Annotated in this window: 76 protein-coding genes; 43 read left to right on the top strand and 33 right to left on the bottom strand. The window is 39.2% G+C overall.

Annotated elements, in window-relative coordinates:
• Nucleotides 1-78: 78 nt before the first annotated feature.
• Entirely contained in the window at nt 79-873 is a 795-nt protein-coding gene (locus QNI15_RS33450) for a sensor histidine kinase (protein ID WP_314036156.1), read from the bottom strand.
• Between the two features lie 213 nt (nt 874-1,086).
• Here QNI15_RS33450 and QNI15_RS33445 point away from each other — a divergent pair, with 213 nt between their 5' ends.
• Nucleotides 1,087-1,566, top strand: a complete 480-nt coding sequence (locus tag QNI15_RS33445; protein ID WP_314036154.1) for a hypothetical protein — start codon at nt 1,087-1,089, stop codon at nt 1,564-1,566.
• Between the two features lie 127 nt (nt 1,567-1,693).
• Here the strand turns inward: QNI15_RS33445 and QNI15_RS33440 are convergent, their stop codons facing one another.
• Both QNI15_RS33440 and QNI15_RS33435 read right to left on the bottom strand, forming a co-directional pair.
• On the bottom strand, nt 1,694-2,050 hold the full coding sequence (locus QNI15_RS33440; protein WP_314036153.1) for a hypothetical protein: 357 nt from the start codon (nt 2,048-2,050) through the stop codon (nt 1,694-1,696).
• Between the two features lie 38 nt (nt 2,051-2,088).
• Nucleotides 2,089-2,949 (bottom strand): helix-turn-helix domain-containing protein, encoded by an 861-nt coding sequence (locus tag QNI15_RS33435; RefSeq protein ID WP_314036151.1) that lies wholly within the window; start codon nt 2,947-2,949, stop codon nt 2,089-2,091.
• 472 nt (nt 2,950-3,421) lie between these two features.
• Here QNI15_RS33435 and QNI15_RS33430 point away from each other — a divergent pair, with 472 nt between their 5' ends.
• Both QNI15_RS33430 and QNI15_RS33425 read left to right on the top strand, forming a co-directional pair.
• Nucleotides 3,422-3,931, top strand: a complete 510-nt coding sequence (locus QNI15_RS33430; protein ID WP_314036149.1) for a hypothetical protein — start codon at nt 3,422-3,424, stop codon at nt 3,929-3,931.
• Between the two features lie 245 nt (nt 3,932-4,176).
• Nucleotides 4,177-4,566 carry a hypothetical protein gene (locus QNI15_RS33425; RefSeq protein WP_314036147.1) on the top strand — a complete coding sequence of 130 codons (390 nt, stop codon included), beginning with the start codon at nt 4,177-4,179 and terminating at the stop codon, nt 4,564-4,566.
• A gap of 37 nt (nt 4,567-4,603) precedes the next feature.
• Here the strand turns inward: QNI15_RS33425 and QNI15_RS33420 are convergent, their stop codons facing one another.
• The 5 genes from QNI15_RS33420 to QNI15_RS33400 all read right to left on the bottom strand — a co-directional run bounded on the left by QNI15_RS33420 (nt 4,604) and on the right by QNI15_RS33400 (nt 11,306).
• The gene (locus tag QNI15_RS33420) at nt 4,604-5,104 is read right to left on the bottom strand and encodes a hypothetical protein (RefSeq protein ID WP_314036145.1); all 501 of its coding nucleotides are present in this window, start codon (nt 5,102-5,104) and stop codon (nt 4,604-4,606) included.
• A 119-nt stretch (nt 5,105-5,223) separates the two neighbouring features.
• Nucleotides 5,224-5,919 (bottom strand): ABC transporter ATP-binding protein, encoded by a 696-nt coding sequence (locus QNI15_RS33415; RefSeq protein WP_314036143.1) that lies wholly within the window; start codon nt 5,917-5,919, stop codon nt 5,224-5,226.
• Between the two features lie 23 nt (nt 5,920-5,942).
• Nucleotides 5,943-7,310: a DUF3526 domain-containing protein gene (locus QNI15_RS33410; protein WP_314036141.1), complete on the bottom strand. Its 1,368-nt coding sequence runs from the start codon at nt 7,308-7,310 to the stop codon at nt 5,943-5,945.
• Nucleotides 7,311-7,312: 2 nt separating this feature from the next.
• Entirely contained in the window at nt 7,313-8,761 is a 1,449-nt protein-coding gene (locus QNI15_RS33405; RefSeq protein WP_314036139.1) for an ABC transporter permease, read from the bottom strand.
• 46 nt (nt 8,762-8,807) lie between these two features.
• On the bottom strand, nt 8,808-11,306 hold the full coding sequence (locus QNI15_RS33400; protein ID WP_314036137.1) for a TonB-dependent receptor: 2,499 nt from the start codon (nt 11,304-11,306) through the stop codon (nt 8,808-8,810).
• A gap of 492 nt (nt 11,307-11,798) precedes the next feature.
• Here QNI15_RS33400 and QNI15_RS33395 point away from each other — a divergent pair, with 492 nt between their 5' ends.
• The gene (locus QNI15_RS33395; RefSeq protein WP_314036135.1) at nt 11,799-12,230 is read left to right on the top strand and encodes a hypothetical protein; all 432 of its coding nucleotides are present in this window, start codon (nt 11,799-11,801) and stop codon (nt 12,228-12,230) included.
• A gap of 511 nt (nt 12,231-12,741) precedes the next feature.
• Here QNI15_RS33395 and QNI15_RS33390 read toward each other — a convergent pair.
• Together QNI15_RS33390 and QNI15_RS33385 are read right to left on the bottom strand one after the other, a co-directional pair.
• Entirely contained in the window at nt 12,742-13,842 is a 1,101-nt protein-coding gene (locus QNI15_RS33390) for an NADH:flavin oxidoreductase (RefSeq protein ID WP_314036133.1), read from the bottom strand.
• Between the two features lie 135 nt (nt 13,843-13,977).
• Nucleotides 13,978-14,280: an ArsR/SmtB family transcription factor gene (locus QNI15_RS33385; protein ID WP_314036131.1), complete on the bottom strand. Its 303-nt coding sequence runs from the start codon at nt 14,278-14,280 to the stop codon at nt 13,978-13,980.
• 349 nt (nt 14,281-14,629) lie between these two features.
• On the opposite strand from QNI15_RS33385, the gene gatB reads away from it, so the two are divergent.
• Complete coding sequence (gene gatB, locus QNI15_RS33380) at nt 14,630-16,072, top strand: Asp-tRNA(Asn)/Glu-tRNA(Gln) amidotransferase subunit GatB (RefSeq protein ID WP_314036129.1); 1,443 nt, start codon at nt 14,630-14,632, stop codon at nt 16,070-16,072.
• 74 nt (nt 16,073-16,146) lie between these two features.
• A complete protein-coding gene (locus QNI15_RS33375; protein ID WP_314036127.1) occupies nt 16,147-17,307 on the top strand; it encodes a TlpA disulfide reductase family protein in 1,161 nt (386 codons plus the stop codon).
• 86 nt (nt 17,308-17,393) lie between these two features.
• Here the strand turns inward: QNI15_RS33375 and QNI15_RS33370 are convergent, their stop codons facing one another.
• Nucleotides 17,394-19,106, bottom strand: a complete 1,713-nt coding sequence (locus QNI15_RS33370) for a DEAD/DEAH box helicase (protein WP_314036125.1) — start codon at nt 19,104-19,106, stop codon at nt 17,394-17,396.
• A gap of 296 nt (nt 19,107-19,402) precedes the next feature.
• Between QNI15_RS33370 and QNI15_RS33365 the strand changes: the two genes are divergently transcribed.
• Nucleotides 19,403-20,020 (top strand): hypothetical protein, encoded by a 618-nt coding sequence (locus tag QNI15_RS33365; RefSeq protein WP_314036123.1) that lies wholly within the window; start codon nt 19,403-19,405, stop codon nt 20,018-20,020.
• 262 nt (nt 20,021-20,282) lie between these two features.
• Here QNI15_RS33365 and QNI15_RS33360 read toward each other — a convergent pair whose 3' ends face one another.
• Both QNI15_RS33360 and QNI15_RS33355 read right to left on the bottom strand, forming a co-directional pair.
• Nucleotides 20,283-20,858, bottom strand: coding sequence for a hypothetical protein (locus QNI15_RS33360; RefSeq protein ID WP_314036121.1), 576 nt, complete (start codon nt 20,856-20,858; stop codon nt 20,283-20,285).
• Nucleotides 20,859-20,964: 106 nt separating this feature from the next.
• Nucleotides 20,965-21,729 carry a hypothetical protein gene (locus QNI15_RS33355; RefSeq protein ID WP_314036119.1) on the bottom strand — a complete coding sequence of 255 codons (765 nt, stop codon included), beginning with the start codon at nt 21,727-21,729 and terminating at the stop codon, nt 20,965-20,967.
• A 239-nt stretch (nt 21,730-21,968) separates the two neighbouring features.
• Between QNI15_RS33355 and QNI15_RS33350 the strand changes: the two genes are divergently transcribed.
• The 4 genes from QNI15_RS33350 (at nt 21,969) to QNI15_RS33335 (ending at nt 25,129) form a co-directional block, all read left to right on the top strand.
• Nucleotides 21,969-22,955: a DUF2157 domain-containing protein gene (locus tag QNI15_RS33350; protein WP_314036117.1), complete on the top strand. Its 987-nt coding sequence runs from the start codon at nt 21,969-21,971 to the stop codon at nt 22,953-22,955.
• Between the two features lie 55 nt (nt 22,956-23,010).
• Nucleotides 23,011-24,174 carry a hypothetical protein gene (locus QNI15_RS33345; RefSeq protein WP_314036115.1) on the top strand — a complete coding sequence of 388 codons (1,164 nt, stop codon included), beginning with the start codon at nt 23,011-23,013 and terminating at the stop codon, nt 24,172-24,174.
• A 217-nt stretch (nt 24,175-24,391) separates the two neighbouring features.
• Nucleotides 24,392-24,895, top strand: coding sequence for an OsmC family protein (locus QNI15_RS33340; RefSeq protein ID WP_314036113.1), 504 nt, complete (start codon nt 24,392-24,394; stop codon nt 24,893-24,895).
• Between the two features lie 72 nt (nt 24,896-24,967).
• Nucleotides 24,968-25,129: a hypothetical protein gene (locus QNI15_RS33335; RefSeq protein WP_314036111.1), complete on the top strand. Its 162-nt coding sequence runs from the start codon at nt 24,968-24,970 to the stop codon at nt 25,127-25,129.
• 154 nt (nt 25,130-25,283) lie between these two features.
• Here the strand turns inward: QNI15_RS33335 and QNI15_RS33330 are convergent, their stop codons facing one another.
• The gene (locus QNI15_RS33330) at nt 25,284-25,901 is read right to left on the bottom strand and encodes a hypothetical protein (protein ID WP_314036109.1); all 618 of its coding nucleotides are present in this window, start codon (nt 25,899-25,901) and stop codon (nt 25,284-25,286) included.
• A gap of 18 nt (nt 25,902-25,919) precedes the next feature.
• Nucleotides 25,920-26,399, bottom strand: coding sequence for a hypothetical protein (locus QNI15_RS33325; protein WP_313985019.1), 480 nt, complete (start codon nt 26,397-26,399; stop codon nt 25,920-25,922).
• Between the two features lie 306 nt (nt 26,400-26,705).
• Here QNI15_RS33325 and QNI15_RS33320 point away from each other — a divergent pair, with 306 nt between their 5' ends.
• The 7 genes from QNI15_RS33320 (at nt 26,706) to QNI15_RS33290 (ending at nt 34,029) form a co-directional block, all read left to right on the top strand.
• A complete protein-coding gene (locus QNI15_RS33320; RefSeq protein ID WP_314036107.1) occupies nt 26,706-28,715 on the top strand; it encodes a tetratricopeptide repeat-containing sensor histidine kinase in 2,010 nt (669 codons plus the stop codon).
• The gene (locus tag QNI15_RS33315; RefSeq protein ID WP_314036105.1) at nt 28,702-29,349 is read left to right on the top strand and encodes a response regulator transcription factor; all 648 of its coding nucleotides are present in this window, start codon (nt 28,702-28,704) and stop codon (nt 29,347-29,349) included. The genes QNI15_RS33320 and QNI15_RS33315 overlap by 14 nt, the downstream gene beginning before the upstream one ends.
• A gap of 16 nt (nt 29,350-29,365) precedes the next feature.
• A complete protein-coding gene (locus tag QNI15_RS33310) occupies nt 29,366-30,463 on the top strand; it encodes a Gfo/Idh/MocA family protein (RefSeq protein WP_314036103.1) in 1,098 nt (365 codons plus the stop codon).
• 175 nt (nt 30,464-30,638) lie between these two features.
• Complete coding sequence (locus QNI15_RS33305; RefSeq protein ID WP_314000643.1) at nt 30,639-31,862, top strand: dipeptidase; 1,224 nt, start codon at nt 30,639-30,641, stop codon at nt 31,860-31,862.
• Nucleotides 31,863-31,946: 84 nt separating this feature from the next.
• Entirely contained in the window at nt 31,947-32,426 is a 480-nt protein-coding gene (locus tag QNI15_RS33300) for a hypothetical protein (RefSeq protein ID WP_314036101.1), read from the top strand.
• 5 nt (nt 32,427-32,431) lie between these two features.
• Nucleotides 32,432-32,971 (top strand): hypothetical protein, encoded by a 540-nt coding sequence (locus QNI15_RS33295; RefSeq protein ID WP_314036099.1) that lies wholly within the window; start codon nt 32,432-32,434, stop codon nt 32,969-32,971.
• Between the two features lie 44 nt (nt 32,972-33,015).
• Nucleotides 33,016-34,029, top strand: coding sequence for an SMP-30/gluconolactonase/LRE family protein (locus QNI15_RS33290; RefSeq protein WP_314036097.1), 1,014 nt, complete (start codon nt 33,016-33,018; stop codon nt 34,027-34,029).
• 90 nt (nt 34,030-34,119) lie between these two features.
• On the opposite strand, the gene QNI15_RS33285 is transcribed toward QNI15_RS33290, so the two are convergent.
• Entirely contained in the window at nt 34,120-35,301 is a 1,182-nt protein-coding gene (locus tag QNI15_RS33285) for an AI-2E family transporter (protein ID WP_314036095.1), read from the bottom strand.
• A gap of 171 nt (nt 35,302-35,472) precedes the next feature.
• Here QNI15_RS33285 and QNI15_RS33280 point away from each other — a divergent pair, with 171 nt between their 5' ends.
• The 9 genes from QNI15_RS33280 to QNI15_RS33240 all read left to right on the top strand — a co-directional run bounded on the left by QNI15_RS33280 (nt 35,473) and on the right by QNI15_RS33240 (nt 43,402).
• Nucleotides 35,473-36,324 (top strand): SdiA-regulated domain-containing protein, encoded by an 852-nt coding sequence (locus QNI15_RS33280; protein WP_314036093.1) that lies wholly within the window; start codon nt 35,473-35,475, stop codon nt 36,322-36,324.
• Between the two features lie 166 nt (nt 36,325-36,490).
• Nucleotides 36,491-37,615: an XdhC family protein gene (locus tag QNI15_RS33275; protein ID WP_314000655.1), complete on the top strand. Its 1,125-nt coding sequence runs from the start codon at nt 36,491-36,493 to the stop codon at nt 37,613-37,615.
• A gap of 99 nt (nt 37,616-37,714) precedes the next feature.
• Nucleotides 37,715-38,323, top strand: a complete 609-nt coding sequence (locus tag QNI15_RS33270; RefSeq protein ID WP_314000657.1) for a nucleotidyltransferase family protein — start codon at nt 37,715-37,717, stop codon at nt 38,321-38,323.
• Nucleotides 38,324-38,444: 121 nt separating this feature from the next.
• Entirely contained in the window at nt 38,445-39,104 is a 660-nt protein-coding gene (locus QNI15_RS33265) for a hypothetical protein (RefSeq protein ID WP_314000659.1), read from the top strand.
• A 56-nt stretch (nt 39,105-39,160) separates the two neighbouring features.
• Entirely contained in the window at nt 39,161-39,970 is an 810-nt protein-coding gene (murI, locus tag QNI15_RS33260) for a glutamate racemase (RefSeq protein ID WP_314000661.1), read from the top strand.
• A 148-nt stretch (nt 39,971-40,118) separates the two neighbouring features.
• Nucleotides 40,119-40,700 (top strand): LOG family protein, encoded by a 582-nt coding sequence (locus tag QNI15_RS33255; RefSeq protein WP_313985057.1) that lies wholly within the window; start codon nt 40,119-40,121, stop codon nt 40,698-40,700.
• A 47-nt stretch (nt 40,701-40,747) separates the two neighbouring features.
• Nucleotides 40,748-41,293, top strand: coding sequence for a DinB family protein (locus QNI15_RS33250; protein WP_314036091.1), 546 nt, complete (start codon nt 40,748-40,750; stop codon nt 41,291-41,293).
• A gap of 180 nt (nt 41,294-41,473) precedes the next feature.
• Nucleotides 41,474-42,865: a dihydrolipoyl dehydrogenase gene (gene lpdA / locus QNI15_RS33245; protein WP_314000665.1), complete on the top strand. Its 1,392-nt coding sequence runs from the start codon at nt 41,474-41,476 to the stop codon at nt 42,863-42,865.
• 153 nt (nt 42,866-43,018) lie between these two features.
• On the top strand, nt 43,019-43,402 hold the full coding sequence (locus QNI15_RS33240) for a RidA family protein (protein ID WP_314000667.1): 384 nt from the start codon (nt 43,019-43,021) through the stop codon (nt 43,400-43,402).
• Nucleotides 43,403-43,478: 76 nt separating this feature from the next.
• Here QNI15_RS33240 and alaS read toward each other — a convergent pair whose 3' ends face one another.
• Nucleotides 43,479-46,100 carry an alanine--tRNA ligase gene (alaS, locus tag QNI15_RS33235; protein ID WP_314036089.1) on the bottom strand — a complete coding sequence of 874 codons (2,622 nt, stop codon included), beginning with the start codon at nt 46,098-46,100 and terminating at the stop codon, nt 43,479-43,481.
• A gap of 510 nt (nt 46,101-46,610) precedes the next feature.
• On the opposite strand from alaS, the gene QNI15_RS33230 reads away from it, so the two are divergent.
• Nucleotides 46,611-47,588 (top strand): peptidoglycan DD-metalloendopeptidase family protein, encoded by a 978-nt coding sequence (locus tag QNI15_RS33230; protein ID WP_314000671.1) that lies wholly within the window; start codon nt 46,611-46,613, stop codon nt 47,586-47,588.
• 372 nt (nt 47,589-47,960) lie between these two features.
• Nucleotides 47,961-48,299, top strand: a complete 339-nt coding sequence (locus tag QNI15_RS33225) for a MerR family transcriptional regulator (RefSeq protein ID WP_313985073.1) — start codon at nt 47,961-47,963, stop codon at nt 48,297-48,299.
• A gap of 57 nt (nt 48,300-48,356) precedes the next feature.
• Here QNI15_RS33225 and QNI15_RS33220 read toward each other — a convergent pair whose 3' ends face one another.
• Nucleotides 48,357-48,644 carry a hypothetical protein gene (locus QNI15_RS33220; RefSeq protein WP_313985076.1) on the bottom strand — a complete coding sequence of 96 codons (288 nt, stop codon included), beginning with the start codon at nt 48,642-48,644 and terminating at the stop codon, nt 48,357-48,359.
• Between the two features lie 491 nt (nt 48,645-49,135).
• Here QNI15_RS33220 and QNI15_RS33215 point away from each other — a divergent pair, with 491 nt between their 5' ends.
• Nucleotides 49,136-50,722: an ArnT family glycosyltransferase gene (locus QNI15_RS33215; protein WP_314036087.1), complete on the top strand. Its 1,587-nt coding sequence runs from the start codon at nt 49,136-49,138 to the stop codon at nt 50,720-50,722.
• Between the two features lie 49 nt (nt 50,723-50,771).
• Here the strand turns inward: QNI15_RS33215 and nagB are convergent, their stop codons facing one another.
• Nucleotides 50,772-52,670, bottom strand: a complete 1,899-nt coding sequence (gene nagB / locus QNI15_RS33210) for a glucosamine-6-phosphate deaminase (RefSeq protein ID WP_314036085.1) — start codon at nt 52,668-52,670, stop codon at nt 50,772-50,774.
• A 483-nt stretch (nt 52,671-53,153) separates the two neighbouring features.
• Here nagB and QNI15_RS33205 point away from each other — a divergent pair, with 483 nt between their 5' ends.
• Together QNI15_RS33205 and QNI15_RS33200 are read left to right on the top strand one after the other, a co-directional pair.
• Nucleotides 53,154-53,723 carry a restriction endonuclease subunit S gene (locus QNI15_RS33205; protein WP_313985085.1) on the top strand — a complete coding sequence of 190 codons (570 nt, stop codon included), beginning with the start codon at nt 53,154-53,156 and terminating at the stop codon, nt 53,721-53,723.
• Nucleotides 53,724-53,776: 53 nt separating this feature from the next.
• The gene (locus tag QNI15_RS33200; RefSeq protein ID WP_314000676.1) at nt 53,777-55,225 is read left to right on the top strand and encodes an HsdM family class I SAM-dependent methyltransferase; all 1,449 of its coding nucleotides are present in this window, start codon (nt 53,777-53,779) and stop codon (nt 55,223-55,225) included.
• A 45-nt stretch (nt 55,226-55,270) separates the two neighbouring features.
• On the opposite strand, the gene QNI15_RS33195 is transcribed toward QNI15_RS33200, so the two are convergent.
• From QNI15_RS33195 to QNI15_RS33165, 7 genes are all read right to left on the bottom strand, one after another.
• Nucleotides 55,271-56,302, bottom strand: a complete 1,032-nt coding sequence (locus QNI15_RS33195; protein WP_314000678.1) for an alkaline phosphatase D family protein — start codon at nt 56,300-56,302, stop codon at nt 55,271-55,273.
• Between the two features lie 659 nt (nt 56,303-56,961).
• Nucleotides 56,962-57,633 carry a hypothetical protein gene (locus tag QNI15_RS33190; RefSeq protein WP_314036083.1) on the bottom strand — a complete coding sequence of 224 codons (672 nt, stop codon included), beginning with the start codon at nt 57,631-57,633 and terminating at the stop codon, nt 56,962-56,964.
• Nucleotides 57,630-58,415 (bottom strand): MIP/aquaporin family protein, encoded by a 786-nt coding sequence (locus QNI15_RS33185; protein ID WP_314036081.1) that lies wholly within the window; start codon nt 58,413-58,415, stop codon nt 57,630-57,632. The genes QNI15_RS33190 and QNI15_RS33185 overlap by 4 nt, the downstream gene beginning before the upstream one ends.
• A gap of 122 nt (nt 58,416-58,537) precedes the next feature.
• The gene (locus QNI15_RS33180) at nt 58,538-60,079 is read right to left on the bottom strand and encodes an AAA family ATPase (protein WP_314036079.1); all 1,542 of its coding nucleotides are present in this window, start codon (nt 60,077-60,079) and stop codon (nt 58,538-58,540) included.
• 132 nt (nt 60,080-60,211) lie between these two features.
• On the bottom strand, nt 60,212-61,354 hold the full coding sequence (gene lepB / locus QNI15_RS33175; RefSeq protein WP_314036077.1) for a signal peptidase I: 1,143 nt from the start codon (nt 61,352-61,354) through the stop codon (nt 60,212-60,214).
• Between the two features lie 248 nt (nt 61,355-61,602).
• Entirely contained in the window at nt 61,603-62,343 is a 741-nt protein-coding gene (gene fabG / locus QNI15_RS33170) for a 3-oxoacyl-[acyl-carrier-protein] reductase (protein ID WP_313985112.1), read from the bottom strand.
• 160 nt (nt 62,344-62,503) lie between these two features.
• The gene (locus QNI15_RS33165; protein WP_314036075.1) at nt 62,504-65,023 is read right to left on the bottom strand and encodes a PIG-L family deacetylase; all 2,520 of its coding nucleotides are present in this window, start codon (nt 65,021-65,023) and stop codon (nt 62,504-62,506) included.
• A 391-nt stretch (nt 65,024-65,414) separates the two neighbouring features.
• Between QNI15_RS33165 and mscL the strand changes: the two genes are divergently transcribed.
• Nucleotides 65,415-65,861, top strand: coding sequence for a large conductance mechanosensitive channel protein MscL (gene mscL, locus QNI15_RS33160; RefSeq protein WP_313985118.1), 447 nt, complete (start codon nt 65,415-65,417; stop codon nt 65,859-65,861).
• A gap of 78 nt (nt 65,862-65,939) precedes the next feature.
• Here the strand turns inward: mscL and QNI15_RS33155 are convergent, their stop codons facing one another.
• The gene (locus QNI15_RS33155) at nt 65,940-66,317 is read right to left on the bottom strand and encodes a c-type cytochrome (protein WP_313985120.1); all 378 of its coding nucleotides are present in this window, start codon (nt 66,315-66,317) and stop codon (nt 65,940-65,942) included.
• A 347-nt stretch (nt 66,318-66,664) separates the two neighbouring features.
• Between QNI15_RS33155 and QNI15_RS33150 the strand changes: the two genes are divergently transcribed.
• The gene (locus tag QNI15_RS33150) at nt 66,665-68,995 is read left to right on the top strand and encodes a M1 family metallopeptidase (RefSeq protein ID WP_314000689.1); all 2,331 of its coding nucleotides are present in this window, start codon (nt 66,665-66,667) and stop codon (nt 68,993-68,995) included.
• A 70-nt stretch (nt 68,996-69,065) separates the two neighbouring features.
• Here QNI15_RS33150 and QNI15_RS33145 read toward each other — a convergent pair whose 3' ends face one another.
• On the bottom strand, nt 69,066-69,977 hold the full coding sequence (locus QNI15_RS33145) for an NAD(P)/FAD-dependent oxidoreductase (RefSeq protein WP_314000691.1): 912 nt from the start codon (nt 69,975-69,977) through the stop codon (nt 69,066-69,068).
• A 211-nt stretch (nt 69,978-70,188) separates the two neighbouring features.
• Here QNI15_RS33145 and QNI15_RS33140 point away from each other — a divergent pair, with 211 nt between their 5' ends.
• The 4 genes from QNI15_RS33140 to QNI15_RS33125 all read left to right on the top strand — a co-directional run bounded on the left by QNI15_RS33140 (nt 70,189) and on the right by QNI15_RS33125 (nt 75,922).
• Entirely contained in the window at nt 70,189-71,085 is an 897-nt protein-coding gene (locus QNI15_RS33140) for a mechanosensitive ion channel family protein (protein WP_313985128.1), read from the top strand.
• A 785-nt stretch (nt 71,086-71,870) separates the two neighbouring features.
• Nucleotides 71,871-74,492 carry an AAA family ATPase gene (locus QNI15_RS33135; protein WP_314036073.1) on the top strand — a complete coding sequence of 874 codons (2,622 nt, stop codon included), beginning with the start codon at nt 71,871-71,873 and terminating at the stop codon, nt 74,490-74,492.
• Nucleotides 74,493-74,747: 255 nt separating this feature from the next.
• Nucleotides 74,748-75,326 carry a Crp/Fnr family transcriptional regulator gene (locus QNI15_RS33130; RefSeq protein ID WP_314000693.1) on the top strand — a complete coding sequence of 193 codons (579 nt, stop codon included), beginning with the start codon at nt 74,748-74,750 and terminating at the stop codon, nt 75,324-75,326.
• Nucleotides 75,327-75,403: 77 nt separating this feature from the next.
• Nucleotides 75,404-75,922 carry a DinB family protein gene (locus QNI15_RS33125; protein ID WP_314000695.1) on the top strand — a complete coding sequence of 173 codons (519 nt, stop codon included), beginning with the start codon at nt 75,404-75,406 and terminating at the stop codon, nt 75,920-75,922.
• A 78-nt stretch (nt 75,923-76,000) separates the two neighbouring features.
• On the opposite strand, the gene QNI15_RS33120 is transcribed toward QNI15_RS33125, so the two are convergent.
• From QNI15_RS33120 to QNI15_RS33110, 3 genes are all read right to left on the bottom strand, one after another.
• A complete protein-coding gene (locus QNI15_RS33120; RefSeq protein ID WP_314036071.1) occupies nt 76,001-76,840 on the bottom strand; it encodes an alpha/beta fold hydrolase in 840 nt (279 codons plus the stop codon).
• A gap of 86 nt (nt 76,841-76,926) precedes the next feature.
• A complete protein-coding gene (locus QNI15_RS33115) occupies nt 76,927-77,766 on the bottom strand; it encodes an alpha/beta fold hydrolase (RefSeq protein ID WP_314000699.1) in 840 nt (279 codons plus the stop codon).
• 42 nt (nt 77,767-77,808) lie between these two features.
• Nucleotides 77,809-78,540 carry a hypothetical protein gene (locus tag QNI15_RS33110; protein ID WP_314036068.1) on the bottom strand — a complete coding sequence of 244 codons (732 nt, stop codon included), beginning with the start codon at nt 78,538-78,540 and terminating at the stop codon, nt 77,809-77,811.
• A 220-nt stretch (nt 78,541-78,760) separates the two neighbouring features.
• Here QNI15_RS33110 and QNI15_RS33105 point away from each other — a divergent pair, with 220 nt between their 5' ends.
• Together QNI15_RS33105 and QNI15_RS33100 are read left to right on the top strand one after the other, a co-directional pair.
• Entirely contained in the window at nt 78,761-79,669 is a 909-nt protein-coding gene (locus tag QNI15_RS33105; protein WP_314036066.1) for a helix-turn-helix domain-containing protein, read from the top strand.
• Nucleotides 79,670-79,876: 207 nt separating this feature from the next.
• The gene (locus tag QNI15_RS33100; RefSeq protein ID WP_314036064.1) at nt 79,877-80,617 is read left to right on the top strand and encodes a hypothetical protein; all 741 of its coding nucleotides are present in this window, start codon (nt 79,877-79,879) and stop codon (nt 80,615-80,617) included.
• Nucleotides 80,618-80,630: 13 nt separating this feature from the next.
• On the opposite strand, the gene QNI15_RS33095 is transcribed toward QNI15_RS33100, so the two are convergent.
• On the bottom strand, nt 80,631-81,014 hold the full coding sequence (locus tag QNI15_RS33095; RefSeq protein ID WP_314036062.1) for a hypothetical protein: 384 nt from the start codon (nt 81,012-81,014) through the stop codon (nt 80,631-80,633).
• A 27-nt stretch (nt 81,015-81,041) separates the two neighbouring features.
• Nucleotides 81,042-81,614 carry a hypothetical protein gene (locus tag QNI15_RS33090; protein ID WP_314036060.1) on the bottom strand — a complete coding sequence of 191 codons (573 nt, stop codon included), beginning with the start codon at nt 81,612-81,614 and terminating at the stop codon, nt 81,042-81,044.
• Nucleotides 81,615-82,066: 452 nt separating this feature from the next.
• On the opposite strand from QNI15_RS33090, the gene QNI15_RS33085 reads away from it, so the two are divergent.
• From QNI15_RS33085 to QNI15_RS33075, 3 genes are all read left to right on the top strand, one after another.
• Complete coding sequence (locus QNI15_RS33085) at nt 82,067-83,749, top strand: DUF3500 domain-containing protein (RefSeq protein ID WP_314036058.1); 1,683 nt, start codon at nt 82,067-82,069, stop codon at nt 83,747-83,749.
• Nucleotides 83,750-83,767: 18 nt separating this feature from the next.
• Nucleotides 83,768-85,066, top strand: a complete 1,299-nt coding sequence (locus QNI15_RS33080; RefSeq protein WP_314036056.1) for a HupE/UreJ family protein — start codon at nt 83,768-83,770, stop codon at nt 85,064-85,066.
• A gap of 916 nt (nt 85,067-85,982) precedes the next feature.
• A partial coding sequence (locus tag QNI15_RS33075) for a SusC/RagA family TonB-linked outer membrane protein (RefSeq protein ID WP_314036054.1) occupies nt 85,983-88,008 on the top strand: 2,026 nt, incomplete at its 3' end.

Genomic DNA, 88,008 nt, shown 5'->3' with positions numbered 1-88,008 from the left:
TAAATTTGCAACTATATAGGTGCGTATGGTATCTTTCGAAAGGATTTCCATTTAGAGTGATATTTTTTGGTTCGCATCTCAAAATTCACTCTTTTTCGGGAATCCTTTCCTTTTACTAAACAACTTCGCATTTTCAACAAAAACAATCCACAGCAGAGGGGCAATATGTACAGATTTATCATTTACCTCCTGAAGTTGAAGGGTGAGAGACAATCTGTCTCCCAATCGGATTTTTTCAAATTCAATATAGTTTTTAAGATAGTTAACTTCATCCTGAAGAGGTACAAATATTTCTTTTGCTTCATATACAGAATATCTCAGCAGATCCGACAACTTCAACAGTAGTTCTGGAACCTTATAATGTTCTGAAAGAGATAGCCCATACAGATTATTCAGGGTGTTAAATAAAAAGTGGGGACTCATTTGTGACTGCAACAACTGCAGTTCTGTTTTACTTTGAGCAAGGGCAGTTTGTGTTAAGCGAAGAGTTGTTTTGATCCGGTTTCGCACTAGACTTATGATTGCTGCAACCAGACCATTTACCAGAAACAATAGTAGGATAGTAAAGAAAAAGTGGTGGAACTGTGTATTACCAATCATTTTACTGATAAGCCACCCCATTCCCATAAGACCTATAATAACTAACCCTATCAAAACCACCAAAACAAGATTTGATGTATGTGGAGAAGTATTATATCCTAATCGTGCAACATACCTTCCTGACAACAGCCCACTCATGATAATAGCAGTAATACTTGTAGCAAACTCAAAAGCAGCACCAGGTATAGCTAATCTAAATAACCAGTAAAAGCATGTAAATAGGGTTCCTGTAATAAGAATCCAGCTGATTTGTTTCTTTAGAAGGTGATTCATTATTCTTAGATTCTCTTCAAAGGTAGATATTTAACAATCTACTCGGAATCAAAAATGACAGACAATCATCCGAAACATTCGAATAGCTTATTTAGAAGGATAAAACCGGGTTGATCATGGAATATAAGGCTTCTATCAGTGGTTAAAGAGTGCCTGTCATCATTTCTTCTTTTCACCATCAGGACATTGCATCTTGCTTAAAAATAAATCAATATGAAAACACTGACCCTATTACAAACCCTTTTCAGCAGAGATTTTAAACAGTATGAAGGCGTTCGCAGAATCAATATATATCTGTTAAGACTACTTTTTACACTCATGTTTCTGACCTATGATTCCTGGAAATATATTTTCACTCATACAGGGCCGTGGAATACAGTGGATGCAGCAGCCTGGTGTATGTGGGGCGCTTATTCCTCTATGTCTTTTATAGGTATATTCCATCCACTCAAAATGTTACCAATTGTGTTGTTTGACATTATATACAAGAGTACTTGGCTTATTATAGTAGCCTTTCCCTTGTGGTTAAATAATGAACTGGCAGGTTCTCCGGCAGAATACATGACTATGGTGTTTTCAGGAGTTATAGTTTTTGTAATTGCAATGCCCTGGGGCTATTTTTTCAGAAACTTTATAGTACCTACAACAAGCAAAATACAACTATTTAAAGAAGCCGATCCCAAATCTAAGTAAGACCAATAGATTATTTTCTTATGCATCTTTAAAAGTTTAAAAGCCGGTGTTGTAGAAGCCGGCTTTTAGTATTAGTATTAAGTTCTTATAGATCCATAGGTTATGGAATATTTCACATAAACACTATCTATACCTTTGTTACCAAACCCATTGTAGTACCCTCCAAATCTTTAAACCAGGCAAATTGCTTTCCATTAGGGAGTGTTACTGGACCAACCAGTTTTTGTCCACCTGCAGTTATAATTCTGTCTAACTGTAAACTAATATTGTCTACCTGTATATACACAATCACATAGTTATGCGGTTCGTGTCCCAATGCTGTAATCTGTCCCTGAATGCCTTCCAGAGAACCAGTGTTGATTAGATTAGCCAATGGGATACCAGAGGGTGTCCAGCCAAATAAGCTTTGGTAGAATGTAGTTGTTTTGTTAAGGTCTTTACAACCAATATCAAAAAATACTACAGGGTGGGTTGATTCTGTCATATGTCAGTAAGGATTTAAGTAATTATTACTGAACAAAGTTAGTCTGGATGGCTGGCAATAAATTGTAAAAATGTTTCCTTAGGAAGAGGAATAAAATTGGGACTGTATCGGATTTGGGAGTATTTTTGGCAAAGCAAACGATACTGACCTGGAGTCATACCCGTTCGGACTTTGAAATCCTTGATAAAATGTGCCTGATCGTAGAACAAATGTAGTGAAGATAAAGACTGATGTGGCTGACTGGCTATAGCAGTCAGGTGCTGTCCAAAACATATAATCCCTTGCATGTTTTTGACTGGAGCTCCAAAATATTGAATAGAATCTGCCCTTAACTTCTTTCGTGTACAACCCATTGTGGCACAAATTTCCGTTACAGTATTGTTGGTTATAGCTTTGCTTAAATAATGAATCTTTGGAAGCGATAGAAAATTCTTACCTTCAAGCCTGCTAATAAAATATGCTTCTATTAATTCAAAACCTGTCTGTACATCTGTAGATTCCAACAATCGTTCTCTCAACGTAAATATATCTGATTCAGCCCAATAGGTAGCACATAGTGCCTGGCTGTTGGTTTCAACTACAGGTACACGAGAAAAATAAGGCAACATACCGGGTTTTATGCCAATTACATATAGAGATATGACACCTGGATTTTCTAATGCAAACGGATGTTCATGTTTTCCATTAATCCAGATAGCAGGTAAATGTTCTTTTGAAGGTTCTGTAGTATAGGGATCAGAGTTAAAAAAATTGGCACCTATATTAATTACGATTGTCTGATATACTCGCTGAAGCGCAATCCCTGTACCCAGTCCGTTCAGATGTACAATAGAACCAACAAATTCTTTCAGAATACCTTTCGGAATATATGTAGTGGATGTACTCGTTTGCGTTTTCATGCAGAAGATAATTATATAGAGTACAAAATCTATTAAACAACCTACTCTGGTAAAACTACAAAAAAGTGTTATTCTATGCCAGTTTATCCTAGATCTACGACCTTCCACTCTCCCTGTAGTTTTAGTTTCAACGACTACTAAATCATCTTTTCATCTTTTGCAATAAGACTACACAAATAACTGTATAGAATTAGTATAAAAACTTATTCATGATAGCTGGCATTTTCTCTCATATACACACCAAAAGTTTTTTATTAAAAATTCAATTTCTGCGCAAATAGACTGCGTACGGCATCCCTTAAGTTTGCAGACCAATCAAACAGATATACCTATGTAAACGATACCTGAAAACATTACAGAGTTTTTATACTGGTTCAAAGAACGTACAGAAGCATTCTGGAATGCAAATACAGATGTAAACTCAGATGACTTTGTTTGTGAAGATTGGATACGAGGTGCTAAATGGATTGGGATGGAAGAAACTCAGATTGATGAAATTGAAAAAAAGTATGCAATCCGGTTTACACCTGACCATCGTGAGTTTTTAAAGATTCTCCATACCATTGACAGAAAAGAAGTGATCCGATATACAGATTCTTCTGAAAATGGAGAAGAAGAGATTACAGAAGAGCGGCCTTTCTTCTATAACTGGTTCACAGATGAACAGGAAATCCGGAGCAGGCTAGACTGGCCTTACCAAACAGTTCTGGAAGATGTCAAAGGTATGAATGGCGTATGGATAAAATCCTGGGGAAAAAGGCCTCAATCAGAAACAGAAAAAGAAGCCATCTTTACAGAGTGGTATAAACAAGCCCCTACCTTACTTCCATTGAAAAGTCACAGGTTTATGGTAAGTGAGCCCTGTCAGGCAGGTAATCCTATACTCTCTGTCTGGGGATCAGATATTATTGTATATGGCTGGGATCTGAGAAGTTATTTGTTGCATGAATTGGGAGATCATCTGAACAAGGTAGTCGTCTAGAATTCATTGTAGCAAGTGTGTTGTTTATTGGTTTTCTCATATTGGTTTACTCTACTCGCAGCTTGAGGTCTACCAAAGAAAAAGTATTACACAGTCAATCATTGTAGTATAAATTGCTGTTCTATTAGAATAGGCTTTTCTATTATATTTTTGGTATATCTGCAAAAATTATAAGTTTACAGTTAGCTATCCAGATAACATGTATCTGAGCAGAAATTACTAACCCCACCAAAGTCTATAATCCTATGTGTGAAAATACTTCTCAAATAAAGTTTTGTACCTGCATTGTTACATCTGAAGGAACGCCAGATCCGAAAAACACCTATATGTGGGTATTGTCACGTCTGGTAGGGCTAAAAAAAGAACACCTTATTGGAAGAGTCATGGGTTCAACTCAGGATCTGGGCAGTGGGATTACTGCAGAGACGATTGTACAGCTACTAAATGAAGGCAATTGTTTTGATTTTGATTATACACCCTCCAAAGATGACACTCTAAACATCAGTATTAGATCAGATAGCTATCAGTACTTTACACTGATATTTAGAGGTCAAAAATGGGAAGAAGGCAACAATCCATCTTTTATCAGCATAAAAGAGCAGATTGCAAAAGGTAGGTTGGAGATTAAACCATAAGTAAACTACTTTTCTGTAGGTAGTATTGAAAAATAGCTTACCACTCACTTTTTAGAATATAGCCTTTGTCTGTTATATACCAATGTTCCGTTTTTTTAATCTTTCGTTGACTTTCCAAAATCTTTGCCTTTTGAAAAATAGGTTCATAGTATTCGATCAGGACTTTTCTTCTCTCTTCACTTTCAAAACTTAGATCGGCAAACAGGTCTGTTGACTTGCATTCTTTACAACTTGAAATAATGCTTTTGTAAGTAATTTGCTCATGGATCTTGTTAAATGTAATCAGGATATCTTTTACATAGTTCCCCTGAAAATGCTTAAGTATAATAACATAAACATTATCTGTTACCTTCATCCCAAACTCTCCTCTAAATATACTTTGGCCTTTAAAGAACGAATTATCCAGTTTAACATACTGTTTTATCGCTTTTACGGATATGAGATGATTCTCCTGTACAGCATTAACAAATGCATCAAATGTCTCTGGATCTTCTCTACTTCCAGCCTTGATCTGAAAGCTAAAAATAGTGAAGAACATACTTAGGCAGGTATAAACTAATGTACGTCTCATTATCAAATGATGTTATTGTTTAAACCAAGTATAAGGCAAATGATTGTCTTAGAAAGATAGATAAAACAAAACATTTTATTACCCAATTATACCGTTTGCAAATACAACTGCTCTAATTCGGTTGCAGAGATATCTCTGGAATCAATCACAGAAACCAAATGTCCCTCCTTCATAATTCCGATACGATGGGCTACTTCTTTGGCACGGAATATATCATGTGTAGCCATCAGGATGGCTGTTCCCCGCAGCGATAGTTCTTTTAGGATTTCAGAAAATTCATTGGAAGCTTTCGGATCAAGCCCACTGGTAGGCTCATCAAGTAGTAATACCTTTGCTTTTTTGGCAATCGCAATGGCAATTCCAACCTTTTGCCTCATCCCTTTTGAATACCCTCCTACCCGCTGACTATGTGCTGTTGTTTGTAAGCCTGCCTTGGAAAGAAAGCCCGATAGTTCTTCTCTTGAATAACGAAATCCGGCCAATTGAGAGAAAAACTCAAGATTTTCAATCCCTGTTAGATTGCCATACAGGATTACCGTTTCAGGAATATAAGCCAGATACTTTTTGGTTTCAGCTGTATTTTGTGTCACCGAAATATCATTGATACTTGCCTGACCACTACTAGGCTCTATGAAACCCAGAAAACAATTGATAGTAGTAGTTTTACCTGCTCCGTTCTGACCCAGCAAAGCAAATATTTCGCCAGCCTCAATAGTCAAATTTAAGTTATGGAGAGCAACATGGTCTCCGTATTTTTTAGTGAGATTTTTAGCAGTAAGCATATAATTTGTTTACAATGAATAATTTACTGATAACGCGCATTGCGTTCCAATGGCCTTCTGAAATTAATTCCTGCCCAGACCACACAAACAACACAGAGACTAAACACAGGAATCAGAACCATACTCCAACTGACAGATACCTGATCCTGAAAATACACAAGCGGAAATGCTTTCCAGTTTTCATCTGCAACGGCAAAATCTGTGAAGATTTTCGGATAGAAATACAACCGTTTCTGTTCATGAAACTCTTCCAGTTTTTCTATAAAGTTCAAGTGGTTAGCCATATCTGATTGACTCAGATGATTACAGATTTGCTGTGTATGAATCGTAGGTACAAACAAACCAATAACCGAACTGGCTGCCTCCCGTTTCCATAGCTTTATTTTCAAATCTGTTGCATGAACAGCAGCTTCATCGTCTCCCATCTGTTGCATGGCATAATACCAAAGCCAGCTATAGTCTTTTCCTTCCGGATGCTTGTACTGGTTAAATTGCGGATAACGCTTCCGGAATTTTTGTATCGTTGGTTCTTTTGGCTGATCCCATTTAGAATGATACCCTTCCCTGCTTTCCAATACCACTCTAAATGCCTCAGATACAGGATATTTATAAACTATGACTGTATTAACGGAAGCAGGAATTACGATGGTGAGCATTACCCATACAATAAGTAGTAACAAAGCATTGTAACTTGAGTCTCTGTGAAACGATACAATCAACCAGGACATACTAAACCAGAAGCTTATATATAAAATAGCGGTCAGGCCAAAGGCAACAAAAGCATTATCTACAGGAATAGCCAGATAAAATTTAGCGATAACCAGCAATAACAATAGCACTGTAAGCACACTTACATACCGGATACATAGCTTTAACCTTAACATCTTCAATGGACTAATTGCCTGGCTCAGTACCAGACTCCAGGTTCCTTCTTCTTTCTCTTCTGAAATCAGGTTAAAGCAGAACGCAATGATGATTAGTGGAAAAAAGTATATCAGCACAAAACTAAAATCCAGATTGCCAATCAACTGATACATTGGGTTCATCAGATCGGTAGTATATTTCTGTTCTTCCAGATTACGAATAGTGACACTTAGTACAGCCGGATTAATGTCCCGTTGCCCAATAGAAAGACCTGCGAGATTGGGAGTATGATTTGCCAGGCCAAAACGAACATAGTATAATAAAAGCCCTATTTCCTTATTGACATATTTCACATTCCGATCTATGTTTTCCTGCTGGAAGTGGGCCGTCTGCTGAATAATCTGTTGATTCTTTTCAAGAAAATGCTTTCCTACATTCAAACTTATCAAGCCAGAGATAAATAACAGCAAAATCCCTGTCATTAGTCCTTTTGAACGAACGAAGTTTTTAATCAGTAACCCTGTCATAATTAGAATGCTTTAAAATGCTTGGAAGATAGTGTTACCAGAAAGTACAACCCTGATAACCAAATAATCAGAGAGATAATAGCAAGTCCCTCCTGCTGAAAAACATGGACAAAGGCGGGGAAATGGTGTCTGAAATCAGGGAACTCAGCCCAGTGCTTCCGGCTAATGATAGCCTGCTTGCCTGATGAACCTTTGGTGGTATTACTGATTAGCTTGATTTGCAGTTCGTTCATTGTCTGGGCCAACTTATAGCGGTATGCCTCAGCCTGATTTTCAAAATCATGGTAAGTAGCATAATCAGTTCCAGAGAGTGCCATTGACAGATTTTTGATAGCCATAAAGGGATTGCACAAAGCAGTCAATCGCACTACATTCTGTTGCTTTTGATAAATCGCTACCAGCTTTGCCTGATGTCTTTTATATGTTTCGGCACTAAGTCTTTCTCCTTCCCGCATCACATAGCCACCATAGTTGAATGGCAGCTTATGAGTAGAATCTACGCCATATGCTTGTAACAAGGAATCTTTTAACGCTTTAAAGTGAGGATCATTAGGATTATGACTGTCTCCCAGAGCCAATAGTTCCTGTTCTACGGCTGTATCAAACTCAACCTTAGAGGGCGAAGGATACAAACTCTGCCCTACTACCAGTGAAATTTTTGGAAGTATTAGTGTAAAGAACAACCAAAAACCGATCAGTTTAGTCAGAGCAGATTTGGAAGTATTGCTTTTTGCAGAAACAAAGACAGCCAGCAATGAAACAATAAGTAAGTACACCAAATAGGCTACAACCAATATAGCAAAGTAACCCAATGCCTGCCAATTCTCGCTTATGGCCTCATTGCAAAACAACAAAATGAGACTTATCACTGCTACAGGTGCAAAGATGGTCAGCGATACAGAAAACAGTCCCAGACATTTACCCATAATTAATTCCGGCCAACTGATACCCTGCGTGAGTAAAATCCGGAGAGTTCCATTTTCACGTTCAGCAGATATCAGATCGAATCCCCAGAAAAAAATCACCAGTGGCAGCAAAAGCTGTAAAATCAAACCAGCCGAAATCTCCCCAAACCGTAACAATCCGTTAGACAAACTGGCCTCTGAAAAATTAACGGTATTTTGCCTATGGGCTTCCAGAAAAACAGCATTACCTACATAGCTATTCATTCCGAAGTCAAAGAAGCTCAACGGAAACTTCTGACGAAAAGCCACATATCCATAATGTGCCATTCGATGAGGATGCTTATCAGGACTTTTTTCCCAGCGATGACGCACCTGATGGCTATATTCGTCTACTATCTGTTGCTGAGTTGTCAGTATTTGATATCCTGACACTACTGCAAACACTAACATCAGATTAAAAATCCCGATCAGCCAGAGTGTGCTTCGTTTTTTGATAGTACTTCTATAAACCTGCCGGAACAAAATTTTTAAAACAAAAAAGCGCATGAAAATATATATTTATAGGCTAAGTGCTTTTCTATAAATCAGACTTCTAAAATCTATAGGTAGCTGTCAGAATAAAGTTTCTGGGTGCACCCGGAAATAAACGAGTATAATTCTGAGCTCCAATCCAATAGGTTTTGTCCAGTACATTATTGCAATTAAGAGCTACTTGCATATTGCTTTTTCCAGGTGTATAATAAACTGCAGCATCAAATACAGCAAAAGCAGGTACTTCGAAATCTCTTGAGAACCAGGGAATACGACTTCCTTGTGCCTGCATACCTAATCCTATGCCGAGATCTTTCAAAACAGATGATTCACCAAAATTATAGCGAGTCCATAGATTGCCACTGTGACTGGGTGTATTCTCTTTACGCTTTCCGATCAATTCCTCATTCCGATCCATCACAATTGTGGCATCAATAAAGCTGTAGGATGCATTGATCTGCCAGTTAGAACGAATATACCCTGCAAGATCTACTTCAAACCCACGACTTCGATCAGCTCCCCTCTGCACAAGTAAATCAGGGTTGTTCGGATCATTGGCATTCATGAGAATATTCTTCTGATTGATCTCATAGATTGCGGAATTAATCGTAATTCTGCCTTTTACTAAGGTAGCTTTCATCCCGATTTCTTTTAAATCACTGATCAATGGCTTAAACTGAGCAGCAGATTGATCTGTCCACGTATAACTGCCTGTACTTGGCATCAACGTAACCGTATTGGATTGAGGCTGGTACCCTTGCAGATAGGTTCCATACACATTTACACTCTGACTTGCTTCAAATGTTACACCTATTCGGGGAATCAGAGCAGCGTTGGAAAAAGATGCTTGTTTGGGAGCATTGTAGTTGGTAATATCTTCAAACCATTCATTTCGCAAACTCAATAAGGCAGAGAACTTACCTATCCGGATTTGTTCCTGTATATAAACTGCCTGCGTTTTAGTTAATGCAGAAGGGATAGCCGTCCTGGCATTAAGTATGTATTCATTCAGATTGCGAATAGTATAGGTTGGATTATTCAGGTCAAAATAATTTACATTGGGACGTGGCAATATCTTATCACCAACTGTAATTGTCTGGTAATTGCCAGCATTCGTTTTAATAAAACTTCCTGTCACTGAGCCATCTTTCAGTAAAAATCCACGAGCAGCATTTTGTCCTCCCCCTTTTAGCTTGTACCAGTACTGCATATCGTATCCGGCTACCAGTTTGTGCGAAGTTTTTCCAAGCTGAAAATCATAGGTAAAGTAGGCATTCAGGTTATCTGTACTCCAGAATTGCTTCCGCTGCACAAACTGCATACTTACCATACTTGTCACGGTGTTACCTGCTGTATCCGAAGCAAAAGCATTGGTTGTACGATGTTCCTGTAAATCTTCTGTCCAGGTCTGCTTCATATAGGAAACATTCACACTTAGTTTCTCTGTGAATTTATGTGCAAAGCTTCCCATCAGAATCAGTTCTTTGGATTTGAAAAAGTCTGTAGGAGCGGCCAGATTTAAACTGATAGGAGTACTGTTTAGGTTGGTCTTTCCTGCTATAGCACCGAATATGGGTTGTCCTCTATCCAGATTCCCATTCAAATTACTAAAAATCACTTCTGCGTTAATGGCTGTTTTTGTATTGGGAATGTAGCTGAATGAAGGAGAAATAAGAATAGATTTATTGGATATCAGATCACGATAGGAACGGGCTTCCTGGTAGGCTCCGTTAAGACGATATAACAACGTTTTAGATTCATTTAATGGGCCGGTAAAGTCAAGTGCTCCACGAATAGTGCTAAAGCTGCCCGCACCCAATGTTATCTCTTTACGATCTTCAGCGAGAGGCTTCTTAGTAACCATATTAATACTTCCTCCCGGATCAACACTAGAAAAAGTCACTGAGGCTGGCCCTTTTAACACTTCTACTCGTTCAATATTGCTCGTAAGAGGCTGCAAAAAATAATACTGCCGGGTACGCATGCCATTAATAATCTGCCCTTCCTCGTTCTGACTGATCCCCCGGATTGCATATTGGTTATAAAAGCTGGAAGGAATTACTCCACTGGCTATTTTCACAGCATCTGCCAGTTGGAATGCCTGTCGGTCGGTGATCAACTCCTTGGTTACTGTAGATACAGACTGCGGGAGATCCTTATTTCTAATGGCAATCTTTGTAGCTGAAAAACTATAGTCACTGGTATAATTCCTTTGGGAACGTCCGACAATTTCAACACCCTGCAATTCTGTTGTTTGTGGTATTAATGTAATACTTACTACCAAATCTATCTGCTGAATAGTTGCAGTTTGTTTAACAGTTTGATACCCCACCGAACTAACAATCAAGGAATAAGCTTGACTTTGCAGGTTAGTAAACTCAAAATATCCATTTGCATCACTATGTGTTCCTTTTGAGGCAGTACTAGAACTTAACTTAATATTTGCATGTGGAAGTGGTATTCCGGATGGGTCTGTAACTTTTCCGGTAAGCACATGTTGAGCATTTACGATTTGTGAAACAAGGACAAGAAGAAGTAAAAATGGTAACTTTTTAAGCATTAAAGAGGCGGTTTAGTGGTGCTAAGTACAACATAGTTGCAAATATACACATCCAAACCAAAATGCAACACTATTGCAAAATATTTCTTTCAATTCTGAAAAGGTGCCTGCTTACCTTTGAGATTCTACTATTGGTAAATCTAACTAATAGCAATTCTTCAATATCAAGATGTTGTATATAGTTTCCAGGATAAACTTTCATCTTTACATCCAATACGAGAAGAAAAAACTACTAACAGTAACTCTATAGCTGCGAATCCTGTGCAAAACCTGGATAGGACTTTTCATAGCGATTACACTTGTTTATAGTCTCCACATCGTATTTTTTATTCAAATAACAGGTTTATATTGTCAGCTATCAAAATATAACCAGCCTACATGGTTATATTTTTTCTCAGAAATATTACATAATAAATAATCTTTTATCAGTTTCCAAGCACTTACCTATCGCCTAAATAGGTTATCTATGAATGAAAGTATATATAAAAAGCTATGGAATATTTTAAAGAAGATTATCTAACTCTTTCCTATAACGAAAGCTTGAATCTGGTTACGGCTGTATGGGATATGAAGTTTGTTAAGGCAGATCTATTTAAGAAAGGTGCACTGGCAGGATTAGAGCTATTAGCCCAAAAACAGGCAACAGCTTATCTGATAGATACAAGCCAAATGGGAGTTCTCTCTCTGGAGTTGCAACGATGGATACAATTACAGATAGAAGTTTACACAACCAAAATGAACCTGCGCTATGTAGCCACTGTAGTAGGCAAAGATGTATTCAATAAAGTGGCAGCCAAAAACATACAAAACCACGCAGAAAAGAAACAGGAAGAAGCAGGCAAAACTGTTATCACAGAGTTTTTCCAAAACCGTATAGATGCTATTCACTGGATCTCAGGTCTGAACATACACAAAGCAGCCTGACATATTCTCCGATTTTATCCTTAACCACCTATATCATACAACACGAGTTGCAAGAACAAGTTGCTTACTCCTTTGTACTTATCTTTTACCCTTACCTTATCCCTGATTATGGAACCCATATATTTTCAGAGAACCAGTGGCTCTGTCTATTGCACAATCCGGTATACTGAAAAAGAACAGTATCTATGTGAAAGTTGAGATGGAAAGTTTGGCGCCAAAGTAGAAGATGCGCGTAAATGGATTGCCTGATTTTGGATATTCAGAAATAGAGTTAATTCCATTTCCTACACAAGTATATAGATCAATCCCCTGCAACAGGATACCCTATAGGTAGCCTGTTTGTGTTATAAGTCTGATCACTTTTTGTTAAAACACTCACAGTCAACTAAATAATTCAAACTATGGTTAAATACGGGTGTTATAACTTGTAGCAACTGCTTCTTCCATCATAAAAAACCTCTGGATATATGATTGCCATACATCCAGAGGTTTATCAAAAAAATATAGTGGTTTATAGTAATGCGGCCAGTGCTTCTTTTGTAAAACCTTTCAGTTCAGCAGTACGTTCGTCACGAATCTTTTCTACCCAATTTGGATCTGCCAGTAATGAACGTCCTACTGCGGCCAGATCAAACTCTCCTCTGTCCATACGTTCTAATAACTGTTCTATAGACTGAGGCTGCGAACTTTCGCCTTTGAAAGCAGCCAGAAATTCTCCACTCAATCCGATTGAGCCTACTGTAATTGTAGCTTTACCAGTTAGCTTTTTAGCCCAACCCGCAAAGTTTAAATCTGATCCATCAAATTCAGAATCCCAGAAACGCCGTTGCGAACAATGGAAAATATCCACTCCAGCCTCAGCAAGAGGTGTCAACCAAGCTTCCATTTCTTGTGGAGTTCTTGTCAGTTTAAAGGTGTAATCCTGAGGTTTCCATTGAGATAAACGAAGAATAATAGTGAAATCCTCGCCTACACGCCGACGAACTTCTTTTATTACTTCAATTGCAAATTTGCTACGTTCTACTACTGTTTTTCCACCAAATTCATCTGTGCGCAGGTTGGTTCCTTCCCAGAAAAACTGATCAATCAGATAGCCGTGTGCGCCATGCAGTTCCACACAGTCAAATCCCAGACGTTTGGCATCGGCAGCAGCCTGACCAAAGGCATCAATAGTATCATAGATGTCCTTTTCGGTCATGCTCACACCATTGGTAAAGTCAGGCTTGTTTAATCCAGACGGACCTTCAAATGGTACTGGTGGTACCCATCCGGAATGATGGTTATACATCACACCCATATGCCATATCTGTGGCCCCATCTGACCACCTGCCTGATGCACACCTTGTATCACTTTTTGCCATCCTTCTAAAGATTTCTCTCCATAAAAATGAGGGATGTTTGGATCATTGGAAGACGAAGGACGATTAATTACTGTACCTTCTGATAAAATTAATCCTACCTGAGCTGCTGCACGTTTGCTGTAATAAGTAGCTACCTCTTCTGTAGGAATACCGTTAGGCGAAAAAGAACGTGTCATGGGAGCCATGACAATACGATTTTTCAAATGCAATGATTTCAACGTAAATGGTTGAAACAATATATCTTTTTTCATGATTAAGCTTATGAGTTTACATACAAACCAATACCATCATAGCAGGTGGAAATGATTTGATCTTGGGAAAACGCTAATCGGCAATTCGGTAAAATCCGATATCTATATTTAAATAAAAAGCGATCTATCATTCAGTTATATTTCATTCTGAATGAATTGCTCCAATAACTTTATTCCCTCTTCATTGCGTTTGTAATAGGTCCACTGACCTACCCGCGTAGCTGTTACCAATCCAGTCCTTTGTAACAAAGACAGATATTCGGATACTGTAGACTGACTCAGTCCACATTTTATCTGTATCTGCCCTACACATACACCATGGCAATCTAAAGACAATTGTTCCTGCGCAGGAAAATGTGTTTCAGGATCTTTAAGCCACGACAAAATTTGCAATCGGGTTTTATTGGACAATGCTTTAAATACTTCTACCGAATCCATAGCACAAACATATCGACTTTTTCCGATATAACAATATATTCCGAAAAAAAATTGATTAAACTATTAAATAGGAATAAAATCATCTCATTACCAGACAGATAAAATAATACTTTACTCAACCTTTGTTTATATATACAGATCTGTTAAAAGCAACATATCCGATATACGTTCTATACATTCTTTACAAATAATGTTTTTTATAAAGATCAAATTCGAACAATTGTCTTTCATTTTCAGCTAAGTTCCATAAAAATGCCTACCTTTCCGTGCTTTTTTCTCTACCTTTGTGTCACATAAGAGAAGCAGGATTAGTTATTTTTTGCATATAGTTCTCAACAATTCAATTTGAATGGAATACGAAGTTGTCATCGGATTAGAAGTACACTGTCAACTGCTCACCAACACCAAGATTTTTGCAGCTGATGCCGTTGTATTTGGCGATGCCCCTAACACTCATATCAGTGTCATTACCTTAGGTTATCCTGGAACATTGCCTAAACTCAACAAGAAAGCAGTAGAATTTGCGATCAAGATGGGATTGGCTTGTGGATCTGAAATTACACGATACAATGTATTTGCCCGCAAAAATTATTTTTATCCTGATCTTCCGAAAGGATATCAGATTTCACAGGACAAGACCCCTATCTGTGTAGGCGGAGGTGTAACTATCAAGACCAAAAATGGTGAACAGTTTATCCAACTACACCATATACATCTGGAAGAAGATGCAGGGAAGTCGATACACGCTGAAGAAGAAACAGATACACTCTTAGATTATAATCGTGCAGGTACAGCTTTGATTGAGATTGTTACTGATCCAGTAATGAAAACCTCTGAAGAAGCTGCTGCTTATCTGACAGAAGTGCGTAAACTAGTACGTTATTTGGAGATCTGTGATGGGAATATGGAAGAAGGCTCCCTACGCTGTGATGCCAATATTTCGATAATGCCCAAAGGAAGTACAGTATTGGGAACAAAGGTAGAGGTCAAGAACATGAACTCCATCCGGAATGTGCAACGAGCAATTGATGTGGAAATCGAACGTCAGAAGCGTGCGGTAGCGAATGGAGAGAAAATTATTCAGGAAACCCGGCTATTTGATGTGACAGATGGCAGAACATATTCCATGCGTACCAAAGAAACTATGAACGACTATCGCTATTTTCCTGATCCGGATCTGGCACCTTTCGTTGTTTCAGAGGAATGGCTGGTAGACATAAAGGCACAAATGCCTGCACTTCCACACGAATTGCATGAGAAATTCGTTACTACCTATAAGTTACCTGAGTATGATGCTACAGTGTTAACAGACACTAAAGAAGTAGCTTTATATTTTGACAAAGTATGTAGTCATACAACCAACTACAAATCAGCGTCAAACTGGGTGATGGGACATATCAAATCGTATCTAAATGAAAATCATCTGAATATAGCTCAATTTCCGATAAGTCCGGAAACTTTGTCAGGTTTGATTGAGTTAATTGATAAAGATAAAATTAGCCATACCATAGCTGCACATCAGGTATTTCCGTTGCTGATTCAACAGCCTGGCAAAACGGCACAACAGATTGCAGAAGAAAATAACCTGCTGAAACAGAATGACGACAATGCCTTACAAACTATCATCAACGAAGTACTGGCAGCAAACCCACAAAAAGTAAAAGAGTATAAATTTGACGGAAAAAAAAATCTGGTAGGAATGTTTATGGGTGAAGTGATGAAAAAATCCGGAGGAAAAGCCGATCCTAAACTAGCCAATCAACTACTAATTAAGACATTATCTGAAAATTAGTAGATATGTTCTCTAGTCCGCTCTAACCCTGTTTAATCATATACCGATAGTCAATGTTTATAGTATATAAAATCATGAAAAAAATTGCTCTTCTATCACTCTTCTGGATGCTTGTAATGGCCTGTGCAGGCCATGCAGCCAATGAAGTATCTGCCAATGAGCCTCAGGGAGACGGCTATGTCATTACAGGAAAAGTTAGCTTTCCATTAAGCAAAGCCAAGGTACAATTATGGAAAATTCAGGATAACAAGCTGGTTCCCGTTGATTCAGCTGGTCTGGATAAGAATAATATGTTCACATTCAAGGGCACAGTCAAAGAACCAGACTTCTATGTACTGAACTTTTACAATACACAGAAGGTGTTGATTGTTCTTGAAAACAAGAATCTGACTGTTAATGTAGATGGGAACAAACCTACTGGAGCAGTTTCTATGAGTGGCACTCCTGCAATGGATGACTTACAAAAAGTTACTGTATGGATGAACGAGGCACAACAAAAGGTAGGTGCTCTTCAGAAAGAAATGCAGGAGGCAGCACTCAGCAAGAGCGAAAGCGGACGTCGGAATGTAGAGAAGAAGCTAAATCACATGCGTGAAGAAAATATGAAACAGTTTAAATCCATTGTATCTCAGATGCAACCGGGATTATCTCAGTGGTATGCATTAAATACAGGTGTTTTAAATCCGGAAGAAGAATATAAATATCTGCTTCCTATTGTTACCAACATCAAGAAATCAATGGCAACTTCTAAGTATGCCAAAGAAATAGATGGATATGCAGCTCAACTGGAAGAATTCAGCAAAGCCCTTCAGGTAGGGCAGAATGCACCAGAAATCGCGTTAAATGATACAGATGGTAATGTACTGAAATTATCATCTCTTCGTGGCAAATATGTTTTGATTGATTTTTGGGCAAGCTGGTGTGGACCTTGTCGTATGGAAAATCCGAATGTAGTACGTATTTACAACAAGTATAAAGATAAAAATTTTGAAATCTTTGGTGTTTCGCTGGATCGGGAAAAGAAAGACTGGCTGGCAGCTATTGAGAAAGATCAGTTAACATGGAAGCATGTATCAGATCTGAAGTTCTGGTCATCTGAAGGAGCCAAATCCTATGGGGTTCGTTCTATTCCTGCTACCTACCTTATTGATCCCAATGGAAAGATCATTGCAAAAAACCTCAGAGGTGAATCATTGGAAGCGAAACTGGGAGATATTTTGGGAGAAGCCAAATAAAATAAAAATAATAAATTCTTATAACAGAAAAAGCCCCGACTATTGCTAGTCGGGGCTTTTTCTATATTATATCAGAGATTCAAAGCTTAGGACTTTCCCCCTGCCACTTCCATCCGAACAGGACGACCTTTGATTGTATTATTTTCCATTCCCTTAATTACCTTAGGAACGTCTTGTTTTTTCACTTCTACAAAGGAATATTTTTCGTAGATGTCTATCTGTCCAATATTATCATAAGCCACTCCGGTCTCACCAGTTAAAGCTCCTACAATATCATTTGGACGAACTCTGTCCATCTTTCCTACATTGACAAATAAACGAACCATATCTTTATTGCCACTACCACGACGATCACGTTGCTCTCCATTGCCTCGATCAGAACGTCTGTCGCCACTACGACGATCTCTGTCACGATCAAAACCACCTCTGCGATCATCCCGTCCGCTGTTACGATCTTTGAAGCGTGGCTTTTCATAAGAATCCAGCAGATCAGCATCATCATAGGTACTATTCTGTGCACCCATGTTGATCTTTATCAAAGCCTTGATGATATCTTCAGTTGACATACCTGCATGATGTAATGGTTCAATCATATCTGCAAATATATCTAGGTCACCTTCATCAACTACCTGCTTGATACGGTCGATAAATTTGGCCTTCTTCACTCCTACTACGTCAGCAAAAGAAGGTACTACACCACGTTCAATACGTTTTTTAGTATAGGTTTCTATTTCGCGTAAACGATAAAACTCTTTTCCTACCACAAAAGTGAAGGCTTTACCAGACTTCCCGGCACGACCTGTACGACCAATACGGTGTACATAATATTCTGGGTCTAAAGGAATATCGTAGTTAAATACGGCATCTACACCTGACACATCAATACCGCGGGCAGCTACATCAGTTGCAACCAGAATAGTAGCATTTCCTGCACGGAACTTGGTCATTACCTGATTACGGGCCTGCTGGCGCATATCCCCATGTAATCCTTCTGCACCATAATCTCTACGAATCAGTTCTTCTACGACTTCATCAACCTTACTTTTCATGTTACAGAAAACAACAATCTGTTGTAACTGATACAGATCAATGAGGCGACACATTACTTCGATTTTAGCCTTAGCTTTGATTTCAAAGAACAACTGCTCAATATTTTCGGCAGTTAACTCATTACGCACCACTTTTACAATAGCTGGATCATGCTGAAAACGTTTGGTCAGTTGCATGATCTCTTTAGACATAGTAGCTGAGAACAATAATGTCTGGCGTTCTTCTGGTAGTTGCTCCAGGATACCCTCGATATCGTCCCGGAATCCCATGTCCAGCATTTCATCTGCTTCATCCAGAATGGCAATCTTTACATTATCCAGCTTCAACGTTTTACGCTCTAAGTGATCAATTACACGACCAGGAGTACCTACTACTACCTGAGCACCTTCACGTAAAGCACGAATCTGACGGTCAATAGGATCTCCACCATATACAGTCACACATCGAATATTCAGATACTTGGAAAGACGTTTTAACTCTTCAGTCACCTGCACAGCCAATTCACGGGTGGGACAAAGAATCAATGCCTGTGTATTTCTTTTGCTGCCATCGATCTGCTCCAGTGCAGGAATTCCAAATGCAGCTGTTTTTCCGGTTCCTGTTTGTGCCAGACCAATAACATCACGGCCTTCTAAGGCAACAGGAATGGCTTCGGATTGAATGGGCGACGCTTCCTCAAAGCCCATGTCAGTAACAGCACGTTGGATTTCTTCGGAGAGGGGTAATTCTGAGAATTTAATTTTTTGCATTTTAAACTTTTGATTAATTGGATTAAGAATGCCATGATATGTGATTTTTACCGCTAGATGCTTGATTAAAGGAAAGCATGGGATTAAAAGTCAAAATCGTGGCCATCCAAAAATCACCTGAATCATGGTTCAGAAAACATGAAACCCATCTGACAGCCAAACATTTCGGAGAAAAATCCAATATTTCCCGCTATCTGATGGATTCTAAGAACTTTTTTGCAAAGATAGTGAAATATTTGAATTCACGAATATGGAAATTTTATTCCACCCGCATCTATATGTAAAATCCAACTCACATGCATCTCTTACATGCTAACCATAAAAGAATCTATTACGTTCCCGGGTTGATAAGTCTGCTTGTATTACCATTCTTATTAGGGAAGATATATTTTCATGAAAAGCAGAGACAAAATCAGCGAGTAATATCCGTCCTAGCCAAACATCCCTATCTAAATAGAGAGGCATTTAGGTTTATTCCTGATTTCCCAAGTGAACGTAATTATCTTGATATTTCAATTACAGGAGAGCAGGAAACTGATCTGATAAAACTCAATTATGCACAGTTGCGAATTAGAGAAATTGTCAGGTTGCAGAACTGCATGTACGGTATACACATTCTTTTTTCAGATACAGCCAGCTACTGGACACTTGTAAAAGCAATAAGTATCTGTAAAATGGAAAAAATTAATATGTATATCCTTTATAAGAAAGGATTATGGATTTATTATATGCCACCTAATACTGTTGTAATAAATCCTATGTATACTACACCTATTTGTGATAATACGAGTACGATTGAAACTATATGGGATGATACTTCTTTACCACTTCCCTGGTACAAAATCTCTGTCATTCAATATCTCATTGCCGGATTTGTAGCATTCTTGTCCATAGTTATTCTTAACAGGAAATAAACCACTTTATTTCAAAAGTCCTTAATTACTTTTTTTGGCTCAAAAAAATACACAACTAGCACACTAGTAATCAACGCATTATACATTAACAAAACTATTGAAGTAGAGTTTATTGTTAAAAACAAATCACCTCTCTATTCTATACTCAATGGTTTACCTTCATCTCATTTATTTATTAAACGGATAGGGTCAAAAAGAATTAGCCGAATGAATTTTCTGGCTAATTCTTTTTGAAGTCATTCACATCTTTTCTCAAAATATTTTATTTCTTCTGTAAAAACATAGTCTGCAAACACTTCCAGAGCAATTTCTTTTTCTCAGTATTGAGTTGTAGTTCAAATAAGCTGTCTACCAACAAAATATCTACACCTTCCACAGAAGCAGTCTTGTATGCTTCCAGTGGAATCTGAATATCCAACTCCCGAAACTCTATCCCAAAGCTAATGATTTGATTGACCACCTTGTCTTTCAAGATTTCAATTAAGGTATCACGTTGAGTGTTGGCATTTACCAGATCTACATCTTCCAGACGAAGTTTAACAGATGATAGAATTTTGCTTAACAAGTCTTTGTCTTCAGGAATCAGAAAATTGCCTTGTATATTGTTGTAGATAATTACAACCTGGTTCCGATTCTTAGGCAAAGGAGGAGAAGTAATTACTGGGATTTTTGGAATTTCAATGGTTTTACTCTGTGTCTCATATTTAGGAATTTGAGGCTGTGATATTTCTGGTTCAGGTTCTGCCACAACCGAAACACTCCTCAAATCTTCTGGAATAATATAAATTGTTTCTGTAAGCAGAAACTGTAAAGCATCCGTAGTTAACTTCTCTGACATACACGTTATTCGTTTGCTACAAAGGTCTGCATTTTTTCACAAAGCTTTGCAGCAAAAAGAGAAAATTGCGGGATCATTTTCCGTACAGATTATCCAAAAAACTAACTCATTGCAGACGAAAGATAAAACCTGTCTGCATCCCCCAAACATTTATATCACTGTAATAGCGTTGAAATATTCCGCCAAGGGTGCCATACCCTTTCAATCGATGCCACTGAAATAGTTGATATTCCACTCGGGCGTTGATTTCCCGACGAGGCATGATACCAAAATGAGATTCCGTAGCGCGATACTCCAGGCCACCACCCAATTTACCTTCTTTCAATCGCAGATCACCACCCAGCGTCCATTCAAAATAGGCATTGTGATCACCAAAATTTTCTATCATGGTTCCAAAGCCAGCCCGGACTGTAACAGGACGTGTATTTACAAAATTTAGCTGAACAATCTGCCAGTCAAATGTACCCAACGACTTAATCTTCCCTTCCAGCGCATCATCTTCCATCAGGAAGTTGTACCGAAAGTCCATAGAGAATAAGCCCCAGTTACCTCTAATACGTGGTAGAAGCCAGTAGTTATCAGGTGGCTGGATACCTACCTGAGGCATTACGTCCAACGAAATGATAGAAGGAATCGTATCTTTTTGATTTAGCTGATACATCTGCCAGAGTATCATTCCTTTCCCAGCCTGCCAAAATGCCCAGAGAGCAAACGCACTATTGTTTCCACTACGACCATTGTCGCCAGATGAACTTTTCCCACTGCTGGGAGAATGGGAATGTGAAGCTTTTTTAATTTTGTCGATTTGACCATATCCTACACATGTCCACAACACTAGTGTGGCAAGCAGAAGTGGTTTCAGTGATTTCATTGGAGTATACAGTTAACATAAATTGCAGTATAATTACAGATTTTTACAACATGGGAAATTTGTGATTGACCAAAAGCAATTATCATACCTTTTTTTATACGAAACAATGACATTTAGCCATTTTTCTGTAAAGGTTACTTTTCACCATTAATCTCATACAAGTACAGATTATATTACATAGGTGAGTAATACTCAACACCTTATTGCATTCCTGCTACAGACACTGTACTTTCGCTTTCATGCACAAACACATTCTGAATGAACTTAGTACCAAGGGATTAATTTCTGAGACACAAAGTAAACAGATCGAATCCTATGAAACCAGCAAGCCATTTTCTCTACATTGGGAACTGAAAACTGTATTGTACCTGGGTGTTATTTTATTGAATCTGGGGCTGGGATGGCTTATTTATGATAATATAGATAGTATTGGTCATGGAGTTATTATTGGAGGTATAGCAGCTATCTGTATAGCCTGTTTTGCCTACACGTATCGTAGCAGGGTCCCGTTTTCATGGCAGCAGACAGAAAGTGCTTCTCCTTATTACGACTATGTACTATTGCTGGGTTGTTTAATGTTTGTGATTCTGGAAGGATACCTACAATATCAATATGAGATTTTTGGTACACGCTATGGTCTGGCTACTTTTATTCCAATGACATTCTTTTTTGGAGTAGCTTACTTTTTTGATCACAGAGGGGCGTTGTCACTTGCGATTACAGCATTGGCATCCTGGCTGGGTGTTGCTGTAACTCCTGCTGATATTCTCAGCAGCAATGATTTTGGCGATTCTAAACTTGTATGGACAGGTGTACTCCTGGGTGTTATACTTTGTGCTCTTGCCTTTTTCAGTGAACAGCAAGACCGAAAAAAACATTTTGCTTTTACTTATCTTAACTTTGGTATTCATATACTCTTTATTGCCAGTCTGAGTGGCTTGATGATTCTGAAAATCTGGGCAGTATTTTTACCTCTGCTTATTCTGACTATTGCTTTTTTTATCTGGTACGCCCGCAACCGTACGTCTCTCTATTTTATGGTAGTAGCCTTGATATATGGATACATTGCTCTTACCTATCTGGTCTTTCAGATTGATAGGGACTATACAATGGGCGAAGCACTTGTATACTTCTATACACTCTATTTTATGAGTTCGTGTGCCGCTATCATTGTTTTTCTACTTAAGTATAAAACCATTTTGCGTATTAAAAACACAGAGCAATAAAACCACAGGTTTACACTATCTTTTTTAATTCAACCAGACTTTGCTACAAAAAAATATGCTTGCCTATAACCCTCAATGGCTGGATAATACCCAGATACAGGAACAAATCAAAAATTGGTTTAAAAAGAATCTGATTACACAGGAACAATCTTTCCTCATTCAGCAACACTATCCAGCAAGTTTCTACACTCCCAATGCCTTTATTCGTATTGGTCTTGGCTTCTTCGCTGCCATTTTGCTGGGAGCTGCTCAATTATTTTTCTGGGTAGTAGTAGGTTTGGCAACCGGCGGTGATGAGATGTTTGGTATTGTAGGATTTTTTTATCTCATACAGAGTATGGGATGCTTCTTTATTCTAGAATCATTCATTAAAAGACGTCATCATTATGCCAGTGGTATAGATGATATATTACTGTACACAACTGTAGGAGAAATAATTGCAGGAATGTGCTTACTATCTCCATATATAGATGATCCTATCCCCTACTTTTGTATAGGTCTGCCGTTTCTTATAATTGGAGCAGTCCGTTATATAGATCGGATTCTCACCCTGTTAGCCTATGGTTGTCTGCTAACCATTGTGTTGCTTATTGTCAATAAGATACCCGGATTAGCATTGTATCTTTTACCATTTACAGGAATAGGATTTTCACTTACTGCCTACTTTTTAGTAAGAAAGTATCAGAAGTTGCATCATCTGAGATATTGGTCTGGCAATTTTCAGATAGTGGAAATAGTGAGTCTGATTACATTCTATCTGAGTGGCAACTTCCTGTTTATTCAGGAAAGTGCTGAAGAGCTTTTTGGATTGCCAGTTGTTCCAATGGGTTGGTTCTTCTGGACTTTCACCCTATCAGTGCCACTTGGCTATATGTATCTGGGTTTGAAAAATAAAGATCGTGGTATGCTTTGGATAGGATTAGGTTGTGTTGCCTTTGCAGTATTCACTTTCCGCACCTATTTTCACGTAATGCCTCTTCCTTATGCAGCTAGTCTGGCAGGTGGGTTTCTATTTGTACTAGCCTATGTAGCCATTCAATATCTGAAAAAAGGGATTCCGGGTTTTACCTATGAACCGGAAGATACAAATAAACCTGTTTTTCTGGAAGCGGAGGCGCTGGTTGTTGCCCAAACATTTGGACATGCACAAACCCCTGAGAATGATTTATCTTTTGGTGGTGGTAAATTTGGTGGTGGTGGAGCAGGAGGTGATTTTTAAGATTTTCCCTCATCTTTTTTAGGATAAAAGACATTATAAAACCATACAATCTATGCTTTTAAGGCTCTGTTTGTATGGTTTTGTTTTTTCACTATATATGGAAAATTCCACCCTGTCTCTCAACAAAATTCTTTTTTTATAAAAATGTGCTACCTTGTTTTAACAAACGTGGTACTCCCATAACTGATGACAACCATCACTTTAACCATTTGATTATATGACTTCTGAAGAACTTAAAAATCTGCAGGCTCCTTTAAAAGAAAAATACAGAGAACAACCCGATGTAGCGATGATTACCCTCAAAGCCCAAGGTATAATTGGTGAAGGTATTTCATGTAAAGTAGAGACAGGTAAAGCCTTAGTTGAAGCAGGCCTTCATCCGGCCACAGGTGGAACTGGTTTGCTGGCCTGTTCGGGAGATATGTTGCTGGAGGCATTGGTTGCCTGTGCAGGAGTAACTCTTCGGGCAGTAGCAACAGCCATTGGTGTCGAGATAAAAGGAGGCGCAATTAAAGCAGAAGGAGATCTGGATTTTCGTGGTACACTGGGCGTGTCCAAAGAAGCATCTGTAGGATTTAAGGCTATTCGTCTTTCTTTTGAACTAGATGCTGAACTATCTATAGAGCAGCTGCAAAGTCTTGAGAAATTAACAGAAAGATACTGCGTTGTATATCAGACGCTGGTTAAAGGTGTACCTGTCGCAACTTCCTTTGTAAGATGATCTGAGCTTCTCCGCTGTAGGCTGTTATAGATGCTAAAACACCCACTATTGCTACCTGGCCAATAATAGAGTATGCTTTACACAGTTTTACAATACTTCCCATTGTTGTCCTACCATGCCTCTCTGTTAACAGGATATTATAATCATCAGGCAGAAATCAGCAAAATACCTGAGGCTGAAAACCAACCTGAAGATGGCGAGCATTTGACAGAAAACAGTCCAGCAATTGGATAAAGTATGGCAGGAATGGGCCAATACACATCAGTATATCCTACACCACAAAGCAAATAAGATTTCTAATAAAATACCGCAACAAAAAACGATTTTCTCTTCTACTTCTCACCAATGGAAAAATAGAAGAGAAAATCGTTTAAAACACTGCTCTGGCCTATTTCAATGAAACTTTTACAGTTTCACCTTCATTTTCTATAGTGATAAACTTTTCAAGTCGGTCAGAATGCTCTACATTATAGTATTGTCTTGTATAATAATCCGTCCGTCCATACCCATCATATCCCGATCCCTGATATACATTGGCACTGGTTGTATGATGCCAGTCCAGAATAGCCTGAATAAAATATTTCCCAGGTTTCATCTGCTTAAATGTAAACCGTCCGTATTCATCTGTATTGGTAGCCAAACCATATCTGGCAGCAGCATCCGAAAGGTATACACGGGTTTTCTTTCCTTCTTTCTTGTTGCGTAAGTTATACCACTCCTCAAAATAAGGAGTTACCGGATATAAGACTACCCGAATATTAGCCCCATATATTCTTTTTGCCAAGGGAGCCTTATAACCAAGATTAGTTTTAGGCTTGGTAAAGGCCACTCCCTGAATAATAGACTTCCCAATGGCTAAAGCAGATTTGGCCTGTAAGCTATCAAAAGGTCCAGAAGGATAAATAACATTGACCTTGTTTTTATTGGCAATCCGATTAGCTCTATCTACCGGGTTACATCCCATAATCAGGATGCATCCCCAAATAAACACACAGAAAAATTTCATAGCAAAAACAGGTAAGGTTTACTTAATCAACATATCCGTACCGATCATGCTTATTTTACCTGTGATCTGTAGTGTTTCATTGGTAGTCGTATTTTTTCTAACAGTCACATTATCATTGGCCACATCCAGCGAAATAGTCAGTTTATTGTTTATAATAACTACCCGTTCGCCTGCAACTTTCTCTGCAGGTTTAGTCTGTTTGCTTAATGTTATATCATATAACCCATCTTGGCGAGTTGTCACCTTTCCGGTATACTCCCGTTCAAATCCCGGATCTCCAATAATCTTCACAGTAGCATCAGATCCGCTGGTCGATACAGATACTTCGGCATTATAAATATATCCTAACTGAGTTTGGGGGTCATCTACGACCTGTATGTTTCCTACAAAAGTACCTAAGCTCGAATTGCCGGGAGCAGGATCATTACTATTCTTTTTACAGGCAGAGAATGAGATAGCTAAAACAAAAAGAAATAATCTAAAAGTGCTCGTTTTCATATAAATGGTTTGTACTAATGGATTGAAAAAAGAGTATTCTGTATAGTTTGTGTGCTCATTTTGCAACACATAATTTGAGGAGTTTGCAATCGTGATATTTCACGACATATTGATATGTACAAAATTAGAGAGGGTTCTACAGGGTGTCAATACCATGAAAATGCGTTTTTTTTCTACTGGTTTCCTGGTATTTTTTCTAAAGTTCAACTACATTTTCCGAATCGGTTAGCTACTTTTATGTGTTTAAGTATGCAGTTTACTCAATGACTATGAGTAAGCAATAGACGTCAACCACTTGTTTTGATTATGTTTAAAAAGCTTTTCCTTCTTGTTATATATAGTATTATACCTGTTCAGGTCTTTTCTCAGGTAGTTTATTCATTGGGTGATGAAAAAGCCTATATCTCTCAGTTGGAACAACAAACCCAGCAAGCCCAATCAGATAGTATGCGGGCAGCTGCATACTTTAGACTTTCGCTGTTTTACAGACGAATCAACGATCTTCAGAAAGCTAATGATGCCTATCAGAAGGGAGCTCGTTTGGGTCAGAAGTATCCATTTCTAAAAGCAGCCTCTTCTTATTATCAGACAATTTCCCAGTTTGCCACTACAGATATCTTTACTCTCGAAAAAAATATACGGAAGGCAGACTCTCTGCTGCAACCATTCAAGAATGCAGAAGCCTATAAACTGAGAGGCGTACTATGGCATACCTATGGTATTATACAACAGATTAAAGGAGATGAAAAAGGGGCTATGGATGCCTTTGTCAACAAAGCTGTCCCTTATAGTCAGCAATCAGGTGATGGAATAGTCTTGGGTAAAGCCTACAAAGGCATTGGCATTATCTTTATGAATCTTGATCAGCGTGACAAGGCAGCCTCGTATCTGCAACAATCCATCCAGTCAGAAGAAAAAGCATTCTCAGATAATCCTTTGCGAGAAGTAGAGCTGGTCGAAACATATATCACTGCAGGTGAAAACTATGTATACCTCAAACAATACAAAGCAGCTAAAGAAGTACTGGACAAGGCACAGGCTATCTTGACACAACATCCAGCTTCCAATCTCTATCTGATCTATTATTATGCAGAAGGTATCTATTTTGATCACCTCAATCAACACCAGCGAGCAATCGATAGTTTTGATAAAGGTATTACTCTGTCAAAGTATCTGTCAGCAGTACATGCACTCAACCGGCTTTTTCATGCAAAATACAAAGCTTTGTCCAATCAGAAGGAATATAAAAAAGCGGTTCTTGTATTGAATGAACTAATAGAAAACCCTGCATTGCTTATTCAGGACAGAAAACTGTACTATAAAGAAATGTACACTACCTATGCCCAACTAAATGACACCCAAAAGGCCTATCAATGGGCAAAACAATACATTATCCTTAGTGACAGCCTCTATGAGACTAAATTTCAGAAAGACATCGTAGAACTGGAGACTAAGTACAAGAATGCAGAGAATGAAAAGAAAATAGCTGTACTCCAGGCTGCCAAAGAAAAATCGGCTCTCGAATCAAAGAATCAACGTCTTTTAACAGGATTGCTGGGTGCGTCTAGTCTGGTACTACTTAGTACAGCCTTATTTGCTTTAGTTCTATACCGCAACAGCCGTAAACTATCCCAACAGAAAGAACTAAACTACCAGCAACAATTAAAAGAAACAAAGCAAACACAACAGATCCAGCTCACACAAGCTCTTATGCAGGGTGAGGAAAAAGAACGGAAACGACTAGCTACTGATCTGCATGATGGACTGGGAGGCATGCTGGCAGGTATAAAGATAAATTTATCCCGCATTGCTGGTAATGATGGTCGTTCAGGATCAGAACTAGATAAGATACTGAATCAACTGGATGTGTCCACCAATGAATTGCGTCGGATAGCCCGAAATATGATGCCTGAATCCTTATTGCAGCTAGGTTTGGAATCTGCTCTTCGGGATATGTGTGACTCAATGACTACAGATAAAACGCAGATCTCTTTTGAAGCCTTCGACATTGACACGAAATTGCCCAAAGAAACTCAGGTTAATATTTATCGTATTGTACAGGAACTACTCACCAATTCAATTAAGCATGCCAACGCATCTGAAATCATTGTACAATGTAGCCAGAATGAATCCATATTTTTCATTACACTGGAAGATAACGGACAAGGATTTGACCCTGTTGCCAAGGGACAGAAATCCGGAATTGGCCTTACCAATATTCAAAACAGAGTAGAATACCTGAAAGGTAAATTAGACATATCTTCTGCACTGTCAGAAGGCACTACCATAAATATTGAATTTGATGTTGCATACTAATTCATCACTCACCATTGCAATCATAGATGATCATCCCATAGTTATTGAAGGGCTACAAAAAATACTGATTAGGGATCTGCCCATACAGGAAATTCAGGAGTATCACCTGGGAGGGGATTTCATCACTTATCTGAAAAATACCGACAAAAAAATTGATCTGGTTTTACTGGATATTACCTTACCGGATATTAGTGGTGTTGAGCTTTGTCGGGAAATCAAAAATATATCAACAGAGACCTATGTGCTGGGTTTCAGCAACCACAATGACAGAAGTCTGGTGATGCAGATGCTTGCCCATGGTGCCAGTGGGTATGTAGTAAAAAATGCCTCTGCATCTGAACTCATAACCTGTATCATGGAAGCCTTGAATGGACAAATTACCTTCAGCGAAGAAATCCAGAAGATCATTGCCAAGCCGTCTGCCAGTCAACTCAAAAGTATCCCACCTCTTACCAAACGTGAAAAACAGATTCTTCAAATGATTTCAGATGGAAAAACAAGCCCTGAGATGGCAGACGAACTACAACTGAGTCTCTTTACAATAGAGACCCACCGAAGAAATCTGATGCAGAAATTTGAGGCCAAGAATACCGCTTTGTTAATCAAGGCTGCTATACAATTACATTTAATTTAAGAGCTGTCTTTAACTAATGAACACTCATTCTATAAAAGAAAAACTTAAAGCAGCTATTTTTAAGCTCAGATTTTATTTTCCAATCTATCGTTCCAAACCTTCCTATACTACAGGTATGCAACCTAACACCATTCGCTGGGGTATTCTCGGATGTGGCAAAATCGCCCGCAAGTTTGCCTCTGATCTGCAATTTGTGAACAATGCACAACTTATTGCTGTCGCCTCACGTAGTCAATCAACAGCAGATGCTTTTGCAAGAGAGTTTCCAGCCAAATACAAACACAATTCCTATGAAGCTCTGGTTCAAAATCCGGAAGTGGATGTGATATACATTGCAACACCTCATGTATATCACTATGAACACACCCTACTCTGCCTCAATCATAGTAAGGCTGTACTTTGTGAAAAACCCTTTGCGATTAATAACCATCAGGTAAAAGAAATGATTGCTCTGGCTCAGGACAAGAAAGTTTTTCTGATGGAAGCGTTATGGACCAAATTTCTCCCCCACTTTCAAAAACTGAATCAGTTTATTGCGGAGGGTCAAATCGGAGAGATTCGTTCTATTATTGCCGATTTTGGATTTTTACCTCCTTATAATCCGGAAGGGCGCCTGTTTGATCCCAATCTGGGTGGTGGTTCACTACTGGATATTGGCATTTATCCTGTATTTCTGGCACTCTCCCTGTTAGGCAAACCTCAGTCTATCCAGGCAATTATGACACCTGCTCCTACTGGCGTAGACGAACAATGTGCCATCACCTTGTTACATGACAATCATACGATCTCTCAACTTTTCTCTACCCTGGCCTCTTTCACAGGTACGGAGGCTGTCATTCATAGTAGTAAAGGCCGCATCCGACTTACTTCCAGATTTTATGCCACAACAGCAACCTTACAGTTTTATCTGGATACTCCGAGCTCTCAGAAAGAGCTATTTAATCAGAAAATAGATGGATTCGGGTATCAGTATGAAGCGCAACATGTAGTAGACTGCCTTCAGAAAGGGCTTACAGAAAGTCCAATTATGACTTTTGCAGATTCCATTCTCCTCATTGAGACACTTGACGAAATTCGCCGCATGGCAGGAATAAAGTACCATTGGGATGCATAAAGGGCTAAGAACTTTTTATTGCCAAATTTACAAACCACTTTCAAAAACATAGGGCAAATAAGAATTGGGACATGATTTGTTTCGCAGAAAAGTAAATTTCAGTTCGTTTTTTCACAAAAATTACTATTTTTGGAGACAAGCCATACCTTTTACCTAACCAAACAACCTTATCCTGATGAAAAACCTTTTACTTGGTCTTTTATTTTTATCCTGTGCTGCCATCGCACAAAAGAAACAGCCAACAGACGAGGAACTTCGGCAAAAAGCAGATCAGATAGCTCACAAATACATTTTGACAGATGGACACGTAGATCTCCCCTACCGCCTGAAAGTAAAGCAGTTCAAACTGGAACGTGAATACATGGGAATCCCTATAGAAACTAAAGAAGGGGATTTCGACTATGTACGTGCAAAAAAAGGAGGTTTGTCTGCCCCTTTTATGTCTATCTACATCCCTTCCAGTTACCAGAAGACAGGTAATGAAAAAGTGCTGGCCGATTCATTGATTGATATGATACAGGCTATCATCAAAGCCCATCCAGATAAATTTGCAGAAGGTCGTACACCACAACAAGTTGACGAAAACTTTAAGAAAGGTCTCATTTCTCTTCCAATGGGTATGGAAAATGGTGCTCCTATTCTGGAATTGAAAGATGTGAAATATTATTATGACAAAGGAATCCGTTACATTACCCTTACTCACGGTAAAGATAATCATATCTGTGATTCATCGTATGATAGTACCTATACCTGGAAAGGATTAAGTCCTTATGGTAAGGATGTAGTAAAGGAAATGAACCGTGTGGGTATCATGGTAGATATTTCACATGTTTCGGATGATTCTTTTTATCAGGCTATTGAACTATCTAAAGTACCCTGTATCGCCTCACACTCTTCCTGTCGATTCTATACACCTGGTTTCAAACGAAACATGTCAGATGACATGATCAAAGCCCTGGCTAAAAAGGGTGGTGTGATTCAAATCAACTTTGGCACTTCGTTTCTGGATGAAAAAGCCAGATTAGACGTAGACGAGAAACGCAAAAAGCTACAGGCTATACTGACTGAAAAGAATCTAAAATTCAGTGATGAAGCGGCCAAACCAGTAATAGAAGAATTCCGCAAACAGAACCCAACGCTGTATGCGGATGTTGAGAAGGTAGCCGACCATATCGAACACGTTATCAAGGTAGCCGGTGTGGATTATGTAGGTATTGGTTCTGACTATGATGGTGTCGGTGATTCACTTCCGACAGGCCTGAAAGATGTATCCCAGTATCCTAACCTGATTTATGTGTTGCTCAAACGAGGTTACACAGAAAAAGATATTGCTAAAATTATGTATCAGAATGTATGGCGTGTATGGAAAAAAGTACAGGCTGGTGCTGAAAAATCCTGATTATTTGATAGTATCTCTAACCTACTGATGTTGTCAATCGCATCAGTAGGTCTGTAAAGTATACAAACCAACTACAATTGTTACATGAAACAGGAACTCTTTGCTTTTTTTGAAAAATACCATCTCCAAACCAGACGTAAGGTAATGATCTTACTTAGTCTGGCAGTGATTGCCTCTTTACTTGCAACTGGAATCATCCTTGCTAAAGGCCTGGATAATGCATTATCTACCCCCCATCTCTTTATTGCTATAGTACTGGATATGGTCTTTATAGGCTTTCTGCTATTTAAAACCCGGCAGATATCCACCAACATCAATCGTATTAAAGAAGTTCTGCACCAAAGTACACATGCTGTAAAGACCATTCAGCTTTACAGAAAAGGAAAAAAAGATAGCTACGAAGGAATCACCTACTCTATGAAAATCAGCATCATAGATATGTTTGGTGCTATGATTGAATACTATCTGGATGAATTTCACCAGAATGAGCACCTGTTTAATGAAGGTATTTCTGTTTTTTCCCAAGCCTATCCGGAAGTAAAGATTATGCACTTTGCAGATTAAATAACATGTTCTGGAACACTAAATCACGTATAGATTATTTCCTTATTCCTTATGAGAGGCATATCCTTTATACAAAGTTATCTCCTGAAGAAATGGAGAAGCGATTTTATGACAAGACTACTGCTCCAACGCCATCCATGTTTACCCATCTAGCATATACCATACAAGAAGACTATGAAGGTGAGTTTTATACCAATGGTTTCTATATGCAAGCAGTAAGTAGGGGAAGAAATCAGCCGCTTTTGGTATTTTCAGGAAAAATACAAGAATATCAAAACCAGACAAAGATTATTCTTACTGTTGAATTTCAGCCAATTGCCAAGATTTTATTTTATTTATTCTTCTTTGGTTCGACTTTTCTTTTTATGGCTGCTACCATATCTGCCATCAAAAATGGTGGAGAAGGCTGGAAAGCAGCTATAGGGATAGGATTTATTGATATAGTTCTGGTCTTAATATTCAAAACGTCAAGTTCTATTGGGCTGTCTGATATCAAAAAAATGTTTGAGGCGGAAAAACTACCTAAAAAACAGAATCCACAATAATACCTTTACAACACTTTGTTTTTGAATTTTATACAACTGCCGCCATGTACCCATTCAAAAAACTCTTATCTGTTGTTACAGGTGTACTACTTGCTGGTTCAGCTCTCTCCCAAACAAATTATCCAACCATTGGCAAAGTAGTACGCATAGACCCCAAACTTGACAATCTGCTTGACAAAGAAGCAAAAATAGAAGTACTGGCTTCCGGATTTGTCTGGACAGAAGGCCCTGTCTGGGTAAAAGAAGGGAATTACCTATTATTTAATGACATCCCACCCAATACACTCTTCAAATGGAAAGAAGCGGAAGGAATTACTTCTTTTCTGAAACCGTCTGGCTATACAGGAGCAGGCAGATACAGTAATGAACCTGGCAGCAATGGAATGACCATCAATCAAAAAGGAGAACTTATTGCGTGTGAACATGGAGACCGACGGGTTTCTCTCATGCCTCTTTCTGGTGGAGGCAAACGCACATTAGCTGATAATTACCAGGATAAACGATTTAATAGTCCCAATGACGTAGTCCAGAAGTCAGATGGTAGCTATTACTTTACAGATCCTCCCTATGGATTGCCTCATCAGGAAAATGACCCATCGCGTGAGACATCTATCTGTGGTGTATACAGAATCTCACCAGATGGAAAGATAAGTTTATTGATTTCTGATCTGACCCGACCTAACGGCCTTGCTTTCTCACCTGATGAAAAGATATTATATGTAGCTCAGTCTGATCCACAAAAAGCTATTATTATGGCCTATCCTGTCCTTAAAGACGGCAATCTGGGTAAAGGCAAACTATTCTTTGATGCCACAGCCAATGTTAGTACCATGAAAGGTCTTCCGGATGGGTTAAAAGTAGACAGAAATGGGAATCTATTTGCTACAGGCCCAGGAGGAGTAATGGTACTGAGCCCTGAAGGTACATTGCTGGGACGCATTGATACAGGTGAAGCCACCGCTAACTGTGCCTTTGGTGATGATGGCTCTACACTCTACATCACAGCTGATATGTATTTGTGTCGGATTAAAACAAAAACAAAAGGAGTAGGATTTTAAACCATACTAAAAAATAAAGTTCCTACACAATCACAAAAGTTAGTATAGGGACTTTATTTCAAATATCTTTAACTCCTGAGCTTATCAATCCTACTTAGTGTCTTTCTTCGGGTCAGGGGAAACTACCTCTTTTACGTCTTCTACGATTTCTTCTACTTCTTCTTTTACTGCCTCTACAGCTTCTACAATTACAGTTTGTACTTTCAGGTGTTCTTCAGGCACTTCGCCCAACAAGAATCCCCATGCTTCCATACCTGGAATATTGTCAAAAACAACCTTAAACATAGCTGTAAACGGAATAGCCAGAATCATTCCGGGAGCCCCCCATAATAATCCGCCCATGATCAATGCAATGACAGTTGCCAGGGAGTTAACACTTACCTTCGAACCAACAATACGGGGAGTAATAAAATTACCTTCCAGAAACTGCACAACGGTAAAGACAGCAGATACACCTACAGCATACCAGAGAGAGTCTTTGGTTAGAATTGCCATTAATATAGGTAATATCGAACCTATCACAATACCTATATAAGGAATCACATTAAGAAGAGCTGCCAGAATACCGAAAAACAAGGCGTGTTGTATACCCAGAATTAATAATCCCAGGGTATTCAAGGTAGCAATGATAGACATCACAAACACTAACCCTACCAGATAGTTACGCACCACATCACGCACCTTGATGAGTATATACAGAATATGCGTTTCTGAAGCAGACGAAAAAAGACGATCCAGAAACTTTCTGAGAAAGTTTCTATAGTATAATAGAAAGAAAATATATACAGGCACCAGTCCCAGATTAGTAAAGGCATTGGACACAACAGATAAAAGGTTTCCTACAATTTGTCCGCTGGAATCGGTGAGCATCTGGGCATTTTTTTCAAGCCAGTCGGCCTGTTCTTTTTTTCGAACACCAAATTCTGTACGTACCCAGATTTGCGCATCATTAAAAAGTTTGAGAAACTTCTTTTGCAGATCAGGTAAGATATCCGCAAAATCTGTAAGCTGAACTACTATGCCCATGAGTATTCCAACTACCACAATCACCAGTAAAATCAAACACAGTGTAATTGCCAGTACACGTGGCACCCTCCAGGTTTCCAGCCGGACACATAAGGGATGAAGCAGTAAAGCAAATAAAAGTGAGAAGCAAATTGGAATCAGCATTCCTGCCATTTGGACCAAAAAAATCCACAATAAGGCAATGCTAATGAGTATAAAAGTAATCTTAGCATAGATTGGAAGCTGCACTGCGCGAGGGTTCTCCATAAAAATTGTTCAGACAGACAATAAAAAGTTAAATGCAAAGTTGTTAATTCGCTTTGATAAATACAGCAGAAACTGTTTGGAATAGGTGTAAAATAAAAAATACCCGATTCTTATTATCTCTTTTATTGAAAAATTTAATCATTTCTGCAAGTGAGTTTTAAATCTGAGAAAATGCTGAAATATAAAGTTATTTCACTCTTATTGTCCCTTAAAGTTTTACTTTGTAACTGTCACTATGAAAAGCGCGAGAGTGGCTTTGAAACTGGCACCCGTAATTATAAAGTTACAAAAATAGGCCAGCTTCCTGAAATAATCAGCGAAAGTTCCGGACTTGCCACCGATAGTATTCCTACAGTACTCTGGACACATAATGATGGTGGTTCTCCTGCTGATATTTTTCAAGTCACAGACAAGGGTAAACTTCTGCAGAAAATCCGGTTGCAAGGCATTCATAATCATGATTGGGAAGACATAACAAATGACACTCAAGGCAATATTTATATTGGCGATTTTGGTAACAACAACAATCGACGGAAAAACCTGGCCATCTTTAAAGTAAACCCACGACATCCGGAAAAAATAGACAGTATTCGCTTCTCCTATGAAGATCAAACAGCGTTCCCGCCTGCTCCAGAAGATCGGAACTTTGATTGCGAAGCCTTTTTCTGGCATGCAGACAGCCTGTATCTTTTCTCCAAAAACAGAGGAAATAGAATTGAGAAAATGTATGTATTACCTGCTACAGCAGGAAATCATATTGCCAGGATACGGAGCACTGTCAAAATAAAAAGTATGGTAACGGCGGCAGATATGAACCCTTCCGGTACTCAGATGGCATTATTAACTTATGGAAAGGTATTTGTTTTTAACATTAAAAACCCGAATAACTTCTTTCAGGAGCCTTATGAATGTATTAAACTAGCCAGAAGCCAGGCTGAAGCACTTACCTACATTAATGATACTGATTTTATCATTAGCAACGAACAGGGAACTATGTATCGGGTGGAACGGAAAAAGAAATAGCCTTATAGGATAAAAACTGTCACCTGTCAATTTTTTAACACCAGTCATCCTTTATACATAGCACATATCCCCTTTTATCTACAAGAATTCAATAAAAAGTTCTAACTTTTCCGAACGCCACCAGAAGGCATTGATTTTGTATCTATACTGTTCTTATAGCCTGTACATGAAAGAAATTCGCAAAATTATAGAGCTTTATCAGCAAATTGATTTTTCACAACGTAAAGTAGCTCTGGCCACTGTAGTTCGGGTAGAAGGGTCTTCTTATCGTCGGCCAGGTGCAAAAATGTTAATCACAGACGATGGACGATGGGTTGGTGCCATTAGTGGAGGCTGTCTGGAAGGAGATGCACTCCGCAAAGCCCGTCAGGTTATGCTGGATGGTAAACCGATGATGGTTACCTATGATACCATGAATGACGATGCAAATAGCCTGGGTGTGGGTTTAGGTTGCAATGGTATCATTGATGTATTTATCGAACCTATTGACCCAGATTACTTTCAGGACCACTCTCTCTATTTCTGGAAACAATGTACGACAAACCGAGCTGCATTTATCGAAATCAAGGTAGTCAAAGCTCCAGAATCCTATACGGGTATTCGGCACCTTATTCTAACAGACTCTGATGCTGACCCAGGCTTTATTAACTTCCCGGAAGAGGAACAACTTCGTCAGGCGATGAATCAAACCTGGCAATCCGGAAAATCACAGTTACTTACTTACGTATCTGACACAATTGAGGTATTTATCGAATCCATACAGCCCGAAATTCAGCTGATCATCTTTGGGGGTGGATATGACGTTCCTCCACTGGTAGAAATGGCAAAAGTACTGGGATGGCATGTCACTGTTACAGAAGACTGTATTGCCCATGTAGCCCCCAAACGTTTTCCAGGTGCTGATGCAGTTTTACTTGTTGACAGAAATAATATTCTGTCTAAGTTATCTTTTACAGAACGCACAGCAGCTGTATTGATGTCTCATGGATATAAGTACGACAAAGCTATTCTGGAACAGTTACTTATATCGGATGTAGGTTACATAGGGATGTTAGGACCACGCAAACGATATGAAAAAATGCTTGGAGAGTGGGAAGAGTCAGACAAAACATTTGATGACAATCGACTCACAGAAGTTCATAGTCCGATAGGGCTTGAGATAGGCGCAGAGACACCCGATGAGATAGCGTTAGCAATTGTATCAGAAATACAGGCACACTTCCATAATAAGTCAGGTACTCCCCTTCGTTTTAAACAAGGACCGATCCATGAAAGAATTCTGAATGGTTAATTCCAAAAAATGTTTTGATCTGTATTTATTTTTATATCTTCCTGAAAATAAAGCTACCATCTATCTTATATAGATCAATCGCTCTCAGCCATTATAATCATGATAGGAATCTTACTTTTAGCCGCAGGCGCTTCTACCCGATTAGGACAACCCAAACAACTTCTTCAGTTTCAGGGACAATCATTAATTGAGCGAAGCATTCAAACGATCCTTGCCCTTGATGTTACAGAACGCGTAGTTGTATTGGGAGCCCACGCCAATGAGATTTCCTCAGAAATAGCCTCTCTGCCTATTGAAACAATTATCAATCACAATTGGGATGAAGGAATGGCTTCTTCCATTCGTATGGGTGTTAACTATATGTTGCAGAAGAAACCCAATCTGGAAGCGATAGTTCTTATGCTGTGCGATCAACCTTTTGTTACACCTACCTTACTCAATGAATTGATTCAAATTTATGAACAAACCGCCGCTCCTATAGTAGCTTCATCGTATCAGGATGTTTTAGGAGTCCCGGCATTGTTTGCTCATGGCACTTTTTATAAACTACTTGCCTTAAAGGGAGACAAAGGTGCTCGCTCCATTATTCCGGATTATCAGGAATTACTTCAGTTTGTATCTTTTCCCAAAGGAGGCATAGACATCGACACTATAGAAGACTACGAAAAATGGCTGGTTACACCTCAGCAAAGCCCTGGCATTTATTAACGTCTCCTCATCTCCTGTTTTCCTTCTTAGATAATTTTATCCGGAAAAGTTTACAGGACATATTCTGATATTATGTAATCCTGTAACTTGCAGCCAGAAAATATTCAGGATTTCATCATTTATGAAAAAATATATACTCTGGCTATGGATACTGGGCACAGCCTGTACCTCATCTACTCAAACAACCGAAGATAACTCAACTACGCAGGATACCATAATCACATCAATAGATACAGTATCTTCAACACCTGCAAAATCAGAAACCGACAAAAGTTTGGGATATCGTGCCGAGCTAGACGGCGATTTTGATGGAGACGGCACAAAAGAAAAACTTCAGGAGCATTATGTAAGTCGCACTACAGGACAAGAGCTAAGCAAAAATTATCCTGAGATCGAATTTGACAGCCTTGTAGGTCTCGTCATCAGCAGACATCCTAAAGTGTATTTATCATCTACCAATGCTGCAATCAAAGATCTCCCTATTTCTGATCACGACCAATTGTTTGGTATTATGCAACTGATCAATGAAGGTGATCTGAATGGAGATGGCACAGATGAACTCTCCTACATCATTGACTATGCAGACTACTCCAATGTAAACCAATTCTACATCTATACATATAAAAATAGTGAGTGGAAAGAGATAGCTAACTTTGAGATACGCGAATGGCAACTGGAAGACCAGAAACCACTGTTCACCAAAAATCAGGATGGTACCATTACAGCCAAAACATTTGATGAGGAGGCTAACGAAGTAGAAAAGAAAATTCAGTTAAAATAGAGCTTGGGATAAATCAGAACACACTCGTAGTAATAGCGATTAAAATACCTCATACCTTGACAAACGAAAACCCTATTGGCATTTTTGATTCAGGCATTGGTGGACTTACGGTAGCACAGGCTGTAACCAAAGCACTGCCACATGAATCCATCGTCTATTTTGGTGATACGGCCCACCTTCCATACGGAGATAAATCTGCAGCAGCGATACAGGCATATTCTGTAAAAATTTGTGATGTACTGCTAAAACAGAACTGCAAAATGATATTGATTGCCTGTAATTCGGCATCAGCTGCAGCGTATGAATTAGTCAAAGAATATGTAGGCAGTAAAGCTAAAGTACTAAATGTAATCGATCCGGTTGTGCAATATGCAGGTCAGCAGTTTGCTAGTCAGACCATTGGTTTGATTGGTACCAAACAAACAGTATTTTCAAAAGTATACGAAAAGAAGATCAAGGCACTGAAAAAGAAGGTAACTCTCAAGTCCCTGGCTACTCCTTTACTGGCTCCCATGATAGAGGAAGGTTTTTTCAATAACACCATTAGTTACAGTGTCATTGAAAAATATCTGCAGGATTCACACCTGAATGATATTCAGGCTCTGATACTAGGTTGTACCCATTATCCTCTTATAAAAAAAGAAATAGAGCAGTTTTACAAGAATAGTATACAAATCATTGATACGTCAGAAATTGTAGCAGAAGCTGTAAAAGAATCTCTGCGTACAGAAAACTTACTATCTGCCAGTACTGCCAAAGCTACTCAGCATTTTTTTGTTTCAGATTACACACAGTCTTTTGAAGCATCTACCCGAATCTTCTTCAATAAGAAAGTACATCTGGAACAATACAAGTTATGGGAGTAATATAGAGTATCACACTCAGGCATCTTTGCATCCTTCAACAGGAAGATAATACAACCATAATCTTTTGATTAGTTGTGATTCTTTTTGAATGATTTATTTTTGTGTGTAATCAACAAACTATTTAATATACTTAAGACTCTAATTTAACATGCAAAGCATTTGTGTTTTTTGCGCCTCTGGCATAGGAAAGGACCCTCAATATGCACAAGCGGCTCAGCAACTTGGAAAACTTCTTGCAGCAGAAAATATCCGGCTTATTTATGGAGGGTCACAACGAGGGCTCATGGGAGAAGTAGCTAATGCAGTATTGACAAACGGTGGAAAAGCTACAGGTGTACTTCCAGATTTTCTGGCAACCAAAGAAATAGCCCATACAAATCTGACAGAACTGATACGTGTTAATACCATGCATGACCGCAAAAGCCGTATGGCTGATCTTGCTGAAGGGTTTATTGCTATGCCGGGAGGATTTGGGACAATGGATGAACTTTGTGAAATTCTTACCTGGGCACAACTGGGTTTGCACCGAAAGCCAATAGCCATTTGGAATATCAATGGCTATTACGATGCACTGATCACACTTTTTGATCGCATGGCAGAAGAAGAACTGCTGAAACCGATTAACCGACGTATGGTATTGGTAGATTCAGATCTACCTGTACTTATAGAAAAAATGCGTACCTATCAGGCACCAGCCCTTCCACCCTGGCTTAGCGAAAGCCAGATATAGTATTTCTGAGTATATTTCCAGACAACAGAACCATACTGACCACCTGTATGTATACTTTTTCTGAAATTAAGATAGCTCTGTCAGGAAGTTTGGCAAAAGTGGAACAGTTTATTCAGACCGTTTCTCCTGCAACCCTGCATGCGAAACCTACTGCCAAATGGAGCATAGCGGAAGAACTTTTTCATCTGATCAGTTCAGATATGGGTAGTGCACAAGCCTTCTCGCAGTCGGCATCAACCCTTCGTGAAACCAGACACAGTCTCCGGAATTACAATGAAATTGTAGCAGAATACAGAGAGAAATATGCAATGGGTGGTATAGTTATTCCAACACACCTCGTTCCTGATGAAGAAACACACAACAGGCAGCAGATGCAGTTTCTGGATGATTTTAGCAGGGCAGCTAGTACATTGCAACAAAGTCTGAGTACATGGACTGAAGATATATTGGATCTGTTTACAGTCTGGAAACATCCACTGCTTGGACCTGTTACGGCCCGTGAAATGTTGTTTTTTACCATCTTTCACAACCGTCATCATCTGGCTTCCATGCAGGCTAAACAGACCTATCTGGAAAACAATGCGAAAATGTAATTTTTTTGCAATTACATTTGTTCCTACTCAAAGCGGGTTTTTATTTCAAAAAAGATACTATTTTTGGCCCGTCGATTTTAAAGGACTTCGGTTGCCCGCCTGACAGGAACTATCTTTCAACAAAAGCAACTCTGGTCAGCAATCAACCATTCAACTAATCAATCATTTAACATTAACAAAATGGCACAATACGATCTTATTGTCATTGGTAGCGGTCCGGGAGGATATGTTGCAGCAATTCGCGCATCTCAACTCGGTATGAAGGTAGGTGTAGTAGAGAAAGCAGAGTTAGGTGGCATCTGTCTGAACTGGGGCTGCATCCCAACCAAAGCATTATTGAAAAGTGCACAAGTATTTGAATACATTCACCACGCCAAAGATTACGGAATTGAAGTAAAAGATGCTAAAGCTGACTTTACAGGGATGGTAAAGCGTAGTAGAGAAGTAGCTTCAGGGATGAACAAAGGTGTGCAATTTCTGTTCCGTAAAAATAAAATAGATACGATTGTAGGTACAGGTAAAGTTCTTCCTGGTAAGAAAGTAGAAGTAATTGATGCAGATGGAAAGAAAGCTACTCATGAAGCCAAACACATCATTATAGCTACAGGAGGACGCGCCAGAGAACTTCCTAATATTAAAATTGACAATGATAAGATCATAGGTTATCGCAAAGCCATGGTACTTGACAAACAACCTGCCTCAATGGTTGTAATTGGTTCTGGTGCTATTGGTGTTGAGTTTGCCTATTTCTATAATTCTATTGGCACCAAAGTAACCATTGTTGAGTTCATGCCACGTATCGTACCTGTTGAGGATGAAGAGGTCTCCAAACAACTGGAACGCGAATACAAAAAACTGGGTATCGAAATTATGACCAATGCATCTGTAGAGTCAGTAGATACCAAAGGACAAGGATGTAAAGTATCTGTAAAAACCCAGACAGGCAACGTAACTATCGATTGCGATATTGTATTGTCAGCTGTTGGGGTTACTGCCAATATCGAAAACATTGGTCTGGAAGAAGTAGGGATCAAAACAGACAAAGGCAAAATCGTTACAGATGAATACTATCGTACCAATGTAGAAGGATACTACGCTATTGGTGACGTTCTTGCCTCACAGGCTCTTGCACACGTTGCGTCTGCCGAAGGTATCATCTGCGTTGAGAAAATTGCCGGACAACATCCACATCCATTGAACTACAATAACATTCCAGGCTGTACTTATTGCTCACCAGAAATCGCTTCTGTAGGATATACTGAGCAGAAAGCAAAAGAAGCTGGTTATGAAGTGAAAGTAGGTAAGTTTCCATTTACTGCTTCTGGTAAAGCCAAAGCCGCTGGTGCCAGCGAAGGTTTTGTCAAAGTTATCTTTGATGCCAAATATGGTGAATGGTTAGGTGCTCACCTGATCGGACATAATGTAACAGAAATGATTGCGGAAGTAGTAGTAGCCCGTAATCTGGAAACTACCGGACACGAAATTATTAAATCTGTTCACCCTCACCCAACCATGTCAGAAGCAATCATGGAAGCAGCTGCAGCAGCTTATGGTGAAGTGATTCACATCTAATTTCAAACTTTCATATAAAAAGCGCCATTTTTCGTATAAACTGGCGCTTTTTTATTTTCTTACGGGAATCAAGTACGTCTTCAAAAGAAAGATGACGATCTCTTTTATAATCAAATTCCAGATTATTTATACTCTATTAAATACAATACCCTTATGACCAAAACCATCATTTTTTCTCCAGACGCACCAGCACCTATCGGCCCTTACAGCCAGGCTGTACAAGTAGAAAACACCATTTATGTTTCCGGACAGATTGCACTCGATCAGGCAACGGGCAAACTGATGACAGATGAAGGCATTGTCATTGAAACGCATCAGGTAATGCGTAATATTCGATTTATTCTACGCGAAGCAGGTGTAGACTTTGACAATGTAGTGAAAAGCACCATCTTCGTAAAAGACCTTGGCAACTTTGCAGCAATCAATGAAGTATACGGAAGCTATTTTGCAGAACTACCTCCCGCACGGGAAACAGTAGAAGTAAGCCGTCTTCCCAAAGATGTAAATGTGGAAATTTCCTGCATTGCAATCCTATAAATTTATCAGATTTTATAAAAGTAAAGGCCCTTCTATGAGACATAGAAGGGCCTTTACTTTTATTTCAACAAAAGGATTACACCAACTGCTTCCCTTTTTCTACTACCCGATCCAGACCATTTACATCCGAACCACCTGCAGTAGCAAAGAAAGGCTGCCCTCCTCCTCCACCTTTGATCTCTTTCGCCAGTTCTTTGACAATATTACCAGCATGCAGGTTCTTTTCCTTTACCAATTCTTCTGCTATTATCACAGCAATCTGCGGTTTTCCTTGAATGTCTGCAGCTAATACAATAAAGGCTTGATCCATCTTGGCTTTTAAGTCATAAGCCAGTTGTCTTAAGGCTTCAACAGAAGGAACAGATACTTTTTCAGCAACTACCTGTACTCCATTCACAATCTGAATCTTTTTAATCAACTCCTCTTTTACTATTTGAAGTTGCTGATTTTCGTATACTTCTACCTGCTTTGTGAGTTTTCCTTTTTCTTCCAGCAAATCTGCAATTGCCTTTTTAACATCTTTCGGATTTTTCAGCAGTTCTTTGATTTCTTTTAACAATAAGGTCTGCTCATCCACATAGGTTTCAGCAGCATCTGCTGTAATAGCTTCGATACGACGTACACCAGCAGCGACTCCAGCTTCTGAGGTAATTTTGAACAAACCAATCTTACCAGTAGCAGATACATGGCATCCACCACATAGCTCGCGGCTATAACCTGGATCGAAAGTGATCATACGAACGGTATCACCATATTTCTCACCAAACAACATCATAGCACCCGCTTTCCGAGCCTCTTCAATTGGCAGAGAACGATCTTCCTGTAAGGCAATGTTTTCACGAATCTTCTGATTCACGATATGTTCAATCTCAGCCAGTTGTTCATCAGTCACTTTCTCAAAGTGTGAGAAGTCAAAACGTAGGTATTGCTCGTTTACCAACGATCCTTTCTGAGCTACGTGAGTACCTAAAACTCTGCGTAAAGCAGCATGCAATAAGTGTGTAGCGGAGTGATTGTTTTCAGTCAGATGACGTTTTGTATCGCTTACATGTGCAATAACCGTTGCTTTAATATCAGCAGGTAATTTATCTACTACATGGATTACCAGATCATTCTCCTTTTTGGTATCAACTACCTTAATTTCCTCTCCATCAAAACTCATCACACCAGTATCACCTACCTGACCACCACCTTCCGGATAGAAAGGTGTTTTGTTCAATACAATCTGGAACTGTTCTCCTTTTTTGTCTTTGGTAATCCGGTATTTCAGCACCTTTGAGTCATTAACAGACAATTCATCATACCCTACAAAGGTAACTTTAGGTGTATCATCCAGTATAACCCAGTCTCCTACCTGTTTCTCTGCATCTGCCTTACTACGATTCTTCTGTTCATCTAATGCCACTTTAAAGCCATTTTCATCTACGAAAATTCCTTTCTCTGACATTATCAACCTTGTTAAATCTGCAGGAAATCCATACGTATCATATAGTTCAAAAACTGTTCTTCCATCTAAAAAATCAGACTTAATTTCAACTGCTTCCAATCTCTCTAATCCATCTTCCAAAGTTCTCAGAAAGCTTTTTTCTTCTTCCAGAATAACCTTTTTTACAAATTCTTCCTGAGCCTTCAATTCAGGGAACACAGTAGCAAATTCATTTGCCAGCAAAGGCAATAACCGGTGCAGAAAAGGCTCTTTTATTTCCAGGAATGAATAGTAATACCGCACAGCACGGCGCAGAATACGGCGAATTACATACCCGGAACCATTATTAGATGGTAACTGGCCATCAGCAATTGTAAAAGCAACGGCACGAATGTGATCCACCACTACGCGCATCGCAACATCCGTCAAACTTTTGCGATCATAACTACCCGTATATTTTTTGTTGGAATGTTGCTCAATAAACCGGATGAAAGGAGTAAACACATCTGTATCATAGGTATACTCCACACCCTGCAATACCATACAAAGGCGTTCAAAGCCCATACCTGTATCTACATGTTTGGCAGGAAGAGTTACCAATGACTTATCAGCCTTCCGTTCAAACTGCATAAATACGTTGTTCCAGATCTCAATCACCTTCGGATGATCTTTGTTCACCAGTGTCTCACCAGGTACGGCTGCCCGTTCAGCATCTGAACGTAAGTCTACGTGAATCTCACTACAAGGTCCACAAGGTCCCTGCTCTCCCATTTCCCAGAAATTATCTTTTTTATTACCATATAGAATATGGTTTTCAGGCAGGTATTGTTTCCATAAATCCTTTGCTTCCTCATCTGAGGCCAACCCTTCAGCCGTATCTCCTCCAAAAACGGTTGCATACAACCGATCTTTTGGTATTTTCAACACATCAGTCAACAACTCCCAGGACCAGGCAATGGCATCCCGCTTAAAGTAATCTCCAAATGACCAGTTTCCCAGCATCTCAAACATGGTATGGTGTGTTCCGTCAAATCCCACATCTTCCAGGTCATTGTGTTTACCACTTACCCGCAAACATTTCTGTGTATCTGCAATCCGTCTGGAAGGAGGAACTCCATTGCCCAGAAAGTAATCCTTAAACTGCACCATACCTGAGTTAGTAAACATCAGGGTTGGGTCATTTTTAAGAACAAGCGGAGCAGATGGGACAATCAAATGGCCTTTGGAACGAAAAAAATCTAAAAACTGCTGTCTGATCTCGTGCGACGTCATGTTATGAAATTTTATTAAACTATATACTATATAATAATACAACTCTACTCTTTTGCAGATACTGATTTGCTCTATTGATTGGTATCTATGTATAGATCAACACCTTATATTATCTGCAACGCAATTCTTTTGCAAAAATGCCAAATTCTTAAAATAAAACTTACCTGATACTCAGGCTCACACTAAAATATATTTAGCGTATTTCTACCTAGTATGCTAACTTCTTCTTTTTTCTTACAGTAGTCAACAAACAGCATATAATAGCAATCCTCTGTATATCAACAAATTACACTTACATAAAAAATTACAGAACGCTATATTCCTTTCACACATGTAAGTTTGAAAAAAAAATCAACACTTTGCATTTTATAGAAACTTATTAAATTGCACAGCCTACCATAAAAAAAATTCCAGTTTAACGCTGCTGTATTTTTTATTCAAAATGTTTCACCCAGCTTATTTTAATGCATGACTGCACAAAATTAGTAGTTAAACCCAATTTTTGAACGAATGGCCAGAATAAAGTACTACTATGACACGGAAACGTGTAAATATGAACGAGTTAAAGTTAAACCTTCTGATGTAGCCATTAATATTTTAGGATTCGTTTCTGTGGCTTTCCTTTGTTCGCTGGCACTTATGCCATTATATAACTCATATTTTCGTTCAGACCGTGAAGAAGCTCTTCAACGTGAGAATCAGGAATTGAAGTTGTATTATGAAGTGATGAATAAAGAATTACAAAAAACTACCCAGATGCTGAGTGCTTTGCGGGAACGCGACGACAACATTTACCGGGTCATTTTCGAAGCCTCTCCTATTCCAGAATCTGTTCGTGAAGCAGGTGTTGGAGGTGTAGATCGTTACAAGGAAATCCTTGAGAAAGGATTAAAAAATGAAGAGTTGATTCTTTCAACCCGTCAGAAAATTGATAAGTTAAAGAAGAAAATGTATATCCAGACCAAGTCTTATGACGAAATTGTTACTCTGGTAAACAACAAAACCAAAATGCTTGCCTCTTTACCTGCTATTCAGCCAGTATCCAATAAAGAGCTTAAGCGCTTAGCCTCGGGTTTTGGAATGCGTATGCACCCTATCTACAAAGTAATGAAAATGCACACAGGTGTTGATTTTGCCTGTCAGCGGGGCACTCCTATCTATGCTACCGGTGATGGCGTAATCAGTGTGGCAGTACATAACAGTGGTGGATATGGTAATGAAGTACAGGTCAGCCATGGATATGGATACACTACATTGTATGCTCACATGGAACGTTTTATTGTACATAATGGCCAACGTGTAAAACGTGGACAGTTGATTGGATATGTGGGTAGTACAGGAACATCTGTATCGCCTCACCTTCACTATGAAGTATTACACAATGGACAGAAAGTAAATCCAATCCATTTCTTCTATAATGACCTCACTCCTATGGAGTACCAGAAATTGCTGGAACTGGCGTCTGTAGAAAATCAATCACTCTCGTAAATTGTCAGGTTTAATCTCCTGAAAAGATAGTATTTTGCAAGCGGAACTTAGGTTCCGCTTTTTTTATGCCTAAGCAGCCATACTTCCCAAACACAAATTGCGATTTAATCTACCTGGGTAACAAATCAGTTGTGGTATGTGCACAAGGTATTAAGACCTGCAAAGCAGTTTGCATTAAGTAGTAAGAAAGCAAAAATTAGATTTTGGAATAAGATAAAACTAGTAGAGGCATGTAAACATTACTACGGATCTATGAATGAGCCCAGATTTGTAGTTCCTTAAGAACGTTAATAAAACGCTATCTTTACAGCTGGTTCAAAACAACTTCCATAGTTGATTATATAACCCAGGCTATTAACAATATAATTTTCTATGTCTGAAGAAATAAAGAAGATATACTACACCATTAGTGAAGTTGCAGATAAATTCAATGTAACGGCATCGCTGTTACGCTTTTGGGAAAGTGAGTTCCCAATGTTAAAACCCAGAAAGAATAAAAAAGGGGATCGCCGCTATACCGAGAAAGATATAGAAGTTGTGCAAAAGATATATCACCTTGTCAAAGAAAAGGGGTATACACTACAGGGAGCGAAAGAGATGATAAGAAGTAAAGCCAATCAGCCCCCTGACAAAGCAGCTATTATTGAATCTTTAGAAAATCTCAAGACTTTTCTTTCTCAACTGAAAGAAAGACTGGAGCAAAGCTCCTAAGGCATCAACAGGCAGCAGATATATAGTAGGTAATACTAAATCCTGTACAGGAGTGTATTAGTTACTACGATAGTTATAATGACTGGAATATTGAACTTTTAGTGCATCTTTTGCAATATAATCCTGCAACAGTTCAGAAGCATGACGATTGTTGAACATATACAACATTTCCTGATAACCTAACTCACGACGAACGGAAGCTGTATATTTGCGATCCATTAAACGGCAATATTCAAATAATTCACTGTTACGATCCATTAACTCTTTTCTTTCACGTTCTAATTGTGCCAGGCGAGCTTCCAGAGAGGCTAATTGATCTTCCAAAGATTTGCGTTGAGCTTCCATCGTAATATTGTTTTATAAGTGACTGGATGTTAGTTAATTCAAATTTTGTCTTTGATTTACTTTTCGAAAGGTCGCAATTTCTCTGATTCTTTATCTAACCAAAAGATAGGGAAGCGTACGTACGAAAGTTTTTATTCAGATTTCAACGAAATCACTCATACAATATTAACCAAATATCTACCTATCAACCACTTACCCATTTTTACGTTTTTCAAATTGCCAACAGACGATGTCATAAAAAGCATTTTTTTGATAAAAATCTGCTCATCCATTCCATCTCAACTCGCTCTCATACAAAATCCTTTACTTCTGCAACCATAACCTGGTCATTTTGAAAGAGATTAGAGAACCATTGAGTCAATTTTCATGCCATTTTTCTGTTCTTTGCAGATACTATTTTATAAGAAAAAAATACAAATGTGAACATTTGCTTCTGTCATTATTATGGAGAAGATGTATCTTTCTGCGCCTTACTATAGATATGTCATTCCATGATGCGTTTTTGTTTACTGTTTCTTTTTCTATTTGCCATCCTGTTCATTTTTTTGTCGTTTGACGGATACTATTTCTATGACGATACAACATATGCCCACTATGCTTTCTATCTGTCTCAGGGTAAACTTGTATTAAATGAAGAAATATTCAGTCACAGACTGGGCATTATTATTCCAACAGCACTTGCTTATAAGCTTTCTGGTGTAAATGACATATCCACAATCTGGATCTCAGTGGTCTGTACTCTTATCTGTCTATATCTTATTTATTTTTTCCTTAAAAAATACGATCCGAAGGTTGCAATCTGGGCGATGATTTTATCTGGATTAGACTTCTATACCTTATTCTTCTCTAATAAGCTGTATCCGGATGTCTCGCTTACTTGTATGGCGCTTCTGAGTGCAATTAGTTTACACCAGCGAAATAATCAATGGGGCAAACCTCTCCTATTCTGTGTAGCTAATTTTTGGGGCTTTCTATGTAAAGAAACTATTGTATATCTGCTTCCTTTCTATTTGCTTATCTGTATATATGATTGGCGGCAAAAGCAACATCTCTTGTTCTGGAAAAGAGCTTTTATAATTGGCTTCATTCTGCTGGCAGGATATTTCGGTTTTTATTATCTCTATACGGGTAACCCATTGTATCGTTTTCAGATCATTCAGGATGGTCATTATGTGGCTACCTATAATTACTTCCACAAACCTGCTTCAGCACTTATACCACGCCTCACCTACGAACCTGTTATTATGCTGATTCATTCGGGTATGATCATCTGTATTGTGGCAGCATTACCTTTTTTGTTTCGCATGAATTTCTGGAATTGGAGCATCTGGACGGATGAACTATTTTGGAGCCGATTGGCATTTTGTGGATTATGTATGTTCTGGGGATTTACAACTAGCTTTAAATATTACAATCCCAATGCACTGTTTCCACGAATGATTCTCTTTCTTATTCCCTTTTTTGCCATTGCCTCTGCATTTGAGTTAAGTCGTCTTTCAGCAAAAAAATCCTTTGCACTGGCAATGATCTTTCTCATTGTAGCAGCTATATCTTGGTATACAGGTGTACCCAATCAAGCATTCCAATATGGTCTACTAGCTATTGGATGGGGTTTCGTTGGAGGCCTTTATCAGTTTACACCGTCTTCTTTTGTCCTGAACAAACAACTGTATCTACCTCTGATAGCAGGTTTGTTGTTAGTACACCCTGTTTATTCTATGCTAAAACCTTCTGAATCCGGATACACAGCAGAAAAACATCTTATCCAAAAATACCTGTCCCACCCTATAACTGCAACACTGGTTTTTACAGATAATAAGCTCATGAATGGAGTTGACTTTTATTATCAGTTCAACAAACCGACATCTATTCAGTTCTTACCTTATGAACAACTCTTAGAACAACCAAAGCAACTTACTTCGTCTACAGAGGTGTTTGTGTTGATCAACTCTTATTCTGTGGAATATTTCCGTCTGATAGGCACCCCTCCTCCTATATATATAGATTCACCACCTGTATCCTGGCAACTTATTGCAAATGTAGGAGGCCTCCGATTATATAAAGTCCCTTCTATATGAAACAGAAATACCTGTCATCTGACAGGTATTTCTGTTTCGCTGTTACTATTTAAAACTTCCATCTGACAAATGCTTCCATGGCTGCGTATTCGGCCAGACCCAGTTTGTTATACAACTCTGCGGTTTTGCGATTACGGTCTTCAGCCCGTTGCCAGAATTCGCGTTCATCTGTTCCCTGAAATACAACTCCGTCCTTTTGAGACTGGTGCTTAAATATACCCAGGCGCTTCTTCATTACCTGATCCGGGCTCATCGGTACTGCCATTTCAATCTGATCAATATCCCACTCAGCCCACGCACCTTTGTATAACCACACCCAACAATCTTTCATAAAATCTTTGGCTTTCAAACGACGTAATGCTTCCATTACGGCATCCAGACAAACTTTATGTGTACCATGTGGATCGGCTAAGTCTCCTGCTGCATATACCTGATGGGGTTTTATCTTGTCAATAAGGTCTGTCACAAGCTGATAATCTTCTTCACCCAAAGGCTTTTTCTGGACAAGTCCTGTTTCGTAAAAAGGCATAGTCAGAAAATGTACATTTTCCATAGGGATGCCCACAAAGCGACATGTATTTTTAGCTTCACCCTTACGAATCAATCCCTTAATATAACGAACAGCATCTGTATCCTTTTCGCTATCTTTTTTGGTTCTTAGGAAACGAGCAGCATCTCTGAAGATTTTATCAGCCTGAGGACTGGTAATGTTAAAACGATCGTTAAAATCTACCACAAAGTCTGCAAACCGTAAAGCCTCATCATCTGCCACAGCAATATTTCCGGAAGTCTGATAGGCAACATGAACTTCATGCCCCTGATCTACCAAACGCTGAAAAGTCCCTCCCATAGAAATAATATCATCATCCGGATGAGGACTAAATATCAGACATCGTTTCTTTACAGGATCAGCCCTTTCCGGACGATTAGTATCATCAGCATTTGGTTTTCCACCTGGCCATCCGGTAATGGTATGTTGAAGCCAGTTAAACACATCAATATTCAAGTCATATGCCTGTCCGTGTTGTGCCAGCAGATCACTGAGTCCATAATCATTATAATCTTTATTGGTCAGCTTCAGAACAGGTTTTCCCAAAATCAGTGCCAGATTTGCCACTGCCTTCTTAATCATCGCACGATCCCATACTACATCATCAATCAGCCAAGGTGCTTTACGACTGGTTAGTTCAGATGCAGCAGACTCATCCAGTACTACAGACACGTTGTGATGCCCTTGCAGATAAGAAGCAGGAACTGATTCTACAACAGGGCCCTCTACTGCCTGTTTGATAATTCCAGCCTTATGCTCTCCCCAGGCAATCAATACCACTCGTTTAGCCTGTAATATAGGTAATACCCCCATAGTGATGGCTCTTCGTGGTACTTTTGACAACCCACCAAAGTCCATTGCGGCATCAACCCGTGTTGTCTGATCCAGTGTCATTAAACGGGTACGTGAGTTTTCATGAGAGCCTGGTTCATTAAACCCAATATGGCCATTTCGTCCTATACCCAATAACTGAAAATCCAGCCCGCCATGCAACTCCATTTGCTTTTCATAATCCAGACAGTATTCCCGTATTTTCTCCATTGATAGAGTTCCATCCGGAATGTGGTAATTTTGTACAGGAATATCCACATGATCAAACAAAAACTCTTTCATAAACCGAACATAACTTTGCAAAGCATCCGGTTGCATGGGATAATATTCGTCCAGATTAAAAGTAATTACATTCTGGAAGCTTAATCCTTCTTTTCTGTGTAACCGAATTAGCTCGGCATAGACTTTTTTGGGAGATGATCCCGTAGCCAATCCCAGTACAGCTGGCTTACCGTCCTGTTGCTTTTGGCGGATTAAAGCCGCAATTTCACTAGCAACAGCAGCAGAAGCTTCATCTGCCGTTCCATAAACACTGGTAGGAATTCGCTCATAACTCAATTGCTGCATAGACAAATAGTTGGTTATTCTGAAAAAAAAGACATGACACCTTGTACTCTACTGTATAAAAATATAATTTGCAGATAAATCACCGAAAAATAGTGTAATTTTTTAATCCTGGAAACTCAAAGATTTGTTATACTATTCTATTCTTTAGTAAATTTAGTATTTGTGTAAGGCCCACTGTTTGAAGTGACCACTCCAAACCATCGTAATTTAATAGTTAAATAGTTCAAAATTAACTGCTTATTTGTGCAGTAGCCAAAATAAAAATAGTTATAAAATTTAGGACTTTTCTGTACAACTTTTTTACCATTATTCCGTATAAAGGATATGGTATGATTTTTTACTGAAAGTAGCATAGGAGAAATCTGTTTAATATGTTACTTTTTTTTATTAAGGGGTCAATTTTAATAAGATTTTCTACTGTTTTTCACATAACCTTGTATATCAACCGTTGTCACATTTTTTATTGCATTACTCTTTATGATTATGAAATTACATGACATAGCTGACATCAAAACTGGTATAACTTTTCGAAATCGCTTGTTAGACAATCTGGATGGGGAAATAGAAGTTATACAAATGCGCGACATCAATACTGACCTCTCAATATCAGATCGACTTGTTCGCATCAGCAATGAACAGATTAAAGCAAAACATTTTCTGCAACCCGGTCAACTGATTCTACTGGCAAAAGGGAAGTACACTAAAGCCTGTATGATTGAATCATCAGAGAAAAAGAGAGTTATTTCTTCCGCATTTTTTTCCATTCGCATAAAGCCTACTCAAAAAGTCCTTCCGGAATATTTACGATGGTTTCTGAATTTGCCACAAAGTGAAACCTATTTCCGTTCCAATGCCTCTGGTACCAGTATGTTTTCACTTCCAATGAGTGTTTTGAAGAATCTGGATGTAGCAGTTCCTCCAATTGAGGTACAGGAAAAAATAGTTCATCTTGTCACAGATCGGGAGAAAGAGAAAGCAACTTTAATGGAACTTGAAGAGAAAAAAGATTCATACCTGCAACAGATTATGTTACACGAGGTGTATAAAGATTAAATTGGTAATAAATTCTAACTCCTTAAATCAGTAACCTTTCAACTCTCATGGCTATGAACAAAGATTTCATTGTTTCTCTCACGAAATACTACCGCAAATTCAGAGACAAGGATAAAAGTCCCGAAGTGTTTGTACACTTCCTGGCGGTATTGGCATTAAAGTTTATTCAGGAGACACACGAAAAACCTTATTTCACAGATTTAAAGGCCTCCACAATCAAATCTATTTTTTCTATCTGGAACAACCTGTCTCAAACAGGTACTGCCAGTCGTTTGGATAATATTATAGAGATATTACAGGAAGAAAACAGCGAGATATTCAATAAACTTTTTCAATCTGTCTTCTTCAGAAAACTTTCATTTAGCGAATCAGACGTTGATCGCGATACCAAACTGGTTCAATTATTGGAAGATTTGGAAGGAATCAGCTTTGGAAACACATTAAAAGCTGTGGAAGAAAACGGCTCTTCGATAGGTTATCTGATCGAGAAATTTACAGAAGAAAGTTTTCACAAAGAAGGATTCCTGTACACTCCACGTAGTATTGCCAATATGATGGCACAAATGGCAAATCTGGAGTCAAATCATTCTGTATATGATCCGGCAGCAGGTATTGGAACATTACTGGTACAAGCAGCCAAAGTAGGTAAATTATCTGAAAATAATCTGTTCGGACAGGATATACAGAGTCCATATATAGAATTAGCCCGTTTCCACCTTTTCTTCAATGGCATATTTAATGCCTCTCTGGAAGTTGGAGACAGCTTATCAAAAACACGTTCTACCAAACGCACTTATGATTGTGTACTTACACAACCACCATTCCGCGAAAAACTATTATTACCAGCAAATCCACGTGATTTCCTGCAACCATTAAAACGCAGAAAACGCAATCTTAGCTTTGCAGCAGACAATAATGTCTCTGGTCCTGTACGTATGCGCAGGCAGTCAGAACACTTAGACTTCCTGACTCAGGCAATGGATTCTCTGAACGAAACAGGAAAGGCTATACTGATTGTGCCTCATGGGCTGTTGTTTAAAACAGGTGTAGCATATCAGATTCGTCGCAAAATGGTTAACAATAATCTGGTTGAGGCAATAGTGGATTTACCTCCACATGTATTCTACAGCAGTAAAATCAATGCAGCCATTCTTGTTCTGAATAAGAATAAAACGCATGATAACATATTATTTATTGATGCGTCTTCCTTATATGATTCTGACCGGAGAAGAAATAAAATACGGACATCACATAGTAAACAGGTAATGGATGCATTCCGCAAGTTTGCAACTCAGGAAGGCTTGTCTTATCGGGCATCTCAGTCTGAAATAGAAAATGAGAGAAATAATTATAACCTGACAGCCAAACGCTATGTCCAGGCACATGAAAGAATACCTGATGTCAACTTAAAAGAGTTAATGAACGAAATTGAATCACTGGAAAAAACGCTTTCCAATATTCAGGATCGGATCAAAACAGAAATGGCATCTTTAGTAAAATAACAACATAACAAAGCCCTTTTCCAAGGGCTTTGTTATTTCTACTTACTAGAAAGAAAAACGTTCATTTACATACAATATATTTTCTCTTCCTCTTATCTGTATATTCACATTGGGTTTAGGAGTTGTCCAGTCTATAGTTAGTATTCCAAAATTCAACTGATTTACCAGAGCACCCACACGATATTTATTTTCTTCTCCTGTATTATTTGTAGAAGAATGTGTTAAACCACTCGATGTCACTTCCCAAATAGGATAAGACATTCCTTCTGGCTGGTAACGGCTCACTTCACCAATATGACGGTCGCCACTCAACAGAACAACCCCAGCAGGCTTGGTTTTTACCAGAAGATCAAAGAAACGTTTCCGGGCTCTAGGGAAATTTGCCCACTTTTCAAAACGTTGTTCTTCAGGAATAAACTGTACACCACAGGCAATAATATGGATGGCAGCCGTACTACCTGTTAATTCTTTTTCTAACCAGTTCCATTGCTCCTCTCCTAAAAAAGAACCCGTTTCATTGGCTATATACCGTCCATCTTCTCGCTGTAATCCTTCACGAAAATATCGTCCATCCAATAAAATAATCTTTATCTGCTGCTTTCCAGATCCATACACATAAGAACCATATGCACCTTCATGTTTGCGACGCGAACTGGTAGCAGGCTCTCCCAAAAAATCAAGCATCAATTGTTGGGATTCTTTTTTCTTTGGGTAATTCATTCCACCATCATTTACCCCATAATCATGATCATCCCAGATCCCAATCACAGGTACTGAGGCTGTTAACTTCTGATATCCATGATTTTTTTTTTGCGCATCATATTTCTGCTTCAAAACATTCATGTCTTCCGTATCTCCATACACATTATCACCCAGCCACACCCAAAGCTGCGGTTTATTTTCCAGAATAGGTGACCACAGAGGCTGAGGCAAATCATGTCTGCTACATGACCCGAAAGCGATCCGGGATAGGGTAGCATCTGCGTGATTAGACTGACTGTTGTGTTGAGTAGAGGTTTTGCAACTCCAGAATATAAATACACAACTCCATAAAATATAAGTAAAGGACTTATTCATATATATCAAGTAGTTTGTTGGTTCGAATATAGTTTACGATAGTGACAGCTTATTACGGCTTATATTTACTTGTCTACCTCCTAGCCATACTCCCTTGTTATTAACGCAATTATTTTTTACCATTCATTTCCCATGATTGTTTTGCACAAATGTACTAGTTGTGAAACGGGTATTTTTCATTCTAACTATTAAGAAAGTGTTATTTTATATTATCACACAAAAAAATAAATGCTTTCATATTAGAGGTATCTCTCAGAAACACTACCAGTATTCACATTCACAATTTTTCAAAAAGATATAAGAGAACAAACCTTCAGTTAAATAGCGGGAAAGGTTTATAGCTTAGCTTTGTAGCCATCTCTTTAATGCTATCAAGGTAAGGAAATAGGCATTACGCCCTTGTGAAAGAATGCTCCCATTGTTGCTGGGATAAGCATAGCAAGATTGTTGGCCTTTACTTTTAGAGAGTGCTTTCCACAGAAAACAGACAGTACTTTATTTGTCAGGATTTCCTTTCAGGAAGACAAAAAATAAACAAAAGGAAAAGAGAGAAGCATCTTAAGTTGGCAACCTTAAACAGACGATACATGTATCCAAAGAAGAAATCGCGTATTTTTATAGAGATGAGATTATATTTCTGGTAACTAATAATTAACTCACTATTCCAGAAATGATTGCTTAAATTCGAGTGTATCCAGTTTCACTCCATTCACCTTCATAATAGCCGTCTCAATGGCATTAACAGTTCCATTGTGATACAATCTGGTAAATTTAAGTTTGGGTATATTATCCTGTTCTCTATTAAGCAGTTCAATATCAGGAGAGAGCATTCTGAAAAGTTCTTTCAGATTAGAGATCAATAACTTATTATTTTCTCTTGTATATAAAGCGTGTATATTGTAATCAATAACAGATTCAGATGTCTTATTTCTAATATGATTATATAGAAACACTTTAGAATTTAGCAGACCAGCTGGTGCGTTAAGAAGTAGCATATACAAATCCTGTAGAGTATCTATGCTGGCGCATATAGTACCCACATACACATCTGCTGGCGTAAAATATATTTGACTGGAATCTCCTCCAAAGTCAAAATAATAGTTAACGACAATATCTGTTACTTTAGCTTTCACCACATCAGGTAAATCACGGGAAATATCTGATTGTAGATTTACCTTTGATAATATAATAGGGAAGTGTGTCTCGACACTGCAAAGTCTTGGCAAAGTCAAGGTTGTTTGTACAGGTGAATTAGGATGCATTTCAGAATGTTGACAACTAATCCATAATACAGCACTTATCAGCAAGCTAATATGACACTGTACGTTCATCTTTCCTTTATGTAGGCCAGTACTATTACGATAAGTGTCACTATCACTGAAACACCTAACCAGATAGAAAATATATCAGCAAATACAGCTTTGTACAGATGTACACCCAATACTCCTCCTATCAAAGGTCCTACTACAGGAACCCAGGCATATCCCCAATCAGAGTTTCCTTTACCTGCTATAGGTAATAGAAAATGCATGAGTCGTGGCCCAAAATCACGAACAGGATTAATTGCATAACCAGTAGTTCCTCCCAGTGAAAGTCCAATGGCTACTATCAGGAAGCCTACAATCAGGGGATTGATACCATCGGCAAACTTATTGGCTCCAATAGCCGTCAAACCAATCATCAATATCATGGTCCCTATAATCTCACTTAACAGATTGCTGAACGGTTTTCGAATAGCAGGTCCTGTAGCAAAAACAGCAAGCTTAAGGCTGGCATTATCTGTATGAGACCAATGAGGCAGATAATGCAGCCAAACAACAACAGCCCCCAACATAGCTCCAATCAACTGGCCAAGTAGGTACATAGGCACATCTTTCCAGGCAAACTGTCCACTGGATGCCAAGCTTATCGTCACAGCAGGATTGAGGTGGGCACCACTTATCTGTCCTGCCAGGTATACACCAAAAGCAACTGCAAACCCCCATGCAAACGAAATTACCAACCATCCGCTGTTTTCTGCTTTGGAATCTTTGAGCAATACACCTGCCACTACACCTCCACCTAAAATAATCAGTAACATAGTACCTGTTAATTCGGCAAGAAAAGGGGTCATAAACAATTGGCTTTAAGATGGGATATATTCTGCCAAAAGATATTACTTTTCTCAAACAGATTCACAAGTGCACAATAAAAATTTTACAATTCTTACATCGAATTATGCTAATCATATGTAGATCAACGCAAACTCTCATATAAATGCTTGATCTTATCAATCTGCAGATCCAACTCATCCAATGTGGCTAATGCTTCCTTCAGATTCATTTCTACCAAATCTGCCAGTTCAGACTCTACAAATAAATTTGTACGTAAATGCTGCATAGCAACTGGACGATGCTCATCCACATATGCTTTCTGATCTGTGATATATTTTCGTAGCTGATACGTACGATCATCCCAATATTTCTGTACCAGTGTATGTGGCTTTTTATATAAAAACTCCTTTTTCTCTACCTTATCTGTTAGTAGGTGAAACGTATACAAACGTGCATTGGCATTAATAATAAGGCCATTTGCCAGTTCTGCACTTTTACGAGCCTTCACACGATTTACAAGGCTGCCATTTTTATCATACAGATTCAATGGAGACTCCTCTCCTACTACCATCCGGTCAAAATCACTACGCTTGATACGGTTACCATCAAACGTCTGCTCTGTGTTCAGTAACTCATAATACTCTCGTTCAATGGCTTTGGGTATTTCCATTAAAACTACATTGGGAATGCGGGTTTCTTTCATCACCTCTTCTTCCAGCTCACGTATCTCTTTACGTAATGGATGGATCTCCAGTGCCATTGAATACCCATGTTTGCGAATAGTTTCTGCAACGATTTCACGCACTATTTCCAGTTGTTCGGGTTTACTCCATAGTATATGTGGCATTAGAAAACAGTCCATCAGATCGACCTCAACCCGTTCATTCAGGAAGGCAGATGTTCTCAACAAACGAACCAGCTTTTTCCAGCGACGATCAAAAATATGGAATGGAGCTTCCGGATGGTCAGCATCATATTGTTCAAGCTGATACTTTACCATCTGAATCACATTCAATACTTCTGCTGGTACTTGTACCTCATTGATAGACATATCCCATTCCTGTAACTCTGCCTCTCCTATTTTCAGGTCTGAGGGTATAGTATCCTGATAGATATCGCTGGTATCTACAATCATATCCACAAAACTCCCAGCTTTGCGTATCTCCCGAATCATATACCGAACCAAAAATCGGTCCCATAGTGCATTCAGGTTTTCGTCAACAGGCAATTCATTGGAAGCAGAAACAATAGCTTTAATATTTACCTTAACCTCCTGTTCGCCATTGCGATAAACTCTTTCATTTAATACAGTCAGCAGTGCATTCTGTATAGCAGGTCCAGCTTTCCATATTTCGTCCAGAAACACCACATTGGCACCAGGCAGGTATTTTTCTGTCAGCCGTTCGTAGCGGTCTTCTTCTTTTAGTTTTTTAATAGATACTGGTCCGAAAATCTCATCAGGTGTACTGAAACGATTCATCAGATATTCAAAGGATCGGCCATCCCGAAAGGCAAATTTTAGCTTTCGGGCAATCAGACTCTTTGCCACCCCCGGAGGTCCCAGCAAAAAAATACTTTCTCCTGCCAATGCAGCCAGCAATGATAACTGAATGGCTTCTTCTTTCTCATATACTCCTTTTCGAAGTTGCTCCAAGATTAAACGAATACGTTCTTTTCTATTCATACACAATATAATTATCTTATGCTATCTGTTTCCCAACCCGTCAATAATGTTCCGGCATCTACCACCTATAAATAAAAAAACCTGAGTTTTGTTTCTCAGGTTCGTTCATTTTCTTTTATTCAAAGACTATTTTTATTTGATACTACTAAAAAGACGCTTCCAACGTACTTTGTCTCCGATACTCATCCAGCTTTCATTTGGATCGATAGACAACCATACCAGCACTGCTTTACCTACCACATGATCTTCTGGAACAAAGCCCCAGTATCTGGAATCTACAGAGTTGTGACGGTTATCACCCATCATCCAGTAGTAATTCTGGTTAAAAGTATATTCGGTAATCGGTTTTCCATCCAGAACAATTTTGCCGTTTTCTTCTTTTACGTCATCGTTGTGATCATAATACAGGATGATATCTTTATATAAAGCAAGGTTTTTAGGATCTAGTGCTACTTTTTGGCCTTTTTTAGGGACACGGATAGGTCCATAGTTATCCAGACTTGATTTAAACAAGGTATCACGCGGGAAAAGTACATTATCTTCACTATGCAAAACAGGTGACACTAATTTTATGAAGTCCAGTTTTTTAAGTTCTTCAGCTGTAGCAGGCGAAAAATTTGCTTCAAAGCCTCCCTGTATAAATGTAAACTCACTTGGACTTGTGCTAATGTTATATTTTTTGAAGAAACGATCATCCAGTGACTGGGTAGTCATTACTGTATAATGAAACTGCATGTTAGGAGGATTCTGTACAGGTTGTCCATTTATATATACCTGACGATCTTTGATTTCCATCTCATCACCAGCAATAGCCAGACACCGTTTGATATAGTTGGTACGCAGATCAATAGGATATCCTTTAGGCACATTCAAAATATTCTGGTATCTCTCATAAGTACCAGGATGCTCTAATGGAACGTTAAATACCACGACATCATTATTTTTAATGCTGGAAAAACCAGGCAAACGAGTTTGTGGCATCTGAATCCATTCTACATAGGAAGGAATACTGCTTCCCCAAAAAGTCTGGTGTGTTAACGGAAACTGAATCAGTGTTTTAGGAGTCCGGGCACCATAGTGTAGTTTACTTACAAACAGGAAATCACCTGTCAGCAAAGAACTTTCCATGGAAGAGGTTGGAATAGTATATGGCTGAATAATAAGCCAGTGCACTGCCGATGCCACAACGATAGCAAATACAATCGATTCAATCCACTCACGGGTAGCACTTTTCGGCTTTTTTGTTTCCGTAGAATCTTTAGTTACTGTTGTCATGTATAAATAAAATGAGCAAATGAAGAAATGTGCACAAGAGCAATAACTCCAGGAACACAACTATTTCACAAATTAACTCAAAAAAAAGATAATTATTTTACCAGCCATCACAAAACATTTCAAACAGAATATTTCAGCTGTGAAAGGCTGTATTTCGATGTAAAAATATAGTCAGCATTGGAGTGCTGACTATACCATAATAACAAAATATAAAGGGATTTTATACTTACTATCTTATCCCAAATAGACTAGGTAAGCATACCACCATCTACCTGTAATACCTGTCCTGTGATGTATTTACTCATATCAGAACCCAGAAAAACAGCAGAATCTGCTACTTCTTCCGCAGCACCACCCCGTTTTAAGGGAATATTATTTAACCACTCTTCTTTATTGCCCAGTTCATGTGTCATCTCTGTTTCAATAAAACCAGGTGCAATGGCATTACTTCGAATACTACGTGATCCTAATTCCAGTGCAACGGATTTGGTAAAACCAATAATACCAGCTTTGGAAGCAGCATAATTAGCCTGACCGGCATTACCCCGAATCCCAACTACAGAGGTCAGATTGATAATAGAACCACTTTTTTGTTTCATAAATGGACGAGTAGCAGCCTTAGTCAGGTTAAATACCGACTTTAGGTTCACCCGAATTACATTATCCCACTGCTCTTCTGACATACGCATCAGCAGACCATCCTGTGTAATACCTGCATTATTTACCAAAATGTCCAATGTGCCAAAATCTGCCAGTACACTGTTGATTAATTCTTCAGCTGCTTTGTAGTCAGAGGCATCTGAACGATATCCTTTGGCTTTGATACCCAGGGCTTCCAGTTCTGTTTCCAGCGCTTGTCCCTTTTCTACACTGGAAAGATAGGTAAATGCAACATTAGCACCTTCCTGTGCATAACGTAATGCAATGGCACGTCCTATCCCCTTGGACGCTCCGGTAATCAAAGCAGTTTTTCCTTGAAGTAAGTTCATGGAGTTTGTTTAAAATGAAAACGAAACAAGTCAAATGTTTCGCAAAGTAATATCTTTTTATGAAACAATCTGTAAGCGAGGAAAAAGTATACGGTTCAAAAACAAAGAGGGTAACAGATCATCTGTTACCCTCTTTGTAATTTAGTATGTCACTAATTTATCACTTTACACTTCCATTTACGGGAGCCAGCAAGTTAGCAAACAGGCGATATGCCCCTGGTACGCCTCCCGGAAGCTGGCGAAAAAACGCATAGCCTGTATAAATAAATCGTCCCTTTCCATAGTTAGCCACTAACAATCCCCCATCCTGAGGTTTTTCACCCGGATCAGCGCAGGAAAGCAATACTTCATAACGACTATCCCATTTCTGAGCAAAGTACAGACCTCGTTCCTGTATCCAACCTTCAAAATCTTTAGCTGTAATTTTATTCGGAGTATTCAGCAATGGGTGCTGTGGTTTCAAAAATGTGACAGTAGCTTCTTCTACAGTCACGCGGTCACGAGAAAGTTCAAAAGGATATGGACCTATCTCATCTGTTACCACTCCCCTGTTCACAATATATTGTACCAAAACAACTCCACCATTTTCCACATATTGCATGAGTTTAGGTTGGTAGTACTTTAGGCGTTCCTCTGTGTTAAAGGCTCTTACTCCTAATACGATAGCATCAAATCGCTGCCATTCGGTTACATCCGCTTTCAGTTCATTTGCTGTCAGCATAGTTACTGAATATCCCATCTGGCGCAAGGCAGCTGGCACATCATCTCCGGCTCCCATCAGATAAGCAATATTCTTTCCGGCAGTCCGTACATCCAGACGTATTACCTTAGCCTGAGCAACCGGAAATAATGTTTGTACTGGGATATGGTCATAATCTATCGTTCTAAGGCCCAAGGAAATTTCTTGCCCATCTGCTAATTTAGCAACAGCTTTGAGTGTTCCCTCTGAAGCATTGGCAGGAGGTGTAATCACAAATGAAACTTTTTGTTCGGCCTCCGCTTTTGCCAAATCAAAAGACAGCTTTTCAGGAGACACTTTCCATCCCTTTGGTACTTCCAAACGTAACTCCCCTTTTATGGCTCCAGCACCTGCTTTCAGTAATACCCCTAGCGTCTTGGCTTCTATAGCTGGGAACACCATCGATTTTTCATCCAGGTTAATCATCACAGCTGGGCGTACCTCAAATGGGCGATACAATTCTCCTTGTACAGGATCAACCCATTTATAACTAATAGGCCTATTCAATGTAAAGTCTACTCCCTGAATCTGAAAATGAAAAGCGGCTGTCAGTTGTGGTGTAGCCTCTGGCTTCCCGATCAGTAACTGATCATTAACTGTATACATTCCCTTAGCAGGTGGATTGGCAAGCCAGTAAGGTTGTGTGTATTGAATTTCTTTGGGTATAGTTAGTGAAATAGGTAAATTCAATGCTTCATTATTCTTTAACTCTTTTCCGATAGTTGAATCTTTAGGTGTGTTTAGTAACTGAACTGATTTCCAAAGTACAGGCACATCAGACCGCTTTACTACATTGGCATAGAACCGAATTGATTGTCCGGGAGTACCAGCATAGGACACTGTATTTCCTTCATAACTTAGTCCTGTACAGGCAACAATAATTTCTGTTAACTCTTTTTTCTTTTGTTGTACATAATATTCCTGTTGTGGTAACTTCTCCATAGCACGGTATGCCTCCAATAAGGAAGGGACACTCGCTGCAGGATTTTCTGCATCAAAGGTCTGGTAAGCCTTCTGCAACAAAGCAGCAACTGTTTCACTTCCTTTTACCCGCTTCCAGCTTAGATCAACGCCATCAAAGATATCCGATTGAGCTTGCTCCCCAAGTTTGTGTTGCAGGTAATCGTTACGCTGCCCACGGCTACGAGCCGATCCAAAGCCCTGACTTTTGTGCATACTACGACTTTCGCCTGCAATTTCGGTATATGACTTGCCAAGCAGGTTATTGTAATTCCCTAGAGGGGCCATCACATAGTTACCACCCGGAGGAGGATCATTGGTAAAGTTAGGAGTAAAAGCATTCCAGACAAGGCGTTTTACCTGCCAGGGTTGTACATATTTCAATTGTTCAGGATATCTCTTGGGATCTGCAGCAGCTACAAAAGCTTCTTCTGCTAAAACAGCTGAGGCACTATGATGTCCATGTCCGGCCTGGGCTGTTGGAGGAAAACGGGTAATGATTACATCAGGCTTCAGATTACGAATTACCCATACCACATCTGCCAGCACCTTTTCCTTATCCCAGATTTGCAATGCTTCTTCTGTTGATTTGGAAAATCCAAAATCATTGCCTCTTGTAAAATACTGTTCAGCTCCATCTACACGTCGTGCCTGGAGTAATTCCTGCGTACGGATAAGTCCGATCAGTTCACTTTGTTCCGAACCTATCAGGTTTTGTCCGCCATCTCCACGAGTAATGGCCAGATAGGAAGTACGTACCAGCCGATCTTTTGCCAGCCAGGCCAGCATAGCAGTATTTTCATCATCCGGGTGAGCGGCCATATACAAGGCACTACCCAGAATGTTCATTTTCTTTAATGCTAGCTTTATTTCTCCAGCAGGGTAATACTTAGGAGGTTGCGCTGAACCGATGAGTGAAATAAAAAGGAATAAACCCAGAAAAACTCTTGAAGATAGAGTATAAGTGGTGGATTGGTACATAGAAAAAATCAGGTGGAATACAGTACAATTTTACGAAGATAAGCTGGTTTTCACAAAAACGCCCTGTTGTTTTCAGGCACTTTCGGCCAATATTGTACCGAAAAGTTGCGTTATCCTCCAACAATAATGGGTAAGAGTTAGTTCTGATCTACAATAACGTACAAAATGTAGAGTAAACTAAAAGAGCTAACACAAGTGGCAAGGTGGCCAAAGAAAACTTTTGCCCATTATATGCAACACGAATCTTCTGCTTTTCGAAAAAACAAGTAGTAAAAGCAAAAAATCTTGTTTTTCTTTTAAGAAATCTGCTTTTTTGATGCCACATAACTTATTCACAATCAGTTATGCAATACAATCAAACTTAACCTAAATTTTTAAACTTTTATCGCTTATGGGTTTTATATCTGAATTTAGAGAATTTGCACTAAAAGGCAATGTCATTGATTTGGCAGTCGGTGTAATCATTGGTGGAGCTTTTGGAAAAATCATAGACTCTATTGTTAAGGACATGATCATGCCTGTAGTTAGTATACCAGGAAGTGTGGATTTTAGTAATCTGTATCTTCCTCTTTCCAGAAAGGTACAGGATGGTTTGGAACAAGCGGGAGGAAAACTTAGTCTAGATAAAGCACGAGAATTAGGTCCTGTACTTGCCTATGGCAGCTTTATCACTGTAGCCTTTAATTTCATTATTCTGGCTATGATTATTTTTCTGATGGTAAAAGCCATTAACAGTCTCAAACGCAAACATCAGGATGTACCACCCCCACCAGCACCGCCAACCAAAGAAGAAGTATTGCTTACAGAGATCCGTGATCTGCTAAAAGCAGGCAGATAAGCACATATAGTAGTATATACCAATAGAAAAAGCGCAACTTCCATTGCGCTTTTTCTATTCTTTACATAAACCTATTAGTTAGCTTTTCTTTTTAGGAGCTGCTGCAGGTTTGTTTAATGAGTTAATCCAGCCAGCAATTTTCAGGGCATCTGCTTTAGGAACTTGTGTCATCGGAGCCATTGGAGGATATCCTGGCCAGTTGCCTGGTTGTGGCTTGTAAATCAGTTCAACAATTTTATCGTTAGTATATTTCTTTTTCGATACATCTACATATGCAGGACCTACCAGTCTTGCATCCGCTTTATGACAAGCCAGACAAGTATATTTTTGAAGAAGGTCATTGATCTCTTTAGGAGGCTGCACGGCAGTTTGAGCAAAGCTGCTATTTACCCACGCAGTTACAACAAACAAAGCAATAGAAGCAAACAAAATTCTGTAATTACGAGTGTTCATCATTCTACTATGTGATAAGGTTTATAATTAATAAAAGAAAATTTCTATCAAAAGCCAAGGCAAAGCTAAATCAATTTTTGGTATTAAGCTGGAAAATCTTCCCAAATCTTTTATACATTTACCAGAGTAGATCATACTTAACCTAATAGAACAATATATAGGCTGGTTTGCATTTACCGTTCATGGAATTGCATTTTGAGTTCCAAAAAACGTGCCACAAATTTGCTGCAAATTTGTATTATTGTATTACCGAAGTGTGAATCACAAAGACCAGCCTTGCCAATAGTATTCCAGAAAGAAACTTAGCACTATCCATACTTCACAAACTAACCAACCTATTATTTCTCACTATGAAGAGATTTACTGTCTTTTGCCTCGCTCTGGGGTGTATTACCGGGTTATATGCCCAAACCAAAGAGATTGACCCGGCCTATTCCAAATTTGAACAACTGGGAACGGCTCTGCCTACCCCCAACAATTATCGTAGTGCATCTGGTGCTCCGGGACCACAGTACTGGCAACAACGAGCAGATTATGATATCAAAGCCGAACTGGATGATAATAACCGCCGTATTACTGGTGCTGAGACTATCACCTATTACAATAACTCTCCAGACGAATTAGGCTATCTATGGTTACAACTGGATCAAAATCTGTTTGACAAAGAATCCAATACGCTCAAAACCCAGACAGGTACTTTAAACAATAGTGTATCATTCAATGCCATGAGTTTTGTAACCCGTAGTCAGTTTGATGGAGGATTCAAAATTACAGCCGTGAAAGACAAAAGCGGAAACAAGCTGACTCACATCATCAACAAAACCATGATGCGTGTTAACCTGCCTCAGCCATTGCGTCCGGGACAAAAGTTTATATTCTCAGTAGAATGGAATTATAATATTAACGATATGCAGAAGATCAGAGGCCGTAGCGGATACGAATTCTTCCCGGCTGATGGTAACTGCACCTATACTATTGCCCAGTGGTTTCCACGTATGGCAGTGTACGATGATGTATGGGGCTGGCAACACAAACAATTTCTGGGACAGGGAGAGTTTGCACTGACATTTGGTAATTATAAAGTTGCTCTGACCGTACCTGATGACCATATTGTAGGTGCAACAGGGAATCTGATGAATGAAAAACAAGTACTTACCTCTACACAAATTCAACGACTGAAAGAAGCAGAGACAGCCAAAAATCCGGTAGTGATTGTAAATCAGCAAGAAGCTATTGAAGCAGAGAAGAAAAAGTCTACAGGAAAGAAAACCTGGATCTTTCAGGCTGAAAATGTACGTGACTTTGCATGGTGCAGTTCCCGTCGTTATATATGGGATGCTAAACTATGTGATGTGGAAGGAGCCAAAGTATGGGCGATGAGTTATTACCCTAAAGAAGGAAACCCATTATGGGGACAATATTCTACTCGTGCAGTAGAACATACTCTGAAAAGCTACTCAAAACGTACGGTTGCTTATCCGTATCCCAAAGCAATCTCTGTACACTGGATTGGCAATGGTGGCGGCATGGAATATCCTATGATCTGTTTCAATGGTGGTCGTCCGGAAGCTGATGGTACCTACTCTGCTCAGACAAAATATGGAATGATTGGCGTAATTATCCATGAAGTAGGTCACAACTTTTTCCCCATGATTGTCAACTCAGACGAACGTCAATGGAGCTGGATGGATGAAGGTCTGAATAGCTTCTGTCAGTACCTCGCTGAACAGGAATGGGAACGAGGTTATCCATCCTGGAACGGTGAGCCTTATCAGATTGTAAGCTACATGCGTAGCAGCAAAGAAACACTGGTTCCTATTATGACCAACTCCGAACAAGTCCTTCAATTTGGACCGAATGCTTATGACAAGCCGGCTACTGCACTGAACATCCTTCGTGAGACAGTTATTGGTCGCGAGCTGTTTGACATTGCATTTAAGGAATATGCTACTCGCTGGGCGTTTAAACATCCGCATCCAGCTGACTTCTTCCGTAGTATGGAAGATGCAACAGGTGTAGATCTGGATTGGTTCTGGAGAGGTTGGTTCTACGGTATTGACCCGGTAGAGGTATCACTGGAAGATGTGAACTATTATAAGATTAATTCACAAAATCCGGATGTAGAAAAACCATTAGCCAAAGCAGATGCAGATAGCAAGCCGAAAACCATCAGTCAGCAACGCAATGCGGAAGAAATCAAAAAAACACTGGTAGATGATAATCCTGAACTGAATGACTTCTATAACAGCTACAATCCATACCAGATTACCCCAGAAGACAAAGCACAATTTGATTCCTATTATAAGAACCTGACTCCGGAAGAGAAAAAACTGATAGAGTCCGGATTGCATTTCTATACATTGAAACTGAAAAACAATGGCGGTCTGATCAGTCCGGTTATTGTTAAAATGGAATTTGAAGATGGTACAGAAAAGATAGAAACGTATCCAGCTGAAATCTGGAGACTAAACTCGAAGGAAATCAGCAAAGTAATCTTCACGGATAAACCTGTAAAACAGTTTACCCTGGACCCATACCTGCAAACAGCAGATATTGATACTGAAAACAATTATTTCCCACGTAAACCGGAAGCAAGTCGTTTTCAATTGTTCAAGCAACAAGGTAACCGTCCTAAGAATCCGATGCAACAAGCACAGAAAGCTTCCGGACAACAGAAATAACACATATTTTTCAAACAGCAGAGCCAGACAAATATCTGGCTCTGCTGTTTTTATAGAAAAACCTGAATCCTTAAAAATCTTCTTCAATCAGTTCTTTATTGACAATTGCCCCAGCCTTCGTACCAGCCCCTACAGCATTGGCGACTGAACGAAAACCTGTGGTTGCATCACCTGCTGCATACACACCTGCGACTGACGTTTGTTGAAAATCATTTACCTGAATAAATCCCATATCTGATAACTCACACCCTAATGTCTGAGGCAAAGAACAATGCTGTTCAAATGGAGCACGGGCAAACAAAGCTGTTAGTGCATGGCTACTGCCATCTTTAAATAATAAGTTTTGTAATCTTCCCTGTTGGTGCTCCAGCTTTTGTATTTCTTTTTCTATAATGGAAATGCCATGTGCGGTTAACTTACTATGTTGCTCTGTGGTTAATTTCGATGGACCATTGGTAAAAAGTGTAAGAGTTTTAGTCCAGTTTAAAATTAGCTTCACAAATTCATACCCATCGTTTCCATTACTTAAAATCCCTAGTGGCTGATTAGCCACTTCATATCCATGACAATAAGGACAATGCAATACAGAAATTCCCCAACATTCAGCAAAGCCATCGATAGGCAACATATTATCACGTAGACCTGTAGCAAAGATCAGTTTTCGGGAGGTGTATGTCTCTCCGCTTTCTGTCTGTATCCGAAAGCCATTTTCTGTTTTCTCTGCTGCAATAGCATTAGCCCTTAGTAGTTGTACAGTATCATAGGCTAATACCTGTTCTCTGGCCTTTTGAGCAATGGAAGCAGGTGTTTGTCCATCCTGAGTCAGAAAATTATGGGAATGTGGTGTTTGTTGGTTACAAGGCTTTCCGCTATCCAGAATAAGAACATTCCGTAATGAGCGTCCTAATGCCATAGCAGCAGCTAATCCAGCATAACTTCCTCCTACAATCAGTACATCAAAAGGGTTGTTGTGTGTTGTCATTGTATCTGTGGTTAAAGTCAACAAGAGATAAATGCAACATCATTGCAAATAAAACAAGTTCCTGTATGTCGAATTAATTTCATATTTGAGAAGTTGTCTTTCCTCTGATGCAAAAAAATAATTAGGAGCGAATCACCCAATTGATTTTTTCGTATACTCGTATAGCCCAAAATAGCATCGCGCAAAACAACCCATTGGTATAAAAATATATATGAAAGATGAAATCATTAAGCTGCTGGAGTTTAGTATTCTGAAAGTCAAAGGGTTCAATCTCACTGTATTCGACCTGCTGGCTGTTATATCCATCATTTTTGTCAGTCGCTGGCTGGTTTGGATCTTAAATAAAATACTCAAACGGCGATTCTTCAACCGATTGGGTATTGATGAAGGGCGCCAGTTCACCTTTAAGTTACTGGTAAAGTATTTTATCTATCTGATTTCGATTCTGGTTGCTTTTCAGTTTTTGGGTATAGACTTGTCTCTTATCCTGGCAGGTTCAGCAGCCTTGCTGGTAGGTGTGGGACTTGGTTTGCAACAAACCTTCAATGATCTGATTTCCGGGTTAATTCTGTTGTTTGAAGGCAATGTTCATGTGGGTGATGTTATCGAAATCAACAATCTGATTGGCAGAGTTGTATCTATAGGCATCCGTACCTCAAAAGTAGAAACCCGGGATGCGATTACCATCATTGTACCCAATTCAAAGTTTATTGTAGACAATGTCATCAACTGGAGCAACAACCGTACATTAGTGCGGTTCTCCGTAAATGTCAGAGCCTCTTATGAAACTGACCCGGAAACTGTAAAGAAAGTATTATTGGAGGCAGTCAGAGTTCACAATGAATTTATTGCAGAGAAGCCTGCTCCTTTTGTACGTTTGCAACAGTTTGGGGAATATGCCATAGAGTATCATCTGATGTTCTGGACCTACAATGTATGGCGTATTGAAAACAACAAAAGCATGATACGGTTTACCATTTATCGGTTATTCAAAGAAAATGGAATCAGCATGCCCTTCCCTCAACGAGAGATTACCATCAAAGAAACTTCCATACATACCTCTCTGGACAATTATCAAAAGGATCTGGATGGAAATGCCCGCGATTAGTCTTACCTGATTTCCAATCCTGTTTGATAACAGGCTCTCAGTACGATTTATCATATAAAACTGTTGTATTCCAATAGAAAATATACTCAGTCTATCAGATTCTCAACACTATATAACACTAGATAAGCTATTCACCTTCAGTATACTTTCTCCAGACATAATTCTTTTTTTCGTTTTCAAAGTAACAAAAATTATCTTTCCAAAACTTTTCCGGACCTTAATACCTTTTTTCAGCACTTTGACTCCGCTACTACCCTGTCTAAAGTGGGGTACAATTTGTAAGATTCCACTAAAATCCGTATTCCATTCTGTTACTTTCTCTTAATACGCAACCACTCTTGCGAACAAAACAGTAGTGCACAATGCTATTTTCTGCCTTACATTCTGCTTTATTTTCATATCTAACCTGCACAATTTGAAAGAATTAAGGCATAGACCATGCTCATATAGTAAGTAATCTTACTTACAAGTCGTTCTACTAATCGGCAAAATCGGGATAACCCACAGCCATGTATATAAATGCCCCGAATTGAAAAGAATCTATAGTTAACATCTGCTTAACTTAGCACTGTAAATAAATTCATAGTACAGAACTGAAGACCGAAAACAGATTCTTTACCCGAAAACAACAGCAATACTTCATCAACCAACACCCAAATTAAAACTTCGGTCTCAGAGTGAAACGAGTGAATTTATGCAGAGCCGCCAACCACTTTTATCATTCTTATGATAATAGCAGGACTTAGAACGCAGAATTAAGGTTATACATTTAATGTTATTGTTGCTTGGAAAACAGATACAAACTTAAGGATCTCAAAACATACGCTTCGACAGAAAGTTTTGAGGGTGACACAAAGAAGTACCGTACGGTATTCGAAAATCAGGAGACTACCTATCTGTATGTGGAATTATCAGTTTACAACAAATTATTTGATGAAGCTGACTGGAAAGCAACACTCACTTTTCAATGTTTCTCTATAAGTGAAACAGATCACCGCACTCCTTTATGCAATTTGACAGTAGAAAGAAGTGTCAGCAAAGAAGAAAATATTGTTGTAGCACGACATAGCTGGGGACTGGCTGAACCGGGAGCATTCTGGAAAAAAGGAACATATGAATGGGAAGCCTATATTGATGGTGTTCAGGTAGCTACCAAAAGATTTCATATAGAAGAAGCAGGGCAGGTATGTGAGGAACTAAATCCTTACTTTATGGTTGATTCCATTCGTCTGTATGAAGGCAATTATGAAGGTGTAGCCAAGGATGACCGGGTGTATGTTACTCAATTTCAAAGTGCTGAGACACGCTATATTTTTGTAGAGTTTAGCTTCATTAACCTTCAGCTAGATCCATGGCAGTGTGAAATTTTCTTCAATTTCTACAACAATACAGGTCAGTTAAAAGGCAGTGTCCCGTATCTGAAGAAAATCGAAAGCAGTTCGCAAAACGAAGACTGTCTGGTTACAATTACTACAGGGTGGGGCTCTTCCGAAAAACGCACTTGGTACAACGATAAATATTCATTGGAAATCGTGTTCATGGATACTCCTATTGCGTTACTTCCGTTTGAAGTAGGTGATGAGTGGGTGAAGGGAATACCACAGGTATATCAGGGAAGCGGACACGTATTGACCATGAAACAACAGCCTCTCTTACAGGAATCCAAATCCGAAGAAGAACTGGCTGACATCATGAAGTCACTTTATGGACTGGTAGGTCTGGATGATATCAAAACCAAAATCAACGACTACACAGCCTATCTGAAATTCCTGAAACTTCGTCAGGAACAAGGATACCAGGAAAACTATAATCTGAGTTTGCATACCGTATTTACAGGTAATCCAGGTACAGGTAAAACGACTGTAGCGCAAATGATGGGCCGTATCTATCATTCTATGGGATTGCTGTCTAAAGGAACGGTACTGGAAGTGGGACGTGCTGAACTGGTAGGTAAATACATTGGACAAACTGCTCCTAAGGTAAAAGAAGTAATTGAGAAAGCCAGAGGAGGTATTCTCTTCATTGATGAAGCCTATTCACTGGTACGTAGTGAAAACGATGAACAGGACTTTGGACGTGAAGTAGTAGAGATTCTGATTAAGGAAATGTCTGACGGCCCTGGTGATCTGGCAATTGTAGTGGCAGGTTATCCGCAGCAAATGCAGATATTCCTGGATTCTAACCCTGGATTACGTTCCCGCTTTAATCTGTACTATCACTTCCCTGACTATTTGCCTCAGGAATTGTTACAGATCGCAGATCAGAAAGCAGCACAGAAAAATATTGGATTTGATGAGAAGGCGCGTGAGTTTTTGTATGAGAAAGTTACAGAGGCTTACCGTGGACGTGACAAATCGTTCGGCAATGCCCGTCTGATTAGTTCATGGGTGGAAGAGATGAAAATGAACATGGGTCTACGTATTGTTCGCTCTGGAGACTTCTCCACACTGACGCCTGAACAATGGCAAACAATTATGGTAGACGATGTAAAGGTAATGTTCAAAAATAAAAAAGGTGAACTACCAGATATTCAGGTTGACGAAGAATTGCTGGAACAGGCAATGATGGAACTGGATTCACTGATCGGACTGGACTCTGTGAAAACAGAACTTCAGGAACTGGTACAACTAGTAAAATTCTACCGTGAATCTGGCAAAGAAGTATTGAATAAATTCTCCCTGCATACCGTATTTACAGGTAACCCAGGTACAGGAAAAACGACTGTAGCCCGACTGATAGCTAAAATCTGGAAGGCGTTGGGCTTACTGGAACGCGGACACTTGGTAGAATGCGACCGCCAGTCATTGGTAGCAGGTTATATTGGACAAACAGCTATTAAGACCAATCAGTTGATTGAAAAGGCAATCGGTGGCGTCTTGTTTATTGACGAAGCCTATACACTGACTACAGGAGGAGAAAACGATTTTGGAAAAGAGGTAATTGAAACGCTACTGAAACAAATGGAAGATCGTCGTGGAGAGTTTGCAGTGATCGTAGCAGGCTATCCTCAGCAGATGGAACACTTCCTGGAAGCGAACCCTGGTCTGAAATCACGCTTTGACAAGTCGCTTCAGTTCAATGATTTGTCTGGGGAAGAACTCTACTGGGTAGCAACGTATATGTTGCACCACGAAGGACTGATACCTGATGCAACGGCAGCAGCTTACTTACGCAAGTATCTGATTGAGCTTCACGAACAACGGGATAAGTACTTTGGCAATGCCCGTGCCGTTCGCAAGATTATTCAGACAGCTGTAAAGAAGCAGCACCTGCGTATGGCTTCTCTGGAAAAGAATATTCGTACAGAAGAAGTATCTAAAACGTTAACAATTGAAGATCTGGCCCATATTACCCAAAGCCAGGAAACAACTACCAAATCGGTGATTGGTTTCCGGCCAGGTAAATAATAATCAGCTATAGTTACTCTGTTAGCTGAAATATAACAGGAGTAATTGTAGATATTGGATGAGAGTTTTATAACCAGAGTTTACGTTTGTAAGCTCTGGTTTTTCTTTTTGTGGATTGTTATAGTAAAAGTGGCTTTCCCAACTCTTTTCAACCAGTCATCATGTTTTCCAAAATTTATGGAAATCTGACTTTGTTTCCATATCTTTTTATACTTTACACATGAGAGCAGGTCAACGAAACCAATATATAAACAAGTGAATATCCTAAGAGAACATATACGTTCATTATTTAAACTAAATGAGGAAGAGGTTTCTGTCTTTCTTGCTGAGTTTATCAGAAAGGATCTGCAGAAAGAAGAGGTATTTATTGCTGAAGGGGAAATTTGTCACAAGATAGGTTTGATAGAGAAAGGCTTGATGGTATGCACTTATCACAAAAACGGAAATGAGATTATAGACGAGTTTGCATTTGAAAATGGTTTTGTCACCAATTATTATAGCTTTCTGACAGGTACTCCCTCTGAGAAAACCATCCGATGCATTGAGGATACTACAGTTTATGTGATTAGCCGGCAAAGTCTGGAGAAGGTAAGCAGACACTATGCATTCATTGAACGAATGGCAGGAATGATGAATGAAAGATTGTTTCTCAGAACACACGACAGGGTCAAATCCATGTTGCTGGATACCGCCACAGAACGTTATCAGAAACTGGTAGCGCACAGAAAAGATATGGTACAACGCATTCCTCAGTACATGCTTGCTTCCTATCTGCATGTAAAACCTGAAACACTAAGTCGGATCAGAAAAAAGTTAGCTAAAAAGATTAATTGACTTGGATCAATTAATCTTTTCATACAGGACACTTCCTTTGTCAGAAATCAATGGTGAATTTAAAATAACAATCCTGTATGCGTCAAATTGAGATACTAACAAAGCAAACTGCCAATACCTATGAATGGGTAAATAAACTTATTCATTCTATTCCCTATAAACAGTGGGAGAACACTCCTGCTATCATCGAATCCAATATTAGCTGGCAAGTGGGCCATTTACTGATTAGCTTCTACTACCATTCCATTATGGTTATCGTAGGAAATCAGAAAGATGTCCAACCATCCATACCCTTAAAAGAATATAGTAGTCTTTACACAGATGCTTCACCTGCCAGCTCATTGGCAAAAGTAAATCCAGAGGTTTTGCATAAACATGTATTGTTCATACAGCAGAAATCTTTACAGATTCTTGAATCCCTGTCAGATATGGATCTGCAAAAAAATCTTGAACCTACCCCCTACCCTCATCCTATTGCCAAAAATAAATTAGAAGCTATTGAATGGAATATCCATCACACTATGTATCACTGCGGACAGATAGGTATTATAAGACGGGTTATTGACAAAAGGTTTGACTTTGGATTAAGAGGATAGAAGCAATACGTTATTGAAAATCATCCAATGTCTAAAGTTTCAGCAGCGACCATTCTTTGCACGAAACATACTCAAAACTCATAGGTTGTTAAGGAAGAGATTCATATATCCAGCTACCAGTTGAGGCCATTGATGCTGTGGGCCATGACCGGAATCATTCAGAATGATGTGCTGCATTGATGGCGCATTACGTAGCAATGGAAACCAGTTCTCCACAGAGAAGCTTATATCATGGTCGCCAGAAATAACCAGTACAGGTATTTCCAACGTTTTATATTGCTCTCTCAGATTTAGTTTATCTTCTTTGCTCATGGCAGAACCACCAAAATAACGCTGAAATTTTTCAGATGTAGCAGGTATTTTGCTACGGTCAAGGCGTTGAGCAATTCTCTCATGTGAAGCTTTTGCTGCTGCACGGCTTTTTTCAGATAAGGGTTCAAAAAATAATACATATTCATCCTCCAGATCATTCACAGGTTTCAACGCATGTTCAAAAAATAGTTTGTCAAAAGGAACCTCATTGCTACCTACCGGATTAGTCCCGATTAACACTACTTTCTGAACACTTTCTTTATGGAGAAACAGAGCCGTCTGCGCTACAAGCCCACCATAGGACCAACCAACAACATGAAACCTAGCGATACCTAATGTATCCATCAACTGTACTCCTATCTCTGCGACAAGGTTGATATCAGTAGGCAACTCGCCACTGGACTCTCCTATTCCTGGATAATCAAAAATAACAATCGTATTGTGTTCAGCCAACGAATCAAGAAACAAAGGGTCCCAGGTATCCAGCACACCTCTGAATCTGTTATAAAGAAGTAAAGGAGTGCCCTTGCCAAAGGTTCGATAGGCAATTTTAATTCCATTGATTCCGGTAAATTGTGTTTCGGCTGTTAACGCTGTTTTTTTCATTGTTTTCTATTTTAACTGGTACTATCTGCACTGGTTTTCGCCCACATACTATACTCATAAGCAGGCTAAGTATTTGTTTACTCAGATTAATTATTCAGGAAGAAATTAGCACTGTTAACAAACTGGTCAGGATACTGATAAAAAGAACCATGTGCAGAATCCGGATAGTAAGTAAGTATTGCGTCTGGCAATTGCTTAAACAATGTATAGGAGTTGTCACTATCCATCATTTCATCGTTACTCCCCTGTATGATAAGAACAGGTTGGGTAATTTGTGAAAGATTGATTGTGACTGGATCTGTTCCCCAGGCTGTAATTGCTTTAAGTTGCGCCAACACAGCTTGTTGACTAGCTTCACGATCCCGATCTTCGGTACGGGCAAATAAGCGTTGTAAGGTGGCCATTCCCTTTTCCCTACTCAGTTCTGTTGGAGTGAAAAATATAAACAGAAATCTTTCTGCTGGTTGCAACTGCATGGCTCTTTGGATGAGCTGAGGAAAGGAATGCAGTACTTTCACTCCTTGTGGTGCAGAGCCTACTATGATAATTTTTCGCACCAGATCAGGACGCACAAAAGCCAGTTGCTGAGCAATGAATCCACCCAGGGAAAATCCGAGTATGTCAAAGTGCTGAATGTTCAGTTTCTCAATAAAGGCAATGGCATCCTGAGTCATCGCTGCCACATTGTCGGGTGTTACGCCTCCTGTATTACCTACACCTGTATTATCAAAAATGATTACTTCGCGTTCCTGAGCCAGTCCATTCATACTAATTGGATCCCAGTTGTCCAGCGTACCGGTAAAGTGCTGAAATCCAATAATCGGAACACCCGAAGCATTACCAAAACGACGATACGCATACTGTATGCCATTCACTTCAAGGTATTGAGTAAGAGCTTTTGAGAAAAAATCAATTGGGGCTGACATAGTTTTTAATTTTAAATAGAGAGAAAAGTTTTAGATAAAAGGTTATTGGAATTGAACATCGAGCACATCAATAGAAACCAAAACAGGTTCGGTTTGGTAGCTATTATCTGCATCATTCAGGATGTATATCCTTCTTTTTGTACCAGTTTTGATACCTGAAAATTCTTTATAACCTTCAATGATCTGTGTAGCCGATGAACCTCCCAGCACTCTTGGCCAGTAGTCATGACGTTTCAAATATCCTTCTTCAGAGAAATAATAAACCTGCCTTCTACTATGTGTGGCAATGCTATCCGGATAGATCACTTCAAGTCTTCTCCAGGTTTCATCATCTGCCTGCCAGGGCTCAATCTCGTTGAGTTGAATGCCAGGCTGTAAAAAATTAAGTGGAGCGGTAAGGTAATTCCAGGTTGCGTAGCTACTGAAATATACCAGTTGCAATCGGTTCCATGGAGTTTCAATCTGATGTCCTTTAAAAGAATCCAGAGGATTGATCAATTCATCTGCCACATTTCCGTCTGTATCAATCAATGCCACACGCTGAGGTGTAAATTCAGATTTGAATCCTTCTTCGAATATAGGTTGCCAACTTGCCTGCTGTTCATGCAGCTGTCCGGTAAAGTGTACATCCCTCAATACCCCTTCCTGTCCTTTTATACTCCATGTAATACCCCCTATCTGAACATGCGCTTTCAGAGTTTGGTATGTATTCCATTTGTCAGTGCCACCATGTAGTTTCAGTACTTTGGTAAGCAATTCGTTTGTATTCGCCATGTTAATCTGTCTTTAGTATGTGTAATAGTTGATTGGTTTGACAATACAAAAGTAGAGCAGAAAACCTGGCTGGAATTGCTCATTTGAGCGGAAGAATAGCACAGAAATACGAGAAGCCTGTCCACTCAGGGAGTTAGTCTCAGAGGTACATTCTTGTTTCAGAAAGCAGTAAATAGTGAGATATACCTTATATTGCTCCCAAACAGAATGGAATAAAACAATGGAAAAAATAAGCCACTACAAATCTATATCAGAGCTACATCATAAAAGTGGGTTTCCACCTCCTAAACATCCACTCATAAGTTTAATGACCTGCAAGGAACTCATGAGTTACTCTGTTGGGGATGGTCGGTTTACAGGTGATTTTTTTATGATAGCACTCAAGAAGATCAAAGAGGGATATCTTCTTTATGGAAAAACAAAATATGATCATGCCAACGGCTCAATGGTATTTGTAAAACCCAGACAAATCATTGAAGCGAGCAATGTGCAGTTTGCCGAAAAAGGGTTTCTTATATTCTTTCATGAAGACTATCTGAATGGCCACCTATTGTACGAACAGATAAAAAAGTATGGGTATTTTGAGTATGAGATTAATGAGGCTTTGCACTTGTCACCCAGTGAGGAAAGTACTATATGGGAGCTGTATTATAAAATACGTGCAGAATATGAAAGCGAACAGGACGAATTAACCCGCGAAATTATCCTTTCCCACATCAATTCTATATTAAAATACTCAGAGCGGTTCTATAAACGGCAGTTCATTAACCGAAGCAACAACATTTCAGGTACTACTGTAAGAAAATTTAATGAAGTACTGGCTCATTACTTTGAGAATGGCCTTCACGAACAACAAGGATTACCTACTGTGAATTATCTGGCAGGAGAGTTGTACCTTTCCACCCGTTATCTGAGTGATGTTCTTAAACAGGAAACAGGTAAGACAGCGTTAGACCATATTCATCTTTATCTTATTAAAGAAGCCAAAAACCAGTTACTGGGTACCAATAACCATGTTGCAGGTATAGCTTATGATCTTGGATTTGAAAGTCCTTCCTATTTTACAAGATTATTTAAAAAAGTAGTCGGCTGTACTCCTGTACAGTATAAGGAACAACATAAAATTTGATTTTGGAGCACTCTCCTTAATAAAAAGCCAAAGAGGTATAACTTATTTTTAAAACTTAGACTTCAACAGCATCCATTCTCAAAACGGTCTTATAGGCACACAAATATTCATTAAAAAACACAATAATCACCTTAAAATAGCCAAAAAACCGAAGGCAAAAATTTGTATATTTAAACACTTAAATGTTACATCAAAAGTAATTTAACTATGAAACGCCACATTACAACACAAGATGCAATCCGCAAATACAGAGCTGAATATTATCGTCTGAGAAAGCAGGAAGCCCGTTTGAATCATGAGCTGTTCCGGATGAAAAACCGCATCAAGCAACTAGCTGAAGATGAGAAACAATCTATTGCCAACCATGCACTTCTTACAGATTTACTTGCTCGAACTGAACAACAAATAGCAGAGCTAGAAGCCCAACCTGCCTCTAAACAAAGAGATAAACAACTCAAAAAAGCGGAAAAAGAGTTGAAGGATGTTCGTGTCAAATACAAACGTAGTGATCTTCACCTGGCAGTCCTTGACAGAAAGAAAGACAAGGACAATGCCGCTAAGTATATCCTCAAAGAAGCCAAACGGGATGATGTGACAGTTCGTATTCAGGCTGCTTATGAGTCATGGCAAAAATTTGAACAGATTCAGCAACAGGAAAATACAGATTTCGAGGCTTTTGCTATACAATACCAACACAAGAAAACGGTTGTAGCTGAACAGTTACAGGCTTCTGCGGTTATCAAATCTTCCAGTCAGCCATTACCGCGACTTGTTATAGCATTTCAAAATACCAGGACGAATAACACTGCATATTTCCATTCACGTTTTCAATCGTATACATCAGCTATTCATTCTGAGGAAGATTATTTATTGTTCAGGCAAGCCATGAGCGATTGTACACTTCAAAATAGGAAGACTGACTATACATTGTTGAGCGGTATTAGTTAAAAGTAGTTTACACTTATTGGCGCTTGTATTGTTTCATCTGGCTCCATTCGCCTGTAGAACCTGCATTAGGATCAACAGAAGGATCGTCTGTACCCAGTATTACACCCTGTTTGTCTATCCAGTAATATTTATAGGTAGTAGGCAACTCAACAGGAGTATTGTTGTTGTACGGATTGGTATAGGATTGTACTCCACCTATGTTTTCACGAAATTCAATGTTCTGCTTATCAATAGAGGCATGGCGTTCATCTGTCACCTGTTGCCAGTTCTTTTGCGACCACTCACGATACTGACGGGCAGCTTCTGCATAGGCAGTAGAGTTTTGTAAATTCTGCTGCATAATACCTCTCATCCCAAACGCAGCTCCATCCGTAGCAGAAATCTGTTCTGCAACCAAAGGTAACCAGGAAGAATATCCATCCCACTAACTCGCATCAGCTAATGCGGCAGTCATAGCCATTACACACAGATCATACGAAGGTGCAATATGGCATTTGACAATGCCCTTGCAGGGAGCACCTTGTATTGAATACGATACATCATACTGATAAGCAGATTGGAATCCTTTTACAGGAGTAGCCTGTTGTGGTTCGCTGATCTGAAGATTTTCAGGATTGATAGCCATCAGCTTTTCATAAATAAACTGAGCAGGCGGGTAATTATTTGGCAATCCGGTATTGCCAACCATCAGTGTAAGCGCTTTTTTATCAGGTGCCATAAGAGTAAGCGCAAACTGTCCATCCTCTCCCAGTTGCCAGCCCTCTGGTAAAGCATAGGAAAAGAACCGTCCCTGGCCTATACTCAGTTCACTGGCCTTATGCGCCTCAATAGGCTCATCTTCTGCATTACCGCTCGCCTCTATAGGACTTACAATGAACATATTGGGCGGAACCTGCTCTTCTGATAATTCTACAGTTGCATCATTAGCAGAGGTAGACGAACAACCAAACAACAAGACACAAATAATAGCCGACAGAAGACACTGAAAATAAGTCATTATTGTATTTGATAAAAGATGAGGAATGAAACAGGATTCATACTATTCAATCTGCTTGTTCATAAAGCAGTTGAGAGGGAAGGCTTTCTAGCTCAGAAGATTAATAATGTCTGATTGTATTAAATCAGGATGGCAACTTTTCTAAAGTACGCGGTTAGTTGTATCAAAATCAAGTAAACGTAAAAAATTATTGGGATCTTATCCTTTTCTGGTCATTCACCGAGACATGTACAGGATTCACCGAGACATCGGACTTTGACATAGTATATACCCCTCTATAACCTGTCCTACCTGCAAAATAGCTACTAGTATTCTCCTTGTAAACCATAGTATTTGATTGATACAAAACTACGCATTGCATATTGGCTTATTCGAAAAGCCTTACTCAGTGATCTAACCACTACCCTTTACGCTTACATAATTTTTATTGTTTTACGCTAATCGTTATTCCTATGATTGGAAAGAAAAATGTTTTGTCTTTTTTGTTTGGTTTATGCGTTCTTTTTATTGTCTCCTGTAAGACAGATACCGAAACATCCACTACGGCAAGTATAAGTGGAATAACCTGTAGTTCAGCTACTTTCTCAGGGACACCTGTACTCAGTACAACTTTTTCAGGTACAGCAACGGTTCCCTATAGTGGTGGTAATAGCCTGAATTATACTGCCGGAGAAGCCATTGCTTCCACAGGTGTCACTGGTTTAACAGCCACCTTACAGGCAGGAACATTGAGTGAAGGTTCAGGAAGTTTTACCTATACCATTACAGGCACCCCAACATCTTCTGGTACAGCCTCATTTGAAATCTCATTTGGAGAGCAATCCTGTACCCTAAACTTACCAGTAGCCTCTGCAGCCGCGTCTGTTTCTGCCTTAACCTGTAGCTCCGCTATTTTCTCGACAACTACAGCTATCAGTGGAAGTTCCTATACCGGTACAGCAACAGTTCCCTATACAGGTGGAAATAGTGTAGCCTATGCAGCTGGAGATGCTATTACCTCTACAGGTGTAACGGGTTTGACTGCCACATTACAAGCAGGAACATTAAGCAGTTCTGGTACTCTTGTATATACCATCACAGGTACTCCCGCTTCATCTGGCACGGCTTCCTTTGCAATTACCTTTGGTGGACAGTCCTGTTCACTATCGCTGTCGGTAGGTGAAGGTACTACCAGCAGTTGTGATTCTGAATCAGGAGTTGCGAAAATTGTATGTCTGGCAGAGGCATTTAAAGCAACACTCAGTTCTTCACAAATCTCAACTCTTCAGTTAGCCTATACCTTCACCAATGCCAAGAAGTGGTCTAACTTGCCTGCCGGGATGTCTGCCAGAAATGGTATCAAACTGGGAAGTCTGAACTCTACTCAACTGACCGCAGCTAAAGCACTCATCAAAGCGATGACAGGAACTGTGTCGAATGAAGGATATGATGAAGTGCAACAGGTATGGCTGGCAGATGATTACCTGTATGCCAATGGAGGAGGTAGTGACTATGGTTCAGGTAACTATTACATTGCATTCCTGGGAACTCCATCCATGACAGGTACATTCGAAATTCTGGAAACAGGTCACCACAAAACTGTAGCTAATACCTATGTAAATGGAGTTCTGGTAGGTGCTACGCCCCACTTTGAGGCCGTTGAACCGATCTCCTGGACTTCCAGTGGCACCACGTATGCTCCTATTAGTCAGGAACGGGATACCTTTGTCAGCTTCCTGAACAGTCTAAGCAGTACACAACTCAGTTCTGCCAAGTCCAGCTCAACCTTCAGCGATCTGGTGCTTGTTCCAGGTAAAGAATGGCAGTTCCCATCAACCCGCTCTGGTATGCAGTGCAGTGGTTTAAGTTCCAGTCAGAAAAGTGCCTTGCTGGAAGTTATCAAAACCTACACCAATGACATTGATGAAACAGATGCAGCAGCCTTCCTAAACTTGTACACCAATGAACTGGATGATACGTATGTCCTGTATAGTGGCACCACTGCCATGACCACCAAGTTTGACTACTTTCGTATTGATGGGCCTCATGTATGGATTGAGTTTGTAGTAGCTGGTGGTGTTATCTTCCAGAACCAGACACATATTCACTCCATCTGGCGGGACCGGTCTACAGATTATGCGGGAACGAAAAATTAATTCAACGATAGACTTGTTATGAAAATCAAAAACATGCAATGGTTGCTTCTGCTACTTGGTATCCTCGGATATGGATGGGCAGAAGCCCATTCTCTACCGGATTGCAAAGCACAACTGCTTGTGCAGTCCGAACAGGTAGTGATCAAATTCCGGTCACCTTATGAAATACTGGAACTAGCCTCTAAAGCCAAAATAGACCTCAGCTCACAGGAATCGCTAGAAGCACTGAAACGGTACTTAGTACAACATACCCACATCAGTGACTCACTTCACAGCCAATGGACTATTACAGCAAGTACTATCACGACCGGACAAACGACAGATCCCAATATTGGCACCTATCCGGAAATCATAGCGGAGTTGTATCTCAAACCTGATAATAGCAATAGCCTACATAGTTTTGTGCTGCATAGCGACTGGGTAATTCATCAGATTCCTACTCAGTCCATTCTGGTTTCTGTTGAGCAGGACTGGGCTAACGGTATTATTGAAAACAGCGGGCAGCAACTCGGCATGATAGCCTGGGATATTCCTTCTGGCAAGATACTACCTCTTCAAATACAACTGGAACAAGGAAGCTGGATAAAAGGATTTATATCTATGTTGAAACTGGGTATGACCCATATTCAGGAAGGCACAGACCATATTCTATTTGTTGTAGTACTACTATTGCCCTGTATGTTGATTCCTATCGGCAAACGCTGGAGCAGCTACCGTGGGCTGAAATCAAGTTTGTTAGAAATTTTAAGCCTTGTAACAGCATTTACTGTTGGGCATTCACTCACTCTACTGCTTGGTGCTCTGGAATGGGTTCGGTTGCCGTCTCAACCTGTTGAAGTATTGATTGCAGTATCCATTCTGGTATCTGCTGTACATGCTATCTTCCCTGTATTTTCAGGGAAAGAAAAATACATTGCTATAGGCTTTGGGTTGATTCATGGATTGGCATTCTCATCTGTGCTAGCAGATCTAGCAGTATCGGCTCCTATCCTTCTGGTGAGCATTCTGGGCTTTAATCTGGGGATTGAGCTCATGCAATTTTTATTGATTGCCGGAATCATTCCCTGGTTATTACTATTGAGCCAAACCCGAATCTATATCTGGGTTCGATTAACAGGGGCAATATTGGCTTCGATAGCAGCAATAGGCTGGATTGTGGAACGAGTGTCTGGACAGGGAAACTCGATTACCTCTGTAGTAGATCACCTCCCTGACGTTGCACTACCCATCATCCCTGGATTGGCATTCGTTTCTGTTATCTCTTTCTTGATACAACGTTTGTCATTTAGAAGAAAACATATTTCTGCCTGGGACTAAAAACCAATTACCCTTCTTTCTCTATGAGTGATTCTGAAAATTGAAAGTAAATCTTATACCCAGCATCTACACTTTTGAAAAGAATATAGATGCTGTTCTTTTGTCTGGAGTAAAGGTGTAAAAACAAGCAATTGCTAATTCTTCTTTTCCATTCGTATGGAAGAGTATACCATGCCTATTTAGAATAAAAAACCGGTAGGAAAGAAATATGCATCCAGATCATAAACCCCAAAAAAGCTGCTGAGACAATGAAGTAATAGAAAACCGCTTTACTATATCAAAATCAGAGTCAGCCAATACTTTGTATTTGAATAGGTAGTTTTATTTCACACATAAGATCTACATCTATACTTTACTACTTTTTTACAACGATATACTTTTGACAATGCTGCTGCAAAGTTAATATTACCATAAAATAGTAAATAAATCCAAAAAAGTACATACACTTTCGCTCTGTAGATTTATTAGTATATTTTTTATCTAGCCTTTTTAAGAAGCGAAGACATTTAACCGTTTAGTCTTGCACATAGTAGCCTGTCATTCTGAATACTATGGATAGATTGGATATATGCACCTATTCTAACCCACTACACCTACTACCTTTGAAAACTCCTCTAACGTCCTTAGTATCAAAGGGTGTTATATTTACTTGGTAAGTAAGTACTTAACTTAGTCATTAAAATACTTTTTTCCTACAAAGTAATGAAGTAAGCTGATTTAAAATATCGATTCGTAGATATTTTATCAGCTTTGTATCCAAGCATCATTCTGCCTTTTTTATACGCACAACCTACTTCTGAATAATGAGAATGTTTACTGACATTTTGTTTAAACATTCCATAGGAAGGTAAATACCTTCTAAAACTAACTTATTAAACTATTACTAGTCGTTTTATTAAACACCCTCTGCAAGTTTATGAACAAATGTTTACCCAAAAATCTAATTCGTTGGATGGGGATGCTATTTTGCCCTATGCTTGTAACCTTATCTGTATTTGCGCAACAAACAATTACAGGTAAAGTTACGAACCTAACTGATGATACCGCTTTACCGGGTGTAACGGTTGCTGTAAAAGGCACTACCAATGGTACTACTACAGATGCCAATGGACATTATAGTATTAAAGTAAATGATCCAAATGCAACACTGGTTTTCTCTTTCGTTGGTTTTACAAGTGAAGAAACACCTATCAATAATAGAACTATTATTAATATGGCCCTTGCTCCAGATATTCAGTCTTTGGGTGAAGTAGTAGTGACAGCATTGGGTATTGAAAAAGACAAAAAAGCACTGGTTTATTCTGTATCAGAAGCTAAAGGAAGTGAGTTTACTCAAGCCAGAGAAAATAACGTTGCCAATGCCCTGACTGGTAAAATTGCAGGGGTGAACGCAACAGGCTTGTCAACAGGACCCGGTGGTTCTAGCCGTGTGGTGATTAGAGGAAACGGATCGCTGACTGGAAACAGCCAGCCCCTGTATGTTATTAATGGCATGCCAATGGACAACAGTGTTCCGGGTGGAAGTTCTACACCTAACGGATTAGGTACACGAAATGGGGTTGATCGTGGAGATGGTATTGCAGCTATTAACCCAGATGATATAGAGTCAATTTCTGTATTAAAAGGTGGGGCAGCAGCAGCATTGTACGGCTCACGGGGTGCCAATGGGGTAATTCTGATCACTACTAAAAAAGGTCGAGCTCAGAAAGGTATCGGAGTTGAATACAATGGTACTTATACGATGGAAAATGTATCGGTATTTCCTGATTTTCAGTATGAGTATGGTCAGGGAGATGGAGGGGTGATGCCTACTACACTGGCACAAGCGCAGGCAACTGGTCGTCGATCATTTGGAGCCAAAATAGATGGTTCTACCAGCTATGTAGCCGCTGATGGAAAAACGCATCCCTATGTAGCACAAAAAGATAATCTGAAGAATTTTTATCAGACAGGTACTACTTTTACCAATACAATTGCTTTAGCTGGTGGTAATGAGTCTGTTGTTTATAGACTTTCGTTAGCTGATCTGGATTCAAAAAGCGTATTGCCAACCAATACGTATAACCGCAAAACGGCTAACGCAAGTTTATCTGGAAAGCTTAGCAGCAAATTGCGATTTGAAGCAGTGGCACAATATAATCTGGAAAAAGGTACTAATCGGCCTATTGCAGGTGATGCTTTAGGGAATCCAAACTGGATGCCTTATGAGGTGGCGAATACAGTGGATGTTCGTTGGTTAAAACCTGGCCATGATGAAAATGGAAATGAAATTTTATGGAATGATGCTGGTATTGTAACCAATGGATATTTCTTTATCAATAAATTCAAAGAGACGGATACGAAAAACAGATTTATTGGTCAGGCTTCAATTTCCTATGACCTTCTCAAGAATCTGACTGTAAAAGGAAACATTACACGGGATTTTTATAACTATAGTTTTACCAGCATCATTCCTACTGGAACACAGTATGTGCCCAATGGCCAGTATGATGGAATTAAATCTACCGTGTCTGAAACCAATAGCATGGTAACGGCAAATTATCATACGACAGTTAAGGAGAAGTTCGGCATTTCTGCTTTGGTAGGTGGTAATATTCTGGTGAGAAAATCGGATGATTATAACTACACAGGGGAACGGTTTATCATACCTTATTTCTATAGCTATGCCAACTTGGGAACTTCTTCTGCAGTTCCTTATGCTGGAAATATGAGAACCAATTCTGTATTTGGATCTTTAGATCTGGATTATAAGAGCATCCTGTTCTTGACAGCAACTGGCCGTCAGGATTGGTTTTCTACACTTAGTCCTGCAAACAACAGTGTCTTTTATCCTAGTATAGGAACTAGCTTTGTATTGTCAGATGTAGTTAAAATGCCGTCTGTTGTTGATCTGTTGAAATTGCGTGCATCCTGGGCTCAGGTCGGTGGGGGTGGTCCTGATC

Source organism: Xanthocytophaga flava, assembly GCF_030068545.1.
Lineage (GTDB): Bacteria > Bacteroidota > Bacteroidia > Cytophagales > 172606-1 > Xanthocytophaga > Xanthocytophaga flava.
This window is presented reverse-complemented; position numbering and strand designations above follow the sequence as displayed.

Bases quoted from the DNA above. Each gene is read 5' to 3' on its own strand.
- QNI15_RS33450 (WP_314036156.1), bottom strand. From the start codon at position 873: ATGAATCACCTTCTAAAGAAACAAATCAGCTGGATTCTTATTACAGGA.
- QNI15_RS33445 (WP_314036154.1), top strand. From the start codon at position 1,087: ATGAAAACACTGACCCTATTACAAACCCTTTTCAGCAGAGATTTTAAA.
- QNI15_RS33440 (WP_314036153.1), bottom strand. From the start codon at position 2,050: ATGACAGAATCAACCCACCCTGTAGTATTTTTTGATATTGGTTGTAAA.
- QNI15_RS33435 (WP_314036151.1), bottom strand. From the start codon at position 2,949: ATGAAAACGCAAACGAGTACATCCACTACATATATTCCGAAAGGTATT.
- QNI15_RS33430 (WP_314036149.1), top strand. From the start codon at position 3,422: ATGGAAGAAACTCAGATTGATGAAATTGAAAAAAAGTATGCAATCCGG.
- QNI15_RS33425 (WP_314036147.1), top strand. From the start codon at position 4,177: ATGTGTGAAAATACTTCTCAAATAAAGTTTTGTACCTGCATTGTTACA.
- QNI15_RS33420 (WP_314036145.1), bottom strand. From the start codon at position 5,104: ATGTTCTTCACTATTTTTAGCTTTCAGATCAAGGCTGGAAGTAGAGAA.
- QNI15_RS33415 (WP_314036143.1), bottom strand. From the start codon at position 5,919: ATGCTTACTGCTAAAAATCTCACTAAAAAATACGGAGACCATGTTGCT.
- QNI15_RS33410 (WP_314036141.1), bottom strand. From the start codon at position 7,310: ATGACAGGGTTACTGATTAAAAACTTCGTTCGTTCAAAAGGACTAATG.
- QNI15_RS33405 (WP_314036139.1), bottom strand. From the start codon at position 8,761: ATGCGCTTTTTTGTTTTAAAAATTTTGTTCCGGCAGGTTTATAGAAGT.
- QNI15_RS33400 (WP_314036137.1), bottom strand. From the start codon at position 11,306: ATGCTTAAAAAGTTACCATTTTTACTTCTTCTTGTCCTTGTTTCACAA.
- QNI15_RS33395 (WP_314036135.1), top strand. From the start codon at position 11,799: ATGGAATATTTTAAAGAAGATTATCTAACTCTTTCCTATAACGAAAGC.
- QNI15_RS33390 (WP_314036133.1), bottom strand. From the start codon at position 13,842: ATGAAAAAAGATATATTGTTTCAACCATTTACGTTGAAATCATTGCAT.
- QNI15_RS33385 (WP_314036131.1), bottom strand. From the start codon at position 14,280: ATGGATTCGGTAGAAGTATTTAAAGCATTGTCCAATAAAACCCGATTG.
- gatB (WP_314036129.1), top strand. From the start codon at position 14,630: ATGGAATACGAAGTTGTCATCGGATTAGAAGTACACTGTCAACTGCTC.
- QNI15_RS33375 (WP_314036127.1), top strand. From the start codon at position 16,147: ATGAAAAAAATTGCTCTTCTATCACTCTTCTGGATGCTTGTAATGGCC.
- QNI15_RS33370 (WP_314036125.1), bottom strand. From the start codon at position 19,106: ATGCAAAAAATTAAATTCTCAGAATTACCCCTCTCCGAAGAAATCCAA.
- QNI15_RS33365 (WP_314036123.1), top strand. From the start codon at position 19,403: ATGCATCTCTTACATGCTAACCATAAAAGAATCTATTACGTTCCCGGG.
- QNI15_RS33360 (WP_314036121.1), bottom strand. From the start codon at position 20,858: ATGTCAGAGAAGTTAACTACGGATGCTTTACAGTTTCTGCTTACAGAA.
- QNI15_RS33355 (WP_314036119.1), bottom strand. From the start codon at position 21,729: ATGAAATCACTGAAACCACTTCTGCTTGCCACACTAGTGTTGTGGACA.
- QNI15_RS33350 (WP_314036117.1), top strand. From the start codon at position 21,969: ATGCACAAACACATTCTGAATGAACTTAGTACCAAGGGATTAATTTCT.
- QNI15_RS33345 (WP_314036115.1), top strand. From the start codon at position 23,011: ATGCTTGCCTATAACCCTCAATGGCTGGATAATACCCAGATACAGGAA.
- QNI15_RS33340 (WP_314036113.1), top strand. From the start codon at position 24,392: ATGACTTCTGAAGAACTTAAAAATCTGCAGGCTCCTTTAAAAGAAAAA.
- QNI15_RS33335 (WP_314036111.1), top strand. From the start codon at position 24,968: ATGCTTTACACAGTTTTACAATACTTCCCATTGTTGTCCTACCATGCC.
- QNI15_RS33330 (WP_314036109.1), bottom strand. From the start codon at position 25,901: ATGAAATTTTTCTGTGTGTTTATTTGGGGATGCATCCTGATTATGGGA.
- QNI15_RS33325 (WP_313985019.1), bottom strand. From the start codon at position 26,399: ATGAAAACGAGCACTTTTAGATTATTTCTTTTTGTTTTAGCTATCTCA.
- QNI15_RS33320 (WP_314036107.1), top strand. From the start codon at position 26,706: ATGTTTAAAAAGCTTTTCCTTCTTGTTATATATAGTATTATACCTGTT.
- QNI15_RS33315 (WP_314036105.1), top strand. From the start codon at position 28,702: ATGTTGCATACTAATTCATCACTCACCATTGCAATCATAGATGATCAT.
- QNI15_RS33310 (WP_314036103.1), top strand. From the start codon at position 29,366: ATGAACACTCATTCTATAAAAGAAAAACTTAAAGCAGCTATTTTTAAG.
- QNI15_RS33305 (WP_314000643.1), top strand. From the start codon at position 30,639: ATGAAAAACCTTTTACTTGGTCTTTTATTTTTATCCTGTGCTGCCATC.
- QNI15_RS33300 (WP_314036101.1), top strand. From the start codon at position 31,947: ATGAAACAGGAACTCTTTGCTTTTTTTGAAAAATACCATCTCCAAACC.
- QNI15_RS33295 (WP_314036099.1), top strand. From the start codon at position 32,432: ATGTTCTGGAACACTAAATCACGTATAGATTATTTCCTTATTCCTTAT.
- QNI15_RS33290 (WP_314036097.1), top strand. From the start codon at position 33,016: ATGTACCCATTCAAAAAACTCTTATCTGTTGTTACAGGTGTACTACTT.
- QNI15_RS33285 (WP_314036095.1), bottom strand. From the start codon at position 35,301: ATGGAGAACCCTCGCGCAGTGCAGCTTCCAATCTATGCTAAGATTACT.
- QNI15_RS33280 (WP_314036093.1), top strand. From the start codon at position 35,473: ATGCTGAAATATAAAGTTATTTCACTCTTATTGTCCCTTAAAGTTTTA.
- QNI15_RS33275 (WP_314000655.1), top strand. From the start codon at position 36,491: ATGAAAGAAATTCGCAAAATTATAGAGCTTTATCAGCAAATTGATTTT.
- QNI15_RS33270 (WP_314000657.1), top strand. From the start codon at position 37,715: ATGATAGGAATCTTACTTTTAGCCGCAGGCGCTTCTACCCGATTAGGA.
- QNI15_RS33265 (WP_314000659.1), top strand. From the start codon at position 38,445: ATGAAAAAATATATACTCTGGCTATGGATACTGGGCACAGCCTGTACC.
- QNI15_RS33255 (WP_313985057.1), top strand. From the start codon at position 40,119: ATGCAAAGCATTTGTGTTTTTTGCGCCTCTGGCATAGGAAAGGACCCT.
- QNI15_RS33250 (WP_314036091.1), top strand. From the start codon at position 40,748: ATGTATACTTTTTCTGAAATTAAGATAGCTCTGTCAGGAAGTTTGGCA.
- lpdA (WP_314000665.1), top strand. From the start codon at position 41,474: ATGGCACAATACGATCTTATTGTCATTGGTAGCGGTCCGGGAGGATAT.
- QNI15_RS33240 (WP_314000667.1), top strand. From the start codon at position 43,019: ATGACCAAAACCATCATTTTTTCTCCAGACGCACCAGCACCTATCGGC.
- alaS (WP_314036089.1), bottom strand. From the start codon at position 46,100: ATGACGTCGCACGAGATCAGACAGCAGTTTTTAGATTTTTTTCGTTCC.
- QNI15_RS33230 (WP_314000671.1), top strand. From the start codon at position 46,611: ATGGCCAGAATAAAGTACTACTATGACACGGAAACGTGTAAATATGAA.
- QNI15_RS33225 (WP_313985073.1), top strand. From the start codon at position 47,961: ATGTCTGAAGAAATAAAGAAGATATACTACACCATTAGTGAAGTTGCA.
- QNI15_RS33220 (WP_313985076.1), bottom strand. From the start codon at position 48,644: ATGGAAGCTCAACGCAAATCTTTGGAAGATCAATTAGCCTCTCTGGAA.
- QNI15_RS33215 (WP_314036087.1), top strand. From the start codon at position 49,136: ATGATGCGTTTTTGTTTACTGTTTCTTTTTCTATTTGCCATCCTGTTC.
- nagB (WP_314036085.1), bottom strand. From the start codon at position 52,670: ATGCAGCAATTGAGTTATGAGCGAATTCCTACCAGTGTTTATGGAACG.
- QNI15_RS33205 (WP_313985085.1), top strand. From the start codon at position 53,154: ATGAAATTACATGACATAGCTGACATCAAAACTGGTATAACTTTTCGA.
- QNI15_RS33200 (WP_314000676.1), top strand. From the start codon at position 53,777: ATGAACAAAGATTTCATTGTTTCTCTCACGAAATACTACCGCAAATTC.
- QNI15_RS33195 (WP_314000678.1), bottom strand. From the start codon at position 56,302: ATGAATAAGTCCTTTACTTATATTTTATGGAGTTGTGTATTTATATTC.
- QNI15_RS33190 (WP_314036083.1), bottom strand. From the start codon at position 57,633: ATGAACGTACAGTGTCATATTAGCTTGCTGATAAGTGCTGTATTATGG.
- QNI15_RS33185 (WP_314036081.1), bottom strand. From the start codon at position 58,415: ATGACCCCTTTTCTTGCCGAATTAACAGGTACTATGTTACTGATTATT.
- QNI15_RS33180 (WP_314036079.1), bottom strand. From the start codon at position 60,079: ATGAATAGAAAAGAACGTATTCGTTTAATCTTGGAGCAACTTCGAAAA.
- lepB (WP_314036077.1), bottom strand. From the start codon at position 61,354: ATGACAACAGTAACTAAAGATTCTACGGAAACAAAAAAGCCGAAAAGT.
- fabG (WP_313985112.1), bottom strand. From the start codon at position 62,343: ATGAACTTACTTCAAGGAAAAACTGCTTTGATTACCGGAGCGTCCAAG.
- QNI15_RS33165 (WP_314036075.1), bottom strand. From the start codon at position 65,023: ATGTACCAATCCACCACTTATACTCTATCTTCAAGAGTTTTTCTGGGT.
- mscL (WP_313985118.1), top strand. From the start codon at position 65,415: ATGGGTTTTATATCTGAATTTAGAGAATTTGCACTAAAAGGCAATGTC.
- QNI15_RS33155 (WP_313985120.1), bottom strand. From the start codon at position 66,317: ATGATGAACACTCGTAATTACAGAATTTTGTTTGCTTCTATTGCTTTG.
- QNI15_RS33150 (WP_314000689.1), top strand. From the start codon at position 66,665: ATGAAGAGATTTACTGTCTTTTGCCTCGCTCTGGGGTGTATTACCGGG.
- QNI15_RS33145 (WP_314000691.1), bottom strand. From the start codon at position 69,977: ATGACAACACACAACAACCCTTTTGATGTACTGATTGTAGGAGGAAGT.
- QNI15_RS33140 (WP_313985128.1), top strand. From the start codon at position 70,189: ATGAAAGATGAAATCATTAAGCTGCTGGAGTTTAGTATTCTGAAAGTC.
- QNI15_RS33125 (WP_314000695.1), top strand. From the start codon at position 75,404: ATGCGTCAAATTGAGATACTAACAAAGCAAACTGCCAATACCTATGAA.
- QNI15_RS33120 (WP_314036071.1), bottom strand. From the start codon at position 76,840: ATGAAAAAAACAGCGTTAACAGCCGAAACACAATTTACCGGAATCAAT.
- QNI15_RS33115 (WP_314000699.1), bottom strand. From the start codon at position 77,766: ATGTCAGCCCCAATTGATTTTTTCTCAAAAGCTCTTACTCAATACCTT.
- QNI15_RS33110 (WP_314036068.1), bottom strand. From the start codon at position 78,540: ATGGCGAATACAAACGAATTGCTTACCAAAGTACTGAAACTACATGGT.
- QNI15_RS33105 (WP_314036066.1), top strand. From the start codon at position 78,761: ATGGAAAAAATAAGCCACTACAAATCTATATCAGAGCTACATCATAAA.
- QNI15_RS33100 (WP_314036064.1), top strand. From the start codon at position 79,877: ATGAAACGCCACATTACAACACAAGATGCAATCCGCAAATACAGAGCT.
- QNI15_RS33090 (WP_314036060.1), bottom strand. From the start codon at position 81,614: ATGACTTATTTTCAGTGTCTTCTGTCGGCTATTATTTGTGTCTTGTTG.
- QNI15_RS33085 (WP_314036058.1), top strand. From the start codon at position 82,067: ATGATTGGAAAGAAAAATGTTTTGTCTTTTTTGTTTGGTTTATGCGTT.
- QNI15_RS33080 (WP_314036056.1), top strand. From the start codon at position 83,768: ATGAAAATCAAAAACATGCAATGGTTGCTTCTGCTACTTGGTATCCTC.